This is a genomic window from Maribacter flavus (assembly GCF_008386635.1).
Taxonomy (GTDB): domain Bacteria; phylum Bacteroidota; class Bacteroidia; order Flavobacteriales; family Flavobacteriaceae; genus Maribacter; species Maribacter flavus.
The window spans coordinates 1,170,203-1,285,545 of the sequence record NZ_VUOE01000002.1 but is presented as its reverse complement, the minus strand read 5'-3'; the positions used below and the strand labels follow the sequence as shown (position 1 = coordinate 1,285,545).

Sequence of the window (115,343 nt, the reverse complement as noted above, 5' to 3'; positions counted from 1 at the left end):
AGTATAAAAAAGCATATATTGCCGGAGGTTGTTTTTGGGGAATGGAGGACCTTTTCAGGAAGCGTCCCGGGGTAGTGGATACCGAGGTGGGCTATCAAGGTGGCGAGAACGAAAACCCTACCTATCATAATCATCCAGGCCATGCCGAAGGTATTGAGATTACATATGATCCGGAGAAAACTTCGTTTAAGGAGTTGCTGGATTTTTTCTTTCGGATGCATGATCCCACCACGGTAAACAGGCAGGGGAACGATCGCGGTTCCAGTTACCGGTCGGCCATATTTTATCAAAACGATGCCGAAAAGCAGGAAGCGGAGGAAGTCATTGGATTAGTGGATGAGTCGGGTAAATGGCCATCCAAAGTAGTGACCACCTTGGAGCCATGGACCACTTTTTGGCCTGCCGAAGATTATCATCAAGACTATTTGGTAAAGAACCCCAATGGGTATACCTGTCATTTTGTTCGTTTTGAGGATAGCGAGGCATTTTTAAAATAGCGAAACTGTGCGGTACGATTTCATGAAAAATTGGTTGAAAGGAATTGTTTTTCTTATGTAATAGCTTAGTGATCCTAAATTCTAATATTTGGAAGTGGATATTTTGAAGAAAGTGATTATTTTTACTTTCAAAGTATGCTACATCACCTCATTGTGAATTGTACAAAAACCAACTTTGTTCTACTCACCGAATCCGGCTCCTACTTTGTAGAGTATCTTTTGGGCGAATTGGTGCTGTCCCCTTCCATATCCGAAGCATGGATTTTTAACGATGCCGACATTGCCAGAAAATTCCAGAATCGCTTGTTCGATACATTTAAGCTGTATACCTCTGTCAATAGTTTTATCGATATTGAAAATTAGAAAGTGCCTTCCTAAAAAAGGGACACTTTTTTCTATATCAATGCGTTAAGTAACTAAACATTTCTTAAAGTCCGATTTCAAATTGGAAATTTTATAACTTTGCATTCGGTAATGAAAGCAAGCATTCATAAAATAACGGCGATTGCAATGGCACTTTTGGTGTTGTTCTCCACCATGTCCTTCACAGTGGACATGCACTATTGTGGAGACCACTTGGTGGATTTCAGTTTGTCCAGAAATGTGGATACTTGCTTAATGAATGCCAAAATGACCAAGTCGGCCAGTGATTGTCCCATGATGGAAATGAAAATGGACTGCTGTTCTGACGTGGAAGTTGTCTTCGAAGGCCATGATGACTTAAAGCTGTCATTGGACCATTTTTCTTTTGACCAACACGTATTGGTTGCTTCCTTTGTATATGCTTACATAAGCCTATTTGAAGGTTTTGAGGCCGATGAGGTTTATTACAAGGATTATTCCCCACCCCCCTTGATACGGGATGTGCAGGTACTGCACCAGACTTTTTTAATTTGATGTATTAGACGGTAGTCTACTGTTCTGGTAGACCGCAAGCCCAATGATAGCAATTCATTTGGGCCTAACGTGTTTTTTATCCGCACGTTTGAATCACTGTCTAATAATCAAATCGTATGCTGAACAAAGCAATAAAATTTCTGATTGAAAATAAGTTGGTAGCAACCTTGCTATTGATACTTTTTACAGGCTGGGGTATTGTCCATGCACCGTTTAATTGGAATATTGACCGGTTAGGTATCGGGATACCTAATAATCCGGTCGCGGTGGACGCTATCCCCGATATCGGCGAAAACCAACAAATCGTTTTCACCCGATGGGACGGTCGTTCTCCCCAGGATATTGAAGATCAGATTACCTATCCGTTGACCACTTCTTTATTGGGCATTCCGGGTGTTAGGACCATCCGGAGTTCGTCCATGTTCGGGTTTTCGAGCATCTATATCATTTTTGAGGAGGACATCGAGTTTTATTGGTCTCGGAGTAGGATTCTGGAAAAATTGAATTCCCTTCCCAACGGCCTATTGCCCGATGGAGTCAACCCTACCTTGGGACCGGATGCCACTGGTTTGGGGCAGATTTTTTGGTACACCTTGGAAGGTAGGGACAAGGACGGTAATGTTACGGGCGGATGGGATTTGCAGGAACTTCGCAGCATACAGGATTACTACGTAAAATATGCGCTGTCCTCTGCAAACGGAGTCAGCGAAGTGGCATCCATAGGCGGATATGTTCAGGAATATCAAGTGGATGTAGAACCGGAAAAAATGCGCCAGTACAATATTGGCCTGGCCGATGTAGTAAAAGCGGTCAAGGAAAACAATCAGGATATTGGTGCCCAAACCTTGGAAATGAACAATGCGGAATACCTGGTTCGTGGTCTGGGCTATGTAAAATCAATTTCCGATATCGAAAATGCGGTGGTGGATTCCAAAGATTTTACATCCATCCGAATCAAGGATGTGGCCAGGGTGAGCCTGGGGCCTGCGCCTAGACGTGGTATATTGGATAAGGAAGGGGCAGAGGTCGTTGGAGGCGTAGTGGTAGCCCGCTATGGTGCCAATCCATTGGAAGTAATCAACAATGTCAAGGATCAAATTGCCGAATTAAGTGCAGGTTTACCTTCAAAACAATTGGCGGATGGGCGTACGTCGCAAGTGACCATCGTCCCATTTTACGATCGTACGGAGCTCATTCAGGAAACTTTGGGTACGCTCAACGAAGCCCTTACCATGGAAATTCTGATAACCATTTTAGTCATCATCATTATGGTGTTCAACCTCAGGGCTTCCGTTTTGATATCGGGATTATTGCCCGTAGCTGTTTTGATGGTATTCATTGCAATGAAGCTTTTCAATGTGGATGCCAACATCGTGGCGCTTTCAGGTATTGCCATTGCCATAGGTACGATGGTGGATGTGGGTGTAATCCTGGCGGAGAATATGATCCGCCATATGGAGGATCAGAATCTGCGGTTGAAATTGGATGGTAGGCCCTATACATCAAATGAATTGATTTACAACGCCACTTCTGAAGTATCCGGTGCCATTGTCACTGCGGTAATGACGACTATAATTAGCTTCCTTCCTGTATTTACCATGGTTGGTGCAGAGGGTAAACTCTTCAGCCCCCTGGCGTTTACCAAGACAATGGCCCTTGCTGCGGCACTGGTAATCGCTTTGTTTCTATTACCGCCTTTCGCGGCTGCCTTTTTTAGAAAAAGGGAATTGAGGTCCCGGTTAAAATATGTCTTAAACGGTATCCTTATCTTCTTAGGAATTATTACGGTGGTTTTTGGGTATTGGATAGGATTGGTACCTGTAGCTTTTGGTGGAATCGGAGTGTATTATTTAACAGGTAAAAAGGAAGATGTCCGTTTCAATTTTTTTAATCGGGATTTTTTACTCACCAAGAATTTGCTGAACACCTTGGTTGCCGTAATTGCCGTAGTGTTCCTTTTGGCCGAATACTGGCGACCGCTTGGTTTCGACCGCAGTTTGGTCATGAACTTAATTTTCGTTGGTGTGATCTGTTTTGGGGTGTTGGGTATTTTTTCATTACTCCGAAAATACTACGATCGTATCTTGAACTGGGCTTTGGAGAATAGGATGCCATTTTTAGCCATCCCTTCAACACTGCTGGTGCTTGGTTTCCTGATTATGCGGAATACGGGCAAGGAATTCATGCCGGCCCTCAACGAGGGTTCCTTCCTCCTAATGCCTACATCTTTGCCCCATGCGGGCGTTGCCGAAAACAAACGGGTATTACAACAGTTGGATATGGCCGTAGCGACTATCCCTGAAATAGAAACCGTGGTGGGGAAGGCCGGCCGTACCGAATCTGCCTTGGATCCTGCACCGCTTTCCATGTACGAGAACGTGATTCAGTACAAATCGGAATATATGCGAAACGCCTCTGGGGAACGCCAACGCTACAAAATAGATGATAATGACCGCTTTGTTTTAAGAGATGTGCGGATTAGTGGATTTGAAGATGCACAAATTGTTTATGATTGGGAGGAAGGGGTCTATTATAAAATGAACTCTGATGAAAAACTACCATCATCCGCACATCCTCACATCAATACATCAGATAATCTAATTCCCGATGCCAATGGTGAATATTTCCGCAATTGGCGACCTGAAATTCAAAGCCCGGATGACATCTGGAATGAAATCGTTCGGGTTACAAAACTCCCGGGAGTTACATCCGCGCCAAAACTACAGCCCATAGAAACCCGATTGGTCATGTTGCAAACGGGAATGCGTGCGCCCATGGGTGTAAAGGTAAAGGGACAGGACCTTCGCGAAATCGAGGCATTTGGACTTCGGCTTGAAGAAATTCTAAAACAGGCCGAAGGGGTGAAGCAACAGGCCGTATTCGCCGACCGAATTGTGGGGAAACCCTATTTGTTGGTCGATATCAAGCGCGAGCAGCTTGCCCGTTACGGTGCATCGATCATGGACGTTCAGGAAGTCCTAAAAGTGGCCGTTGGCGGCATGCCCCTTACCCAGACAGTAGAAGGACGGGAACGCTACGCCGTTAGAGTCCGCTATCCAAGGGAGCTTCGGGATAATCCAACAGATTTGGGCAATATATATGTCCCTGTTGAAAATGGGAGTCCGGTTCCGCTTGGCGAACTGGTAGACATTCGCTATGAGCAAGGGCCACAGGTCATAAAGAGTGAGGACACGTTTTTGGTGGGCTACGTATTGTTCGACAAACTGGACGGTTTTGCGGAAGTGGATGTCGTGGAAAATGCCCAGGCTTTGATACAGAACAGAATCGAAAGTGGTGACCTGACCGTACCCAAGGGGGTCAGCTATAAATTTACGGGAACCTATGAAAATCAGTTGCGTGCCGAGAAAACTCTATCTATCGTGATTCCCTTGTGCTTGTTGATCATATTCCTTATCCTATACTTTCAGTTTAGATCGGTTACCACCTCATTGATGGTATTTACGGGCATTGCGATAGCCTTTGCCGGTGGGTTTGTCATGATTTGGCTCTATGGTCAGGATTGGTTTTTAAATTTCAGCTTGTTCGGTGAGAACTTGCGTGAACTGTTCAACATAAAGACCATCAACCTGAGTGTTGCAGTATGGGTTGGGTTTATTGCTCTCTTTGGTATTGCGACGGATGATGGTGTCGTAATGGCTACCTATCTTGACCAGTCTTTTGAAAAGGAAAGGCCCAGTGATATAAAGGGTGTACGTAAAGCTACTTTACAAGCTGCTGGAAAACGTATCCGCCCTTGTTTGATGACCACCGTAACGACCGTGTTGGCATTATTGCCCGTACTGACATCCACTGGAAAAGGAAGTGATATTATGATCCCGATGGCTATTCCCATCATGGGTGGGATGCTCATTGATGTAACCTCTTATTTCTTGTTACCAGTACTTTATAGCTGGTGGGAAGAGGTGAAAGTGAAAAATGAAGAATTAAGAGTGAAAAATGAAGAATAAAAAGTGAATAATTTAAAGGAAAACATAAAATCAAAATCTAGCGGATGGGAAAGAATGTTTTAAAAGAAAAGAGTTTCGAATTTGGAGTGAAAATTGTGCGATTGTCCAAAGCACTTAATTCCCAAAGCGAATTTGTTATTTCCCGCCAACTGCTACGTAGTGGTACTGCGGTTGGGGCCTTGATTCGCGAAGCCGAGTTTGGCGAGAGCAAGGCAGACTTTGCCCATAAAATGAATATTTCACTAAAAGAAGCCAATGAAACGTTGTACTGGCTTGATTTGCTTGTAGCGGCTGAATTACTAAATGAGGACAACGTTAGTGAGGAGAAATCCCTTGCCAAGGAAATTATCGCAATGCTGGTTTCCACTTTAAAAACGATTAGAAAATGAATTCGGTAATTTTTCAAAATTCAAAAATGGCTGTTTCCAAAGGACTAAAGGGTGTACTCACTTTTTGTTGGTCATTATCACCTGTATGCTTCAAAAAGACCCTCGTTTTTAGTTTTTCACTTTTAGTTCTTCATTCAATGCATGCACAGGAACTGCAATCCTATATAATGGAAGCCGAAAGGAACAATCCCAATATTCAGGCTTTTGAGCTTCGGTATCACATTGCCAAGGAAAAGATCCATGAGGTCAATGCATTGCCCAACACCTCGGTCAGCGCCGGATATTTTGTGAGTGAACCCGAAACAAGGACGGGCGCGCAACGGGCACGTTTTTCCGTTTCCCAGATGCTGCCTTGGTTTGGGACAATAACGGCACGGTCAAGCTATGCAAGCTCTATGGCGGAAACGGAATTTGTGGAAATAGCCATTGCCAAACGGAAATTGGCCCTTTCGGTCGCACGGTCCTACTATCAGTTATACGCCATACGGGCGAAGCAGAATATTTTGGACAAGAATATCCAATTGTTAGAAACCTATGAACGATTGGCTTTGACATCGGTTGAAGTGGGCCAGGCGTCTGCCGTAGATGTCCTGAAATTGCAGATCAGGCAAAATGAATTGCAGCAGGAAAAGGAAATCCTACGGGAAAATTATATGGCGGAGCAGGCAAGCTTTAACAGCCTTTTGAATCGTAAAGGTACCATCGCAGTGGAAGTCGTCCCGGAAATGACAATTCCTATGGAAGACCCTATTTTTGACCAAAACGGTTTGACTCTCAATCCCGAATTGCTCAAATATGATAGGCTTTACGAATCTGTTGAACAATCGGAACTATTGAACCAGAAGGAAAGTGCCCCCAATGTGGGGTTTGGGTTGGATTACTTGCCCGTTTCGGAACGGCCCGATATGACCTTTAACGACAACGGTAAGGATATCGTTATGCCCATGGTATCACTTTCGATACCCATTTTTAACAACCGTTTTGCCTCGGTATCAAAACAGAACGAACTCCGCCAAAAGGAAATCGAATTTCAGAGAACGGAACGATTGAACCTTCTGGAAGCCGCTTTGGCAAAGGCAACATCGGAACGAAATCAGGCACGGATAAAATTCAATACCCAAGAAAAAAACCTGGAACAGGCCCAAGATGCCGAGGAGATTCTAATAAAGAATTATGAAACCGGAACAATCGATTTTAACGATGTGCTGGACATACAGGAATTACAGTTAAAATTTCAAATGAATCAGATTGAGTCGGTTCGTGCGTACTACCTGCAATCGGCCATCATCAACTATTTAATAAATCAATGATCTAAATTCAAAATCTATGAAATCAATACGTATTGAAAACGCAAAATCAAGAAAACCCATGGTAAATAGAACATTTTTCAGGACATTTTCGGCAATAGTGTCCTTATCAGCGCTTGTTGCCTGCAAAAATGAACCAAAATCCAATGGTGAAACCCAGGTCAAAGAAGAGGTGAGTCAGGAGAAGGCAGCGTTGGCGTTTAATGATAGCAAAGTGCGCAACCAATTTCAGCATTATATCCATCTTAAGACGGCACTTGTAAATTCGGATGCGGTGGAAGCACAATCGGGTGCCAAAATGCTGATGGAAAATACGGAGGATGCCGCTCTAAAGGAAATGTTGGCAAAAATTGCAGCATTGAACGAGATTGAGGATCAACGTGTCGTATTTTCAGAGGTAACCAAGAAAATCACGGAGATAGTGGATGCATCCATTTCTTCCGGCGAAGTCTATATGCAGTACTGCCCGATGGCATTTAACAATGAAGGAGGCTATTGGTTATCGACCGAGAAGGAAATTCGTAACCCTTATTTTGGGGATAGGATGCTCACATGTGGTAAGGTGACGGAAATTATCAAGTAATTCCTGGATGAGGGGTTTAAACAAATAGCATGAAACATACGTACCATATACAAGGAATGACATGTAACGGTTGCAGGACCCATGTTGAGGAAACGCTTTCAAAAATAGAAGGTGTTAGGAACGCTTCCGTCGATTTGGAAAAGGCCGAAGCAATTATTGAGATGGAGCATCATATCGATGTAAATACCTTACAAAAGTCACTTCCGGATAAATATAGCATTTCAGAAAAGCGAATGGTAACGATGGCTGAAACAAGTACGGAAACAAAATCGAAATTGGAGCAGTTACGGCCGTTGTTTTTAATCTTGGGATATATAACAATAGCCTCGATTCTACTCAATTACAATAGGCCCAATTGGGAAGGGGCGATGCTTGATTTTATGGGGCTTTTCTACATTGTGTTCAGCTTTTTTAAGATGCTCGATCTTAAAGGGTTTCCCGATAGTTTCCGAATGTACGACCCCTTGGCAAAGGCCGTACCTTTTTATGCTTGGGTATATCCCTTTATAGAGACCATTTTAGGAGTATTGTTCTTGATGAGACTTTATGTGCCTTTTGCATTGATTACCACACTGGTCGTTCTGGGAATTACAACGATAGGGGTCACGAGGACACTTTTGGATAAGAAATCCATACAATGCGCCTGTTTGGGAACGGCACTCAAATTGCCAATGACAGAGGCAACATTTATTGAAAATGCCATTATGATCGTAATGGCCATAAGTATGTTAATCGGTCTTTAAAAAAGGATGGTTTGATGTGTGGATGGTTGGATGTGTGGATGGGTTTGATGTGTGGATTGTTTGATGTGTGGATTGTTTGATGTGCGGATGGGTTTGATGTGTGGATGGTTGGATGTGTGGATGGTTTGATGTGTGGATGGGTTTGATGTGCAGATGGTTTGATGTGTGGATTGTTGGATGTGCGGATGGGTTTGATGTGTGGATGGGATTTATGTTATGATTGAAGGTTTAAGAATTATATAGGTATGAGAAAGAACGAGTTATTGGAAGTCACTTTTAAACTTGCTTTATTAATAATAGCCTATTCGGAGGAATTGGAGAAAGCTGGGAAGTACGTAATTGCCCGCCAGATTATGCGGTCTGGAACCTCCATAGGGGCCAACTCCAGGGAAGCACAAGGTGCTGAAAGTAGACCCGATTTCATTCATAAACTCAAAATCGCATATAAGGAAGCACAGGAAACGGAATATTGGTATTACTGTGCGAGCAGTCCCAAACATATCCAAACCCGGATGAGGACCTGGTTTCCCATTTGAAATCCAGTTTAAAACTGATAGGTAAAATAATTTCAACTTCAAAAAAATCAAAATGAAATATCCATGGCATTCATTGACGTCGATAAAATGATTACAGGGATGTTACATGCCTTTACTAATCGTAGCCGAAGTATGGCCATTGAAAAACAATAAAAAAACATGAAAAAATATGTCATTTATCTACTGATCTTGATATTGGGAATTGTTGCTGGGGGGTACTTTTTCTCCAATAGTAAGGAAAATACATCCGCCCATCCACCCATCAACGCATCAATTAATCAAGAAATGTGGACTTGCTCCATGCATCCCCAGATAATGCAACCGGAGCATGGAGACTGTCCCATTTGTGGTATGGACCTCATTCCGGCCGAAACAGGGCAAGATGGTCTGGCAGCCGGTCAATTTACCATGACCGCCAATGCCCTGGCCCTGGCCAATGTTCAGACTATGGTGATAGGCCCAAGGTCTACAAATGTTAGTGGTACCATCAATCTGTCCGGCAATATAACTGTCAATGAGGAGGCCATTGCCGTTCAGGCCAGCTATTTTGATGGAAGAATCGAAAAGTTGTATGTCAACTATGAAGGACAGGAAGTGGGCAAAGGAGAATTGTTGGCATCCATTTATGCTCCAGAATTGGTTGCGGCCCAACAGGAACTGTTGACCGCTACATCCTTAAAAAGCTCACAGCCCCAACTATATCAGGCGGTCAGAAATAAGTTGAAGCTTTGGAAATTGACCGAGAAACAAATCGACGGTATTGAAAGTTCTGGAAGAGTAACGGAGTCTTTTCCCGTGTATGCAACGGTCTCGGGAACGGTTTCAGAAGTTATGAGTGCCGAAGGCGATTATGTCAAAAAGGGACAGCCCATTGTAAAATTGAGTGACTTAAGTACGGTCTGGGCAGAATTTGATGCGTATGAAAGTCAACTGTCCGTATTCAAAAAAGGGCAGCATATACGTATTGTCACAAATGCATATCCAAATAAATCCTTTGATGGTGAAATAGCCTTTATAGATCCTATTTTGGACAATGCTACGAGAACAGTAACAGTTAGGGCCACTCTAAAGAATGAGGAGGACATTTTTAAACCGGGGATGTTCGTTTCGGGCGCAATCGAAGGTATTCATGGTGGAGAAAGTGAAAAAGAACTATTGGTTCCAACATCCGCCATTATGTGGACCGGGGAACGCTCATTGGTCTATGTAAAGGTGAAAAAGGACGAACCCGTATTTGAGATGCGTGAAGTGATGTTGGGAACTAGAATCGGTGAGCAAATTCAAGTGCCTTCTGGGTTGGAAGCTGGCGAGGAAATTGTCACCAATGGCACCTTTACGGTGGATGCCGCAGCCCAATTGCAGGGTAAAAGAAGTATGATGAATAAAATCGGTGTAAATAGTTTGTCAGGTTATGTTAATACAATACCTAAAATGGAATTCACCGATGCATTTCAAAACCAATTCAAAATGGCCTTACCTGCTTATTTAAATTTGAAGAATTCCCTTGTATTGGGTAACGCGGAACAAACGTCTAAGGAAGCCAAAGCGATGATGGAAGCATTGCAGAAAATCGATAATTCGGAATTAGGTAAAATGGAAAAGGACCATTTCGGCAAAATTACTGAAATGATACGGGCAATTTTAGGAAATCAGGATATAGAAAATCAAAGAGCCCATTTCGTATCGTTTAACGAGCATTTGGTAGCGATCACTAGAAACTTAAACACCTTTGAAAAAACGCTATACATCCAGCAATGTCCTATGGCGAATAGCAATAAGGGTGCCCTATGGTTGAGTACTGAGAAAGAAATTAAAAACCCTTATTTTGGGGATGCCATGTTGACCTGCGGAGCCGTAATTGATTCCCTAAAATAATTCAAGGGTAACCTACTTTATTTGAGGTGTTTGTTGATTTAAAAAGAGTACTTAGCTTATTTCCATGATACAGGAAGTAACTATCTCCTGTTTACGGGGGGTTAAGTGGTATTGGATGTAAATGGGGTGTAAAAATATGTGCCTCATTTTAAGTGCTTTGGAAGATCACGTCGACCATGTAAAACCCTCACAATCCTAATACGGTCGGGCAAAATTCGATAAAAAATAATGTGCGACCTATATGGAAAACTAAATAATTCCAATTTTATCTCGTTCCTGCGCCTTCCAATGTCCGGATTTTTAGAAATTTTTTCAAGACCTACTTGAATTCCTTCCAAATATTTGGCAGCCTGCGAACGACCGAATTTAAAGATTCCAAAATCATAAATTTCTTGAAGGTCGTTTTTGGCCGCTTCTGAAAGAATAAAACGATTCATTGATTATTTCCTAGAGGCTATAATGTCAGCTACGGAAATTTCGCTGTCAGGACCATTCCATCCTTTTTCAATCTCAGCTCTCAAATCCGCAATCACTTTTTCTCTATAAATTTCATGTAACCTAAGTGCATCCCTGATTACCTCACTATTGTTCTGATATTCACCTGAGGCTACTTGTTTAGAGATATACTCTTCCTGCTTTTTTGTGAAACTGATATTCATTTTTAACGTTTTACAATATCGAAGATATGATATTTAATGATATTTAGCAAATATGGATATATCCAAAAGCTCTTACTAAAAGTAAATATGCCATGGTTTGCCAGTATTTTTTCAGTACTCAGCTATCTTTTTTTTTGAATTACTTTAATCTTAAGTGTCCAGTTTATTTATTAAAAAACTGGACATTGTAAAAACCCATTTATGAACACCACCAAATGAAAATCTATGTAAATGTATGAGGTAGGAAAAAAAAGCTACCCCATGGCGTATGTGTTTACCTATGTTGGTTTTAGGAGCTAGGTGACGTATAGGTGTGGTTATCATTAAACCTATGAAAAAAGGCTAAATCTGTCGAGCTTTTCAGTTTCAAAATACGGATTAGGCTTTGTGTCAATTTGGAGATTATCTATTGCAAGAAAAATTGTTAACGTTACTATTTTTTCTTTAATCCCATATTAGTGGCGTTAGGCACCAAGAGATTCCAAAAATTACCTTAGAAATCCTGAAAATTAAAACAGATACAGGTGGGACCAAGGAAAATCCTATTAAGCTTTTTATTTAGAGTGGTTTGTTTTTTAATGGGTGGCAAAAAGAGTGGTGATATGCCAACATATAATGTTAAGTGCTTTTATTTGTCGCTTTCAACTTAGGGTTACTCCTTTTGCGAATTGATTTTAAGAAGGCTAAAAATAGAAATGAAAAAGAATTATAGGATAGGTAATTATTATTTTCCTTTGTTTCGTTCAAAATCGCTTTTGTAGCTATTCCTCGTGTTCCGGGCTTCTTTTTAAGTTATCCTAAAACTCCTTCTTTCCAAACTCACTATCGATGAACCTTGACTTATCCGTGTTCCTGTTGAAGGTATAAGTCAGGTTAAGAATGACCATATCCACTTCGTAGACGTAATTGGTAGTAGTAAAGAATTCGCCATCCCTAAAGGTTGTAATCCGTTGTTCGTTGGAATCCAACAAACCTAAATCTATGTTCTGCCATTGCAGTGTGGCCGTAAGACGGTCATCAAAGAAGGTCTTTCGCAGCGTCAGATTTGGGGAATAGAACCGTGAATCCTCCCCCTGGGCGGTATTCTGAGCAGATAGATAGTTGAGGGTGAACTGTGCCGAGGCCGTATCCGAAAAATCAATAGTGCTGTTCGCATTGATAGAGTAGATAAAAGCTTCCGTTTCCACTGTCCTGTTGTCAAAGTTTCCGTCGATACGATATTTGTAAAGGTTCGCACCTATAAAATTCTTCCAATTTTTCAAAGGTTTTAGTTCCGCACCTAATTCCACACCAAAAGCCTTGGCCTTTCCTACGTTACTGTAAATACGGTTCAAAATGGTATCGTTAAAAACGGTGTTCACCCTATTTACCAAATTTTCGGTGTTGCGGTAATAGGCAGTGGCAAAAACGGAATTTCCCTGGTGCAGGTTCTTACTGATGCCCACTTCAAAAAGGTCGATGAATTCGGGTCTTAGGGTAGGGTCCCCTTGTTCGAGTGTCTCTGAATGTTCCCTTTCCGGGAAGGGATTCATCTTAAAGGTCGTGGTACGCTCCACCCGTTTGCTATAGGCGGCCTTGAGCTTTGTATTATCCGCAAAGGTGTATTGTAATGATGCCGAAGGAAACAATTTTACGTAGTTATAAACATAGGTTGTATCAATGGTATTTGTCTTGTCACGCAGATCAAAATCCCTTTGCATTGCCTCGACACGGGTACCGGCCGTATAGTCCCATTTCCCTTTAGACCCGCTTAGTTGTGCATATCCTGAATGTAGGGTGCGTCTCAAATCTACTTCACTGGAAAATTCCGGGATCAGTTCAAAAATTCCGGTGGTATTGTTCAGGCGTTCGTATACAAAATCCCCCGTATGATCAAGATAGCGATATTGGTATCCGGTCTCCAGTTGTCCGATGGACCAAGGTTTCCAGACATAATCGGCCTGAAAGCGGATGCCGTTGAGTGGGTTGTCATTGGTATTGAATTCGTCCTGCAGCACAATATTGGTATTTGGAAAGCCAAGGTTTTGGTTGGTAGTTGGTCCCCCAAGCAGTGTATATTCGTGCAAAAAGGAAGTGGAAAGTTTTGAACCGTCACCGAACGTGTGCGCATAATCTATACTTCCCAGAACAAAATCGCCCCGTCTTATCCTCAAGTTCTCGTTGAAATATTGTAAGGTATACAGCCGTTCCCCTCCATCGGCAGGGGTAATGGCATGGTTATCAAAATAAAGGATATCCGCGGTACGGTCCTTGCTTCGTTTTCCGGCATAGAATCCCAATGAAAAAGTGTTCAGGGAATCTGGGGTGAAATCCACGGTAAAACGACCACTGTAGTTCAGTTCGTCAAAACTGCGTTCCCCACTGGAAGGAAACCGTGTCAAGGTGTCCTGAATGATGGTGAACACGTCGCCCTCACGTCTTCCCCCTAGATCGTTACGCTGGTAGTTCGCTCCAAGGGATATGTTCCAGTTGCCCTTTCTGATGTTATAGGTGCCGTCTATTCCGTAACGTTGGTGCGCCTCCGCATTGCCGTACCGCTCGATGGACGGAAAACCGCCCTTTAGGTTGAACTGTGCAAAGCTGCCATCGGCCGCACCCTTTTTGGTAAGGATGTTCAGGATACCCGCCTTGCCTTCGGGGTCATATCTGGCGGATGGTGCCGTAATGAGTTCCACACGCTCTATGGCATTGGCGGGGAGCTGGTTCAGCAGGGTGGATGCACTGCCCTGAACCGGTTTTCCGTTGAGCAGCACTACGAAGCCGGTACTTCCACGAACGCTTATCTCACCAAGACCGTTGACCGATACAGCGGGTACATTCCGAAGCACGTCCGTCGCAGTTCCCCCTTGGCTATTCTGGAACTGCTTGGCATCGAACACCTGACGGTCTATTTTGTTGATGACCGTTGCCATTTCCCCTTCCACCACCACTTCCTCCAATTGGTTTTCCCCAATGGTCAACGCAAGCGTTCCCAAATCGATTTCTTCGTTCTTGCTATCAATTATAATATCGCGAACCGTTTGTGAGTTGTAGCCAATAAAAGATGCTTCCAGATAATAGGTTCCCTTCTTAATGTCATCTATCAAGAATAGACCGTCTATATCCGTGATTACCCCGGTAATCAAGGTGCCGTTTTCCTGGTCGAATAGGGCGGCCGTTGCGTATTCCAAGGGATAATTGTTGGATGCATCTACAAACTTTCCGCTAAGCTGACCGAATGAATTCGTTGAAAACGTGATGAAGAACAGGAAGGCAGCTATAAAAATTCTCATGGGATGGTATGATTTACAGGAAAAACCAAACGTAAAAATACGGCCAAGGCAGCGGCATTTGTGGTCTATTTAAAAAATGTACGGTATCATTCCCTACGCCTGAACTGCAAAGGGGTCTTTCCCGTATTTCTTTTGAAGTATTTTACGAAATGGGAAACGTCCTTAAACTCGAAGCTATAGGCGATTTCGGTGATGGTGGCATTGGTGTAGCGGAGCATACGTTTCGATTCCTTGATGATTTCTTGGGCAATGATCTCCGAAGCTGTTTTTGAATAGCGCACCTTGCATTGGGCCGTTAGGTTCTGGGCCGTGGTGTTGAGCTTTTCCGCATAAAAGGTAACATCGTTCTTAAGTTTTTCCTCCAATAATAGTTGGAATCTAGTAAGCCTATCCCCAGTGTTTGCGGTATTTCCTGGGTTGGCATGCCCAATGATTTTTGCCAGCAGGGCCTTGAGGGTACCTTCCACCACATCTGGTTGCAGGGCGCTGCCCGAATCATATTCCTTACAAAGTACCTCAAAAAGACTGTCTATGTGCGGGTCATGGGGAATTTTTAGGCTCTGTTCGTTACTGAGCTGTTCCAATTGTTGGTTTATGCGCTTATCCAGGGTGCCGTTAAGAAAGGCCTCCTTGAAAATAATGACAAAGCCTTTGGGCTCCACATCTATTTCCCAATGGTGCACTTCGTCCTTTTTAATCAAAAAAACGATGGGAGGCGTAATTGCATAGCCTACCGTATCTACATAATGGAACCCGGAACCTTTACTAAAATAGACCAGTTCCAAATATTTATTGTGTTTGTGCGGCTTGGTATACCTTTTTGAAACGTCAAAGGGCGCTATCTTGATCGTGGAAGACCCATCTATTTTGGTGTAAATGCTTATTTGGTCCTTGTCCATGGCATACAACCGTTTTCTACGGCGGATTTGGGGTTTGTTTAGGCTTGGTAGGCCTTTTCAACCAGCAAATTATCCTGTTGGGAAAGATATTTTTTGAGTACCGAGGTCTGGAATATTGGCATTAATGTCAACGAGATTGATTATTCAAACTAAGTAAGGTTAAATGGGGGAGAAATAAAAAAGCAAAATAGGAATAACCCTTTAGTTTAACAATTAACTACGATGAGAATTAAGAGTTTTCTTATGTGTCTCCTAATAGTTTGAACTTTGCGATTCTCGAAACGATCGTTTAAAGTACCATATCCAACCCAATATTATTGCTCCGTTGCCTAACCTCCTTTATTATAAATCTTTCCGAGGTTTGCATGGAGGTACTATTGATACTTATACCTTCCATCCGCCCAAAGACCAATGCTCCTTTGTCCGTAAAAATGGATAACTTGTTTTGGTTAATGCCCAACTCTGAAGGTAATGCCAATTGAAACGTTTCCAATTTGCCATCTGGGTATTCGATAGTAACCTTTGAATTGATTCGTATTATATTCTTTGGCATATCACTCTCGGAGATAATTTTGGCGGTTTCCAAAGCAACCGAATATCTTTCCAAAATTGCTTTCAAGGTCATGTCTTGAATAAAGGTCGAAAGGTTGATGGCCCGCTTTATCAGAACATACTCCTTTTGCTCAACTATTAGAACGTTCTTACCCATTGTGTCTTGATTCCATTATCCACAATTTGATTTTAGTATATGGGGCTTTTACCCGGATAAAATATGAGTGCCAGCATCAATATCCCAATTACTATCAAAAAGGCGATTTCCAAATTTGACATTAGCGAGTTCATGCCCAAGGACTTGTTGGAAAGTTGGGTCAATTGACCGCTTTCGTTCAATTGAATTTGGGCCAAACCATCCAACTTTGTTTGAATTTCATCAAACTGTTTACTGACCAGTGCCGTTTTTTCTATTGCCATACCGTTATCGGTTTCTTTTACCTTGATCAAGGTTTGATAGGTATTATCAAGATCATACAATAGATTGGACTCTTTGGCAGTAAGCTCGGTCATTGCAAAATCGTCCAACAACTGTCTTATCTTTCCATTTTGATGGTCGTCCATGGTAAACTGTCCTGTTCTGGTCAGTTCAAGCTCTTTAGTATGAAAAATGTTGTTCAGTTGATATATGAAATCCTGTACCATCACTCGGTCTTTGTAGACGGAGTTTACGGTATTCTGTACCGTTTCAAAATGTTTTTTGTCCAATCGGTTGGAACCTAGTACCAGAAGGAACGCCATAACAAGGATAAGCCCTGCATGTAACCGTTGGGGTATGGAAAGCTTCGCGAACATGGTCTCTATTTTAAGTTTCTTACATCTATTTAGATACGTGAATAAGATTTTCCCCAGATAAAAAATCCACCTGACGGCTATTCCCACTCGAGTAACCTGAACAGGTGGATCCCATCAACCAACCAAAATGATTATTTTGTCATCAACTCACCAGAATTGAGGGCTTCGTCAATATCGACGGTAACGGAAGGATGGCTTCCAAAAAAGCGGTGGCCGTCGACTTTCTTTATCCTTACTTCTGTGGTGCCGTTCCTTTTTTCTTTAATAGAGCTTACAACGACTTTCTCTCCCAATACACTCTTGTAATTGGCGATACCGCCTCTCTTAATGATGAAATTTGCTCTAGGAAATTCAATGTGCTTGTATTTGTTGGTTTCGGGTTTCCCTATCTCAAATACATCACCTACTTTAACGTCTATCCTTGTTTGTTCATCGCTCACTTGAGCGTTCAACACACTTACTGAAAACATGAGGGCAAATACATACTTTATCATAACTATTTACTTTTAAAGGTTACTGATTAAATTCACACATTAAAAGGCAAACGCTATGCCCCTAAATAGAAACAGCCGTGCCAAAAAAATCATATAACTGAATATCAGGTATATAAAATTGATTTTTTTTAAAGAGGGATTTTTAAAAGTGAGGAAAAATTCCCCAGTTGGGGAAAAACCGAACACTATTAAGAAAGTTTATCACGTAATGTCTTGCGGTCTATTTGAAGAATTTCGGCGGCTTTACTTTTGTTGCCCTGGGTGTGTGCCAATACTCTCTTTACGTATTCTTTTTCCATTTCCCTTAATGGTACGAAGCCCCTTTCGGGAAACTCTATCTGATATTTCAATAAATCCGGAAGGTCTTTTACCCCTATAATGCCATCTGACATAATAATGGCCCGTTGTATGATATTCTCCAGTTCCCTGATATTGCCCGGCCAGTAATAGCGTTCCAATACCTGAAGTGCTTCGGGTGCGATTCGCAATAAGCGATCCTTGTACTCGACCCCATATTTTCTCAAAAATTTCTCTACCAAAAGCGGAATATCGGATTTGCGTTCACGCAACGGCGGCACATTGATTTCGACTACCGTTAGGCGATAATACAGATCTTCACGAAAGGTATTCTTTTTAATTTCCTCTATTAGATCTGCATTGGTAGCGGCTATAATGCGAATATCCACTTTTTGCGCTTTCTGTGACCCTACTTTTGTAATCTCCTTTTCCTGTAAAGCCCTCAATAGTTTTGTTTGCACGGTCAGTGAAGCTGTGCCGATCTCATCCAAAAATAACGTACCGCCCTCGGCGGCCTGAAAGAAGCCATTTCGGTCTTCATTGGCCCCTGTGAACGCCCCTTTTTTGTAACCGAAAAGTTCCGCCTCCTGGAGGTTTTCGGGAATCGCTCCACAGTTCACGGCAATAAAGGGCGCACGGGAATATTTACCAGAATAATGAATGGCCCTGGCAACAAGTTCCTTTCCTGTACCACTCTCTCCCCTAATCAGTATTGTGGCCTTGTTATCCTTGACCCGTTCGACAATATTGGTCACATTATGGAAGGCATCTGATTCACCCACCATGTCCGCATACTTATTATTGTCAATATTTTCCGGTTTTGGCTTTGGAGGTGTTTTTTTGGGTCTATGGGCAAATGCCTTGGCAAGACTATCTTTTAGCTCTGCTTTGGTAAAGGGTTTGGTAAGATAGTCCATCGCTCCCGACTTGATGACCTCCAACACCCCGTCTACGGAAGGATAGCCCGTAACGACCAACTTGGGCATATCAGGATGGTGCTCATTGGCATATTTCAATAATTGCAGTCCGTCGACTTCCGGCATTTGAATATCGGTAATCAGTAAATCGATTTCCGTATCCTTTAGGATAAACAAGGCTTCCTTGACCGATATGGCCTTGAAGGTATGGTAGTCCATTGACTTTAGGTGTCGTTGCAATAGTTCTAGGATGTCAATGTCATCGTCTACAATCAATATATTTTCCTTTCGCAATGCCATATTTACAATTTAGGAAAATCAATGGTAAAAACGGTTCCCTTTGGTTCATTGGGACTATGGGAAATGGTGCCTTTATGGCTGGTAATGATACCGTGTACTACACTAAGACCAAGGCCAGAACCTTCACCTACTGGCTTGGTAGTAAAAAAAGGTTCAAAGACCTTATCAGCGTTTTCTGCTGGTATACCCGATCCCTCGTCGGCAATGCGTATTCTGATTTTCCCTTCATAATGAAGAACTTGTACTAGGATACGCCCTTTCTCTGGAGAATAAAAAACGGCGTTCATGATTAGATTGAACAATACTTGGGTCAATTGGACCGTATCAGCTCTTAGCCTTAAGGTTCTGTCGTCGAAGGAGGTACTGATTTCTATTTTCTTTGCCCTTAATTGGGGCTTCAATAGTTTAAGTACGTTTTCGATTGCTGGGACCAATTCAATCGAACTCATTTCACGAGGCATCTCACAGGCAAAAAACATCAGTTTTTTGACTATTTCACGGCTAAAAATGGCATTATCCATGATTTTTTGAAGATCACGGGAAGTATCTGGGTCTACAATGCTTTCTTGTAATAATTCTGCAAAGCCAAGAATGTTTGCCAAAGGCGTATTGAGTTCATGGGCTATTCCTGCGGTTATCTCTCCCAGTATATGCAAACGGTCGGCCCGCTCCATTTGCTTTCGGGTGGCAATCTCGTTGTCACGAATCTGCTTGCGCTCCATAAGGTTCCCCACTGCAAGGCTGACATTGTGCAATAAGGTCCGCTCCTCTTCCAAAAAATCTTCCAATGTATATTTTGATGATGGATACCCGACCGTAACTTGACCTTCCACGGAATTAAAAATCTTGATATCGGCACTCAGGCTTACCCTATCGGAACCATAACCCTCTGTCTGGGCTTCGTATCCGTTGACCTTTATGTGGGCCTCGGTATCTTCTACAAATTGCCAACCTCTTTTTAGGCAATAGGTAATCGCCTCTAGAGATGCTTCCAACTGATCATAGTCGGAATTCACGATTATGGATGTTACCTCATAAAGACAGGTAAGTTCCTTTACTCGCTCCTTTAGTTTGGCTTCTACCGAATTCATTCTTACTTGTTTGTAGGCTATAAGGTAAAGGTCGGGATTAAAATGATGGATTAAAAGAAGAATCTGGTACTAAAAGATGATATCCACACATAAGACCCTATCCATTTTATAATTTCGTTTAAGGAAGCATTATCGGCACTTTTTGATTTCTACTTTTCTCGACGTCCCACTAGTCAAATTTAAAAAACAACTAGTGTTTATAAGACTATCCGAAATGAGTTTAGCCTCCATCTGAATCTAACTTTTTCAATACGTTCTGCCCTGAAAATTGTCAATCCACTGGATGAATATAAAGAAACAACAAAGGGACGTTTCTGAAAAATTTAAAATTTTGCTATATGCCTGGTAAATTATGTTAAAATTGATGTGGGAGATGATTATTAATTGTAATATTGCAATTAAATAATAGGAATGGGACTCGCCAAAACAGAAATATTCACTGATCACCAGAATCAAATTGCGATATTCGCCAAGGCCTTTGGGCATCCGGCGCGTGTTGCTATTCTGCAACAATTGTTCAAAATGGACAGTTGTTACTGCGGGAGTCTGGTCGATGAAATTGGTTTGGCCCAGCCAACGATATCACAACACCTTAAGGAGCTGAGGAACTTGGGATTGGTCAAGGGCAATGTCGAGGGAACAAGTGTATGCTATTGTATCGACAAGGATAATTGGACGGCGATGAAATCAGTTATGGAGGATTTTCTAAACCAGGACCTTCCCGAGAATGAAGACTGCTGCTAAAAAAATTTACATCAATTAATCGTTTTATTGCAATAAACAAATAGATTAATGTCATTATGAAAACCAAAGGAATTTTAGTCATGTCTATAATGCTGATTCTCTCTCAGCAAGCACTACATTCTCAAAAACTAAGAATTAAGATCTTGAAATCGATAGTTCCCATTGAAACAAGTTTTTCCAGTATAGAACAGGAAAGGAAAATTTAGCTTGACCAATTGGCCTCAAGGATTTATAAGGAAAACAGGGTTAATGAAAACACGGGCCTTGTTTTCATAGACAGCAATAACAAAACAAAGAGCCAACTCGCTGCTATTTGGCTGAAAACGGGTTTAATAAAGTATGAGCTTGGGGGTTACAACATTCAATCTGCTGGAATCAAGGTTGCAAACGAGCCCTTACATGCGTTGGCAACGCTTAAACAGCATGGCTTCAAGGTAAGTAATGCGAGCGACAAGAAGCTATACTCATATACTATCAATTTTGGGTCCGATAGTTGGAATGTATACTATAAGGACTTAAGTTCCCTTAGAAATTTGGAAAAAAGTTTAAAGGTTTTCGTAGAAGATAATTTGGAAATGGGGGATGATCCAATGCAAGTATATGTTCCCCTAGATTCTCCTGAAACCATAGCCAAAGAAATGCTCTACGTAGCTTCTAGAATCGATTATTTGACCCAATCACAAAAACAAAAGGAATTATGAAACTATCACAAATTAAAGAACAGCTTACCCAATTGGACAGAATTGCTTTTAAGCTACCCAATGGCGATTTAGTCCCCAGCCATTTTCACGTTACTGAAGTTGGCAGGATTACCAAACACTTTATAGACTGTGGCGGGACTGTACGTAATGAGGAAGTTGCCAATTTTCAACTTTGGAACGCTGATGATTATGACCATAGGATACATCCGGAAAAACTACTCAATATCATTGAACTTTCAGAAAAAGTTTTAGGTATTGAAGATTTGGAAATTGAGGTAGAATACCAAGGGGAGACCATAGGGAAGTTTGGTCTGGAATTCGATGGTAAATATTTCCTGCTCACTTCCAAGCAGACCGATTGTCTTGCTAGGGATAAATGTGGCATCCATACCGAAAATCCAAAATTCAACTTACCAGTAGTGGACGCAGAACCTTGTTGTACCCCAGATGGAAACTGCTGTTAACCAATATATAGAACCAAAAAATGATGACAAAGCAGTCAACCGTGTTTCCGGAAATTGAAAAGACAATCAAGAATTTAGATCCCGCGACCATTTCCGAAGAGCGAAAAGCAATTTTACAACCGCTAGTAGATATTATACAATCAAAAGTTTTGGGAGGTCAAGAAATCCGAATCAACTTCATCTGTACGCATAATTCGCGTAGAAGCCATTTATCCCAAGTTTGGGCGCAAACATTGGCATCGTATTTCAATATTAATAAGGTAACATGTTATTCGGGAGGTACGGAAGCAACAGCCTTTTTTCCTATGGTGGCAGAAACGTTAAAAAAACAAGGGTTTGAAATCCTAAAACTTTCAGACACCAACAATTCCGTGTATGCTATAAAATATGCTGAAAATGAACTGCCCGTAATTGGATTTTCTAAAAAACTGGATGATGACTTTAACCCAAAATCAGCCTTTATTGCCATTATGACCTGCGATTCCGCCAGCGAAGCCTGTCCTTTTGTTCCAGGAGCAGAAAAGCGCATCCCAATTATGTTTGAAGATCCAAAAGCATTCGACAATACACCACAACAAGCTCAAAAGTATATAGAACGTAGTGAGCAAATTGCAACCGAAATGTATTACATATTCTCTCAAATAAAAGCATAACTATGGCGGCAAAAAAATTAAGTTTTTTAGATAAAAATCTAACCTTATGGATATTTATTGCAATGGCTTTAGGAGTAGGTTTAGGATATTTTATCCCAAGCGTTCCTAATGTCATTAATAGCTTTAGTTCAGGTACAACCAACATTCCAATTGCAATCGGCTTAATTATTATGATGTATCCGCCTTTGGCTAAAGTAAATTATGCCTTACTGCCCAAAGTATTCAAAAATGTAAAAATACTTTCCATTTCCTTAATTCTTAACTGGGTTATTGGTCCAGTTTTAATGTTCATCTTGGCAATTACCTTTTTACGTGATTATCCTGAATATATGGTTGGGTTAATCCTTATTGGGTTGGCACGTTGCATTGCGATGGTTTTGGTATGGAACGACCTAGCCGAAGGAAATAGTGAATACGGTGCAGGTTTAGTTGCCTTAAACAGCATTTTTCAAGTTTTTGCCTATAGTTTTTATGCTTGGTTGTTTATAACCAAGCTACCACCATTATATGGGTTTGAAGGAGCTATTGTAGATATTTCAATTGCAACAATTGCAGAAAGTGTTGCTATCTATTTAGGTATTCCATTCTTGATGGGTATTTTAAGCAGATTGGTTTTGGTGAAACTAAAAGGAGAAGAATGGTACACCAAAAAATTTATACCTACCATTTCACCCTTAACCCTTATTGCGTTATTGTTTACTATTATAGTAATGTTTTCACTTAAAGGTGAACTGATTGTTGAAATACCAATGGATGTAGTCATCATTGCGATTCCATTGTTAGTCTATTTTACGGTGATGTTCATTATCGGCTTTTTCTTTACTAAAGCGATGGGTGCGGAGTATGACAAAACAGCATCGGTAGCCTTCACCGCAGCAGGAAATAACTTTGAACTGGCTATTGCGGTTGCTATTGCGGTCTTTGGGCTTAACTCAGGACAAGCGTTTGCAGGTGTTATCGGTCCTTTGGTTGAAGTTCCCGCATTGATTTTATTAGTACGGGTGGCATTTTGGTTGCGGAAAAAATACTACGAAAAACCAAGTACGGTAGTAAAATGAGAATAGCTTTCTATTCGGATTTTCACGATAATCTACTTTTTGCTTTTATGAATGCGCCATTCGTCGTAAAGTTTAGTTGCACCAGGTGTTTCTTTTAAAAACTGTTCTAAATGCATTATTCCATTTCTTTCACCCTGCAAAAAAGCCTCATTTTTTTCATTCTCCATATCTGATTTTAACATGTAGGCATAGAACCCGGTTGATAATGAAATTCCATAGAATACCATGAAGGTGACAACCGTCCATTTCGGATAGATTTTGGCCTGTTTTAGGTTACGTTTCAAACGGTCCAGGTAGTGTTCACTTCTTTCCTTTTCACGTTTGCTCAATTCTTCCAACTGTAAGATTAAACCTTTAATAGGTGCCACATCGAATTTAACCCGAAGAGATTCAGCCCTTTCCATTTGGTCGCTTAATTGTTGTACGTTCTTATCAAAGTCGGTCAGCTCGTTTACCAATAGTTGTGTGATGGTTTCAAGTTTGTTCATATCACTTTAAATTTAAATGCCCATTCCAATGTCGATGGATTTTCTGATTGCCTTTTTAACAAAGGATGCTAAGAGCTTTTCGGGAACCGGCACCACTTTGTCCAATATTTTGATGGTGTTCTTTGTCGAAACGATTTTCTGTGGGGTGTTGTATTGTGTCAATTCCCTACCAATTCCGGCCATGGACATATTCCGGTTGATTTCACTGCCCTTAAAGCTTTGCCCTTGAAATTCGAACCGAAAGCCTTGGAGCTGCACCTGTCATAATGCCCTGCCAGCCATTGGGTGCAAAATCTTTCCAATGCTCAGAGGGATTAAAATGGGGAAGGCCGAACCAGAGAAAGAGCCCGATCAACACCAATTTGACAATGACCAAGGTTGCATTGACCTTGGCCGATTCTTTGATACCAATGTAAAGTAGTAGAGTAACAGCAATTGTGACTACCAAAGCGGGTAGATTAAGGATTGATGTAACCTGGGGCATGGTGTTTACAATTTCCCCAAATTTCGAAATAAGATCTGGAGTCATCTCTGTCCATGCAACAGATGGCAGTTGTATCATATTCGTGCCTGTAGGGGCAATAATCCAACCAGGAAGGTAAAGGCCAAAACCATCCAATAAATTCTTAAAGTAGCCTGACCAACCAATGGCAACGGCTACATTGCCAACGGATTATTCCAATACCAAATCCCAACCGATGATCCAGGCAATCAGTTAGCCGAATGAGTTGTAGGCATAGGTATAGGCACTACCTGATACCGGAATCATCGAAGCAAATTCTGCATAACAAAGTGCCGCGAATAGACAGGCCAGGCCGGTGATCACAAATGAAATGGTAAGCGCGGGGCCAGCGCCCATGGCATGTTCGGTACCTGCAGCGGCCTCCCCGGTAAGTACAATAATTCCCGTGCCGATAATGGCACCGATACCGAGCAAGGTCAGGTCAAAAACTGCCAAAGACCTTTTTAGGTATGATTGCTTCGATTCTGCCTGGAGCTGCGCCAAAGTTTTTTTCTGAGAAGTTGTTTCAACGTATTTTTTTGTTTTTAACGATTCCCAAGGTGACCAAAAGTGCCCCTGGGGTCACCTTATGTAAATCTTTCTTAGTCATTGGATGAGATATACCAAAATGCCGGCCACATATCCCATCAGGGCTAAGAGCGAAAACCGTTTAACGTACCATAGAAAGTCTATGTTCAAAAGGCCCATTGCAGCCACCCCTGCTGCCGAACCAATAATCAACGTACTTCCGCCCGTACCGGCGCAATAGGCGAGAAAAGTCCAAAAAGCGTGGTCGGGAGGATACACATCAAATAAATACATGCCCATGGCGCCCGCAACCAGGGGAACGTTGTCAATAACAGCTGATAAAAGGCCAAGAAATGCATTGGAGACATAAAAATTACCAAAGTTTTGCTCCATCGATTTTCCAAAACTTTCCAAAACCCCAAGGGATTCAAGCGATGAAACCGCTAATAAGATTCCCAGAAAGAACAACACACTAGGCGTGTCTATTCGCCTTAGTGTTTCAGCAACCGAATATTGGCGTTGGGTCTCTTTATCCTTTTTTCGATGTAAAACCTCGGTGACCAACCATAATATCGATAGGGCAAACAACATTCCCATAAATGGTGGCAAGTGGGTATAGCTTTTAAAAACAGGAACAAACAAAAGTAACAGCACCCCCAGTATCAATATAAATTTACCATCCTTTGAATTGATAGAATTAATCTGGCGGTTATCAGCCTCCAGAGTTCCATGAAAGACCTTGGAACCTGAAAAGCCCGTGAATATCAAAGGCAGAAGTAGTGATGCCAAGCTTGGTAGAAATACTGTCTTTAAGATTTCAAAGGAACTGACATAATTGGCATTCCATAGCATAATAGTGGTGACATCCCCGATGGGGGACCAGGCACCACCTGCATTCGCTGCAATAATTACAAAGCCAGCGAAAAACCACCGATCATCCGTCTTGGAGAATAGCTTTTTCAATAATGCAACCATTACTATGGTGGTAGTCATGTTATCGAGTACTGCGGAAAGAAAGAAAGTCACAAAGGCCAAAATCCATAGAAGATAAATCCTGCTTTTAGTACGAATGAAGTTTTGAACGATTTCAAACCCATGGTGCACATCGATCAGTTCTACAATGGTCATGGCACCCAAAAGAAAAAATAGGATTTCCGCTATTTGTTCAAAGTGATGCGCTAAATCACTGAAGACCGTAGAACTTTCTACATTTAGAGCCAAAATGACCCATAAAACTACGCCGATGAACAAGGCAGTGGCCGCTTTATTAACATGAATTTTATGCTCCAAGGCAATAAGAAGATACCCAACTATAAAGATGATGATAACCAAAGGTATTGTCATATTAAGAGATAATGAAAAGTTTTAGGCTGCGGATTTTAAGGGCCTTTGTGGTGTGCAATTTCTCAGGATCAGTTTCTTCCACTTTTCTGCCCTAGCGATCTCATGGTCTTCCATGTAGTTGCCATAACAATCATAGAAGTTAAGAAATATTACATTTTCTTTTCTCTTTGATATTTCAAGTCTTAGGTCAACTTTTAGAAGGGTGGAATCTATCTTTCCATTTCTTCGTACTTTCCTATCTTCAACCAAAACATTGCAATCCACTATTTTGGAAATTAGTATTTCCTGTTTATCCAAAACATTTGAGGAATAGCGCATATACACCAAAATTGAATGGGTGTTGTCCCAACCAATCAAATTGTTTCGCCATTGTTCAAGGTCATCGAAAGAGTATCCAAAAAGATCAATCTCTTGTTTGAATACTTTGTTTATTATTTTCTGTTGTTGCTTGCCCAAATAGGCGGCATAGAAGAACGGCATAAAAATCGAGGCCGTTACGATTGCGGACACAAGGCCCATTGAAAAGTCCATAGTTTTTGTTTTGAATTATATAAATGTTAAAAATCCTTTTGTATAAGCTTCTTGTGTAGTACAAGGATTGCTACGTCAAGGAAAACTATGGAAGGGATAAAGTAGTTGTCTTTCGTAAAAGACACTTATTGCCTTTACCGTTTTTAACGGCTTTTTTACTTTTTCAGAAAAGAATGAAAAAACAATTGAGGTATTTACGGAGTATTTGAACTCGATCTTTGGCTTGTGGCTTGCTTGACTTGGTAAACTTACTAAATGGGAATCATGCAATTGGTACGTAAAATGCTGCGACCTCTCATGCGCGTATTCATATTTTGGCTTAAAATCCTTTGTATTTTTAGAAAAATGAAGAGTGGGGCATTGTTGGTTAAATGTCCACAGAACGTGCACAAACAAAAGGAGTTTAATGAAACCCACCTGACCCGAAATTTGAGTTAAAGGTAGATTATCTTTCGTTAAGGAATTGTTAATTGTTTTTAGAATATAGGGTAGAAAAAATTTGACATTCCAGTGTTTATTTACTTTGTATCAAATTTGAACTATGGATGCTATTGTTGGTTATTTGGGCTTTCTCATTGCCGCCTATGCCGTAATTGGCAATGATATCATTCAGACGTTGGGTACCTTCCTGTCTTCAAACCATAAGCGACCTTGGTATGTTCTGTGGGGATTTGCCGGTATAATTTTGCTGATTACCCTGGTTGTGGGCTATGTACAATATAACGGGGACGTTTCCTTTGGTAGATTGGACCAGATTCCCCTTCCGGAACAATTGCATTGGTGGTATCTGATTGCACCGTTGTCTTTATTGATTATTACCCGATACGGCATTCCTGTTAGTACCACCTTCATGATTTTAAGTGTCTTTTCCTCAACGCAGGTGATCGAAAAGATGCTCTTGAAATCGCTCATGGGATATGTTCTGGCCTTTGTTCTAGCATTCCTTCTATATATCGTTCTTGCAAGGACCCTTGAATCCAAGGCTTCGTTACGTCTCATGGATATCAAAAAACGAAAAAGGTTTTGGTTGGCGGCGCAATGGATTTCCACAGCATTTCTTTGGACACAATGGCTCATCCAGGATTTTGCCAATATTTTTGTCTTCTTGCCCAGAAGACTTGACCTGAACGAACTATTGATTTCCTTACTGGTGATTTTGGGCTTGATGGCCTATACATTTAGAAATAGAGGGGGAAGAATCCAAGAGGTGGTAAGCAAGAAAATGAACACACAAAATATACGATCCGCTACAATTATCGACCTGTGCTACGGCCTTCTTCTAATGGGCTTTGGGAACTTTACGAATGTTCCCATGAGCACTACCTGGGCCTTCGTAGGTATTTTGGCCGGTAGGGAATTGGCCCTCAACTATTCTTTGAAGAAAAAGGAAATGAAATCTGCCTATAGGGTCATTGGAAAGGATTTTGCCAAGGTGAACATAGGTTTGATAGTTAGTATCCTGATGGCCTATTTTTTGAAATACCTGGGAACGTGACCTACCGTTTTGCCAAACTGATTTTCAGTGATAAGTTGGGCAAGATTGGACCATGGTTTTTCCAGAAGTTGATTTTTTCTTCATGCCAATAATCTTACTAAGAAATAAAGAACTTATTAACAAGTGGCTTTTTCAACCCCCATATGCTTCAATGGTTCCAATATCAATAGCTCTTCGATAATAGGTCCCCGTTTTAGGGTGCTGGTCCATTTGAATCCGTTTTTTTCATAAAACCCAACTAAGCCAGGTTCTTCAACAGTAAGCCAGAATCCTTTTTCACCATACAGGGCTCTAATACATTCCAGCCAAGTGCTACCTATATCCTGTCCCCTATATTCTGGTACTACAAATAGAAATCCAATATATAAATAACCGTTTTCTGGGTAATGTTCCACTTCCCTCTCAAAAATTTTCATTTCAGGGGGCAGCCCTTTAAATACCATTCCTCCTGACACAATTTGGTCATCCACTGTTATGGCGAATAGCTCTATACAGTCCTTAGCATTATCCATGTAAATGAAGAAATCCCAGTGCCATTCTTCTGGCATTGCCGCCAAGAATTGATCCAATGGACCTTGCCACTTTAGAAATTGCCTATTGTTTTGGCATAAATCTATAATAGACCCCATGACCATAATTTATCTGAATCTTCCAACCATCGGTCCCCAATATCGGTACGGTAGTATCCATTGTTGACAATGACATTCTTCATTCTGTTATACATATTTCGCTGGGCGTCACGCATGGTAATCCCGGTACCGGTCACCAAGACCGCAATTCCGGTATTCCCCGTAATGAGCCATTGTTCGTTCACCATTTTTACATGCATAGGATGCACGCCTTCTTTCTGATCCTTTTTAAACACTATTACAGCATCTTTTGAAAAAAGCTCAAAGGTCTTTTTATCATCATATGGAAATGGGGGTACCACAATATATGCACCCACCTGGAACCCTTTTTTTACTTGGATTTGGTTTTTGGTCCCTTCTGCAACACCCATTAACAGCGCGCTTATAGGTTCAGAAAGACCTGCCCGCTGAATAAAAACTTGGGGGAATCCAAACCTAGAAGTGAACTCCAGAGGATAAATCCCATTTCCGTTGACGATACAGTTTACATCGATATGTCCCCTAAAATTCTTCTGGGCCAAAGTACTTTCAAATGGTTTCAATGTCTTTTGGAACAATGGGGAGTCCAATGTCCAGAACATACTGGTGCCCATTTCCCCAGTGGAAACCCCCAGTTCTTTAGGAAACAGTTTTTTGTGCTCAAAAGTTATATTCACAGGTTGTAAAAACTTACTTCCGTTAAAGTAAGCCCCAATAGAAACCTCAACGCCCTTAACCTTATTTTGTAACTGAAAAGTGCCAAAACGATCACCCCACGATTTCTCGTAGGCAAAGAGCATTCGGATTACGTCCAAGCCACGGTCATCATTGCCAACAAACAATAACTGCTTAAGTTCTTGGGTAATGCCCGAGGGTTTGAGTACGTATGCATTCGGGTGGGTCTGGATATAGGCTATGGCATCAGAAAAAGAGTAAAAATCTTTAGACGCTAAAGTCTTTATTTTGTGCCTTTTAAGCTCTACTTGACCAAAATTACGGTCCAATTCAAGACTATCTGTATAAGAGGAACCCCCAAAGACCAATTTTCCCTCGGTCCTTAATTTCTCGCATTCTTCACCATATCCTGTATAGTCGAATACAATGTAATCCGCCCAAGCTATATGCTTCCTCCAATCTGCAGATTTTTGGACAAAACCATAGCCGATTTCACGACATGACCTTTCCTCAATGAACAGCTTTACATGATGGCCCTCATTTTTTACAGCAAGGGCCACATCCAAGATTTCACCCCAGCGTGAGACAAACAATATTTTTTTCTGGGAAAGTGGCAATCCGTTTTTGGAAAGTGCCAGTTGGTCCTTCTTTTTATTTTTCACGAATTTTCATATAAAACCAAAATGGGAAGATACACTAAATGAGCTAAGGTTAATTGAGAATCGAAAGTTTAGAATTGGAATTCTCAATCCTCATAAACCCTATTTTTCATATTAATGGCCTTTAATTGTAGAATAGGCTCTTAAATCAAAATTCAAAGGAAGCGAAAAAAAGGATACATCAAATTTTTTTTTTAGCAAAATTCAGTTGGTGTCATTTGTTTTGGCTCCTTAACTAATTAGTTTCAGGAAGAAACCCAAGACCATTATATGAAAAAAACAACTGGTTAAATTTAATTGGTAGTATGCGTTAATTTTGTATGACTTAAGCTTGTCTCTGTCCTCATGGCATTCAAGATTCAAAAAAGAAAATTACGTAATAAATATTCTGATAATCAATAATTTGAATTTCTCCTAAATTTAACATAAAAGAATTCTTTGCGTTCGAATTTGCATTACCTTTAGTTTGGAATTTGAGTGGTCAGAAGTATACAAAAAAGACCGTTCTCCCGATGAAACCTGTTTTTTGGATTCGGGCTTTGGGATACAAGGAGATCTATTTCAAAAGCGTTCTTAGGATAAAGAAACCGAATCTTAACGATGATCTTCAAAAGTGCATATCAAATACCAAGGGAAAAGCAATCTCTTGGAATCCATTGATTTTTTATCAATTGCCACCATGATGAGGTGCTGTTTTAAGGTACATGCCCATTGCCTTTATGGAGTAAGAGCCCTATTCAGAGTACATTGCAGATTGTGATTCTTTTGGAAACATAAACGCAACAAAAAGCCTGGTGTAAAAGAACTTTCTTGGATATCACATGCGGACTAATAACCAAATTACCGCTATAAACGACTGATCTTGAGGTGATTTAAATTTCGGCGGAATTCATTTAAAATCCTACTAAATGTTTGGACATGAAAAAGTCAATTTTTTTGTTCACTGCACTTGTCGCTTCTATATATGTGTCAAAAGTATTAGAGGTCTCTGATTTATCATCAACTAAAGAGCGGGAGGGAATGACGGCCATTTTGATACCAAGAAAAGAAGATCAATACCCTAAGTTTTCAGAAATGAAAACCGAAATAGAGAAAACTATCCATATCCAAAATGGACAGTATGGAAATAGTAAAAGTCTCCAAATGAGAAATGGTCCTAATACCATACTTCAATGTGAAGACGATGACAAGACCATTGCCACTAAGTGATTTTGAGAATAGACACCATTTTTATAAATAACCTTATAACCACCAAATAGCCCTCATAAACATCTAAAGGCAAAGAATTAATGAGGTAATGATTCCTCCCCTGTACATTATTATCGAAGTCACCCAACATCAATTTAAAACTTACTTATTATGAAAACAACATTGGATTTGATAGCCACAGGAGTAAGAAAACTGCCAGTATCATCTAGGTATTTTGCCTATGCCCATCAGATTGCCGAGGCAGTTTCAATACCTTGTTGTAGATCAACCTTCAAGGGCAAGCTACTATATTCGGACCATGATGAACTTTTTTTTGAACGGTATAAGGGTGAGTTTGTGCATATATTTAAGTATGGTGTGGTATGTACTTATAACGCCGATGCTGAGGAAAGGGCAAAAGTGATCAAGGAAGTTCTCTCATGCTGTAAGAATCCTTTAAATAGCCATCTAATAGAAAAAATAGAGGTCTGTATGGATAAAAAGGAGAATAAAGTGACCTTTGATAAGGTGAACCTCACCTTGTTCAGTATTGATTCAATTCGTTTGATCATGCTGTACGTATCCCAATCCGTTGCACTGAACCGATATGCGAGAATAACCTCCGAAATTCTTGCCGATACCGAAAAACATACTGCCAATTTGGAAATAAATGGTCGATTGAGTATTAGTGGGGCAAAGCTCAAAAAATATATCGGCCGCGTACTGAACGTTAAGAATAAGATTTCGGAGAACCTCTATATATTTGATTCACCGGAGGCCACATGGGAGGATGAAATCCTAAACAGACTGGACCATGACCTTAAAATCACCTTTGATCTTAAAAACAGGTACAGAAATATCCACCATCAAATAGATATCATTAAGGACAATCTGGAACTCTTTAAGGACATGACCTTTCATCGCGAGAATAGCCGGCTGGAATGGGTAATCATAATATTGATTCTCGTTGACGTACTTGACCTTCTGCTTACCAAATTCACCGATTAAATAAGAAATATGGAAATTGTTAGTTTTTTTGATTCAAAGGAATACAAAAACAAGGTAGGCCATTTGGCCGCCATTGTTAAAATGATAACCGACAATGGCTCGGTCAATCCTGAGGAAGGAAAAATAATCAAAAGATTTTCGGAGAAGCTGGGTATAAGACCGGAGGATTATATTCTTATCCTGGCCAATCCTAAAAAATTTGTCCCTCTCACTCCAAAAAATGAAGAAGAAAAGCTGGAACGGATATATAAGCTGTTCAGTTTGGTCTATAAATACCACTATATGAATGCCCATGAGCAGAAGTTGATGATAGGATATGCTACATGGCTAGGTTATTCAAATGAAATTGCAAAGAAGATTGTTGACAATTCTACTAGGCTTTTTATGGGTAGATTACATTTTAGGGAGTATATAAAGTTGGTTAAGAAATAAAAGGGTATTCCCATTGAGGGGAAATCTCGGATTAATAACAAAAAATAATATGAATCTGCAAGATGAAACTTTTGATGAAATCCTTTCGGATTTTAAGTACGATTTAAGACGTTGGAAAACCCGTGTTAAACATATGGAAAATGAAATTGTTTTCTTGGAAAGGTTGTTGGCTTCGGAGGCATTTGGAAAGGTGTTGACCCATACGATGAGAGAAAAAAGGGAACTGTTTAAGAAAATGATCAGGATTAAAGCGGACTTCCTTGCAGATTTCAAGGCAGAATTGGATAGTTACCAGGTCACCCTAACGAAACTGGCCTCAACGGAGCATCTCCTAAAAAATAAGGTTCATGTGGAGCGGCATGAGACTTTAAACATCCGTTTTGAAAAATTCTGCAAAGATTTTGATGATTTTAGAGCAAAGGTTTTAATCCAAACAGGAAGTGTCCTATAATTTGGAGATAGATTGTCAATCTAAGTTTTTCTAGTGGTTTGCCAATATTTGATGGTGCTTCCATGGAAAGTCCTTAGAGGCTCATTTTACGTATATCTGATAAAATTAGAATGGAAACACCAACCTTTGGAAGCAGGCTCAGGAACAATATTGTAATCGTTCCAGAAGCAATTAATAAATGCAGCGGAATCCGTGTTTTTGGTCAATTATTAAAATCCTTTTTGTTTTCAACAGATGTAGCCATTATTCGCAATACTAACGCCAATGCCGTTATAGCCGTTTACCCCTTTACGCCGCAGCCCATGATATCACAATCGCTCATCCTTGCAGCGGACAAACCAATTTTTTGCGGAGTTGGTGGCGGACTCACCTCGGGCGATAGATCGATTGAATTGGCCATTCATGCCGAATTTCAGGGTGCATTAGGTGTCGTTTTGAACAAGCCTACTCCCAATGAACTTATAGGAAAGCTTAAAGAGAAAGTCGATATTCCCGTACTTATAACTATTGTATCTGAGAAAGATGACATCAGAGGGCGGATTGCTTCAGGGGTAGATATTCTCAATGTTTCTGGCGCAGAAAAGACCCCGGATATTGTAAAAAGGATAAGGGACATTGATGCTGACATAGCCATATTGGCTACCGGCGGCAAAATGGACGAGACCATTTCAAAATGCATAGAGGCCGGTGCGAACGCCATATCATATACTCCACCTAGCTCTGCTGATTTGTTCAAGGTAATTATGACCAGATACAGAAATGAGTATTGACCTTCTAAATGTGGCAATTGGATTTACGGAACCAGTGGTATAACTATTCTACGCAAATTCTTGTTGATACCTAACTTTTATTCATCTCCTTTTGCATACACTCTGAAAATAAAGTTCATCGGGTGATGGACCAAAGGGGGTAAGGAACTTTTTTTAAGTGGAATACATTTTCAAATCTCAAGAAATCGGATTTTGAGTACTTAAAGCCGGAATTAAATGATGTATCAATAATAAATTCAAAAAAGCATGGTGTGAAGTTTATTCCTGAGTTTTTGCATTAGCTTATTGAAATTTGGGTATTTATCCAAAGAGTTTGACCAATAAAATTTCTCAGCAGATAATGTATTATAATCAATTGCAATGAAAGAAATAGATATTCATTGAAATAATTGTCGACAGAAGGAAAACTGGGTATATACAAAACAAAGGACATGAGGTAATTCAAAAAGGTCAGAAAACCTAATAAAACAGCGTACTTCCAATTTGAAAAACATAGAAGATAGTGATTAAATGAGAGCAGTAAACGAATTTCATTGATACAACATTGGGCCATTATTGGCCATAAAAACAATAAAGGAATAGCAAACAACCTAGCTTCTTTTGAAAAAGCGGCCAACAATACAATAAGGGTATTCAAAAAACAACTTGGAATAAAGGCTTCAATGAACCATTTTTCCTTAATAGATGGATGATGATGCTTTGAAGAAGCAGATAAAAAATAGATGAATAGCCCTAAAGAAACCACAAATGAAATTATCGTCTCAACGGAACTTCGCATATCCTTAAAATTTTCCCTAAAGCAAGAAAACCTTACTTGAACTTCATCTTGAGTAGCTTCCCAGAGTCCATGATAATTTATAAATAACATAACGAACACAGCGTAGAAAAGTACTGGAAGACCAATGAGCAAATAATGAATCAGTTTCACTTTTTGAGTAGACCTTCCAAAACTGAAATTCCCAAACAAGGCTGAAATCGCAATCCCTAGAATTACGAAAATGGTATTTTCCCTTGAGATCATAGCAGCCGAAAACAAGAAAATGTAGCCTCCCCATTTATTTTTGTGAAAACTCGTTAATCCCGCAAAAATCAAACAATATTGTAAAGGTTCATCATAGCTAAAAATTGGGGGAAAAATGCAAATAGTACGGTAAAGGAAAGATAGTAAATTATTAGGTTCACAATTCCTTTTTGAAACCGTGAACCTATGACCTTGGATAGCCGAAATAGCAGAAGACCAATTAGGAAAAGTAGAAAAAAGTTGACCATAACAAATGCCTCGCCCAAAGATACTCCCATACTGGTCGAAGTACTTTTTACCAAATAGGACGTTAAAGGTCTTCGGGCAAAAGGGGCAAATTCGGTGTGATACTTAATTTGTGAAGTAATGAAACCATTTGAGATTATACTGTTTTTTTCATTTAACATACTATCAACATCACTCGACATATGAATCTTAAAAATGACAAATACGAATACTGCATTCAGAATAGAGGGCAACGACAGTCTTTTTATTTTTAAAATTGCCTCTTTCAACCCCTCAAAAGTTTGCAGTTATTCAAGTTGTGAAAGTATATTATTTTCTAACGCAATATTGCTCTTTTACTATATTGAATTTATACTTCATAGATAATTGGTTATTCCGTAAAAAGAGGACACTTAAAGGACAAAATTCTGGATTGAATACTCTTAAGAAGTACTGAAATAGGAAATAATGGAAAAATAAAAAATGATTAATAAGCTGAAAATAGAGGTGTTTAGTTTCTTTTGATGACCTTTGTTTTCTTAGTCTATTTCCCGATACAATATTTTACAATTCCCATAAACAGTGGAGTAGGGGCATTTGAGGTGGAAAATAGGTGAAAACCTTTGTTTTCTTTTAGTACTATTTTGTTTTCCATAAAGCCTTTATTGTAATATGATATCGCTGTCTATATTCAGTTTTTGGTGCAAAGCTTTGGCTACTTTTAAAGTAATTTCCCGCTTTCCATTCAAATAATCACTGATTCTGGAAGCACTGGTATTTAAAAGCGCAGCCAAATCCTTTCTTTTCAACCCCATCTCAAACATACGAAGTTCAATCATTTCCTGTAGGGTAGGTAATCCCATGGGGAAATGGATTTCTTCATATTGTTCGATAATATCACTGACTTCGATGAGTTCTTTAGACAAAGGAGAATCTTCAGGAGTTTTGTTATCAACCTCCTTTAGAAGTTCTTCCAATCTTATGTTAGCCTCTACATATTGTTTGTGAGAAATTGTGCTCATAGCTTTTACAATTTATCGATGTTCTTTAATCTGTTGTAATCCTTGTGGTTACCCACCCACCGTATGTACACCCTTTTAATTTTGAACAGTACGATGGCAACTATCCTGTAATGGTTTCCCTTAATGTTAAATACATATCTGTTGTTTCCAACATTATCAGCGGAATTGAAAGTGTTTTTTAAATCTGCAAAACTTTCCCATTCTGCTTTCTTGGTTCTTTTGTACCAATCTTGCAAGGCTACTTTGGCATTCGTTTCCTTTGAGAAATAATCCTTTAGCTTTTTAAATGAAATGATATGCACTGGAAAATGATATCGATTTAGGGTGTAAAGATAATATATAAATTACATATTTGGTAAAATAATTACAAAAAATGTACAATTTTTGACAAGAATTAGGAATGGAAAATAGTTTGAAATTTAACTAGACTAATCGAATTTTTATTTGAAGGCTTCATCTAACTTCCACAGATGTTCTAATGCTTGCGGCCACCCAGAATCCGCATAAAACCTGAGGATGGATACTAGGTCGCTAAGAGAATCTTCTTGGTTTAACAATGATTTGTGATCAACAAGAAGTACTTCGGTCAGACTGACAACCTCTCTAATAGCTGATGAGTCGAACGTATAACCTGAGTTGTATGATAATTTTGTAATCTCCGATGCCATGGATAAAATAGAGGATGCTTCTTCAGGATAAAACTTAATTACCCCATTTAAGGTTTGAATAAAATAGTGTGCTGTATGTGCCAGCACGGTACCATCTCCGATTTCGTTAGAACCTTTTAATATATCTAGTAAAATTGGTTTAATTCTAAGATAGAACCCTCTTTTGTTCGCCAGACTAGGATGGTGTTTGTTATTTTTCCTTAGGTTCTCATTTATCTCGAGCGAAAAATAAATTCGCTGAACAATTGAGTCTAAAACCCTAAGTCTTTTATTAATTGGCGAGTCCTCATTTATAGATTGAAATTCTAGACTCTTAAGCGCCTCAAGGTTTGACTTATTAATATCTAAGAATAATTGAATTAATTTTTTTCTCGTATTGATATTGGTATAATCGTTATCAACAAACTTGGGGTCAATAAAATCAAATAGTTTGAACACAAGTGTAGATACAAACTCAATATTTTCTATACTCTCATAGAGGATATTTTTTATGTCATCATTGTCTTGTCTATCAAAAAAATACAACAAAAGCCTTGCATATGATCTTGAAAAAGAATCGTTCGACGCATAATTTTCTATACGTGTATAGGCAATTTTTATTGCATCGACAACTTCATTCTCGTGATTCTCGATTAAATCCTTTCTAAAAATATTATCTATTAAAATAGATAAATTGAAAGAATCACTTTCGTTTTTCAGTCTTTCAAATATAAGACCCCAAAATGCTTTGGGTCGTTGAATCCAAACCTGACTAATATTTCTAATAATGTTAAATCTGACAATCGGATTAGAATCGGCAATAAGATCTTCAATTGCCTGAAAGATTTCATCATCATTGTTGAACTGAAGTAAACCGACTAAAGCACTTGAGGCTTCAATTCTTGGAGTTGGAGAATAACCAGACGAGGCAGAACTAGAATTATCAAAAGATTCGTCATACTTAGTTACATGAGTAATTCCATATAAAATTGAACTTTTTACAAATGAGTAATCTTCTGCTTGGATTTCCTTAATATCGCGAGTAATAATTGAAAAAAATTTGAAAACTTCTTTAAGAGCCGAGTATCTCAATTCTTCTTTGAAATCCTCTTTTGAAAGTTGATATAATTCTTTCCCTGTTGGTATTAATTTCTCAAATATCTTACGTTCCAGAGTATCATTGCTATGTTTTCGGTTGAAGGACTCGATCTCATTAAGTAGTCGATAAATCTTATTATTTCTTTTGTCTTCTAGATCTACCCCCTTATCTCTTAACCATTTATCTGTGGTATAAGGCTCAACCGTAACATTCGATTGATAATTTTGCTCATTTTTAATCGGAGTTCTTGAATTAATAAATTCTATAGACTTTTCTAGAACTAGAAGGTCATTTGGAATACAATTAAGTAGCCTGTTTGCAAGAATTTCTGGATTCGCCATTTCATCTACTTCTCCCTGATTTATTAAACTTAAAATAGTATTTTCAACTTGTTTGCGTTGATGGGGCTTTAGAAGAGGATAAATTTTTTCTAAGGAAATACCTATTTCATAATTAACATCACTACTCTTCAATATTACCTGGTTCAAAGAAATTTGAAATAAAAATTCTTTAAATACTTTTGGATACTTATTTCCAAGTTCAATAATCTTTTTCCATGTGAAGCTAACCAATGAATTCGAATAATATGTCTGAAACGCTTTTGCTAAATTTTCCTCATTTCCTTCATTTATTTGTTCTTCGAAATAGGCTATAATTTTTTCTATGAGTTGAGCAGGTTTATGGTAAGTTAAATTATCATGCCAAATAGAAGAGAAGTCTTTTAAAAATCCAGCGCCTCTATTTCCTAACATTATTTTTTCGGCCGCATAGGATTCATCAGAAAAATGCATCTTATTAATTATCACATATTGGTTGACTATTTTTAGTCCAACTTCAATTGCGGTCTCCGGGGCAACACTCAGGAATTTGGGATAAAACTCAACCAATCTATAATAGCACATTTCGAAATCTTGCTTTCTATTACTTGTCAAATTAAGAACAGCGGTGCCCATGTAAGTTATCGAAGTACTAGTCTCTGTATGTGCAAATATTTCTCTGTAGATTTTAGCTACAAATTGTGGGTCATGCTCTACGAAATACTTAATATCATCAGATAGGCTAGTGAAATACCAAATTTCGAAATCGGGTTCACTAAGGAATTTTAATATATGTTTCAGGAGCTTTTTAGATTCCTTTCTATTCGTGTGAAAGGTCCTTGAGACATATTCTATACCTCTAACACTTCCTAATCGGTCAAGAGAATTACGACTTTCGGGTCTTAATTCGCGTTCTTTAAGAATAAATGCTAAAAATTCACGAGCAATCATCCCGAGTTGATTCTCGTTGTCTTTGCTATTGAGAATCTCATTATCTAGAATTTTTTGAAATACATGTGAATAGTCCCATAAAAAATCTATTTGCAGTTTACCCTTAAGATGAAACAATAACTGAATATCACGATATGCTAGCGGCCTGTTATGAAGAAATCGAATCGATTGTAAGATTTGTTGTATGGAACTATTGTTTTCAATGACTGGCTTAAGGTCTTCAACGTCATTATATTCATTAGCAATTACTGCCATTGGAATTAATCTTTTAAATAGTGACATATACATATCAATATCATCATTTAGATAAGCATAGTTTTCCCAAAACCTCTTTCTATGATTATACCACAATCTTGTAAAATGAAATATGAAGCTTGGCCTTAGAAAGAATTGTCTTGATTTATCAAGAGCTACAAATTCTGAAAGCTCCTTAGGCTCTGAAGGTATCGTAAGCCTACCGACAAAATAATCGAACAGAATATTGTGGGAAAACATTACAAACCTCTTACCAACTCCGACTTCCGAGATTATGTCATTACTTCGTAATAGGCTAAAAATTTTATAATTAGCTATAAACCTATCTTTCAAGTAACTCATACTTTTATTTGCAACTAGACAATCTGCTAATTCCTTTAAAAAACTTTCAAGCTGGTATGAATTTCTTGAACTAAAAACAATTTTATCCCAAAATCTATCAAGTAATTCTGATTCTGATCTAATCATCCTCATATTATCTAAATCTTCTTCAAAATTATCTCTAAGAACAAGTTCAAGTAGCCTTAAAAAGAAAGGAATTCTTAAAATTAATTTTAGCTCATCATTTCCCGCTTTATAAAGCTTATTAATTGCCTCGGAATAGGAAAAAACGCTTTCTAACTCAGCCTCATTTAATTCATTAATTTCTAAATGTCTACATTTAATTTGTGAGGTGTTATCTTGTTTGCTAAATATTCTAAGTAATTGTGGCGATTTAGTTGCGTCATAAGTCCTGACACTAACTAGGATATTCCATTTTGTTAGGTTTGCAACTGCATTCCTAATTTGCATCAAGAATTTCTGCTGCAATTCTTCATCTCTAGCGGCATCAAAACCATCAAATATTAGAACGGCCTTGGCACTTTTTGATGGCATTGCAACTTTATTCAGTTCTTTTGTCCAACTTCCCTCAATTCCTAGCTCTAAAGTAATAGAAGCATTTGAGCCATCTAATTCATCCACCCTTAAAATATAATTCGGAATATCTCGCTCCCATAAAAAATCGGACAGTTGAGAAAGGGAATAGCTTTTACCCACACCAGGCTTTCCAATAATAAGGCCATCACCCTTTTGTGAGAAGTCGTACAAATCTTGGATTAAAGTGTGCCTGTTAATCTTCATCTTCTCTAATTTCTTTGTTCTTCCTAAGTGCTTTTTCTTTAAGTCGTGCCGTTAAAGATGTATCATCTTCATCGACCTTGACAGAAACAGATTTGGTTTCCCGTTTTTCAGGCAGTTCTCCAGCTATTAACTTTTCTACCTTTTCCGCTAGTTCATAGATATATTTCTTAAGACCTTCATAAGAACTATCATCGCCGAAAAAAACGGTTTGTATTCCGTAATTAGCTTGAATTCTTTCGGCGAACTTTAACTGTTTAATGGCTTCGTTCTCATCTTTAGAAGTAAAGCGTGAAACCATGAAATGAGCATCAGCGTGAAAATGCCCTAAATCATCACTTACTATTTGATGCATCATTTGAAAAAAAGGATCATTCATGCTAAATCCCAGATAAAGAATCCTGCGTGTTGCCATCAAAGCCCAAATTATGCGCTTGTGAAGTGGCCAGTTCTGACTCGATGGGTCAGTAGAACCATATTTTTCCAAATAATCATTTAGGCATAGTACCAATGATGGTTCTTCTCGGAACCGACCATGCAAATGAGCAATTTTTGTATTTCCAGAGTATCCAAAATTTAAGGCCCGAAAAAACTTATTGATTTCCCTATTAGTAGTGCCCTTATCAATATTTATGGAATTATTTGGCTCACCATTAATTTCAAACAGAGCTTTCTCAAGTGTAGTATCATAATTAGTTGTCAAAATACCTCTGAAAGGAAGCCTTAACAGTTTAATATGACATTCATCGCAACCCTTTTCATCAAAAAGCTTGTGCATGATTGCTCCGTACCGTGGATTCTCCAGAATCTCCTTTAATCTAACAGCATATTCCAAATCACCTTCTTCTTCACGACTTTTCCGAAAATGGAATTCTGAATCACTTGTATCTACTAAGATTTTGACTTCCTTTTCTAATTCCTGAATTAATTCAGTCCATAAAGGGTAGCCCACTATCTTACTTGAACCTGCACCAATGATTACGACGGCATCACCCGATGCGATCAATTGGCATAAATTCTTCTCATTTTCGATATTTTTTTCTGGCAATTCAATCATCAAAGGATGTCTCGATTCATTCACAATTTAAGAATATGAACCTCACTAAAAATAAGATTCTCTTAAAAGAAATAAACACCTTTTATTTGGTCTTCAAAAAAGGTTTTAATCAAGTTTGGTATTAGAAGTTAAAGGTTATAGCCAATAAAGAATAAGTGTTTAGAGCGCGTTTTTATGATTTGACTATTCCCCAAATCTTACAAAAGCTTTGCGCGCGGTTCCTGTGGAATTTCTTCCGTGTTCGGGAAGATAAGCGAGAAGGAGAAATTCCATAGGGCGCAAACTACTTTTTGCCTTTGGGATTGCGCCATTCTTCGTAAAGGGTACCAGCCTCTGGGATTTCCTCCATAAATCGCTCAAAGTGCCTGACTGCGTTACTTTCACCTGATGAAAACGCAGCCTGTTCCTTTTTGGGGATGTTCGAAATCTGGAATATAGCGTATCCCAAGACGAGTAAATCAGTCACCAAAAAACCCCAGAATAGTTTTACCGCCCATTTTGGAAAAGCAATGGACTTCTTGACATGGTAGATGACATTGGCCAATAGCTTGTTTTGTTCTTCAACCGCTTTCTTCTGGCTGTCGTTGTATCCCTTAAGAAGGTAGTCAATGTCAGCGGTGTCCGCTGAAACTTTATATCCCATGAGAAACTCTTTCAGTTTTTCCATTCGATTGACCGAGTGTTCAAAATTCTTCAGTTCCTCCGTCAACAATTCTGCTATTTCGTCCAGTTTTGCCATAATTCATTTCTTTTAAATCCCCATCCCAAGGTCTATGCTTTTTTTGATGGCGTGTTTAACAACTTTAGTTGCAATTTTAGCCACGAGGTTAGGGGAGAGGTTAACCGTTTTACTCATCAGTTTCATTGCATTTTCCGTTTTGGCTTTCTCCACTACATTTCTGTTGAATCCAATCTGTTCGGCTATCCTGTTCATAGACATGGAACGGTGTACCTCGCTTCCCTTTAAATTTTGCCCTGCAAACCCAAACCGAAAACCCTGCAATTGGTTCTGTTTGTTTATGGATGGGATGACCTTTATAGGATAGGCTTCCATAGCCTTGATGTATTGGTCAAAGTCCTTTGGCCTTACCTCGCTAATGACCTTTTCATGAATTCTTTTAAGAATCATCCGCATATCCTTGGCCTTGTCCAGTTTTTGTTGTTGGACTTCTCGTACTGTGGTAAGGCCCATTTCTTTTGCAACCCGTTCCGCAGCTTGTTGGCTCCGCTTTCCAATAAAGTTGTCCTTATAGGCTTGCCCTTGAAAGTTGATTCGGTTCACATAAAGATGGATATGGACATGTTTTCGGTTTCTGTGCACAAAGGCAATGGCCTGGTTCTCCTGTAACTTCATCTGTTTTAAAAAGCGTTTCGTGATTTCTTGAAGTTCTTGGGTCTTCATTTCTTTGCCATCTTTGATGGTCGGACTCAGCACGAAACTCAAAGTGTTCTTTTGACATTGATGGTTCTGCTGTTGTATGGTCCTGAACTCCTGGGTAATTTCTTTTGGCGCATCTCCCGCTAAATATTGGCTATGGACAATCTCAGGTTTCTTTTCCTCCCGAAGGCCGTATGCCATGGATGCCGATGTGTGTGATATGGATTTTCCCATTCCTATCATATCTTAAAACTTAAAAGGTGTTCCCTGATTTCTTTTGCCAGTTGGGTGACTTCATCCGCCAACTTTGGATTCCGTTTCCGGAACATATTCCCGATACGTTTGAAATTATTTTGATACTTTACCAATAGCTTATAGGCCTCGATTTGGTCTTCGGACAATCGTTCGATGATTCTATCATCAAATGCAGCACGGCGACAGTATTCGCTGATTGAAAGACCTGACTTTTTGGCCTTTACTTTAAGCAGTTTCTTCTCGTAAACCGAGCACCTGAATTGGACAAATTCCCTTTTCATACGTTTTTCCCTCTTTTGCGACCTTCGGGAGCAAAAGCAAGATTTGTCATGACAATGACACATCTTGAATTCTCACTCAATCATCATTTTCATGCTGATTTCGTTCACTCACTCCTCTCCCTATCCAAAATCAATTTTTCTTATTTCTAAGACTATATCTCAGCGCCTCTACTTCGATTTCTGCCTTCGATTTCCTCTTGTTTTGTAATAGCCAAAGATTGAGTTTCTTCTTTTCGAAGAATATCATTTTACCATTGGGTTTTGAGTGCGGTATTTGCCTTCTTGAAGTAAGTTTGTAAAGAAAGCTTCGTGAAACGCCCATGTATTCACAGGCCTCTTCAAACGTCAATACTTCTTTGTTGCTGGACAGTAATCGTTCTATACGTTCAAGACGTTCCTCTAGTTTTAAATAATCCATTATTCTAGATTTTTTTAGGGTGAAACAATGGACAAAAGCTTTTGTTCTTTTTTATAGAATTCTTGCTACAAACTAATATAGGAAACCATAGGAAAGGCTTGCATTGCATGTGATGCAAGCAAAAAAGAGGGCAATGCAAGCAAGTTTTATGAAAATGGGGCAAATACGGCTTCCAATTCCTCGTTTCTTTTGGAAATCCTGTTTCTGGTCAGGGCGTTTCTAACGGTATTGTAGTTATATCGTCGCCCATCCTCGCGTCTCAGCAAATCGGAGTTTTTGATGAAATCAATAAGCTGCAAATCATTCTTGGGAAAGGTCAACTTGAACAGTTCATAAAACTCTTTACAAGCAGGGTTCTTTAATCTCAGATGAATCTTCGCATCATGTTCGTCCCAATTCTTTAAAAAGCATTTTATGAAATTGTCTTTTGATGTCTTATCCATAACAACCATATCATAGCGAATCATGTTGTCGTAAAGCTTCCCCAATTGGGCTTCACTGATTGAAATATTGAAATTTCTGGAGGATTTTAGTTTTTCTTTGATTTTAGGAATGAATACCTTCCTGAATCTTTTTGTCCAGGTCACTTGTGTCATGAATATTCCTCCTAAAAAAAGAAAGCAGCCAGCAACTAAGTAAAAAGTAGCAAACCGCCCTGGATGATCCAGGATTGCATTGAAACCCAACTGCATATTGAGTAGACCTATGGCATAGAACACCAATCTGGGCTTTTCCACATATTTGTCCCATTTGAAAGGTTCATTGAACATAAACCGCATGAGGAGTACCAGATATGGTGCTATAATCCTGATTGCAACATAAGCGAAGCAGGCGAGCATGATATACTTTAGAATGGGCAGCATCTCCTCAATTTAACATTTTTTCCTGTGGAAAGCCACAGTATGGGATGTAATGCCGCTTTTTACGACCACGTTCTTGTAAGATGTACTTTGTGGGTAGGGAAATGAAAGGTCAAGCGGTCTTTCCACCGCTTGTGCTTTCTCGCGGCTCTGAGGGTGTCGGAAAACCGAAAGGTTTTGCGACTTCCGCCTTTAGGTTTGTGCTATAAATATTTGTGTTAATTTTTGAGAAAAGAAAGGGGTGAACTATGACTTCCGCTGGTCTATCGAACCAACCCCTGTATTAGTCCCCTTTCTTACTTTCAGTTGCTTATGTGCCATTTAGAATAGTAGTCTTTCAGGACTTTTAAAGGTCTTAGTAAAAGCAACTTCTTTATTAATCTAAATATCAAATTATGAAATTCAAAGATGCAATTGGAATCGATGTATCCAAAAATACCATCGATGTATTTATTCACGGACCAAAACTGACACAGCAATTTGAGAACGATCCCAAAGGATTCAAAAAAATGTTCAAGTGGGCAATGTCCCATTATTCGGAAGATGATTTTGACCACGTTATTTTTTGCTTTGAACATACGGGCATTTATTCTACACCCTTGTCAATTTATCTGGATGACCTGAAACATGCATTTCTCCTGGTCGCACCACTGCAGATTAAAAAGTCGATGGGAATGGTAAGGGGCAAAAACGATAAGGTAGATGCCTATAGAATTGCGGAATATGCCTATTTGAGAAGGGATTTGATAAAACCGACCAAAATACCCTCCAAAAACATCATGAAACTTCAAAAGCTGATATCGCTAAGGGAGAAACTTGTGAAACAAAGGGCGGGATTCTCGGCAGATTTAAAAGAATATCGAACGGTTCTTGGCAAAGAAAGACATGGGCCTATCATCAATGTCCAAAACAAGATGCTAAATTATTTGGCCAAACAGATCAAGGCGATCGAGCAAGAATTGAAAGAGCTCATCAAAAATGACGAGCACATCAATAAGGTTTACAAATTGGTAACTTCAGTGGATGGCATTGGTCTTATACTGGCCGTCAACCTGATAGTTACTACCAACTGCTTTATAAACTTTGACAGTGCCCGAAAATATGCTTGCTATGCAGGTATTGCCCCGTTCGAAAAACAGTCCGGAACTTCGTTGAGATCCAAATCAAAAGTAAGCCACACTGCGAACAAGAACATGAAGTCCCTCCTTACTTTGGCCGCATTCTCGGCAATCCAGAAAAACTCGGAACTGAAGAATTACTATAGGAAAAGGTTGGAAAAAGGAAAAAGTAAGATGGGTACGATCAACATTATCCGTAACAAAATTGTGCACCGTGTCTTTGCCGTTGTCAAAAGGCAAACACCATATGTAAACGTACATGCATTCACAAACTGAATTTTAACATTTTAAGTTTGGTTTTACCTTAGAATACAGGGACATAGGACTGAACATAAAAAGAACTTTGTGTGCTCTCCTCGAAAAAATAGTGTCCCAAATTGTTCGTTTTACAATACTTTAGAAAACATCAAGTTCGAATCAATAACAGGTTTTTTTTTTCGATAAGTCTTGATGAATTAACTGGTACTCTAAACAAAGTTGTGCCAAATCAACTCATAAATTGTTCATAGCATGTTTTGTTCACAACACATTTTGATTGAAAAAAATTGATTCCTATTCTTATATTTAAACAAACACTTCTATTGAATAAACCAAGAAATGAACCTCGAAACCGAAAAAAGATTGGCCGCGACCGAAGCGGTAAAATTCGTCAAGGATGGCATGACCGTCGGTTTGGGCTCCGGTTCAACTTCGGCATATATGATTCGAATACTGGGCGAAAAAGTTGAAAATGGCCTTAAGATTAAGGGAGTGCCCTCGTCAGAAAAAACCGCTGCACTGGCACGCGAGATGGGTATTCCCTTAGTTTCTTTGGATGATGTGAAAAGAATTGACATCAATCTTGATGGGGCCGATGAATTCGACCCCCAAATGCGGTTAATTAAGGGCGGTGGCGGAGCATTGTTGCGTGAGAAAATCATCGCCCATAATTCAAAGGTCAACATTATTATCACCGATTCGAGCAAGCAGGTCGAACGGTTGGGTAAGTTTAAACTGCCAGTGGAGACTATTCCTTTCGCAACCAACAAGATTATCAGCGAATTGGAGGATATGGGCTTAAAACCGATACCTAGAAAAGCGAACGGAGCACTTTACGTTACTGATGAAAACAACTATATTGTTGATGTTGACATCTGGGAACATAATGATTTGGAAACGTTGGGGTATAATCTAATACGAATTCCCGGAATTGTGGAGACAGGACTTTTTCTAAATACTGCGGATATGATTATCATGGGTAAAGGTGATGCAGTAACCGTGTTTCAAAAAAAATAAAAATGAGATTTCAATATAAAGGAAGCAACGAAGGAAGTTTCGATCTGATAGATACTTCGGAACAAAAGTTCAGTGCCAACGAACTCAGGAAAGACTGCTATAAAATAGTTTGGGCGCGTAATGACAGTATCTCCCTTGGTGTGGACGGGTATCGGGTATTGCTCAAGGAAAACCACCTTTTGTTTGCCTCTTCATTGAACCGACTTTATTTCGAGATTGAGAACAAAGATGTGCTCCTGTATGCCTTCAACCGTGAGTTTTATTGCATCAGGGACCATGATTCAGAGGTTTCCTGCAACGGTTTTTTGTTTTTGGGCACCTCATCTCCCTTGGTTGTCGAATTGACAGAGAAAGAGCTTAAGAGTTTCAATCTGTTGTACGAGTTCTTTGTAGAAGAATTTGAAAACAATAAAGACCATATACAGGGCGAAATGTTGTTGGTCTTGCTCAAAAGATTGCTGATAATGTCCGTTCGGATTGCAAGAAAAGTATTGCCCGACGAAGATATGCCACAATCAAAGCTCGATGCCATTCGCCGATTCAAGTTGTTGGTCGAAATGCACTTTAGGGAAAAGCACAAGGTTCAGGAATACGCCGAACTCATGCATGTGACCCCGAAATCGATTTCCAATCTGTTTGCCCGTTATTTCCATAAAACGCCTCTTCAGCTCATCAATGAACGCATTATTTTGGAGAGCAAAAGGCTATTAGAGTTTTCCGACAGCAATGTCAACGAAATTGCCTATGCACTGGGGTTCAACGAAATCTCACATTTTTCCAAGTTTTTCAAGACACATACAGGAGTATCGCCCAAGGAATATTTGAGGGGACTCAGCGCAGAAAACAGCTAGTCAATTTGGCATTTGAGCAAAATATACAAATGGCAATGATAAATCCGTAATAAGCTAAGCGGTATTGTGTCCTAATTTTGTGCCAAACAAAAGGAGGAAAGGAAATGGACAACAATAAGGATAAGAAAATGCTGAACTGGGCCGATGTCATTCACTTTGCGACAAAAGGGAATCCAGAGCCTGATAGAAGGGTCGAAAAAACCGAAGCGGAATGGAAAGAAATCCTGACACCCGAACAATTTAGGATTACCCGCTTAAAGGGTACGGAGGCACCCCATTCGGGAGCATTATGTAGTATTTACGAAGCGGGCAAGTACAATTGTGTATGTTGCAACACGCCCTTGTTTGATTCAACGATAAAGTTCAATTCAGGTACAGGGTGGCCCAGCTTTACCCAGCCCATCAAGGGAAACGCCATCAAGTATGAAAAAGATACGTCGTTCGGTATGGTACGGGTAGAGGTCATGTGCAACACCTGTGATGCGCACCAAGGACACGTTTTCCCTGATGGACCAGAGCCCAGTGGACTGCGGTACTGTATCAACAGTGAGGCGCTCACTTTGCAAGAAGATAAAGAAGAAGCTAACAGTTAATAAAAGAAAGGCAATAAAATGGAAGTAATGACCGTAGGAGGTGGCTGCTTCTGGTGTGTAGAAGCCATCTTTCAACAAGTAAAAGGAGTTGAAAAAGTAGTATCTGGGTATAGCGGAGGCGATTGTCCCGGTCACCCGACGTACAGAGAAATTTGCTCTGGCCGAACCGGACATGCAGAAGTGGTCAAGGTCACCTTTGATCCCAAAGTGATCAGCTACGAAGAGTTACTTGTCATTTTTATGACCACACATGATCCTACTACGCTCAACAAACAAGGGGCAGATGTGGGTACGCAATACAGGTCGGTCGTCTATTATCACAATGACGAACAAAAAGAGATCATTGATCAAGTAATCAAACAGTTGAACCCTTATTTTGATAATAAAATCGTGACCGAAGTGAGCCCTGCGGAAATATTTTATGCCGCTGAGGACTATCATCAAAATTACTACAATGAAAATAGCAGCCAAGGGTATTGTAGCTTAGTGATTACGCCGAAGCTGAACAAACTGCGAAAGATGTATGCCGATAAATTAAAGGCTGCTTAATTCTTCGAGAACTTTTCAGTACTAAAGTTCCACACTATATAACCTGCAAAGGGGTGTGACCCACCCCTCGGCAGGTCACTTAAAACAACAATGAGAATTTTAATAAGCCTCTTGGTGTACTGGGTGTTCTTTGCCCATGCCCAAGACAAAAGAAAGGAAATAAAAATGAAAGAAACAGTAGAAAATAAAGTGTTCAAAGCACCTGAATTCGATGTCAAGGACTGGATCGATGCCAAAGGCAACAAAACGGATCAGATCAAACTGTCCGATTTTGATGGAAAATTCAAAGTAGTGTACTGTTTTCAAAGTTGGTGCCCCGGTTGCCATAGCAAGGGGCTGCCTGATTTGAAAAAAATGGTCGATGCTTTGGAAGGTAACGACAAAGTAGCTTTTTTGGCCGTACAAACCGTTTTTGAAGGCCACCATGCCAATACCTATGAAAAAATGATCGAGACCCAAAAACAGTACGATCTTAAAATTCCCTTTGCGCATGATGCCGGAGATGACGGCGAATCCAGGTCGAACATCATGACCAATTACCGTACGGGGGGTACCCCATGGTTCATTTTGATCGATCAAAACAACAATGTGGTGTTCGCCGATTTTCATTTGAACGCCGATGCCGCGATTCAAGTTTTGAAAAGTGTTGAATAAATGTTGCGAAACGTTCCTGAAATAAAACTGTACGGGGCAGACGGCTGTCACAAGACACGTTATTACCAGTTGGTGCTTGAAAGCACCCGTCTGCCCTTTGCATTTTTGGATGTCGAAGCCGATGAGGGTCATGCGAGTGAACTGCGAGGTCTGTACACCAACGGAAAGTTGAACTTCCCGACCATAACCATTGGCAGCAAAAAATTAAGAAATCCGTATAAAGATGAGCTATTTAAATGGCTCCATAAATTGATACCGAGTATGCTGGAAATAAAACACGATAAAGAAGCCCAAAAGTTCACTATGGACATCAATGGGGAAGAAGCAAGGGTAGAGTACAATTTGCGCGATGGTAAAATGTACCTCGTACATTCCGAAGTGCCCTATCAATTGAGAGGGCGCGGCATCGGCAAAGAACTGGTGTTGAAAACCTTTGAAAAACTGACCGAAGAAGGGTATAAGGCGGTTGCTGTGTGCACCTATATCAGGGCCGTAAAAAACCGTGATCCGAAATGGAAAGATATAATTGAATAAAACAAGAAAGGAGTTACATGATGAAAACATTGGACCACTCAAGTATAAAAGCGCTCATAAGTCTGTTGGAGGACCCTAGCGAGGTCATTTATAATGAAATTCATCAGACCATAATCTTTTTGGGAGATGATGGTATACCACATCTGCAAACGGCATTCGACGAGAGTGAGAGCGATTTACAAAAAGAGAGGATAGCGCAAATTCTTGACGAATTGAAATTGGCGAAACTGAATAAGGACCTCAACAATTGGAAAGAGTTCCGTTCCGATGATTTGTTGGAAGGCCTATTGCTGATCGCAAAATACGGATATCCGAATTTCGATAAGGCCGAAATCGAGAAAACCATAAATGACATGGTTGCCGTCTTAAAAGATAAATTGGAGGGAAAAACCGATGTGCAGATCGTACATCTATTGAACCAGACAATTTTGTACGATTTTGGCTTTAACGGCAATACGCACAACTATTCGGCAATAAATAATTCATTTATCAACAAAGTTTTTGAAAACCGTATTAGTAATCCTATCGGATTGTCGGTCATATATCTCTTAGTTGCCGAACGTTTGAACATTCCGTTGGTGGGCATCAACTCTCCAGGGCATTTTATATTGGGCTACGTTAATGAGCATTTTACCAAAGAAGGTGTTACCGACGGTTCCGTGATGCGCAAAGTCGATTTTCTCGTGGATCCGTTCAACAATGGACTGATGATCAATAATGAGGATTTTGACGCCCTGCTGTCGACCATTCCTTATGACCTAAAGGATAAAGACCTTTTGCCCGCAACCAATGTGGCCATCGTGAAAAGGGTCATGAACAATCTGATACACGCCTTGTTTACCACTGGCGAAAAGAGCACCGCTGAAGAATTATTGAACATTAACGAAGCACTTTAAGTCGCTAAGATGGGAATCTTCTTGTGCCCCTGATGTTATGGAGATGAATGATGATGACGGGGCGCAAGGAGCATTCCAATTAAAGAAAGGAAAAGAATTATGTTGGTATTGACAAATCCAAAAGACCAAAATATAGAGCTGGGAAAAGTTACTTGGCTTAGAGACTATAAAGACGCCCTTGACCAGAGCGGTCTTACCCAAAAACCGGTGTTGCTGTTTTTTCAAGAGATTCCCGGATGCAGTACCTGTGTCAACTATGGTAGGGATGTTTTGTCGCATCCTTTAATGGTCGAGTTCATAGAAAACGAATTTGTACCATTGGCAATCTATAACAACAGACCCGGGGCCGATCAAGATATCTTGAATCTTTACCAAGAGCCCTCATGGAACAATCCAGTTGCACATTTTGTGAACGAAAATGGTCAGGATATCATTCCAAAGTTGGCCAATAATTATCATCCATTGGGTATGTATAATAAATTGGTTGAAACACTAACTGCTTTAGGGAAACCTATTCCTAAATATGCACAATTGTTAGGTGATGACTTAAAAATGCAATATGGTTATTATAAACAAACCATATACGAGACCCCTTGCTTTTGGTCTGGGGAAACCACTTTGATGCAGCACCCAGCAATAAAGTATACGGAAGCAGGTTGGATTAATGGATTGGAGGTTGTAAAAGTGTTTTACGACGAGTCTATAGCATCGGTAGCAGAGCTTGATAGTTATGCGGCCCAAGAAGGCTTTTTTGTCATCGGCAATCATCAAGAGTATAAAATTGATAAAAGGCCGCAATACTATTTGTCAAAATCGCCCTATAAATATTTACCATTGAGCAAGGCACAAAGGGCCAGAATCAACTTGGCAATCCCTTATCGAAGAAACCCAAACGGCTATTTAAGCCCGAAACAGGCAGGTATTTTTAGTGAGGTTTCTAAAGGGATCGGCGTAGCCGGAAAAAGCAAACAATATTTAGAAGATGTTGAAACATCTTGGGGTTTTTAATTTAAAAAAGAAATACTATGTCAAATTTTTCAGAACTTATAAAGGGAGATAAACCAGTACTGGTAGATTTTTATGCCACTTGGTGTGGCCCATGCCAACTCATGCATCCAATACTGGACGATGTTAAAAAGGAAGTAGGCGAAAATGCATCCATTCTAAAAATAGATGTTGATAAAAATCAAGAACTGGCAGCCAAGTATCAAGTGCGAGGTGTCCCAACACTGATGATTTTTAAAGATGGTGAACAATTGTTCAGGCAGTCGGGCGTATTACAAAAAAAAGAACTGGTAAAATTACTTGAAGAAAACGCATAAGCAATTCCTTACCAGTTTTCTGAACCGGGCTGGCCTTTAAAAGGCCCCACAAGGTCTTTGGTGATCCAGCCAGCATAGATGGTACTGTCTTGGGGCGTGATCTGCTCATCGCCGATAAAGCAGCGCAGGCGATGTGGATAAAAGGCAAGATACTTTGTCAATTGTTCATATTCGTCAAACGGATTGGGATAATCCCACGCAATTGGAGATTTTGGGCTCTGTTTCAGGGCCCAATACCCGGCCTTACCTTTCCATTCGCACCATGAGGTGGTATCGATTTCGACCAACTGGTCGAAGTCCACATCATGCGGGGGAATATAGTAGGTCGGCGGATTGGCTGTTTCCTTTACGGCCAAACAACCATCGGTTTTTGCCAAAAGTGTATCCTCAAAAAATACACGAACGACAGCATCGACCAAGGTAACGCTTGGCGGTCTCGGAAAGTCCCAGACGGAAACCTGTCCTGCTTTAGGCTCAATGGCAAAAGGTGGTCTTTTTTGACCGCGGTAGGTCCATTTGTTTCGGGCCTCAAGTATCCAATTGGGGATGGTAGGCTTTTTCAAACAAAAAGAATTTTGACAACTAAAAGTAAGGCAAATGAACAATAGTAAAAAAGAAATATGGCTCGCATCGGGCCTGCGTACACCCTTTGTGAAAGAAAATAAGGAGTTGGAAAGCATTGGTGCCGTAGACCTGTCAGTAGCGGTATTGAACCAGATGAAACGCAAAGAACAACTTAACCCAGACTATGTGGCCTGGGGTACGGTCGTTCCGAATTTGGAATACAGCAATATTGCCCGCGATGCGGTTTTGGAGTCTGAAGTAAACGACGAGACCATTGCGTTTACGACCACTATGGCATGTAGCACAAGCTTACTATCTACCCTGCAATTGGCATCCATGTTAAAAGACACTGAAGTGGGAATCGCTGGCGGTGTGGAGAGCATGTCGAATGTGCAAATGGGGTTGTCGAACAAAACCTCAAAATGGATAAAACGCTTCCCGAAATTGAAAGGATTTTTCAATAAACTGAAATGGCTCGGAGGTCTGTTCAAGTTCAAACTGTACATTCCGCCGGGAGTCAATCGGGTTACGGGAAAAAGCATGGGGCAACATGCCGAAATTACCGCACAACGCTTAAATATTGACCGTGAAGCCCAAGACAAACTTGCGTTAAGGAGCCATCAAAATTACTTTAAGGCAAAAGAGAAAGGCTTTTTTGAAGACTTGGTGTTTCCTGCCTTTAATGTTTTGGAGGATTTGATCCCGAGAAAAAACACATCGCTTGAGAAGTTGGGCACCCTAAAGCCAGTCTTTGACAGAAAATCGGGTAATGGTACGCTCACAGCAGGTAACTCTACCTTATTTACCGATGGGGCCGCAGGGGTTTGGGTCGCCGGTAAAGACCGTATCGACGAATTAAAAACCGGCTATAAAGCCCAATTGGTAGATTGGGAAATGGCCGGTGTAAATATTGAAGAGGAAGGAATCTTAATGTCGCCAAGTTTTGCGATTCCACGTTTGTTGGAACGCAACAACCTCACCTATGACGATGTCGACCTTTGGGAAATACACGAAGCTTTTGCATCACAAGTACTTTCCACGATTTCTAATTTGGAAAACAAGACCCATTTGAAAAAAGTGGGGACTGCGAGTGAAATGGGCAAGTTTCCGATTGAAAAATTGAATCCCAATGGAAGCAGTATTGCCATTGGCCATCCTTTTGGGGCGACCGGAGCTAGAATCTTGAGCCAAACCATAAAGGAATTGCACCAAATGGGCAAAGGCAAAAAGGCCCTTGTCAGTGTATGTGCCGATGGTGGCTTGGGTGCCGTAGCATTGATTGAAAACTAAAATGGCAGAAATAAACAAGACCGAAGTTATCGTATTGGGCACTTTGCACAGCTAACATTTGTAAGTTTGAGAAAAATATACAAATCATCAGGTAGAATCAGTATGGGGGAATACAGTTGGAGAACATAATTTTGAATAAAGAAGAAAGGAGCACATTTTGACGTTACAACTTGATATAAAAGATAAATTCAACGAGCAATTGCCCGCCGACCCGATTTTGGAAAATTCACGACGGCAGGTCAGAAATGCCTGTTTCTCGTATGTGGTGCCTAAAAAACCCACAAAGCCGTCCTTGATCCATGTTTCGCCCGAAATGGCGGAAGCCATCGGATTGAATGCATCGACCACAAAATCACAAGAGTTTCTCGACATTTTTTCGGGCACCGAACTACTGCCCGATACAAGTCCGTATGCGATGTGCTACGGCGGACATCAATTTGGTAGCTGGGCAGGGCAGTTGGGCGATGGCAGGGCCATAAACCTCTGCGAGGTCGAACATCAAGGCAAGAATTGGGCCCTACAGTTAAAGGGAGCAGGGGAAACGCCCTATTCCCGTTCGGCGGACGGCTTGGCGGTACTGCGCTCATCCATCAGGGAATATTTGTGTAGCGAGGCCATGCACCATTTGGGGGTGCCAACCACGAGGGCTTTGTCATTGGCCCTTTCGGGAGATGAGGTTTTACGGGATGTGCTTTACGACGGCAATCCGGCCTATGAAAAAGGGGCCATCGTCTGTCGCACGGCCGAGTCGTTCATCCGTTTTGGAAATTTCGAGATATTGGCCGCACAGCAAGATGTAAAGACCCTGATAGCTTTGGTCGATTTTACCATTAAGCAACATTATCCCCACTTGGGCGAACCTTCCAAGGAAACCTATCTCAAGTTCTTTAAGGAAGTGGCCGTAAGGAGCATGGAAATAGTCATCCATTGGCAGCGCGTGGGTTTCGTACACGGTGTGATGAATACCGATAATATGTCCATTTTGGGGTTGACCATCGATTACGGGCCTTATGGTTGGCTGGAAGGTTACGACCATGGTTGGACGCCCAATACCACCGACAGTGGGCAAAAGCGATACCGCTACGGCACCCAGCCACAGATTGTACTTTGGAATCTATTGAAATTAGCCAATGCACTATATCCATTGATCGAGGAAACAAAGCCGTTGCAGGATATTTTGGATGAATATCAAGAGGAAGTAAAGGTCGCCCATCTCGAAATGATGAAATCGAAATTGGGGCTTTTCCTTTCGGATACGGATGACAAAAAACTCGTAGAGCAATTGGAGAACGTATTGCAACTTTCCGAAACCGATATGACCATCTTCTTCAGAAACCTTGCCGATTTCAAAAAAGAAGATAGTGCGTCGGAAGGGTTAGAAGTGGTCGAAAAAGCATTTTACCTTCCCGGCGAAATCAAAGGGAAAATTGAGAGGCAATGGCACAATTGGTTCGAAAAATATGCCAAGCGTCTGCGAAAAGAAGACAAAAGGGATAGCGAACGAGCCGAGGCGATGAACAAGGTCAATCCGAAATACGTGTTGCGCAACTACATGGCACAATTGGCAATAGACGATGCCGACATGGGCAAATATCAATTGGTGGATGAACTGTTTCAACTGCTCAAAAACCCCTATGACGAGCAGCCTGAAAACGAAAAATGGTTCGCCAAACGCCCCGAATGGGCAAGACATAAGGTGGGATGCTCCATGTTATCGTGCAGCTCCTAAAAATCGACAACTAACAATTTAAATACAGAACAATGGATAAAAACAAGATCAAACAGGCGCTTATCGATTTGGAGAAACGGCATATCGATGCGGCAGAGATGAAATACGAAGAATTTTTGTCGGGAAACTTACTGGACAAAACAGAAGTCATTGATGATGACGACCAATCACATCACAGGCAAAGCATCGAAATTTCTGACCAGTTGGAAGAACAGGCCCATGTGCATGCCGAGCACTTGGAGACCATCAACAAGATTTCCTTTGAACCAAAAGATACGGTCGAACCTGGCGCAGTGGTCAGTGTGAATGGCCGTTGTATGATCGTCGCGGTTTCAAAACCGCCATTTAAAATCGGCAAGAGAGATTTTTTGGGCATCTCTACACAGGCTCCAATCTATAGTGCCTTGAAGGGAAAAAGAGCAGGGGATTCTTTTGAGTTCAACAACCAACAATTTATGATTGAAGCTGTAAACTAACTATCAAGAATATGAAACGAGACAATATAATATATTGGGCTGCTACCTTGATCATTTTTGGTGTAATGATGCTTGGCGGGGTAATGGATATTGTACAGCCCGAAGGGTTTGCTGAAAATGTGGCATCCCTCGGCTATCCGCTGTATTTCTTTACCATTCTTGGTGTGTTCAAGGTCATTGGAAGCATTTTATTGGTCGTTCCCAAAGTGTCGATGAAATTGAAGGAGTTGGCCTATGCCGGTTTCTTTTTTGATCTGGTATATGCGGCCTTGTCGCATGGAGTAATAGGGGAATATGCAAAAATACTACCGCCTGTGGCCTTTTTAGTGATTTTGGCGGTGTCGTACAAGTACAAAAACAAGGTAATATCATGATAGTAGCGGCATTTAAGTACAAAGTGAATCCAGAGTTTCAGGAGGAGTTCGATAGGCTTTATGGCCATGCGGCGCAGCATGTGGCAGCCATTAAAGGCTATGATAAGCATGAAGTGTACGATGGGGAAAATGGGCACCATATGTTGGTCGTCTATTTTAAGGACCGCGAATCTTTTGAAGTTTGGGATACGCACCCAGAACACAAAAAGTATAAGGAACGCGGTAAAACAGAAATTTTTGAATCATACGACGTTTCGGTCGGCGAGGTATTCGAAAGGCACATTAAATAATTCTTGGTCGCATGAAAAAAGAAGTCACGGTGTACAAAGGCACCGAAATTCAATCGCAATTGGACCAGCACGAGCTGTCCCCGAAATGGAGGATCAAGGGCGATAGTATTGTAAGGAACTTGGAGTTCAAAAACTTTGTCGAGGCCTTTGGGTTTATGTCTCGCATCGCCATTTTGGCCGAAAAGAAAAACCATCATCCCGAATGGTTCAACGTGTACCATAAAGTTGACATTACGTTGACATCGCACGATTTCGGTGGGGTAAGTAATATGGATATCGATTTCGCCAAGACCATCGAATCCCAACTTTAATTTCTTACCAATGAAAATCGTTGCCAAGTCAAGAATAGAAGGACCTGAAGCGTTCGGAGATGCAGCTATCATTACCGACGATGATGGTAGCCATGTCCTTCAACTGACCAACTTTTGGGTGGCACAAGGCGCTCCCGATGTACGTATCGTGTTCAGTAAAGATCCTATAGGGGTGGTGGCCGAACATAACATCAGGTTCATTGCCGAGTTGCCCGATGGACATTTTGAAGGCGACTTCCCAATCGACCATTTGAACGATTTTGATGAGATGAAAACACTTATCGTGTATTGCAAAAAGTTCTTTGCCCACTTTGGTCACGGAACTATCGAAAAGAAGAACTAATGACGAGTTCGATATAACAAATTGAAAATGAAAAAACTATGGAAGCAAAAAACAATATGATAGAAACGGTCAAGGAACTCAATAGTGTGGGTTATACCGAAGATTTTCGGTTGACGGGAGAAAAACTGCATTGGGTGGCGAAAAATGTGGATTACAACGCCGACCAATTTGAAGTGGATTATGCCTACAGGTTTGAGAGTTCCGATACGCCCGAAGACACCTCAATGGTCTATGCCGTAAGCATTCCGAAGAAAGGCACAAAAGGGGTTTTATTGGATGTGTTGGACAACTTTTCGTCGCTGCCCGACAACTTTGTGAACAATAAAGTTCGCGAAAAAGTCCCGACCGTACTCACACACGACGAAAGCAACAATGAACTGAAATTTGGCTTTGTACCCAAAGTGCACAAAAGCAAGTTCAACGAAAATCCGCATCGTTACGAATTGCGAAAGAATTTCCCCGATTTTCCGGCATGTCCCTTTGGTCAAAGTTTTTCAATGCTGGGTTATGACAAAGAAGTGGAACAATATGTTTGGTTGGTCACGAGCATCATTCGCGACGAAAGATTACAGGTCAACGATTATAAAAATCCGGAATAAGGAATAGGATGGCGCACCCCATTTTTGAGAAGATAAAAATGCTGCCCGAAAGCTATTCCGAAGGAATGTACCAAGGTAGAAAATATGGGATCACTAAGAATAGCTTCAATCAAGGGAATTCCTTTAAAGTCTATGCGGAGGAATTGGGGGGTACCGATTTCATCAGCCTAAATTACTATCGTACCAAAAGCCAGGGATTGTTGAAACCCTGTGAAATGCCCGAACAGAAAGTTATCGATTTTCTAGAAAACGTGTCGCTGGTCAAAAGTGAGCAAAATGTCAATATTGATAGGAGTAATGTATAATACGGAACCGGTGTTGATCAAGTAATTTTACAGGGAATCAATCAACGGTTCTTTTAAAATAATTGTGTAACAAGAATTAGAAATTATGGATAACTACAAGAAAGCATATATAGCGGGAGGCTGTTTCTGGGGCATGGAAGATCTCTTCAGAAAACGTCCCGGAGTGATAGATACCGAAGTGGGGTATCAAGGTGGCGAAAATGATAATCCCACTTATCAAAACCATCCTGGACATGCGGAAGGCATAGAAATTACCTATGACCCTACAAAAACATCCTTTAAGGAATTATTGGATTATTTCTTCAGGATGCACAACCCCACAACGGTCGACCAACAAGGTAACGATAGGGGATCGAGCTACCGTTCCGCGATTTTTTATCAGAACGATGAAGAAAAAGCCGTGGCGGAAGAAATGATCGCCTTGGTCGATGCTTCCGGTAAATGGCCGGGCAAGGTCGTTACGACCTTAGAGCCATGGTCAACATTTTGGCCAGCGGAAGAATACCACCAAGACTATTTGGTCAAGAATCCGAATGGCTACACCTGCCATTTTTTAAGATTTGAGGATAGTTTTATCAATAAAGCGCAAGAAGCGTAATTGTATGGAAGAAGCTTGCGCCGCGAACGCGGGCTTCTTCTTTCCATAAATTCTTAACAACCTTATTATGAGTGACGTAAAATTCAAGAATACACGATTTGACCCCGATAGCACGCCCTTCTTGGGAATTGCCAAACAAATGGCCCAGGCTTTCGGATATACCGCGGACTTAAAAACGGACAAAAAGTTGGCACAGCTGTTGCGCTTGCGGGTAGCACAAAAAAACGAATGTGCGTACTGTATCATTCTCCACGCCAAAACATCGCGCGACATAGGAATCGATGAGGCCAAAGTGGACAATATATCGTCTTGGTGGAATAGCGAGCTGTTTACCAAAAAAGAGAAAACGGCCCTCGAATATTGCGATGTGCTGACCGAGGGAAGCAACAAAAATTTTCAGCGTTACCATCAAGGAATGACACAATATTTCTCTGAGGTTGAGATTGCCGAGATTGCCGCCATTGTGATCAACATGAATGTCTGGACGCGCCTGAAGCTCGCACAGGGCGAAACCCCGTATGTGGATTAGATGCTAAAAGGAGGGCACATAGCATTGGGTACTGCAGCCATCGGAAGGCCGGTGTACATCAACATCAAACAAGAAGATCCGGATACCGAGTTTTCGTTGGAAGCTTTCCGCAAAAAAGGGGTTGAGGTGCTCGAGACCGCATACAGGAAAGGCGTACGGCATTTTGACACCGCGCCCAACTATGGGCTGGCCGAGGACTTGTTGATAGACTGGATCAAGGAAAAGAACGACCCGTCCCTCATCGTAAGCACAAAATGGGGCTATACTTATGTCGCCAATTTCGACCCGAATGCCACGGAGCATGAGATCAAGGAACATTCGCTTAACAAATTGAACGAACAATGGGCGGTTTCGAGGGCCTTGCTGCCCCATTTGAAACTGTATCAGATTCATTCCGCAACCTTTGAATCGGGAGTGTTGGAAAATACAGAAGTGCTGAACCAACTGTATGAATTAAAAAAGAAGTTTGGCCTGATAATCGGACTGACGGTTACGGGAAGCAACCAGGTTGACGTATTGAAAAAGGCCTTGACGGTTCAAGTTGAAAATGAAGGACTGTTCCAATCCGTTCAGTTTACCTTTAATCTGCTCGACCAAAGTGTCGCCACAATGAAAAACGAATTGGAGCAACTTGATAGCCCTATTTTAATCAAAGAGGTACTGGCCAATGGCAGGTTGATCCCGAATGATGATTACAAAAGCTATGCCCCACTTTATAACGAAATGAAAGGGTTGGCAAAGAAATATAGGGTTGGGGCAGACGCTATCGCCTTACGTTTTGCGATGGATAGTTTTAAAAATGCCAATGTGTTGAGCGGTGCCAGTAACGAGGCACATTTGATGGCAAACCTAAAGGCGGATACATTTTCACTGGCTTACGATGAAATGGATAGGCTCCGTTCGTTTGCCATTGCACCATCGGCCTATTGGAACGAAAGAAAAGAACTGCAATGGAATTGAACCAGCCAATACCCGAATGGAATTTGCTTCCGATTTTTTCGGAGGAAGTTCCCTCGCTTAAAGATTTTAAAGGCAAGCCGTTGCTCATCCTTTTTTTCAATTTGGGATGCCCAGGCTGTAAAGGCAGGGCATTGCCCTATGCGAATAGGGTAGTAGTCGAAAATGGGGAACATATTAAGGTGTTGGGAATCCATACGCGGTTTGAAGGGCCTGAATATGAGGTGTCGGATTTTGAAAAAGCGAAGGAAGACTATTACATCCGTTTTCCGTTTTTCAAGGATGCGAATCTGGCAGAGACCTTCCATAGTTACGAGGCAGGCGGTACCCCGCATTGGATATTGCTTGACAGCGAGGGGAAGTTGGTCTATTCCATCTTCGGTTCCGACCCCAACAACGCCCTGTTGCGATTGGATTTAAAAATAGGGGAGTTGCTTGACGTATCCCAGAAAAACGAAAATGAATAATTCAAAAGTAGAAACTATGAAAGCAATTTGGAACGATCAAGTCATCGCAGAAAGCGATAACACCGTAGTCATTGAGGGAAATCACTATTTCCCCCCGGAAAGTATTAAGAAAGAATTCTTTAAATCAAGCGACTTTCACAGCACCTGCCCATGGAAGGGTCAGGCATCCTATTACAGTTTGGAAGTAAACGGAAAGGAGAATGCCGATGCAGCTTGGTACTATAAGAATCCCTCGGAATTGGCCAAAGGCATCAAGGACCATGTCGCTTTTTGGAAAGGCGTTGAAGTTATTGAATCCTAGAATCCTAAGAGAATGTACGAATGGTATTTGCCCATTACGATTTTGCCTGGTCTGGGAATGTTGATTCTCTCGACAACTAGTCAGATGATGACCTTGAGCGCGGAAATCAGTTCGTTGCTGCAAGAAAAGTGTTCACCGTTCCAACACAACATTTCAGATCAGAAAATCAAGCAATTGGGGCGATTGACCCGCGCTTCCGTTCTGTTATATCTGGCTGCGGGGCTTTATGTTTTATCGGGAATCCTTGGTGCCGTAAAGCAAACCATATCGCATTATAACCTTTCGAGCCTTAGCTTATATATAGGTACGCTTCTGGTGCTTTTGGCTCTGGGACTATTGATTTGGTACGCCTTTAGGGCGGTGGGTATACGAATGCAACAGCATGAGCACAACCATAATTTGTGAAATCAGGAGTGGATAAATTAGCGAAAATAGGATTTGGCGGAGGATGCCATTGGTGCACCGAGGCGGTATTTCAATCGTTGAAGGGTGTAGAAAAAGTGGAGCAAGGCTGGATTGCTTCCGAGGGAATGTACAGTTCGTTTTCCGAAGCGGTCATCGTACATTTTTATCCAGAGATAATTCCGTTGGAAATACTTATTGAAGTGCATTTGCGAACGCATAAAAGTACGTCGGACCATAGCATGCGTGAAAAATACCGTTCTGCCATATATGTGTTTTCAGTAGCGCAGCAAAATAAGGTCGATTCGATTTTAAAGCCCTTGCAATCTGAATTCGATGATGCTCTGATTACCAAGACATTGCCCTACAAAGCATTCAAGCCTTCTGAAGAAAATTTTAGGGACTATTACTATAAAAATCCTGAAAAACCTTTTTGCGAGAACTTTATCAACCCTAAGTTGAAGTTGCTTTTAAGTTCTTACAATGCCTACACCAAAACCGAAGAATTAACCCATTTAAGTAAATAACTATGAACGTTAAACTCAAGATACCTAATAGAAAAGGACACGAATTGCATGCGCTTTTGGAACTTCCTGCCAATCAGAAACCGAATCGATATGCCATATTCTCACATTGTTTTGCCTGCAGCAGCAATATGACGGCTGTTCGGAATATTACCAGAACTTTGACCAATTATGGGTTTGGGGTCATACGGTTTGATTTTACGGGCCTTGGAAGAAGTCAGGGCGAATTCGCAGAAAGCCATTTTTCTGCCAACGTCAACGATATTATTGATGTTCATAATTATATAAAGGAAACCTATAAGGCACCGGAGTTATTGATTGGGCATTCGTTGGGAGGTTCGGCTTCGATCATGGCGGCTTCAAGAATTCAAGATATCAAGGCTGTTGCCACCATCGGTTCTCCTTCGAACATTGAGCATACCAAAAAACAATTTGAATCCGGTTTGGAAGATGTAAAGTCATACGGTAAGGCCGAAGTTGAATTAGGGGGGCGACCATTCATCATAGATTCCGACTTTGTCGAGGATTTCAGCAATACCGATTTGCTCGATGTAACCAAAAAACTCAGGAAACCCATTTTGATAATGCATTCCCCACAGGATAGGATTGTTAAACCCGACCATGCCCATAATCTTTTTGTCGCGGCATTCCATCCTAAAAGTTTCGTAACACTTGATGGTGCCGACCATTTGCTTACCAATAAGAACGACAGTATGTATATTGGCAACGTTATCGGGGCTTGGGTGGAACGCTATTTTGAGCCAATGGAAAACAAGATGTTGGAACCGGAAGGAGAGCAGCTCGTGGCCCACCTCGATTTGACCGAGAACAATTTTACTACGCAGATGCAGACCAAGCACCATAACATGATCGCTGACGAGCCTGGTTCGGTCGGGGGGGATAATTATGGACCTGGACCATACGATTATCTGACCGCCGCCATCGCATCGTGCACGGCCATGACCGTAAAATTGTACGCAGAAAGAAAAGAATGGGACCTAAGGGAAGTGTACGTGTATATCACACATTCAAAAAAACATACCGATGAACTTCAAGGCGACTTTGAAAATCCGGGAAGAATCGATCATATCAACAAAAAATTGAAATTCATTGGCGATTTGACCACCGAGCAAAAAGAGAAGTTGAAGGATATAGCTTCACGTTGTCCTGTACATAAGACTGTTGCGAGCGAGGTTCATTTTGACACCGAAGTGCTAGCGGAATGATAGGGAATTGAATTTACCTTCATCGCATTGTTTAAAGATGTTAACACCAAAACTTTTTATATGGGACTAATTGAAAACATAAAAACTTATTTCAAGAAAAAACAGAACAATGAAGAAACAGGTGCAGCACCCGAAGGAGTATGCCCGAATTGTTGGGGCCGCTATGAATATGATGGCGAGTACTACAAATTCATGAAGGGACAAAACGGGAATCCGAGTAAGGAGACCTACAACAGTTTCGTGGCCGATGTCGCCAGAAAATTGGATAAGATTACCATTAAGGAAAATACGTTTACGTGCGAGACCTGTAAGGTGAACTATGCGCATAATCATTAAGGCACCATATCTAAATGGCAAATAGTACCAACCAAAAAACCTCCAATTTTTTGGAAGAACAGGTTGTCCATGATTTGGATACCGGTCTCAAAGTGGATAGCTTAAAATTTCGGTTTCCGCCAGAACCTAATGGGTATCTACATATTGGGCATGCGGCTTCTTTGTTCTTGAACTTTGGGTTGGCGTTGAAGTATAACGCCCCGATATATTTGAGGTTTGATGACACCAATCCCACCCAGGAAGAACAAAAGTTTGTCGATGCCATTAAAGAGGATATCAAATGGTTGGGCTTCAAATGGAGCGAAGAGCGCTACACCTCGGACTATTTTCAGCAATTGTACGACTGGGCTATACTTTTAATAAAAAAGGGTAAAGCTTATGTTGATGATCAAACCTCGGAAGAAATAGCCGAACAGAAAGGAACCCCCACGAACATGGGCAAAAACAGCCCATACAGAAATCGTACGCCCGAGGAAAACTTTGATTTGTTCCAGCGAATGAAATTGGGCGAGTTTCTTGAAGGGGCAAGAGTGTTACGTGCCAAAATAGACATGGCCTCGCCAAACATGCTCATGCGCGACCCCATAATGTACCGCATCGTAAATAAGGCCCACCATAGAACGGGTAACGATTGGCATATTTATCCAATGTACGATTGGGCACATGGACAATCCGATTTTATAGAGGGGATTTCACATTCACTTTGCACCTTGGAGTTCGGGTCGCATAGAGAGTTATATGATTGGTTCATAAATCAGATTAATATCGAAAAAGAATTAGTTCCACACCAGTTTGAATTTGCTCGACGAAATTTAAGTTATACCGTATTGAGCAAGCGAAAATTAGGGGAATTGGTCGAAAAAGGTCTCGTTTCAGGTTGGGATGATCCAAGAATGCCCACAATTGCCGGATTAAGACGAAGAGGCTATACGCCTAACTCGATAAAATCATTCAGCGAGAAAGCGGGCATCTCAAAACGCGACAATGTCTCCGACATTGCATTGTTGGAGCACAGTATCAGGGAAGAACTCAATGCAACCGCACAGCGTGTCATGGTTGTCGTAAACCCAATAAAACTAACCATCACTAATTATGATAAGGAGAAAGAAATTCTGGAAATAGAAAATAATCCTGAAAATCCACAATCTGGTTTCAGAAAAGTAACATTTTCCAAGGAATTGATTATCGAGCAAGAGGACTTTAAAGAACATGCCAATCGCAAGTTTTTTAGATTGACATTGGGTAAGGAAGTTCGATTAAAAGGAGCGTATATCATTAAAGCCAACGAAGTGGTAAAAGACAGCAAAGGCAAAATAACCGAGATTAAGTGTACCTACGACCCCAAAAGTAAGAGTGGCAGCAATACAGAAGAAAGTAAACGCAAGGTAAAAGGCACGCTGCATTGGGTGAGTATGAAGCATTCGGTCGGTATTGAAGTTCGTAATTATGACAGATTGTTCAATGACCCGATGCCCGAAGGACACGAAGGAAAAGATTTTATGGAATTTCTAAACCCAACTTCGCTTACAGTCAACAAAAAAGCGCTTGCTGAATCATCCGTTGAGAAGGCCGAAATAGGAGACAGATATCAGTTTCAAAGACTAGGATATTATAGAGTAGATGAAAATAGTAACGCTAGTAATCTGGTTTTCAATAAAACCGTATCATTAAAATCAAGTTTTAACCCTAAAAATACATTGTAAATGAAAATAGCAATAAACGGCATGGGCCGAATCGGCCGTGCGGCGTTAAAAATTATCAACGAAACCCCTGGACTCGAGGTCGTCGCCGTGAACGATTTGGTGTCTGCCGAAAACATCGCATATCTATTAAAATACGACACGGTCTATGGTGTTTATGAAAAGGAAGTCAGCAGTACGGAGGACACGCTGATAGTTGATGGAAAGTCAATCAAATTTTACTCCATTCGAAATCCCGAAGAATTGCCTTGGAAAGACAACGGTGTCGATGTGGTCATCGAAAGCACAGGGGTCTTTACAAAGAGCGAGGATCTCGACAAACATATCTCTGCTGGAGCCAAGACTGTGGTACTCTCAGCACCTACTAAAGATACTGATATGCCTACAATCGTTCATGGCGTAAACACTTCGGATGGAGGTGTAAATGCCTTTTCATGTGCCAGTTGCACCACCAATAATATCAGCCCGATAATGGAAATTCTGGGACGTAGAATCGGGGTCAAAAAGGCTATCATGACCACCATTCATGCCTATACCGCATCTCAGGGAATGGTCGATAGTCCCTCAAAAAAGAATTTCCGTTTGGGCAGGGCAGGAGCGGCGAATATCATTCCGACTACTACAGGAGCGGCCATTGCCACAACCTTGGTCATTCCTGAATTGGAGAAAAAGTTTGATGGGGTCGCCGTACGAGTACCTATTCCCGTGGGTTCCTTATCGGATATGACACTGGTATTGGAACGGGAAGTAAGCGTGGCAGAAGTCAATGCTATTTTAAAAGAAGAGGCTGCTTCAGCAAGATACAAAGAGGTACTCTCGGTAACCAACGACCCAATCGTGTCTTCCGATATCGTAAAAAGTCCGTATGCATCGACCGTTGACCTGAGCATGACCAAGGTGGTCGATGGCGACTTATTAAAAATCATGACCTGGTACGACAATGAATGGGGATTCACCAATCAGATGGTAAGGGAGGTTGTTAAATTGGGTTAGAATCAAAACTTCTTTTAAAGAGTGTGGTTCATGGACGCTACTCAACTTGCTTTGCTGGAATACGATTCTTACTTGAGTCTTGAGGTTTTGGAAAAGAGAACCAACGAACTAAGGCATGTGGTTATTTCGCGAAACGCATATGGGGGTGGCAATCTTGACATTGAAAACCGAATATTTGAACATTATGAAGATTATTCTGAATTGATTTCCTTCTTTTCGTTGAGGTTTAAGATGTGATATTTTAAAGTTGTACTGGCAATCCGTTTTAACTATTTAATTCAGAAATCACATTTGTCTAGGGTATTAACTGAACTCTGTCCGAAAAAAGATTTAAGTTTTACTTTTGTTCAAACAGAGTCATGACAAAAAAGAACAAACAGAATTTGAAAGGAAGGTGCCTGATTAATTCATGTGACACTATTCCGATACGTGTGTAAGTTAAAATTGGCAGGGGTTGGGTTTTTTTGCGCCTGACCCTTTTTTCATGAATAGTAAGGAACTGGTTAAAAATGATGCCTGAGTTCCCGAGGGGCATCGACCATTTTTTGGCCGCTTCCATTATAGTCAAATATACGGATTTCATCACAGCATCATCGGTCGGGAAGGAGGGTTTATTCTCGGTTTACTTTCTTATCTTGCCGTTCAGGTTCTCGATTGGGTTGGTGATATAGATGATTTTGCCAATCTCCAGAGGGAACTCGAAAAAAGGGACTATCTCAAATAGACCTTTTACGGGACACTTTTGAAATCAATTCAGGTAGAATTTATCCCATATCCAATTCAGGAATCATATTAGCGGCCTCTTTCATCTTCCTATCAATGATTTTAGTGTAGATTTCAGTAGTTCGGATTTCTCGATGTCCCAAACGTTTTGAAACCGTATAAATATCAGCTCCATTTTCAAGTAATAGAACCGCATTCGTATGTCTGGCACTGTGAAAAGTAATGTGCTTGGTTATTCCTGCCTTCATGCACCATCGAAGAATTTCAGTGTTATAAACCGCCCCATATTTTAAGCCTTTAAAAACCCTTTCATTGTTATGGGCTCTTTTCCCTAGCAAATCTCTTGCCTGTACAGAAATATAGAGGTATTCAAGCCCATCGGTCTTTTTTTGTCTAAAGATGACTCTCGAAGCCTCATCCTCGTCTCTTACTTCGGCCCAAGTCAATTTATTGATGTCGCTCCATCGCAATCCAGTAAGACAGCTGAATATAAAAGCATTCTTAAGAATGGGATATTTACAATCGGTTCGTGTTAAGGCTTGTAATTCAGAATAGGTCAAATATTCTCGTTGCGATTCCGCTTGTTCAAAACCTTTGACCGACTTGATTACATTGGTATCAATATAGTTCTCATTATAGGCTTCCCTGAGGGCAGCCTTGAGTTTATTGAAGTAGGTGTATTTAGAATTTTGGGATAGGGGAGTGTTGCTTTTCGTTTTGGCCTTGGTATCTAAATACCTTCTAAATCCTCTAACGAAATCCGTATCAATATCCTTTAATTGAATATGTGAGGGAGCATATTTTTTTAAGTGTTTAAAGGCAGCATCCCAGTTCCCATAATTTCCTTTGGATTCGTAACGTTCTTCTTGCAACGTTTTATAGAAATCAAAAAGAAGGATATTCCCCTTTTTATTGTCCTTTAGTTTGTACTTGCCTTGATAAAATTCTGATTTACGTATAGCCAGTATTTTTTCAGCCAATTCATAAACCTCCTTGTTCTTTCTTTTTTCATCTGGCGTCGACGGATGTTCCAAAGGGTACATTTTCAAATACTCAAAATCCCTGTTGTACTTGTTGATTCCGTTCTTGTCAATAAAGTGGCCCTTATAGTATTCTATAAAAAGACTCAACTTTCCATTTTTAATCTTTTTGCTTTTAAGACTTATTTTCATTTCGAGGTGAAATTTTTTCACCTCGAATATCAAAAATAGTATTGAGGTGAAAATTAGGTGAAATAAATGTATGAAAATAGGTTATTAAAAGAAACGATGAAAAGAAATAGTTTTCAACAACTTACTGATAATCAATTAAATGAAATCAAATGAATATAAATGAAATTAGAAAATCAACTTATTTATTTCCCGATACAGAAATTGGCAAAAATATTTCCCAATAACTCGTCATTGGTGACTTCCCCGGTTATTTCCCCAAGGTGATAAAGGGTTTCCTTTACATCGATGGCCATAAGGTCGCTTGAGAGCTCCTCCGTTAGGCCCATCTGGACTTTTTCGATGGACTCCAAGGCCCTTAATAGGGAGTCGTAATGGCGGCTATTGGTTATGATGGTCTCATTGTTTCGTAAAGCCCCGGTATTTACAAAATTCAACAATCGGTTTTGCAAATCCTCTACTCCTTTTCCCGTTTTTGCCGATATAAAATGGACTTCCTGCAATGTTTCGCCAATACTGGAAATTTCATTCTCCGATAGCATATCGGATTTATTAATCAACAGCAAAAAGGGTTTCGAAGGACTTTTACTTCGGATTTTTTCTGCTTCGGCCTGGATTTGTCGGAGTTTTTCATCCAAGGAAGTACCTGAATGTAAAGTGCTACCGTCCACTAGAAGAATTACGACCTGTGACTGTTCAATTTTTTCGAACGTCTTTTTAATGCCGATACTTTCTACGATATCCTCGGTTTCACGTATGCCTGCCGTATCGATAAACCGAAAACCTATTCCGCCAATATTGATTTCGTCCTCTATGCTATCCCTTGTGGTACCCGCAATATCCGAAACGATGGCTCGCTCCTCGTTGAGCAGTGCATTCAACAGCGTAGATTTGCCCACGTTCGGTTCCCCTACAATGGCCACGGGGATGCCGTTTTTGATTACATTGCCCACGGCAAAGGAATTTACAAGTCTTTTCAAAACTTCCTGAATCCGGTTCACCAAGGATTTGAATTGGGTACGGTCCGCAAACTCAACATCCTCTTCGGCAAAGTCGAGTTCCAATTCTATCAAGGAAGCAAAGTTCAACAGTTGTTCGCGTAACTTCTGGATTTCGTTACTGAACCCGCCCCGCATCTGTTGCATGGCGATTTGATGGTTGGCTTCATTGTCGGAGGCTATAAGGTCGGCAACGGCTTCGGCCTGACTCAAATCCATCTTGCCGTTCAGAAAGGCCTGCAAGGTGAATTCTCCGGCTTCTGCCATTCGGCAGCCGTTTCGTAAAAAAAGCTGAATGATTTCCTGCTGAATGTAGGGCGACCCGTGACAGGATATTTCAGCAACGTTTTCGCCGGTGTAGGAATTGGGACCTTTAAAGACGGAAACTAGGACTTCATCCAGAATCTTGTTGCCATCAACAATGTGCCCCAAATGAATGGTATGTGTTTTTTGTGTCTCCAGGTTTTTACCGCTAACGGATTTGAATAGCTTGGAGGTAATGGTAATCGCTTCTTTTCCTGAAACCCTAATAACGGCAATGGCTCCAGCCCCTGAGGCGGTCGCTAACGCTACTATGGTCTCATCTCTTTTCATTCGTTTAAAATTAGGTCAATAGACTGATTATTAAATACTTACTTTTGTAAAAGTACTGAACTTGCTATACCAAATCCCTTGCTAAGGGTTTCATGCCGCAAAAATAATCAATTAAAAAGTAGTCTTCCCTTGATTTTTAAATGACGCTTTTTATTAGTACATTCAAATGACGGCATTAATGAACACAACTATGAAATGAGCCATAACAAGTCTTGATATCCATCGAGATGTCCCGATAGCTATCGGGATGGCTAATTAAAGCTGACCTATGAAAAACAATAAAAATAAACAGATGAAAATCGGATTTACATGCATTCTCTTAGTATTTACGTCCCTATTTTCCGTGTACGCACAGGAGGCAACAATGCCTACCGAATCCGTTTTGGAAAGGGAGCGGCAAAAGGAATTAAAGGAAGTTAAGCGAAAGGTCGATAAAAGGGAAAAAAAGGAGAAAAAGGAAGCGCGTCTTGAAAAAGAGGCGGAAGAAGCGGAAAAGCTAAAGAAAAAAATAGCATCCACGGAAAAGGGTATTTCCAAAATGGAAAAACAGCTGCAATCCATTCAGGAGAAAATGGAAAAGGACCTACAAAGAGGGAAGCTCTCCCCAAATGATATTGAAAAACTGAACAAGAAAATAGAAAAGTTGAATACGAAGCTCCTGAAGGAGGGCAAAAAACTGGAAAAGCTGGAACGGAAGAAATAGGGACACGCATTGTAACAAATCCGCTTTTTAAGCGTCCTATAGGTAATTATTCATCTTAAAATCAATCAAAAAATGGAAGTAGTAAATCAAAATATAGCTTTACGGGAGGATAGGAACCTTTTGGTGGTTGCACATCTAAGTCAGTATCTGGATTACATTACAGGTTTTGGCGGACTCATTGTTCCTTTGGTATTATGGTTAAGCACAAAGGATTCCGTCATTGGAATGAACGAACATGGTAAGGCCATTATCAATCTGCAGCTCAGTCTAATTCTTTATGTCATCATTGGAATACCAGCTATTTTGCTTTTAGGGGCCGGTATCCTACTTTTGGTCTTCGCTGGAATCCTATCTTTTTTAATGCCGATAGTAAATGCGGTCAAAGCTGCCAATGGCGAAGCCCCCAGTCATTTTGGGACGATACGATTTATATCATAACATAATAAAAAGAATAAAAAAGGGAGCCAAACTTGGCTCCCTTTTTAGTTTCCATGTTTTTTAGAATCAGTTGTTCAACATCACCGGCATGACCAACATGGTTACATTCTCACCTTCGTCCAAACCGTCAATAGGCGTTAAGATTCCAGCGCGATTCGGTAAGCTCATTTCAAGGGCAACCTCATCCGAGCCAAGATTGTTCAACATCTCTATCAAAAATCGGGAATTGAACCCTATCTGCATATCGTCTCCCTGATAGGAACAGGTCAACCGTTCTTCGGCCTTATTGGAATAATCGAGGTCCTCTGCGGAAATATTCAATTCGGCCCCGGCAATCTTAAGCCTGATTTGGTGCGTTGTCTTATTTGAGAATATGGAAACCCTTTTGACCGAGCTCAAAAACTGGTTTCTTGCTATGGTCAATTTGTTAGGGTTTTCCTTGGGGATTACCGCTTCGTAATTGGGGTATTTACCATCGATCAAACGACAAATCAGTTCCGTATCGTCAAACGTAAATTTGGCATTGCTTTCGTTGTATTCGATAAGGACATCGGATTCGCTTCCTGCCAAAATGCCCTTTAATAGGGTAAGCGGCTTTTTGGGCATGATGAATTCCGCAACTTCGGAAGCCGAAACGTCTTCTCGTTGGTATTTTACCAATTTATGGGCATCAGTGGCCACAAAGGTTAGGTTCTCCGTAGAAAACTGAAAAAATACCCCGCTCATAACCGGACGTAAATCGTCGTTGCCCGCTGCAAAAATCGTTTTATTGATGGCGGTTGCAAGAATATCGCCCAACAAGGTAGTTGAACTTGGGTTTGTAAGCTCTACGGCTTTTGGGAACTCGGCACCATCGGCATAGGCCAAGGCATATTTGCCGTGGTTGGAACTGATTTCCACCGTGTTGTTATCCGCCACGATAAAGGTCAGCGGTTGTTCCGGAAAGGTCTTTAAGGTTTCCAATAGCAATCTTGCCGGAACCGCTATGGTTCCTTCATTGTCTGAATCCACGTTCAAAACGGAACTCATGGTGGTCTCCAGGTCCGAGGCAGAAACCGTTAGTTTATTCTTGTTCAGATCGAACAGGAAATTGTCCAAAATAGGCAGGGTATTGCTATTGTTTATAACACCACCCAATATTTGAAGTTGCTTTAATAAATACGTACTGGAGACAATAAATTTCATTGGTCGTTCTATGTTTTGTTTCAATCCGAAAGGCCCTATAAACCTAAAGGAAAATGCCGATTAAGTTGGCGCTTTTGCTATCAAACAAAGATATTTTAAATGCTTATTTATCGGAAACAAACTTATCAACAGTCGGGCAAGGGCACCTCTAACTTTATTTTCCCGTTTTATGGGGGTTGACTAGGTGTTTTGGCGAAAAATGGGGACGGAGTTATTAACTATGTGCATCTCTAGAAGGCCGATTAAGAAAATCTTTAGGCAAGACGTCGGCTTATCGGATTATAAAAAATCGATCATAATAGTGTCCCTGTAATCAAGCCCCAAAAGGGTGGATGCTCCGCCCACCGTTTTAAGGTTACTTTTGTAAATGGCGAGTTCTATATAATCCGATGAATTGAAAAGCGCCAACAAATCACCATCACCCTTTCGTTTGCTTTTTTCAATGGAAAAATCAATAATGTCGTTATAGGCCTTGTGTATTTTTTTGATTTTGTGGTTCCGCACCAATAGCTCAAAATCGCGTCCTTTTCTGTAGGCTTCAAAAAGATGTTTTTGGATATTGGTGACAACGTTGCCGTAGTTGTCTATATAAATGACACTTCCAATAATTTTCTTGCCATCGTCCACGATTCGCGGCATGAATTCCCGCAAATCCTTGAGATCGTTGAAAGGCTTGCCCACGACCTCCAAAGTACCGCCCCGGGCGATATGGCATGCTACCTGAACGAAGACACTTAACACCGGAAAGGAACCGTGCAAGGAATCGGGAATGTTGATCTCTACGACTTTATCCGGTTTGATTTCTGAAGTTATAAGTCCAATGACACCTGTATTCGCACTGACAAAATAGTGGCCGTTGATTAGAACCACAATGTGCTGGTTTTCTTGGGTAGCCTCTGAGTCTACGCCCACTATATGAATGGAGCCTTTGGGAAAACTATTGTAGGAGTTTTTTAGGATGTAGGCGCATTCCTGAATATTGAACGGTGCAACGTCATGGGAAATATCAACAATTTTGGCATCGGGCAATTCGCTGTAAATAGAACCTTTTAACACCCCAACAAAGTGGTCTTTCAGTCCAAAATCGGTTGTAAGGGTAATGATTGCCATGCAGCAATGTTGATATGTTTTTGGTTAGCCAAACTTAATTTTTGCTTAAATTTGATATACAAAATTAAACAAAAAAATAGCCGAGCGAAATTAAACTTGACTCATTTAAAATCTTCAAAATCCCACTGTTTGAACGAAATTATATTAGAACTCACCGAAGTTAGTCCAAGAGAGTTTTTTGGGCAACAAAATGAAAATATAGAACTACTTAAAAAGTATTTTCCCAAATTAAAAATAGTTGCCCGTGGCAACAAAATAAAGGCCTACGGGGACGAGGACCAACTTGAGGAATTCGATAAGCGTTTTGATATGCTTACGGAGCATTTCATCAAGTACAATAAACTGGACGAAAATAGCATTGAGCGCGTACTTACCAGTGGCGATTCCAAGGATTACACAGGGCCGGAGAACAGCGGTGAAACGCTGGTGCACGGTGTAAGTGGCAGGTTGATCAAGGCACAGACTGTCAATCAGCGTAGGTTGGTGGATGCGGCCAGAAAGAACGATATGGTTTTTGCCATTGGGCCTGCCGGAACAGGGAAAACCTACACCGGAGTGGCACTTGCGGTAAAGGCATTGAAGGAAAAGCAGGTACGTAGGATCATCCTGACCAGACCTGCGGTGGAAGCAGGGGAAAATCTTGGATTTTTACCAGGGGACCTAAAAGAAAAACTGGATCCCTACATGCAGCCCTTGTACGATGCGCTCAGGGATATGATCCCGGCGGAAAAGTTGGCCCATTACATCGAAAACGGTACCATACAGATTGCTCCCATGGCCTTTATGCGCGGGCGGACCTTGGATGATGCCTTTGTAATTTTGGACGAGGCCCAGAACACCACGCACGCACAGATGAAAATGTTCTTGACGCGTATGGGTCGAAACGCCAAGTTTTTGTTGACCGGTGACCCAGGGCAGATAGACTTGCCCAGAAGGACCATATCCGGATTAAAGGAAGCTTTATTGATCCTTCAAAACGTAGAAGGCATAGAAATTATTTATTTGGACGATAAGGACGTCATTCGCCATAAACTGGTCAAGAAGGTGATTGAGGCTTACAAAACCATTGAACATCAAAATTAAAGGGCATGCCGAATACCATTTTTGATACCAATTTCAAATTCCCCGGACAAAAAAGTGTTTACAAAGGAAAGGTGCGGGAAGTCTATGCCCTTGAGGATGACCGATTGATTATGATCGCCACGGACAGACTGTCCGCCTTTGATGTGGTAATGCCCAAAGGTATTCCCTTCAAGGGTCAGATTCTGAACCAAATAGCTACCAAAATGATGGCGTCAACAGCGGATATTGTCCCAAATTGGCTGATCGCTACCCCTGATCCAAATGTAGCCATTGGCCATGCCTGTGAGCCTTTCAAGGTAGAAATGGTCATAAGGGGCTACATGTCCGGTCACGCGGCCAGGGAATACAAAGCTGGAAAAAGAGTACTCTGTGGGGTACCGATGCCAGAAGGTCTTAAGGAAAACGATCCGTTTCCCAAGCCGATAATAACTCCGGCGACCAAAGCGGAAATGGGCGATCACGATGAGGATATCTCCAAGGAGGATATTATAAAAAGGGGCATCGTTTCCAAAGCTGATTACGAAGTGCTTGAAAAGTATACGCGGGCACTTTTTCAACGGGGAACGGAAATTGCTGCCAAAAGAGGTCTAATTTTGGTGGATACCAAATACGAATTCGGAAAGACCAAGTATGGCACTATTGTGCTTATTGATGAGATACACACCCCAGATTCTTCCCGGTACTTTTATGCGGAAGGATATCAGGAAAGACAGGATAAAAATGAGCCCCAAAAGCAATTGTCCAAGGAATTTGTAAGGCAGTGGCTTATTTCCAATGGTTTTCAAGGGTTGGAGGGGCAAAAAGTTCCTGAAATGTCGGATGAATATATTACCTCAGTTTCTGAAAGGTATATCGAACTTTACGAAAACATTACGGGCGAGTCCTTTCAAAAGGCCGATACTTCCAATATCCACGAACGGATTGAAAGAAATATTTTGGACTATTTGAAAAATTCCTAATCATTTCAAATTCCTTAAGGACAGTTCCTTTTTTTCCTTGATTTTTACAAGGATTTTTAGAAATGCTAGAGCGGTTATATAGGCATCGCCCAAAGCCGTGTGTCTATCCTTTTTGGATATCAAGAATTTCTCGGCCAAATCATCCAGGGAATAGTGCTCCTTCGGTTGTACGAGATAGGATTTTAGAAGCGTTTTTTTATACAAAACGCCCGTATCCAAATGGGTGTTTTTTAATTTGGGAAGTCCCAATCTTTTGAGCGCGCTATTGATCATGCCTATGTCAAAACCCGCGTGATGTGCCACAATAAAATGGTTTTCCACATAGCCCAGAAATTTTTTCATTGCCGCTTTCTCTGAAATGCAATCTTGCTGTCCATTCCTAAGGATACCATGGATAGGGACGCTTTCTTTATTGAAGGTTTCCTGTGATATGTACACATCCAGGATATCGTCGACATTGATACGATTGCCCTGTATTTTCAAGGCACCAATGGAAAGGATACGGTCGTTTGTCTTGTCAAAGCCTGTGGTTTCCGTATCCAAAACCACAAAGGTGAGCTTGTTGAAGTCCTTCTCCAAGGGCCGTTTGAAGGACTTTACATACGCCTGCCAGTAGTCAGGGTATTTTGAGGAACGATCAAATATGCCCATCAGCCCAAAATATTGGAAACCTTAAAGCGAATGGAAATTACATCCTGTATTTCCTTGATGGCCTTAAAGGTTCGTTTTAACTTCATTTTTTCCTCCTTTGTCAAGGATTCCAACTCGATATACCTGCCGGAGTCGTGGTGGAGCAAGCCCTGTTTTGTTCTAAATTTCAACAGTGCTTTGGTGGCGTAGGAACAGGCCAAATAGAGGTCTTGATTGTTCGGTTCCAACTCTGCCAATTTTTCATAGCGTTCCCACGTATTGCTGATTCCTTTGACAGAATGTGAAAGGATGAGTACGCGTGCCGCATCGATTAGCGGTCGCAACGCCCTGTTTTTTAAGTCGAAGAAGTCCTTGTGCTGTCCGTCCTGTTCCACTAAAAAAGACCTAAAAAAACCGGATGGGGATGGACTCTGCAAGGCTCCGTTGGCAATATGTACCAAGAAAATGGGGTATTTCTTGACGTTGGAAAAAATATAGTCGGACATCTCGTTCAACAATTTCCTTTGCCCATATGCCAAACTATAATCGAAAAAAATGGATGACATCAAAACCTCGTTGGGGCCGGGATTAATGATCCAATAGGATATTTTGTTCTTCCATTCCTTGAGGCTCAGGCACCATTTGGGATTGGATGCCATCATATCCGCCGGGCAATACTCATATCCAATTTTGTTAAGTCCTTTGGTCACTTTTTTGGAAAGTTCCAAAAAATAGGTGGTAGTCTTTGGTAATGCTTCTTCGGGCACATCTTCAAAAACCAGTGCATTGTCCTGATCGGTATGGAGCAATTGTTCGCCTCGTCCCTGACTGCCCAATGCCAGCCACGCAAAGGGTACCGGTGGCGGTGTCTTCATTTTCTCCAAGGAAAGCCTGATTACCTGTTTGATACAGGTGTCGTTCAGTTCAGAAATGATCTTGGAGGTCAGTGCCATTGGAAGGTTCTGGTCCAAATAGCCCCTTAAAAGCATCATTATACTTTTACGAAGTTCCTTTACTTGGTTTATTTTTTTGGCTCTTTTGATGGCCTTTACGATTACGGCCGGATTGTCTCCCAGCGATACCATAATGTCGTTTTTCGAAATAATTCCTACGGATTTACTGTTGGAAGTTCCATCCTTGGTCAAAATAAGGTGGCTTATATCATTTTTCATCATGGCCATTTGGGCCTGTGCAATCGTCATTTTCTCCGGATAGGTAATTAGCGGAGCGGACATAATGTTCCTGACGCTGGCGGTAATGGGAAACGTTCCCGTCACCACCTTGTTTCTTAAATCCTTATCCGTAACGATGCCCACGGGAAGATTGTTCTCGCAGACCAATATGGATCCGATGCGGTTTTTTGTCATTCGCTCCGCCGCTTTTTGTATGGTGGTGTTAGGTCCGCAGGTTATTAATTTTTTGGAATAACGGATGGGCTGAAAATCATCGATGACCAAGTTCCCTTGGGCATTGAGGCTTGTCGATATTCCCGATCTTTCCAGTTTACGCGTTTGGTAGGGATTTCGTAGATTGGATGCGAAACTTTCGGTAAGAAAATTGGAAACCCGCTGGTTGGATTCTGATATGGGCCTAAAAACGGCGATGGGTATCGCATAGAGTATCGATTCTTCGTAGGCCCGGGCCTCCAGTTTGTAATTCTCCTTGGCAATAAGGGGTCTAAGACCAAAAATATCGCCTTCGTCACAATAATCGGTAATGGATTTTACATTTGGATTCGTGAGCTCTATGGCCCCTTTATGCACCACATAGAAATGGGGATGCGCTTCCTCTTCAAATGAGAACACCAAACTTCCCTTTTCCTTATAAATGATGGAAACCTGTTGGGATAGTTCCCCCAAAAGATTTGCATCCATGATATTAAATGGCGGATAGTTTTTTAGAAAATCTGCAACCCGTTCAGAAATTAAGTTTTTCATCTGTTTATTTTTATAATTTGTCATAGGTCAGATGTAATTCGCCAATGACCATTTCAGGGGGTATCAAGAATTGTTATGGTTCATTTCAATCGATTAAAATTAGGTTAACAGATGGATTTTTAAATAGTTTCTTTTGCAGAGGTATTTAACTTGTTTTAATAAATCCCTCAATGAGGGTTTCACACCTATAAAATAGACTAATGGTTTAATTATTGAACATTTTATCTTTTATAGGTATTGAACTTGTCATAATTAATCCCTGGAATAGGGGTATCATGCCCATATAATATGTTTTTAGCAATCGCTTAGGAATACACCAACGGCCAATCCGCCTTCGGAGGTTTCCTTGTATTTGGAACTCATATCCTTGGCGGTTTCCCACATGGTCTGTACTACTTTGTCCAAGGGGACCTTGGCTTCTGCCGGATCGGAACCCAAGGCCAATTCCGCCGCATTAATAGCTTTGATGGCTCCCATGGAATTTCGTTCTATACAGGGAATCTGAACCAATCCACCAATGGGATCACAGGTAAGTCCCAAGTGATGTTCCATGGCGATTTCCGCGGCCATGAGCACTTGTTCCGGTGATCCGCCCAAGAGTTCTGTTAAAGCTCCCGCCGCCATTGCCGAGGAAACCCCAATTTCCGCCTGGCAACCGCCCATGGCTGCGGAAATGGTCGCGCCTTTTTTGAAGATGCTGCCTATTTCCCCCGCAACCAACAAGAACTGTTTTATGTGTTCAAAATTCCCCGCGTGGTTTTCAATGACCATATAATACATAAGGACTGCGGGGATTACCCCGGCACTGCCATTGGTAGGTGCGGTAACCACCCTTCCCAAGGAGGCGTTTACTTCATTGACGCTCAAGGCGAAACAACTTACCCATTGCAGGATTTGCCTGAATTTTACCTCTGTCTGTCGGATGGATTGCAGCCATTCTTCCGGATTGGAGTAGGGCAGGTCCCCTTTCAGGTTTTCATGCAGTTCGAAGGCCCTTCGTTTTACATTGAGACCCCCGGGCAGTTTTCCTTCGGTGTGGCAGCCAAGGTACATACACTCCAGCATGGTGTTCCAAACCCGATTTATCTGATGGTCGATTTCATCATCGGATCGTAAGGACCGTTCATTCTCCCAAACAATTTGGGAGATGGATTTTGATTCTTTTTGGCAGATTAGCAATAATTCCTGTCCATTTTCTATGGGATACGGAAAGCTGTTGAAAACGCTATTTTTTCTTTTGGCATTTTTACGTTCCTCCACGACAACGAAACCTCCACCAATGGAATAATAGGTTTTGGCGGTCTTTTTTCCATCTGTCAAAATCGCCTCAAACTTTAAACCGTTCGCATGGAAGGGAAGGAACTTTTTATGGAAAACGATGTCTTTTTCCGGGTCAAAATCCAAAGTTTTACTTCCCCCAAAATTCAACTTTCGGGTACTTTTTACATCTTGGACATATGTCTGAATGTTTTCTATGGCAATCGTTTCCGGATCGGTGCCCAATAGCCCTAAAATAATGGCATAATCCGTGGCATGGCCTTTCCCCGTTAACGAAAGGGAACCATAGACATGGACAGAAATGGAAGCTACTTTTTCAAATTTGCCCTCTTTCTTAAGCTCCAAGATCCAACGTTCCGCGGCTCGCCAAGGTCCCAAGGTATGGGAGCTGGATGGGCCTATGCCTATTTTGAGCATGTCAAAAATGCTTATGCTTTCTCTTTGTTCCATTATCTTTTAAAAAGTCGAATACTAATGTACAAAGTTAGATCGAGGTGTAAATTGTTTTTCCATTTTGAATTCACTCCAAGCCCAATCATTCGGGTTCAAAAACAAATAAATGACATCCTGTCAGTTTTTATCCCTTGGCATATTGTTTGTCATTTAAAGGTTGATTGAAAAATTAAGCACTTAAATTTTAAAACATATACAATGAGTAAGATTATTGGAATAGATTTGGGTACTACCAACTCCTGTGTCTCCGTGATGGAGGGTAATGAGCCAGTAGTAATTCCAAACGCAGAAGGAAAAAGAACAACACCGTCGGTCATAGCTTTTGTGGAGGGCGGTGAAATCAAGGTGGGTGACCCTGCAAAAAGGCAGGCAGTAACCAATCCGCATAAGACCATTTACTCCATAAAGCGTTTTATGGGGAACAAGTTCTCCGAATCTGAGAAAGAAGCTAAAAGGGTCCCTTACAAAGTAACCAAAGGTGATAACGATACGCCCAGGGTAGATATCGACGGTCGTTTGTATACGCCTCAGGAACTATCGGCCATGATCCTTCAAAAAATGAAGAAAACTGCTGAGGATTATTTGGGTCAGGATGTTACAAGGGCCGTTATTACGGTACCTGCCTACTTTAACGATTCCCAAAGACAGGCCACCAAAGAAGCGGGAGAAATTGCCGGACTTACCGTTGAGCGAATCATTAACGAACCTACGGCTGCCTCTTTGGCCTATGGTCTTGACAAAAAGGACACCGACCAGAAAATTGTGGTATTCGACTTTGGTGGTGGTACGCATGATGTTTCCATCCTAGAATTGGGTGATGGCGTTTTTGAAGTTTTGGCTACCGATGGTGATACCCACTTGGGTGGTGATGATGTGGACCAAAAGATAATCGACTGGTTGGCCGAGGAATTCAAGGCCGAAGAAGGATTGGACCTACGTGACGACTCCATGGCACTACAAAGATTACGTGAGGCAGCGGAGAAAGCCAAAATTGAATTGTCCTCCTCTTCCCAAACGGAAATCAACTTGCCATACGTAACCGCTACGGCTACAGGACCTAAGCACTTGGTGCGTACCTTGACAAAATCCAAATTTGAGCAATTGATAGCGGATTTGGTCAAAAGAACCATTGAGCCATGTGAAAAGGCATTGAAATCTGCCGGACTTTCAAAAAGCGATATCGATGAAATCATTTTGGTAGGTGGTTCCACAAGGATACCGGCCGTTCAGGAAGCTGTGGAAAAATTCTTTGGAAAGAAACCTTCCAAAGGTGTAAATCCAGATGAGGTGGTTGCCATTGGTGCCGCAATTCAAGGTGGTGTATTGACAGGGGACGTAAAAGATGTGTTGTTGTTAGATGTTACGCCATTATCCCTAGGTATCGAGACTATGGGTAGCGTTATGACAAAATTAATCGAGGCGAATACTACGATTCCTACCAAGAAATCCCAAGTGTTCTCTACCGCTGCTGACAATCAGCCATCCGTTGAAATACACGTGTTACAAGGGGAAAGACCCATGGCCGCCGATAACAAGACAATTGGAAAGTTCCACTTGGACGGGATACCACCTGCACCAAGGGGAACACCACAGATCGAAGTAACTTTTGATATAGATGCCAATGGTATCATCAAGGTTTCCGCGACCGACAAGGCCACCGGAAAATCACAGGATATTCGAATTGAGGCATCTTCCGGATTGACAGAGGAGGAAATCAAAAAGATGAAGGCCGAAGCCGAGGCGAATGCCGAAAGCGATAAAAAAGCGAAGGAAAAAGCCGATAAATTGAACGAGGCCGATGGCATGATTTTCCAGACCGAAAAGCAGTTGGCCGAGTTTGGCGATAAACTGTCCGCGGACAAGAAAAAACCGATCGAGGATGCGTTGGCGGAGTTAAAAACGGCTTATGAATCCAAAGATTTGGCCGTAATCACACCGGCTTTGGATAAAATCAACGAGGCTTGGAAAGTAGCTTCTGAAGAGATGTACAAGGCACAGGCCGAAGCGCAACAAGGTGGAGGAAGTGCTGCCCAAGGCGAACCTACTGCTGATAGTAGCGGTAGCGCAACCGAAGGCGATAACGTTGAGGACGTAGACTTCGAAGAAGTCAAGTAGCCTGTCCTGAGCGTAGTCGAAGGGTAGACTTCGAAGAAGTCAAGTAACGTAGATATATTTTTTAATATCTTACTATCAAGAAAAGGAGCGATAATCATCGCTCCTTTTTTATTTTGGAATGTAATTTGTTTGGGGAGGTAATTGAGTTAATTTTGTACTATGGTAAAAAACTATCCCCATATATTCTTTTTGGTTTTATTGGCTTTGCCCACCACTTCCTTTACCCAGGAGATAAGAATCTTTACGGTATCGGATTTTGATTTGAAGGATAGCGTCAAAACCTGTCTTGTCAGTACAAAATATGGTAAGGAGGAGTATGATTTCAATCAGAGGGGGTTGCTTACCAAATCGGTTACCCGATATAATGAATCGGACTATGACGTAGTCTATTATAAATATCAGGACAGCCTTTTGGTCGAAAAACGGTCCGAAACCTACCGGGACAATAAATTCGACCCAGGAACTTCCATAGCGCACTTTTTTAAACTGGATACCATCGGGCAAACAAAGATTACGGAGAACATCATCTCTTATGATAAGGAGTTTTTGGACCAATATATCTACACCTATGACGATAAGGGCGATCTGACCAAAATTGTTAGGACCAACGATGAAGGCACGGATGAAACACAGGTGGAATACAAGAAATACAAAGGCGAGTATACCATCACCTATTTACTTAACGATGTACCCTTAAAATCGATACGGACTTCCTTTCAGACAAAAAATGGGGAGAAGCAAAAAATCGTACTTACCAAGGAATTTTTAAAAGGAGAGGCCACCAAGGCCTACGAGGAAGTATTTGGACCCAATGGGAAATTGTTGGCCCAACAGGAGTTTGAATATGATTTGGAGACCAAAAAGTTTGTCCCTACCGTAAGGACCACCTTTGAATATGATACAAACGGTATGTTGGTACAGGAAATTAAAAGGGGCGAAACTATTTTGGATAAAAAGGAGTATATCTATCAATACGATAGGGAGGGGGAAGGTAATTGGGTGAAGCAAATCGTAACCCCAGAAAATACCTATACAACCCGGAAAATCACCTATTACGAATGAGGTGTCCGGGAATCTACAAAACCTTACGCTGTTCCCATTCCTCCCTCAAAAGCCCGTAACAGCAGGTGTTTCTTTTAAACCCGTCCAATAGGTAGACATCCTTTCTAAGAATACCTTCCAGTTTGCATCCCAATTTTTCGACCGCTCTTCTGGATTTTAAGTTTCTTTCGTCCACCCGAAACTCTACTTTCTGAAAATCCATGTCCACAAAGGCATGGTGTAGCATGAGCCGTTTCATTTCCCTATTCAGACCCGTTCCTTGAAATTCGTTCCCGATCCATGTGGAACCAATATGAAGCACTTTGTTTTTCCAATGTATGTTCATATACCGGGTACTGCCCGCGTATCTGTGTACGGCCTTATCAAAAATGATAAAGGGAATGCCCAACTTTTGTGCCTGTTGCTCCAAGGCCATAAGAACGTAATTCTTGAGGGCTTCCGGGGTTTCGATATCGGAAGGGGAGTATTGGACCAGTTTCTTTTGGGAAGCAATGGGAAGGAGGTTTTCATAGTTCTCCAAAGTCAATGGTGATAGTTTCACCCGGTCGTTTTCCAGAACAATCTCCATATTAATAGGCAAAGGAATTAATGATTTCTTTTTTCAGTTCGTGGCCACCGTTAAAAGTAATTTGTTTTGCGGTGCCCTGAAAAAGTTGGTCTAATTTTTCGGTTTCCTCTTCCAATCTTTTGGCGTTGATGTATTCGTCTTCTGTACCAACCACGGAATACACGGCTGTAGCATCCTTTATCAATCTTTCAAAATCGGTCGCTTTCAATTCATCGGGGATACCCCCCGCGTATAAAATCAACTTGGAACATTTTAGGTTTGTTTTTGCCAAAAGTCGTGTTGCAACGGATACCCCTTGCGAAAACCCGAAGACGATTAATTGGCAATGACTCGGGATGTTTTCGGATTCCAAAATCTTACCTACATAATTGAGGATATTTTGGGTTTCTTGCTCCCTGTCCACCCGTGTCAACCAACTTGCTCCCACATGCCTATATTTTCCGTTCAAATAATACTTTGAAGGCGCCTGGGGCGCGATTATATAGTTTTGGTCACTATCCAAATCCTCGAAATATCTCAAAAAGTATTTGCTTAGAAAACCTATGCCATGAAAGGCCAACCAAACATTTTTGGTTTTGGGCCCCAGATCATTCAGGGTTTCATAGGAATTGGTATGTTGGTATTGGACATTTTTTATTGTGGTCTGCATAAATCCATGGTGTCTATTCCTGCCTCTTGGTGTTCTATTGCTTAATTTTACAAAAAAAAAGCATGGGCGAACACAAAGATAAGATACTTGAGGTCTGCAATAACTCCTCAAAGAATACCCTCATGGAAACCTTGAACATTTCGTATGTAGATGTAGGGGAGGATTTCCTAATTGCTAAAATGCCGGTAAACCCAAGGGTGCATCAGCCGGACGGGGTGCTCCACGGAGGCGCTATGGTAGCATTGGCCGAAAGTGTAGGGAGTATGGCCTCCTATGTATTTTTGAATGCAGCGGAGTTCTTTGTTAGGGGAATCGAGATTTCCGCCAATCACGTTAAAAGTGTGAAGGAGGGCTTTGTGTATGCGAAGGCTTCATTTATCCATAAGGGGAGGACTACACAGGTTTGGGATATTCGCATAACGAACGAGGAGGACCAATTGATATCGGTCTGTAAACTCACCACGATTGCCCTTCCAAAGAAGTAAGATGGCGTATCCAATTTTAAATAGGGCCCAAGGTCAATTGGAGCAAGGTCTCCCTTTCGTGATTTATAAAAAACCGAAAGAATTTGAAATTAAGGGTGTTTTTCAGCGGGATACACAACTCCATTCCGTTACCGATTTTACCGAAAGTGGTTTTGTATTTGCCCCATTCGATACCGTGCAAAGTCCGATTCTAATACAATGCGATGAAGTCCTTTCCGAAGTTTTTACCCCCGGGAACATAAGTACGACCAAAAACCCTCTAAAAAAGGAAGTTGGGGCATCCGAATCCTATGAAAGAATGGTTTCCAGGGCCATCGAAGCTATCAAATCCGGCCAACTGGAAAAGGTGGTGCTTTCAAGAAAAAAGGAGGTGCGTGTTGCCGCCTCCGCACTGGTCATTTTTCAACGTCTGGTACATGCTTATGAAAATGCCCTGTGCTATTTATGGCATCACCCAAAGATCGGGACATGGTTGGGCGCCACTCCGGAAATTCTATTAAAGAGTAGGGGAAATTCCTTTGTAACCATGTCCTTGGCAGGAACGCAAATGGTACGGGAGGAAGTGGAAATGCCCGAATGGGAGAAGAAGGAACTGCACGAACAGCAGTTGGTGACGGATTATATAGCGACGGCTTTACAGGACACTACGACCGACTTAAAAATTGGGGATTTGGAGTCCGTCCGGGCGGGGCAACTATGGCATTTAAGGACCAAGATTTCGGGTCGTTTCGAAAGGGAAAAGCTTGGGACTTTGATAAGGGCGTTACATCCTACACCTGCGGTTTGTGGTATTCCAACCAAAAGGGCAAAAAAGTTCATTTTGGAGAACGAGCATTATGACCGAATGTTCTATACGGGATACTTGGGGGAATTAAACCTGAAAAATGAAGTGGAACGAAGCACGAACCCTCGGAATACGGAACAAAAAGCATATCGTTCCGTGTTGGAATCGACGGAACTTTTTGTCAATCTGCGCTGCATGCAACTGGACGGCACGGCGGCAAGTATTTTTATTGGGGGTGGAATAACCTCAGATTCAGACCCTTGGAAAGAATGGGAGGAGACAGAAAATAAAAGCCAGACCATTTTAAAGGTACTCTTGGATTAAGTGCTTAACAATTGGTTTTTGAAGCCCATAGGTCTTAATTTTGTAGTTGATGAATTACTCCAACATACCCGTGGCCCAATCCATTATTGGGCATTGTAAAGTCAATGGGATTAATAATATAATCATTTCGCCCGGTTCCAGAAATGCACCGTTAACCTTATCTTTTACAGAGGATCCTTTTTTTGATTGTTTTAGCATCGTTGATGAGCGTTGTGCAGCATTTTTCGCATTGGGTATGGCCCAGAATTTGCAACGGCCCGTGGCTTTGGTTTGCACTTCGGGGAGTGCGTTGTTGAATTACTATCCTGCCATTGCCGAAGCTTTCTACAGTGAAATTCCGCTCGTTGTCATTTCTGCGGATAGACCCTCCTATAAAATTGATATTGGCGATGGTCAGACCATCCGTCAGGACCATGTTTATGACAGGCACATTGGATATTCGGCAAATCTAAGGCAAGACCTTATCCACGCGACGGGAAGAATTAACAGATACCGACCCGAGTGGTTGGAGGGTAAGGATTTAAAGACGGAACAGGAACTTGTGGATACCTTTAATCATGGCGAACTGAACAAGGCATTTTCCATAGTGATCCAAAATAAGCTTCCCGTACATGTGAACGTTCCGTTTGAGGAACCTTTATACGATCTTGAAGAAATGGATTTGATGCTTCCCGATGCCATTCCGGCTCCTATGCAAAACCCATTGAACCTTCCTGATGAAGTCTTGGATAGCTGGAACAATGCCGAAAAAAAGATAGTATTGGTGGGGGTAAACCATCCAAATTCTATTTCAAAGGATGTGTTGGATACCTTGGGTAATGACGCCTCGGTTGTGGTTTTTACTGAAACCACCTCCAATATCCATCACCCAAATTTTTTTAACAGCATTGATTCCATTTTAGCTCCTATTGAATTAAGTGGTTCAAAGCATACCTTATTCGAAAACCTAAGACCTGATGTGCTGATCACTGTCGGTGGACATGTAGTCTCCAAAAAAATAAAAGCGTTTTTAAGGGAATATACCCCAAAGTACCATTGGCATGTAGGTGCCACCAAGGCAAATGATACCTTCTTTTGTTTGGGTAAGCACTTTGAATATTCGGTCAATGATTTTTTCCGCAAGTTATACGACCAGAATGGTAAAAAGTCTTCTCCTTATTTTGAAAAATGGAACCACGTAAAGTTGCAGTATATGAAAGGGCGGAAATTGTATTTGAAGAAGATTCCATATTCGGATTTTCTTGTATTTGATAAGCTATTACAATCAATTCCTAAAAACTATCAGTTGCAGTTGGCCAACAGCTCAACGATACGGTATACACAGCTCTTTGAATTGGACCCTACGCTAGAGGTGTTTTGTAACAGGGGCACCAGTGGTATTGACGGCAGTACGTCCACGGCAATGGGTGCATCGGTATATAATGAATCGCCCACGTTATTGATAACGGGCGACCTTAGTTTTTTCTATGATAGCAATGCCCTATGGAATGACTATATAAGGTCAGATTTTAGAATTATACTGATAAACAATGGGGGAGGAGGAATCTTTCGGATACTCCCTGGCAGGAAGGATACCGAGGCGTACGAACGTTTTTTTGAGACCAAGCATGCGCTGAAAGCTTCCCAATTATGTGAAATGTTCCATGTTGGTTATAGTACCGCGGACGACGGGAATAGTTTGGAAAAGGCCTTGGAAGAATTCTACAAACCTGCCGACTTACCAAAACTTTTGGAAGTACATACCCCTAGACTTATCAATAATAAAATTTTGACGGATTATTTTCATTTCATATCTTGTAAGGAATATTAACTATTAATTAAATAAGACACTAAAATTATGAGTAAAAGAGACGAGCTTATTGAAAAATATGCAGCCGACATCAAGGATAAATTCGGTGAGACTGCAGACATGGATTTGCTTACCAAAGTAACCGTTGGTTTAGGGCCATCAATTTACAACCTTGACGCCTCCAAAGTGTCTGGAGGTGACGAAAAGGAACTTGAAACGGTAAAGAACAACTACCTGATAAAGAAATTGGGACTAAGTGACGGTCCTCAATTAATGGAGGCTATCAAATCCGTTTTGGATAAATATGGTTCATCCAATAAGAACAAGCATAGAGCTGTTGTATATTACATGCTATGTAAGCATTTCAAAAAGGCATCCGTTTATTAATAGATAGAATAGTAAAGTATTAAAAAAAGCTGCTTCCTTTGGGGCAGCTTTTTTATTTACGACATTGTTTAATTGCCCCGTTATTTATTGTACTAACTTTGCAACATGATAGAAATAGGAAGAAAAAATGTCTTAAAAATCCTTAGGGATACCAGTGTAGGACTGTTTCTTGGAGACGATGAAGGCAATGATGTATTGTTGCCAAATAAATATGTGCCTGAATCCTACGAGATCGGGGGACAAATAGAGGTGTTCTGTTATTTGGATTATGACGAAAGGCCCGTAGCCACTACCTTGGAGCCGGATATTATGTTAGGGGAGTTTCGATTGCTTCAGGTTGCCGAAGTCAATGAGTTTGGTGCCTTTATGGATTGGGGCTTGGAGAAACACCTGTTAGTGCCTTTTAGGGAACAACGAAGCAAAATGAAGCAAGGCCAGTGGTACGTGGTACATTGTTATTTAGACGAAAAGACGGGCCGTTTGGTCGCATCCAATAAACTGGATAAATTTTTGAGCAATGAAAACCTAAATCTAAAGGAGTGGGAGGAAGTGGATTTGGTCATTATACGTCAAACCGAGTTAGGCTGGGAAGTCATTGTGAACGAAAAGCACAAAGGTTTGGTATATTTCAACGAAGTCTTCAAATCGGTCAATATTGGGGACGTGATACCGGGTTGCGTGAAAAAAATAAGGAAGGACAATAAATTGGATATATCCTTGCAGCCCCTTGGGACAAAGGTTCTTGAGCCGGCCGCCAATAAGATTTACAATGTATTGAAGGAAAAGGGAGGCTTTTTGCCCTTTCACGATAAATCAGACCCAGAAGATATTATGGACATGTTTCAAATGAGCAAGAAAACCTTTAAGAAGGGTTTGGGGACCTTGTATAAGGAAAGAAAGGTTGCCTTGGAGAAGGACGGTATACGTTTGGCCCAATAGGCTGTAATTGTGGGTTGTAGTAAGTAAACGCTTGGTGTTCAATTTTTTATCAGAAAATTGTCACCTTATTTTTTGTGTAGTATGCCGTTAGTCCTATTTTTGTTCTATTACAGAGTTAGAAGTGTAATTCGAACTCTTTTATTTGTTAAATTTAAGGTAGTTTTTTAGACCAAAATACTTCATCATATGCCCTTTATCGAAGAAAGCGATCTTTTAGAGTTGCATAAAGACATAGATAAGGCCCAAATAATCAATGAGCGCCTTTTAGATCAAATAAAATTTAAAAACAAGGAGCTTAAACGCAGTAAAATACAGCGAAATATTTTCGCGGGGATTACCGCTTTTTTCTTGATAGGAGGGTTGGCCCTTACTTCTTTTACGGCTGGTCTAAAAACCTCAAATTCGTTGGACAAACAAAACAATAATTTATTGGTATCCATAGATAGTTTGGATGCTATAAAAACCCGTATCGACAATTTAAAAGCTCAAAATGATGAGCTAAGCTTGGTAAAGGAGTTTTATTTGGCGAAACAATTCCTAGAGAAGGAAAAAATATATTCGGTGCAGGTTAAGTCCTTTGTAGACAACAATGTAACACTTGCTTCTGAAGCCTTGACCAATACCTTATTTGTAAAAACGAATCCTTTTTATTCCTATTCCTTGGGAACTTTCGAGACTTTGGAAGAGGCCAGGTCGTTTAGGCAGCAACTGGTAAACCTTGGTTTTGAGGACGCCTTTGTGGCATCTTATAAAGAAGGGAAAAGAGTTCAAATAGAAGATCCATATTAGAGTGCCCCAGTTTAAGGCGTGGATAAACGCCGCAAGGTTAAGAACCCTTCCATTATCGGTGTCAGGTATATTAGTTGGTGCTACCTTGGCCTCGTACTTTGGCCACTCCAGCCCACTTATTTTTTGGTTGGCCATTTTGACCACCATAGGTTTTCAGATCACTTCAAACTTTGCCAACGATTATGGTGATGGCGTAAAAGGCACGGACAACGAAAATAGGATCGGTCCCAAGCGTGCACTACAAAGCGGGCTATTGACCCAAGGTTCTTTGAAAAAAGGAATCCTAATATCCATTATAATTGATTTGTTATTAATATTGGCATTGCTTTATTTTTCATTTGGCATGAAGGAAATAGTATGGGTACTGCTTTTTCTACTTTTGGGTGTGCTGAGTATTTGGGCAGCGGTAAGATATACCGTTGGTAAAAATGCCTATGGCTATCAGGGATTGGGAGATGTTTTTGTATTCCTCTTTTTTGGATTATTGTCTGTTATAGGTAGCATGTTTTTGTTCGTCAAGACTATTTTTTGGATTTCCTTTCTGCCCGCGATTACGGTAGGCCTTTTAAGCGTTGGAGTCCTAAACCTGAATAATTTGAGGGACCATGCGTCTGATGAGGATTCCGGCAAGATTACGATGATCGTTAAGATTGGCTTTAAAAAAGGGAAATTTTACCATTTTACCATTTTAATACTAGCTTTCATTTCATGGTCGGCCTTTATACTAGTGACCGCTACGGAATGGAAACATGGGATAAGTTTATTGGCCTTTGTTCCAATTTTTATTCATATGGTCACGGTGTGGTACAATAAATCTCCTGCAATGTTGGACCCGGAACTCAAGAAGGTCGCCTTGAGTACCTTTGCGCTGGCATTGCTCTTTTATTTTAGTTATTACAATTTTTTGTAGTTTTGAACGTTAACCCACTAAACAATTTACAATTTTGGAACAACCTATTAAAATACTAATCGTAGAGGACAACGTAATCATCGCAGATGATATGCAGTCCATGTTGGAGGAAATTGGGTATGAAATTGTAGATAATGTTATCGTTTATGAGCAAGCTGTTGAGGTCCTTAAGACAAAACAGGTAGACCTTGTCCTGATTGACATTATTCTTGCCTCCGATAAAACAGGAATCGACCTAGGGAAACATATTAGAGAAAACTATGACATCCCTTTTATTTTCGTAACCTCAAACTCGGACAGGGCTACTGTAGAAAACGCCAAAACGGTTAAACCCAATGGTTATTTGGTAAAACCCTTTGAGCAGCAAGATTTGTACACTTCCATAGAAATAGCCCTTTCGAATTTTATCTATGGTAAACAGGCTTCCGGTAAGACTACCAATAATTTGGAAGAATCCAACGAGGATGTCCCCATGAGCAATTCGATTCTAAAGGATTCCATTTTTGTTAAAAAGCAGCATCTTTATTATAGAATTCAATTTGGTGATATCCAATTTATAAAGGCCGATAATGTCTATTTAGAGGTAAATACTGCGGACAAAAAGTTCTTGGTACGCTCTCCCCTTAAGGATTATTTGGAAAAATTACCTCAGAACAAGTTTTATAGAGCTCATAAATCGTATATCGTAAATGTAGACCATATAGATGCTATCAATTCAAAGGATATTATGATAAACAATACCTTGATTCCTATTTCAAAGGATTTTAAGGAGCTTATCATTTCAGCGATGAATTCTTAGAATTTTCATTAGGATTTAATCATATTCATAGTTCCGTTTATCGATTAAGTGTATTAAAAATCGGTTGAAATGGCATGATTGTCGTTTAACTGCATCTTCACAACAAAAAATCGACATTATACAACATTAAATCAGGACCGGCCCTTCTAAGTAATATTTTTGTAATGATAAGATATTCCGCAATACGATTTTTCTAATGATTGTTGGGAAATAGTTATTGTGAATTCTCTTTGGGATATAGATTTATGTCTTTGGTGGGATTTTTAAACATGCGGATATCTACTAAAATTACTTGAATTGATGGGGTTTACGGCGTAAATTGTTAGGGCAGAAATAACAATTATTTCAGTTGCAATTGTATAGATTATCAGAACGAATATCGCAATACGTCTATTACCTTCTTTTGAGCATGATATGAAAAGAGGTTTTTTGGTACTATTATTAGGTGTATTTTTTCTTCTGTTTACCTCTTTGGAGGTAAACGCACAGGATGTACCATTACAAGGCGAGAATTATTTTGAGCAGTTCAAGCAACTTCCCGATTCAGAAAGTCGAATCGATTTTTTCTTTGATACTTCCAACAGGTATAACCAAAATTCCGCTTACGACTGGTTGGATGCCGTAAATGTTTATTTGAACAGTTCCCAAAAGACCAGCGATAGTACTTCCGTGTCCGATTATCAATTGATCCAGTCGAAAATATACTATGATTTGGGTGATTATGAGAAGAGTTTGGCCATTGCCAAAGAATTGTTCGATGACATGGAAAAATATCCCATGGAAAAGAAAGCGCTCATTCTCAATATCATGGACGATGACTATTCCAAGTTGGAACTTTATGATAAACAGATTGAAATCAGAAGGTTTAAAAGGGAATTTGGACTCACCGATAATGTTTCGTTTTATGATATCTATTCAAGTCTAGGTCAGCATAGAAAGGCTATGGAAGACTATATGACCGAGGAAAAAAAGAACTTGGAAGATGGCGATTTTTATGCCCAGGCGGTCTACAACAATAACATTGGAAATTACCTGCGACTGGATAAATCTACCCCTACGGCATTGGGTTATTTTAAAAAGGCAAAGGCTTTGATAGATGTCTATTTTAGCGATATCATCAATACAAAGACTGAAAATCAAATAAACGAGGGCAATCATTTAAAGGGCGTAATCGTTGGAAACATTGGAAAGTGTTATGTGCAACTAAAGGAATATCAAAAGGCCATCCCTTATTTGGAAGAGAGTATTGACCTTATCAATAAATACAATACGGGGAAGGTTTCCACGGAACTTGTAGAGAATACCTTGGAAATCGCAGAATGTTACCTTCAATTGAACAATTTTGAAAAAGCCACGGACTACCTGAGCAATGACCTCGCCCCAAAAAAGATTAGAAACGTCATCAAAAGAAATAGACTTTACGCTTCCTATTATGACAGGACCGGAGACTATAAAAGCGCCAACGAGTATTTAAAGCAGAATAATAGGATACGAGATTCCTTGGACGATAATGACACCAACATCAAAAGTCAGCAATTGGAGTCGGTTCTAAAACAGGACTTGGAGAATTCCAGAAAGATGGTGGAAGCCCAAAAGGCCGACTTGGAGAAATCCAGAAACGAGATCATTGAAAAGGACGAGAAAATCAGTCTTGTTTTTATTTCCTTGATTTTTACCCTTTTAGGATTTTCCGGGCTGGTATATGCCTACTTGAAAAGTATAAAGAACCAGCGATTGATCGCGGAGCAAAAACATTTTATAGAAAATTCCCTCATTGAAAAGGATTCGCTCTTAAAGGAGATACATCACAGGGTAAAGAACAATCTTCAAATGGTATCCAGCTTGTTGAGCCTACAGACCAAGAATACAAAAAGCAAGGCGGCCATTGAGGCTTTGGAAGAAGGAAAAAGTAGGGTAAAGGCCATGGCCTTGATACATCAAAAACTATATCAGAACGAAGATCTTTCCGTTATTGAAATGCAGGGCTATATTGAAAGTCTGATCAATAGCGTACAATCGGTCTATAAAAAAGGTGGGCATAATATTAATATCACAATCGATGCGGAAGGTGTAGAGCTGGATATTGACCGGGCCATACCCTTTGGACTCATGTTGAACGAATTGGTGTCCAATTCGTTCAAATATGCCTTTCCGAACGATGAGGAAAACGGTAAAATCTACATTCACGTGCGTAAGACGCAAGGGCAGGAAGGATTTTTTGAATATACCGATAACGGTGTGGGCTTACCGGAAGATTCAGAAGAAAGGGCGAATTCCTCCATGGGTATCCGTTTGATGAATCGTTTGGCCAATCAGCTGCAGACGACCCTAAATACCGACCGAACCGCCAAAGGGGTGCGTTTTTGGTTTCACTTCAAGTAGGATTACCTAACCTTACTATTCAAAACGAGTTTGTGCAATAGTTTTGGGAAAAACCGTTTCAAGTATACTCCAAATCTTTCTTTTCCCCCAATATAGACTTCGAATTTTTCAGCAATGATCGCCTCGATTATTTTTTGCGCACATACCGTTGGGGAAATCCCGTTTTTGGTGGCATCATCCTCCGTATTGGAAGAACTTCCATCACCAACCAAAGCATTTTTCGCTACGTTGGTCTGTACGAAACCAGGGCAAATCAATGTTACTAAGATTCCGTCTTTTGCATGTTCCATTCGTAAGGCATCGAAGAAACCATGCAAGGCATGTTTCGCCCCACAATAACCCGATCGGTAAGGCGAGGAAAATTTGCCCATTAGACTTGTTATGGTGACAAAATGACCCGACTTCTTCTCTGTAAAGTGGGGGAGCAAGCATCGGGTTAACTGTATAGCTCCCAGGTAGTTGATATTGATTAGGTTCTGATATACTTTAAAGGCGGTGTCTTTTATCAAAGAACGTTGACTGATGCCCCCGTTATTTATCAAAATATCTATTTTGTCGAAGCACGAAATCGCTTTTTTGGGCATGGTTTCCAGTTCGGCCAAGTTTGCCAAATCCAACGGGAGAACGGCAACGTTTTCGGGAAATTTGCAATTCTTTTTGACGCGTTCCAGTTCAGTTTCCCTTCGGGCCGAAAGGATCGTTTTGGCCCCAAGATCATTCAACTGGTACGCCAACGCTTCCCCAATACCGGAAGAGGCACCCGTAATCCAGACAACTTTATTTTTGATACCGCCCATACAACTTTTATTGAAAGTCAAAATATAGCTAAATTTGAAGGATTCGACTAGGATACCTATGGGGTATTTTATGTTGGAAAGTTTCAAGAACCTCCATGAAGGCCACCTTTAAAAAATACGTACTCAATTTTAAGACTCCTAGCGGGACGTCCAGAGGGGTTTTAAGGACCAAGGAGACTTGGTTCGTGGTGCTGGAACACGGGGAAAAAAAGGGAATAGGGGAGTGCGGATTATTTAAGGGCCTCAGTTACGACGATGTTCCGGGCTATGAGGAAAAGTGTAGATGGGTGGAGCGGAACATTCAAATGGGCAAGTCGGCCTTATTGACGGAACTTAGGGATTTTCCCAGTATCCAATTTGGTTTGGAACAAGCTTTTATTTCCTTGGAAAGGAAAAATCCGTTTACCCTTTTTAATACACCATTTCTACTTGAAAATAAACCAATTCCAATCAATGGCCTTATTTGGATGGGTGATGCCGATTACATGAAGGCTCAGATCAGCGAGAAATTGGAACAAGGTTTTTCCTGTATAAAAATGAAAATTGGGGCCATCGATTTTGAGGTCGAATTGGCACTATTGGAAACTATTCGAAAGGATTTTTCTTCCGATGAAATTGAGCTCAGGGTAGACGCCAATGGCGCTTTTACTCCTGACGAGGCCTTAAAGAAACTCGGGGCCCTAGCGGAGTTTCAGTTGCACTCCATTGAGCAACCCATTAAACAGCGAAATTGGAGGGCCATGCGGGAGCTCTGTAAGCGAACCCCGTTGCCCATTGCGTTGGACGAGGAACTGATCGGTATTACTGAGATTTCGAAAAAAAAGGAACTTTTGGACACCATTAAGCCCCAATATATAATTTTAAAACCTAGTTTGGTAGGTGGGTTTGCGGGTAGCCAGGAATGGATAGATTTGGCCGAAAAGGGGGGAATTGGGTGGTGGATCACCAGTGCCTTGGAGAGCAATATAGGATTGAACGCCATTGCGCAATGGACCGCTTCCTTAGAGAACAAAATGCCCCAGGGCTTGGGAACGGGGTCCCTGTTCACTAATAATTTTGAGAGTCCGCTAGTCGTAAAAAATGGCGGTTTGTATTACGAAAAACATAAAAATTGGGAAGCAAATTTAATTGAACAAATATGTACATAGAACAGGCGTATAAGGGTTTAAGTGAAAGTTGGAGGTTTATACTAGGGGTGTTTGTGGTATTTGGGGCTTGGCAGATTTTTGGCGGCATTCCTTTACTTGTAGCTCTTATTGCATCCGATGCAGCAGGGACGCTGGTGACGGGGGATTTGGGAAGTATGTCCGAAGCCTTGGGTTCCAATACCTTTTTGTTTTTGATGTTGCTCACTTTTGCTATTGGATTGGTTTGTTTGTTGGCCTACGTAGCACTGGGACACAAACAGTCGGTTACTTCTTTAACGACTTCCCGAAAGAAAATAGATTGGAGCCGAATTTTTTACGCATTCGGACTTTGGGCATCCATTTCCATAGCATTGATATTTCTCGATATATGGTTGGCACCAGAAGATTATGCCTTTAATTTCAAATTGGTTCCATTTCTAATTTTGGCTGCTATTTCAATCATTTTTATTCCGATACAAACCAGTATGGAAGAATATTTTATGCGTGGCTATTTGATGCAGGGACTTGGAATCTTGACCAAAAATAGATGGTTTCCCCTAGTTTTTACCTCGCTACTATTTGGAATGTTACATATCTTCAATCCAGAAGTTGAAAAGCTGGGATACGGTATTCTCGTATTCTATATCGGGACAGGGTTTTTTCTGGGCATTCTTACCCTAATGGATGAAGGTTTGGAATTGGCCCTTGGTTTTCATGCTGCTAATAATTTAACGGCTGCCTTGTTGGTCACCGCGGATTGGACGGCTTTTCAGACAGATTCCGTTTATCGGGATATTTCTAATCCGGTATTGGGATGGGACGTTTTGGTGCCTGTATTTGTAATATTTCCCTTGTTGCTATGGTTGTTTTCAAAAAAATACAAATGGAGGAATTGGAAAGAGCGCTTGAAAGGGAAGGTGTTGACACGTGAGGAATTTTTGTCCCAAGAAAATGGGTAGTTTTATATGACCGAGTCCTTGGTACATCCTAATTTTAAGATTAATGGGAAAGCAGTTTCCGGAGATGGACTATGGGAAGTTGCACATCGTTTTATCAAGGAAGGTCATGGTTATCAGGAAAGCGTCGGTCGGTTTCTATTGGATTGGATATCACCATCGGCAAAAATCCATGTAAACACATCGGGTTCTACAGGAAAACCAAAAAAAATAGAGCTCCTAAAAAACCACATGCGAAATAGTGCACTTGCCACAGGGGCGTTTTTCAATTTAAAATCGGGAGATACCTGTTTGTTGTGTTTGTCCTGTGACTATATTGCCGGCAAAATGATGCTCGTACGCGCTATGTTATTGGGGCTGGATATTTATATAGCAGAGCCCACTGCCACACCTTTGCAACAAATTGACCATTTCCAAACATTTCGTTTTTGCGCTATGGTACCCTTACAGGTGCAAGCTTCGCTGGACGCTTTGGAGCGCATAGAGACCTTGATTATTGGGGGTGCGTCGGTATCGAATGCGCTGAAGAAAGAACTGCTTCCCAAGAAAACACGCTGTTTTGAAACCTATGGTATGACGGAAACTATTACCCACGTGGCAATGAGGGAATTATCGGAAGCATCCAAGAACCCCTTTCGGGCATTGCCAAATGTACATTTCTCTTTGGATGATAGGGAATGTTTGGTGATAGACGCGCCTAAAATCGCTTCGAACAAAATAGTCACCAATGATCAGGTGGCATTGGTATCGGACACCGAATTTCTTTGGTTGGGTCGATATGACAATGTCATAAATTCCGGTGGGGTAAAATTGTTTCCGGAAGCCATAGAGGAGAAATTGAGCACGTATCTGCAAGATGCCTGTATCGTTGCTGGAATTGAGGATGAACGTCTGGGGCAAAAATTGGTATTGGTCATGGAATCGGATTCCACACAAAAAATTGATTTGGACCTTTTCAAGGAAATAAAAACGCTGGCGCCCTACGAACGACCAAAAGAAATCTATTATCTTCCTACTTTTATAAGAACCAAGAACGGGAAAATTCAGAGAGAATTGACCCTTCAAAAAGCAATTAATAATCAATAATCCATTTTTTATGCGAAGCATTTTATTCCTTTTAGTATTCACTTTCGTTATAAGAGTTCAAGCACAATATATCCTGCCAGAAAGAGAACGAGCGACCGTAATCGACGAACTGTTGGATGACCGATTTAACAATCTTTTGCCAAAACTCATGGACGAGGCCAATATTGATATGTGGGTGGTCATCTCAAGGGAATACAATGAGGATCCCGTCCTGCGGACGATGTTGCCCGCCACTTGGCTCAATGCCAGGAGACGAACGATTCTACTGTTCTACAGGGATAAGGCCAACAATAAAATTGAAAAATTTGCGGTAGCCCGATATAACGTGGGGAAAAATATTGAATCGGCTTGGGACAAGGAGACCCAGCCGGACCAATGGAAACGATTGATGGAATTGATTTCGGAACGAAACCCGAAGCAAATAGGTCTTAACTATTCCAAGGACCATAATATTGCGGACGGACTCGACAAGACCGATTATGATGAATTCATGTCTAACCTCCCCAAAAAATACACCTCAAAAGTGGTGTCAGCGGAACAATTGGCTGTACGCTGGATTGAAACCAGAACGGAACGCGAAATGGTCATTTACAATCAGTTGGTGGACATTACCCACGATATCATCGCTGAAGCCTTTTCGGAAAAAGTGATTACCCCGGGAATCACTACTACATCGGATGTTGTCTGGTGGATGCGCCAAAAAGTGACGGACCTTGGCCTGGAAACCTGGTTTCACCCAACGGTGGATGTCCAACGCACGAATGCCATGGGAGAGAATTCCGAGTTCTATTCGTTTTCCAATAAACCGGACGATATGGTCATCTTGCCAGGAGATTTATTGCACTGTGATTTCGGAATAACATATCTGAGATTAAATACGGATTGTCAGGAATTGGCCTATGTACTAAAACCGGAAGAAAAGCAGGCTCCCGATTTTCTGGTCAATGGTTTAAAGGATGGCAATAGGGTACAGGATTTCCTGACCCAAAATATGATTGCCGGGAGAACCGGAAATGAGATTCTTATGAAATCACTTGCCGAAGCAAAGGCAGCCGGATTAAGACCATCCATTTATACACATCCTTTGGGAATGTATGGACATTCGGCCGGTACAACGATAGGAATGTGGGATGCCCAGGGCGGTGTGATGAAGGATGATGGGGAAAACTATCCCTTGAATCCCAATACAGTGTATGCCATTGAACTCAATACGACCATTACGATTCCAGAATGGAAACGAGACATACGCATCATGTTGGAGGAAGCAGGATTCTATGGAAAGGATGGTTTCAGATATGTTAATGGTAGGCAAACCGAACTTTTACTCATTCCCAGGGTAAAAGGGCATCAAGGGAATTGATGCTACATTACTATTTTCACTGGGCAAAAAAATACAAAGTAGAATATCGATTGATTTAATAGTAATACTATTGATATTGGGATTATTACTGTTAACAATGTGTTAATAGTTAAATCTTTTCATCGGCTGTATTGATTTATTAGTAACTTTTATACACTAAATCAATACATTATGAAAAAATTGCTTCTTTTTTTCTGCATTATTCCATTGATGTCATTTGCGCAACAAGTGGATTCTAAAATTATTAAGGGAATTGTAAAAGATAATTCCGCTCCAATGGCAAACGTTGCCATAACGACATCGGCTACGCAAAACGCGGTGTACACGGATAAGGATGGTAAGTACAGTATAGGAACTGTTTCAGGTGAGACCTTGACTTTTTCCTATACCGGCATGGAACCGGTGGAAATCATGGTCGAGGATGTAACCCGTATCCTGAATATTACCATGTATCCGAAAATAGAGCAGCTAGAAGAGGTGACGGTCACAAAAAGTGGTCGAAAATCACAAGAAGACTTACAAAAGGAATATGCCACGAACAAACGTTTGATTAAAACGGCTTATGGAATCTTGGATGCGGATAGGGCCCCAGGTCGTATCATGATGCTTAACGAGAATGATATAATGCCTATTGGAATCTGTATCCTGGATGTTGTTAGAAACGAATTTCCAGGTGTTATTGTAAATGGAGACTGTTATAATGGAGGTGACATTATTATTCGGGGTGTGGGGTCTATATCATTTGATGCGGCGGCAATCTATGATATAGATGGGCAAATTTTCACAAACACCCCAATTTGGGTGGACGTGAACAACATAAAAAGGCTGGCCATCCTAAACAATTTCGCCACGGCCACAAAATATGGCGGACTTGCCTCCGGCGGGGTGGTGGTCATCAATACGGTATCCGGGACACAATATCCCAAAACCCTAGTGGACCAGGCCAGGCTACGCAACAACTTTTACGACAACGGAGCTGTTAGCCAGCAGAGTCTTATGAAAAACGCTCCGGAATACCTTAAGGAGCTCCATGCCAGTACGACGGATGATGCGGCGGAAACGGTATTTGGGAACTACCTGTCCAAATATTCCGGGTCGTACTATTTTTTGGTGGATAGTTACCGGTTCTTCATGGAGCGTGGAAACGAAACCTTTGCGGAGGCTTTAATCCGGGAGAATTTTGGGCGTTTCAACGATAACCCCGTGGCCCTGAAATCCCTGGCCTATGTCCATGACAGTTTCGAGGAATATGGTAAGGCCAATGAGCTATACAAGGAAGTCTTCATATTAAGGCCGCATTATGCGCAGTCTTACCTCGATTTGGCCAACAGCTATAGGCAGATTGGGGACTACCAGAAGGCGGTAGGCCTGCACTCCCGTTATGGTTATCTATTGGAGAACGGCTTCATGAGCGACGAGCGCGGGGAGTTTACGGGTCTTATGGACAGGGAGCTCAACAATCTCATCGCCCTTAAGGGCGGAGATTTGATATCCAAGAAAAACTTAAGGAAGTATGCCCTGGAGGATGATTTTAAGGGAACGCGCCTGGTCTTCGAGTGGGCGGATAGCGAGGCGGAGTTTGACCTCCAGTTCGTGAATCCGGAGAACCAATATTTCAAGTGGCAACATAGCTTGAAGGATAACGCCGACCGCATAAAGGACGAAAAGAAGGTGGGCTACTCCGTTACGGAATACCTGATAGACGATTCCCTGCCCGGTACCTGGAAAGTGAATCTTAACTATTTGGGCAACAAAAGCCTTACGCCTACCTATCTGAAGGCAACGGTCTACCATAATTACGGAAGCGCCTCCCAACGCAAGGAGATCAAGGTGTTCAAGTTGTCGACTAGGGAAGTAAACCAGGAACTGTTCTCCTTGAATATTGCTTCCAGGATTGTATCAAGGTAACATTTGATTTGAACATTAAATAACCTTTTTGAATTACAAATACTATCATAGATGTAAAACATTTGAATAATTTTAAAACTACGGTCATGAAAAACCCTAAGCTTACTACATTATTTCTGTTATTATTGTCCTTTCCATTGGGCTGGGCACAAAACCTTCGGGAAATTTCTGGTAAAGTATCAGATAGTTCGGGCCCTTTGGAAGATGTTAGGATAAGCATTAAGGATAAGGTTGATTCCAAAACATTTTCACGTTTGGACGGGAGCTATACCATAAAAGCTCAAACTGGCGATATACTCTTATTTACATATGCAGGAATGAAGACCGTTTCTATTCAAATCGAGGATGTTACACGTTTTATTAATCCTATCATGTACCCATATGTGAATCAATTGGATGAGGTAATCGTGGAAAGCAGTAACAGAATATCTGCAAATGTGATGGCCCAAAGATATTTTGAGCGCAGAAATGGTATCCAAAGTGCCTACGGCTTTATAGATGGGGATAGGACCGCAGGAAACATACTTTTTTTGGAGCAAGAAGATATAATGCCGGTAAACCTTGGGTTGGCAAATCTTTTGCAAAACAGGTTTCCAGGAGTTTCAACAGGTATTTTACAAAATCTTGCAAGCGGGGTGCCCGTATTTTTGATGAGAGGAGCCTCAATGACCGCTGCGCCACAGCCTGCGATATTTGATGTTGATGGCCAAGTTTTTACAAATTTTCCCAATTGGCTTGACATAGGAAACATAAAACGTATTGCCATAATTACAAGTTTGTCCATGACCGTTAAATACGGGTCTTTGGGCTCTGGTGGTGTCGTTGTTATCAATACATTTTCGGGACCACCGACCCCTGAATCCCATTCAAAAAAATATTTGGGTAATAGCGAGTTTTATGAGGGGGATGCCGTAGGAATGGACGTCATTCGTAACAATTGGCCAGAATATAAAAAATCATTGTACGCAAGTACATCATTGGGAATGGCAAAATCCTTGTATGGAGAATGGTCACAAAAATATGGTAGTGCACCTTATTTTATTCTAGATGCCCAACACTTTTTTGCAACTGAAATGAATGATCCGGAATTTGCACAACAAATAGTTGAAGAGCATTATTCTGAGTTTCAAAATAATCCTGTTTTATTAAAAGCTTTGGCTTATCAATACGAAGTGCAAGGTGAAAGGAAGAAAGCAAATGACATTTATAAGGAAATTTTCTTGTTAAGACCTCATTATGCACAAAGCTACTTGGATATGGCAAGGAGTTATAGGGATTTGGGCCAATTTAATCAAGCGGCGGCCATTCATGCCAGATACAACTACCTATTGGATGAAGGTTTTATGGAAGCGGATATTCAAAGTGTACAAGAGATTATGTCCACGGAATTCAATAATCTGATATCCATGGAAAATGTTTTGGTAGAGAGACAATTAAACAATGAGTCTAATTTGGAAATACCTCTAATAAAAGGTACTCGGCTGGTATTTGAATGGAACGATGGTGAGGCTGAATTTGAACTGCAATTTGTTAGTCCAGTGGGACAATCCCATGTTTGGAAACATACTTTACGGGACAATGGTGACCTTATAGAAAGGGAGAAAAAATATGGTTTTTCCACCATGGAAGTTACTATAGATGAGGATTTGCCTGGTACTTGTGTGGTGAATGCTAAATATTTAGGAAATAAAAGTTTGACACCAACATACTTGAAGGCAACTATCTACAGTGATTATGGTAGTGATAAGCAGCAAAAGGAAGTAAAACTGTTTCCCCTTCAGTTAAAAGAGGTAAATCAAAAACTATTTAGTTTTTCCAATGCCATAGGCGTTGCACTAAATTAATTGAAATTTGGATATTATTTGTTCTAAAAAATTGTCCCTTGTACTTTTTTTCGCCCTGTTTTATGCAGGTTTTGCGCAAAGAGATTACAAGGGACAAACGGTTGATGCAAAAACAGGAGAACCCGTTCCTTATGTGAATATTGGTATTTTGGATAAGGGCGTAGGTACCGTATCGGATGAAAATGGGATTTTTCATCTTCCTTTGGAGACTTCAAAATATGGGAATGGGGACTACATCCAAATATCTTGTTTGGGTTATGAAACAATTCGGATACCAGTTTCAAAAATTGAGTTTGAATACAACGAATATCCAAAACAAATCTTGAATCCAGCAGAAATTAGTTTGGATGAGGTTGAGGTAACAAATACTACTTTAGTTCCAATAAAGGAATATATTGGCTATCAAAACAACGGTTCTCCAAGTTTGGGTTATTGGAAGGATAATGTGGCATTGGGAGGGGAATTGGCCACTAAAATTAGAACTTCAAAAGGACCGAGGCAATTGAATTCCCTTGAATTTGAAGTGTGGAGTAATCCATCTGATAGTATCTTAATCCGTATTAACGTATATGATAGTGACGGTCCACTGGGACGGCCGTTAACCAATTTGAACAAATCCGGCAAGGATATCCTCAAGGCACTTAAAAAAGGTCGGGGATTTAAGGATGTAGATTTGGAACCCTTTGCTATTCATGTAACCGATGACTTTTACATATCGCTGGAACTATTAAAAGTATATGGCGATAGTGAAATTGATTTGGTTTTGGCCGCTGCGGACAGTGATTATGGTTCCTATCGGAAATACACCAGTCAGGACAAATGGCAAAAGGTAAGCGATGTCAATATGGCCTATTATTTGGAAACATCCCCATATGTTTCCCAAGAAAAGGCGAAGCGATATGAAGTCAAGGTAGAGAAAGCTAGAAGAAAATTACGCATGTTATCAGGTTTTGCGATTCACAATGGGTCCATGCTTGCCGATGTAACCGTTAAAAACCAGCGTACTAGGGAAACCACAAAAACGGATGATTCGGGTAGATATGTCATCCATGCAGAAAAAAAGGATGTCATTATGTTTTCAAAGCAAGGGTATAAAAAAATGGTTTTGGAAGTTGGGGACCAGCAATTTGCCAATGCACTGATGCGTTTAGTTGATTGAAGCTTTACTACTAAACCTGCAACACCCCCATATTAAACGGTTTTTCAATAGGCGCATGATTGGCGGCCTCAATTCCCATGGAAATCCATTTTCGCGTTTCCAATGGATCGATGACCGCATCGGTCCAGAGACGTGAAGCAGCGTAATACGGTGACACCTGATCATCATAGCGCTTCTTTATTTTGTCGAATAGGGCTTTCTCCTTTTTCTCGGTGATTGTTTCGCCTTTCTTTTTTAAGGAGGCCGTTTCAATTTGCAGTAATACCTTTGCTGCCGAATTACCGCTCATTACCGCCAATTCCGCACTGGGCCAGGCTACGATCAATCTGGGGTCGTAAGCTTTTCCGCACATGGCATAATTACCGGCACCGTAGCTGTTTCCAATAACGACCGTAAATTTTGGCACCACCGAATTGCTCACCGCATTCACCATTTTTGCCCCGTCCTTTATAATGCCTCCGTGCTCACTCTTGCTGCCCACCATAAATCCGGTAACATCCTGTAGAAACACCAAGGGTATTTTTTTCTGGTTGCAATTGGCGATAAATCGGGTGGCTTTATCTGCAGAATCGGAATAGATGACGCCCCCAAACTGCATTTCACCCTTTCCGTTTTTCACCACCTTGCGTTGGTTGGCAACGATGCCCACGGCCCACCCGTCGATTCTGGCATAGCCTGTAATAATGGTCTGTCCGTAGCCATCCTTGTAAGGTTCAAATTGAGAATCGTCCACCAAACGCTTGATGATTTCCATCATATCATATTGCTCGGCACGGGAACCAGGCAGGATTCCATAGATATCTTCCGGATTCTCTTGTGGTTTTATGGGTTTGGACCGATTGAATCCGGCAACGGGAAATTCCCCAATTTTGTCCATGATGTTCCTGATGGTATCCAAGGCATCCTTATCGTCCTTGGATTTGTAATCGGTAACCCCACTAATTTCGCAATGTGTCGTGGCACCCCCAAGGGTTTCGTTATCGATACTTTCCCCAATGGCCGCCTTTACCAAGTAGCTACCGGCTAGAAAAATACTTCCTGTTTTGTCAACAATTAAGGCTTCATCGCTCATGATGGGCAAATACGCGCCACCGGCCACACAGCTGCCCATAACGGCCGATATCTGGGTAATACCCATGCTGCTCATGATAGCATTGTTCCGGAAGATGCGCCCAAAATGTTCTTTATCGGGAAAAATTTCATCCTGCATGGGCAAATAAACCCCTGCGCTATCTACTAAATAAATAATAGGAAGTTTATTCTCTATGGCTATTTCCTGAGCCCGAAGGTTTTTCTTGGCAGTAATGGGAAACCATGCTCCGGCCTTTACCGTTGCATCATTGGCGACCACGATGCATAGTATCTTCTTTATATATCCGATGGTGACTATGACCCCGCCTGACGGGCATCCTCCATGTTCCTCGTACATGCCTTCCCCGGCAAATGCCCCAATTTCAATCTGTTCGGATTTTGGATCTAATAAATAGGCAATTCGCTCTCGAGCGGTTAATTTTCCCTGTTCGTGTTGTTTTGCAATTTTCGCCTTTCCGCCGCCAAGTTGAACCTGGGCAAGCTTTTTCCGTAATTCGGATAATAGGAGTTTATTTTTATCCTCGTTTTGATTGAATTTAAGGTCCATTCTGTCCGTTTTCATTTCTTAGGCTAAAGATAAGGAGTTAAATTTGGGTAAATTGTAAACAAACTATAAAAGTATGGTAAGATGGGGTATTGTAGGTGCCGGTAAAATAGCACATTCGTTTTCAAAGGATTTAGCCTTGGTTTCCGGAGGTAAACTTACAGCTGTAGGTTCTAGAAGTCTTGAAAGGGCTAAGAAATTTGCTGACGAATATGGGGCTCCCCATGTATTTGGGAGTTATGATGCTCTTTTTGAAAGTGATACGGTTGACGTTATATATATCGCTACGCCGCATACGTATCATGCCGAGGTGGCCATCAGTGCAATGGAGGCAGGTAAACATGTACTTTGTGAAAAGCCTATGGGTGTTAACAAGTCAGAAGTAGAGCGAATGATAGAAGCTGCCAAAAAGAACAAGGTATTCTTAATGGAGGCCCTTTGGTCCCGATTCAACCCCACTATAAATGCCGTTAAGGAACTTGTTGACTCAGGTGAGATAGGGGATGTTGGATACCTATATTCAGATTTTGCATTTTATGCCTTAGATCGCGATGAAAAGGGACGATTGCTCAATCCTGAATTGGCCGGCGGTTCTTTATTGGATATAGGCATATACCCAATTTTTTTAGCATATTTAATGCTTGGAATGCCTGCCGATATCTTGGCGAAAGTTCATTTTCATGAAACGGGTGTAGAAAAACAATGTAGTATGATTTTCGACTATCACAATGCACACGCTATGTTATATAGCGGACTAACTTCCGACTCAGAAATGAAAAGTGAAATTTCAGGAAACAAAGGGTCGGTTTTTATCAATCCAAGGTGGCACGAAGCTACCAGTTACACGTTGGTCAAGGATGGGGAAACAAAGACCTTGGAATTACCTAAAATAGGGAAGGGATATGCACATGAAATCGAAGAAGTACATAAGTGTTTACAAGCCGGCAAGTTGGAAAGCGATTTATGGAGCCATCAAAATAGTTTGGACCTGATTTATTTGATGGATACCATACGACAGAAAACAGACATTAAATTTCCTTTTGAATTATAATAATCAGATTTAAAATTGGAAAGGCATATTAAAAATTACGATATTTGATGTTCGCTTAAAACTTAAGGAAAGATGGGAATGAACAAGAACACTGTGTTGGCATGGGCCACTTTTATCATGATTTTGGTCGGGTTGATTTTAATAGCTCTTGGAGCTTTTCGATATAATGAAGTTGCAGGATGGGGCTTTGCTTCGGTCGGCATAGGATTTTTTGCCATTGCCTGGGTTTTTAATGCCCTAAAAGGAAGGGTTTAGGTTTACAAGTGAAAAGTTAAGAGTTCTGAGTTTTATTTTTTTTGAAAAAAGCAAAAAGCTAATGTATGTAACTGTTTTTTCTTTAACCAACAACCAACAACCAACAACCAACAACCAACAACCAACAACCAACAACGACTTACTATTCACTAACAACTAACTTATAGATTTTTATGTCTGACGATAAGAAGGTCATTTTCTCAATGTCCGGTGTGACCAAAACGTTCAAAACGGCCAATACTCCTGTTTTAAAGGATATTTACTTGAGTTTCTTTTACGGTGCCAAAATCGGGATTTTGGGACTCAATGGTTCCGGAAAATCCACGTTGCTCAAAATTATCGCCGGTAAGGACAAGAATTTTCAGGGGGATGTGGTCTTTTCCCCAGGTTACAATGTGGGTTATTTGGAACAGGAACCTGAATTGGACGATAACAAAACCGTCTTGGAAGTGGTAAAGGAAGGTGTAGCGGAAACGGTGGCTATTCTGGATGAATATAATAAAATCAACGACATGTTCGGCCTTCCAGAGGTATATGAGGACGCTGATAAAATGCAGAAGTTGATGGACAAGCAGGCCGCACTTCAGGATAAGATAGATGCTTCCAACGCTTGGGAATTGGACACCAAGCTGGAGATTGCCATGGATGCACTCAGAACCCCTGAGGGCGATAAGAAAATAGGAGTATTGTCAGGAGGGGAAAGAAGAAGGGTAGCGCTGTGCCGATTGCTGCTTCAGGAACCCGAAATTCTTTTGTTGGATGAGCCTACCAACCATTTGGATGCAGAATCCGTACACTGGTTGGAACATCATTTGGCCCAATACAAGGGTACGGTCATTGCCGTGACCCACGACCGATATTTCTTGGACAATGTGGCCGGTTGGATCTTGGAATTGGATAGGGGGGAAGGTATCCCTTGGAAAGGAAACTATTCCTCTTGGTTGGATCAAAAATCAAAACGCTTGGCCCAAGAAAGCAAAACGGCCTCCAAACGCCAGAAGACCCTGGAGCGAGAGTTGGAATGGGTACGGCAAGGTGTTAAGGGCAGACAGACCAAACAGAAGGCCCGACTCAATAATTACGATAAGTTGATGAGCCAGGACCAAAAACAACTGGACGAGAAACTAGAAATCTATATTCCCAATGGCCCTCGCTTGGGAACGAATGTGATTGAAGCGAAAGGTGTTAGCAAGGCATATGGCGACAAACTATTATATGAAGATCTAAACTTTAAGTTACCGCAAGCCGGAATTGTGGGAATCATAGGTCCCAACGGAGCAGGTAAGACAACCATTTTTAGGATGATCATGGGTGAGGAAACCCCTGATAAAGGTGAATTTGTGGTTGGCGATACTGCAAAGATTGCCTACGTGGACCAAAGTCATTCCAATATTGACCCAGAAAAAACCATCTGGCAAAATTTCAGTGACGAGCAGGAATTGATCATGATGGGGGGAAGACAGGTAAATTCTAGGGCCTATTTAAGTCGGTTCAACTTTTCCGGAAGCGAACAGAACAAAAAAGTAAATATGTTGTCCGGTGGGGAACGAAACCGACTCCATTTGGCGATGACCCTCAAAGAGGAAGGAAACGTGCTGTTGTTGGATGAACCTACGAACGATTTGGATGTAAATACCTTAAGGGCCTTGGAAGAAGGTTTGGAGAACTTTGCAGGTTGTGCCGTGGTGATATCCCACGATAGGTGGTTCCTAGACCGTATCTGTACCCACATCCTGGCCTTTGAAGGGAACTCACAAGTTTATTTCTTTGAAGGTTCCTTCTCAGACTATGAGGAAAATAAGAAGAAACGACTTGGTGGTGATTTAATGCCGAAGCGAATTAAGTATAAAAAATTGATTCGGTAGAACCCTCATCGAGGTACCTATTTAAGACCTGTCAGGTTTTCAAAACCTGACAGGTCTATTTTGTTATTGCTTCAACGGTTTTTGAACCGTTTCCATTACTTGGTCCTGTATTTTGGCCTTATCTCCCACGACGATCAAGGTCATATTTTCCGGCTTGATATACTTTTGGGTCATTTCCTGTACCTTTTCAGGGGTAATGGCATGCATGTTCTGAACTTTATTGGTCAAAAAGGACTCGTCAAGATCGTGCGTATCCAAAAATATCAATTGGCCAATGATACCATTGGGGGTTGAGTTCTGAAGTACGTAGATACCGGACTCATAATTAATGATACCATCCAATTCTTCCTGGGTTGGGGGTTCATCCTGCAAGCGTTTGATTTCTTTTTGTATTTCGGCCAAGGAAGCACCTGTGTGTTCGGTAGTTACATCCGCGGATTCGTACCAAACGCCACTCTTGTAATTGGTGTCCAAACTACTATAAGGTGAATACGTATATCCCTTGTCCTCACGGATATTGCTTGTTATCCTGGAAGCAAAGGAACCTCCCAGAATGGAATTGGTAACATCCAATGCCACAAAATCGGCATCCGAAGGGCCAACCGTGGGAAGTCCATAGTATATGGTAGATTGGGGAGCATCGGGTCTGTCAATGATTTTTATCTCATTGGCGGTTACGGGTTCCGCCACGTTGTATTGGGCCTCCGTACCTTTTTTCCAATCGCCCAAGGCACTTTCCACCGCTGTTTTGACTTCATCGGCGTTAAAATTACCGGCCACATAGACCGTAGTCCTCAAGGCACCAAAATGGTTGTCATAAAAGGACTTAATATCGGCAACGGTATAGGAATCTATCAATTCATCCGTTGGATATACCCTTCCGTACGGATGGTTAGGGTAAATTGTAGCGTAAAAGTCCCTGTTTGCCTGTGCCTGGGGTCGGGATAATTGTACCGAAAGGTCCCGTTTCATGTTATCCTTTAACCTGTCCAGTTCACTTTCCGGGAATTTAGGGTTTCGAAGGACATCGGCCATTACTTTTATCGCTTCCGGGGCGAATTCATACAGTACGGAACTGCTTATGGACGAAGTGTGTAACCCAACGCCAATGTTCAGGTTTCCACCCATTCCAGCCATTTCGTCGGCAATTTGCTTGCTCGTTTTCGTGATGCTTCCCTCCTCCAGCAAATCGGCCAAAAGATCGCTCAACCAGACCTGGTTTTCGTTCTCATCAATATTCCCAGTCTTTATACTGAAGCGGATCGTAGCTTTTGGAATAGATCCGTATGGAATCATTACCAATTCTAGTCCGTTGTCAAAGGAAACAATTTCTTTTTTAGGTAAGGTGAAATTTTTAGGTTCGCCTCCTTTTGGGGGCATCTCTTTTTCCTGTGCCCAAACTCCCATAGAGAATGTTAATGCAACAATAAATAAAATGGAACGCTTCATTAGGATTGTGTTTTATCGTTATCTGCCAAAAGGGGATTTACCCTTAGCACGGTTCTATTTGTTTTGGTCAAAAATTCGTCAATGGTTTTCTTGACGATTTCTGGGGTAATTTCCTTAAAGGAATCCTCCAAGGTATTTATCCTTTGAGGGTTGTCATCAAATAATGCAAAGGAAGCAAGTAGGTCTGCACGGCCCAAACCAAAAGTTCCGCCAATGTCATCATAGAGTTGTGACCTGATTTTAACGATGGCCCGATCTATTGTGGGTTGGTCTATGGAATCCTTTAGTCCGTTCATGACTTCATCAATGGCCATCAAAATTTCTTCTTCCGATGTATCCGTATCATAGGTAAGGTCGTACATCCAAAGCATGGGACCTTGGTAATTGAACATATTGCCCAAGTAGTTGATGCCGCCGCTCACGTTTGACGTAAACCCTTTTTCCTTTTCCAGTTTTTGGGCCAAAAGGCTGTTGTCTCCCTGAACCAAAATTTGGTCCAAAAGGCCCATGGCAAAATATTCCGGCGAGTTTCTTTCCGGCATATGATAGGCTAGGGCTATGGCCGGTTTATTGGCCAAGGGATCATCCTTTACAAAGGTTTTTTCCTCCGTTTGTTTTGGCTCTGAAATATCTGGTTTTGCTGGTAGATCCGATGCAGGAATATCTCCAAAATATTTTTGAATCCAAGCCTTGGTCTCTTCCATTTCAAAATCACCCACCACGGAAAGTGCCGCATTGTTGGGAGCGTAATAGGTCTTAAAGAAACTCGATACATCTTCCAGATTGGCGGCGTCCAAATCTTCCAGGTCCCCATAAAAGTTGTGTGCATTATACCAATTGGAATTGGCATATTGTGGCATATCCAACCATGGGAATCCGCCATACGGCTGATTTAGAACGTTTACTTTCACCTCGTTTTTTACCACACCTTGTTGGTTGGTCAGGTTTTCCTGGGTGATGTCCAAACCTCGCATTCGGTCCGCTTCTGCCCATAGCATGGTCTCCAATTTATGGGAAGGGACAATTTCAAAGTAGTTGGTAAAGTCAAATCTGGTTGAACCGTTAAGGACGCCTCCGTTTTCCTGAACGAGTTTTATGAATTCCATTTTCCCCAAATTTTTGGAGCCTTGGAACATCATGTGTTCAAAAAGGTGGGCGAATCCGGTCCTATCCTTCGGTTCTATCCGAAACCCGATGTTGTAGTACACCGCCACGATGGCCGTTGGCGAGGTTTTGTCCTGCGAAAGGATTACCTTGAGTCCGTTGTCCAAGGTGTAATATTCTACGGGTACCTTGAATTGTGCCATTTTCTGACTATCGGCATCCTTCTTTTCTTCTTGATTTTGACAACCAAGTATGCAAAGAAATAACACAGGAAGTAGAAACATTCCGAATTTTAATTTCATACAGTTTTATTTTAGGTGATTAAACAATTTTCATTTAGTAAGACTCATTTCTTACTGCGATGTTACATTTTATCAATATTCTTCATTTGGGTACCAATCCAATTGGACCACTTCAATATTGGTATTGCCGGCGTTTACCAGTTCCTTGAATTTTGAAACATCGCTTACATCTGGTCTGCCCCTGTAATGATAAGGGTAAACTTCTGCGGGTTTAAAATCCAAAACGGCCGAGGCGGCATTCTCCACCGTCATCGTATACGGCAGGTTCATACAAACAAAGGCCTTATCTATATTTTGAAGGTTTCGCATTTCAGGAATGTCCTCAGTGTCCCCGGAAAAATAAACGCGTTCATCCCCCAAGGTGAGGACATAACCGTTGCCCCTACCTTTTACATGAAAATCCTTGGCCTCTTCTCGCAAGTTGTACATGGGGATTGCCTCAATTTTTATACCTTCCAGCGCTGCAGTTTCACCGTTATTCAAAATTTTCAACTGTGGATGGAATGCTTCCGGAAGTTGGTCGGCTACGGCTTGCGGGACTACGATGGCAACATTGTCCGTATTCAGTTCCTGTAAGGTTTCCACATTGAGATGGTCGCCATGTATATCGGTTATTAATAGTAGATCAGGCTCATTTTGACCTTCAAAAGCTTTCGCCCCTCCGGTAGGGTCCACATAAATGGTGACACCGTTCCATTCGAGTACCGTTGTGGCGTGTTCAATAGGGACAACCCTTAAATTGTCCAATACTTGGGATGGAGATTGGGGTGGAATGTTTGCTTTGGAATTGTAAGATGGTACAGCATCAACATCTTTACCTTTCTTGTCCTTACAAGAAAACAAAAGGGTTGCCGAAAAAAATAGTATCGTAAGTAAATTTCTCTTTTTCATAATATGATTTTAATTAAAGTAATAGTTCCATTTTTATATCGGATCGTGCATAGGGAGAATTGTTTTCCAGAATCACTTCCCTAAACCCAAACTTTCTGTATATGTGAAGCGCCGGTTTCAGTATGGTGCTGGAATATAGTTCAATACGCTCCCATTGATTACGCTTTCCCAAAGCGATGGCGTGCGCCAACATCTGTTGACCGATTTTTAAACTTTGGTGTTTCACCTCCACCGCCATTTTTCCCAATTCGTAGATTCCTCCCCCCTTTTTTAATAGGGAGTAGCAGCTCACGGGTTTTTGGTTCCAAAGACCGATGAATATGAGTCCTCCTTTATCCAGGATATGTGTCTGACAATCGTTGAGAAGTTCATGATCTTTATCCTCCACATAAAAAAATCGTTCTAGCCATGCCAGATTTAAGTCCCTAAAAACATCCTTGTATTTTGCCTCAAAAGCAATGATTTCCAGCATTATATTTGGAATCCTAGTATCTTTAAATGTATTAAAAGTACATAGTCTTTGAAAACGGATTTAAAATTATTTAACATTAAAAAATCTAAAATCCGCATCCGTACGTATATAGAGTGATACAAACAAACACTTTAGTTGAAAATCAACAAGATTAATTAAATATTACATTATGACCGAAACAAAAAATAACAATGGTTTGAAAGTCCTAGCGGCTTTATTGGGTGTAGTGCTCTTAGGTACTATTATCTACACTGTTAGTCTTTATCAGGATAAGAAAAAGACTGAAACCGTTCTAACCAAGGAGAAGGAATTGGTGGTTGAGGACTTGAATAGCTTAAAATCCGAATACGATAAGGCTATTTTAGAAAGTAACGCTACCAATGAGGAATTGGTTACGGCTAGGGATAATATTGCAAAATATATCGATTCCGTAAAAACAATGAAAGCCGATATTTCCGCTTTGTCAAGATATAGAAGACAAGTGGATGTACTTAAGGCCGAAAGAGAGCAGTTGTTGAAACAAGTGGATTCTTTAACCCGATCCAACACGATGATTGCCATGCAACGTGACAGTACGTATGTTGAGTTAGAAAAACAAACAGTTTTCAATGATTCTTTGGTTGTGCAGAATACGCAACTGGCCGATGCCGTTGCCAAAGGTTCCGCTTTGAATCTTTCAAAATTTAATGTAGATGCCGTAAAAGAGCGTAATAGTGGTAAATTGGTCTCAACGCAAAGAGCCAGGGCTACTGATAAATTTAAGATCTGTTTCACGGTTGCCGATAACGTTATCGCCCAAGCCGGTGATAGGGAATTTTATTTAGAGGTATTGGATCCCCAAGGAAATGTTATGGGCGAAAGTTTCTCCAAGACAAACGATGAAGGTGCTTCCATTACTTACAGTAAGGCTACGGAATTCTATTACGAAAACAAGGCTTTGGATGTTTGTGATTACATTAACAAACCAGCTAGTGATTTCCAAGATGGAAACTATATGGTGAATGTGTATGATGATAAGCTTAAATTATTGGGAACTTCCAAGTTCGCTTTAAAATAATAGAACACTATCCATTACATATATAAAAAGGGCGGTCTTTCGTAGACCGCCCTTTTCATTTTCTACAACAATTTTTATTTAAGACTTCCTACCATATCTTCAGGTTTTACCCATTCATCATATTCTTCGGCGGTTACATAACCTAGATTCACGGCTTCCTCTTTTAAGGTGGTTCCGTTTTTGTGGGCCGTATTCGCTATTTCGGCCGCTTTGTAATATCCTATCTTTGTGTTCAAGGCTGTAACCAACATCAAGGAGTTGTTCAAGAGTTGCTTGATGACACTATGATTCGGCTCAATGCCAGAGGCACAGTGTTCCTCAAAACTTATGCAGGCATCCCCCAATAGTTGGGCGGACTGTAAAATATTCGCCGCCATCATTGGCTTGAATACGTTCAATTC

At 41.1% G+C, this 115,343-nt stretch carries 121 protein-coding genes and 1 pseudogene (2 of these 122 running past the window's edge); 78 read left to right on the top strand and 44 right to left on the bottom strand.

Translation table 11 applies throughout. The features are described 5' to 3' along the window. The 10 genes from msrA (F0361_RS16035) to F0361_RS15990 all read left to right on the top strand — a co-directional run. Window positions 1-497: the 3' portion of a peptide-methionine (S)-S-oxide reductase MsrA gene (gene msrA, locus F0361_RS16035; protein ID WP_154920149.1), read on the top strand. The gene continues 7 nt to the left of window position 1, outside the view; only the last 497 of its 504 coding nucleotides appear in the window; the start codon falls outside the window, past its left edge; its stop codon occupies window positions 495-497. Window positions 498-650: 153 nt separating this feature from the next. Further along, window positions 651-860: a hypothetical protein gene (locus F0361_RS16030; protein WP_240042723.1), complete on the top strand. Its 210-nt coding sequence runs from the start codon at window positions 651-653 to the stop codon at window positions 858-860. Window positions 861-971: 111 nt separating this feature from the next. After that, window positions 972-1,394, top strand: coding sequence for an HYC_CC_PP family protein (locus F0361_RS16025; protein ID WP_154920147.1), 423 nt, complete (start codon window positions 972-974; stop codon window positions 1,392-1,394). A 116-nt stretch (window positions 1,395-1,510) separates the two neighbouring features. After that, the gene (locus F0361_RS16020; RefSeq protein ID WP_154920145.1) at window positions 1,511-5,362 is read left to right on the top strand and encodes an efflux RND transporter permease subunit; all 3,852 of its coding nucleotides are present in this window, start codon (window positions 1,511-1,513) and stop codon (window positions 5,360-5,362) included. 44 nt (window positions 5,363-5,406) lie between these two features. After that, window positions 5,407-5,751, top strand: a complete 345-nt coding sequence (locus F0361_RS16015) for a four helix bundle protein (RefSeq protein WP_154920143.1) — start codon at window positions 5,407-5,409, stop codon at window positions 5,749-5,751. A gap of 137 nt (window positions 5,752-5,888) precedes the next feature. Beyond that, the gene (locus F0361_RS16010; protein WP_154920328.1) at window positions 5,889-7,061 is read left to right on the top strand and encodes a TolC family protein; all 1,173 of its coding nucleotides are present in this window, start codon (window positions 5,889-5,891) and stop codon (window positions 7,059-7,061) included. 16 nt (window positions 7,062-7,077) lie between these two features. Then, entirely contained in the window at window positions 7,078-7,641 is a 564-nt protein-coding gene (locus F0361_RS16005) for a DUF3347 domain-containing protein (RefSeq protein ID WP_154920141.1), read from the top strand. Window positions 7,642-7,670: 29 nt separating this feature from the next. Continuing rightward, window positions 7,671-8,384 carry a heavy-metal-associated domain-containing protein gene (locus F0361_RS16000; RefSeq protein ID WP_154920139.1) on the top strand — a complete coding sequence of 238 codons (714 nt, stop codon included), beginning with the start codon at window positions 7,671-7,673 and terminating at the stop codon, window positions 8,382-8,384. Between the two features lie 245 nt (window positions 8,385-8,629). Continuing rightward, window positions 8,630-8,920 carry a four helix bundle protein gene (locus F0361_RS15995; RefSeq protein ID WP_317131743.1) on the top strand — a complete coding sequence of 97 codons (291 nt, stop codon included), beginning with the start codon at window positions 8,630-8,632 and terminating at the stop codon, window positions 8,918-8,920. 159 nt (window positions 8,921-9,079) lie between these two features. After that, complete coding sequence (locus F0361_RS15990; protein ID WP_154920137.1) at window positions 9,080-10,795, top strand: efflux RND transporter periplasmic adaptor subunit; 1,716 nt, start codon at window positions 9,080-9,082, stop codon at window positions 10,793-10,795. Between the two features lie 143 nt (window positions 10,796-10,938). Here the strand turns inward: F0361_RS15990 and F0361_RS15985 are convergent, their stop codons facing one another. From F0361_RS15985 to F0361_RS15945, 9 genes are all read right to left on the bottom strand, one after another. Further along, the gene (locus F0361_RS15985) at window positions 10,939-11,232 is read right to left on the bottom strand and encodes a type II toxin-antitoxin system RelE/ParE family toxin (protein ID WP_154920135.1); all 294 of its coding nucleotides are present in this window, start codon (window positions 11,230-11,232) and stop codon (window positions 10,939-10,941) included. Window positions 11,233-11,235: 3 nt separating this feature from the next. Continuing rightward, entirely contained in the window at window positions 11,236-11,454 is a 219-nt protein-coding gene (locus tag F0361_RS15980; RefSeq protein WP_154920133.1) for a type II toxin-antitoxin system ParD family antitoxin, read from the bottom strand. Window positions 11,455-12,251: 797 nt separating this feature from the next. Beyond that, window positions 12,252-14,726: a TonB-dependent receptor domain-containing protein gene (locus tag F0361_RS15975; protein ID WP_154920131.1), complete on the bottom strand. Its 2,475-nt coding sequence runs from the start codon at window positions 14,724-14,726 to the stop codon at window positions 12,252-12,254. Between the two features lie 86 nt (window positions 14,727-14,812). After that, complete coding sequence (locus F0361_RS15970; protein WP_154920129.1) at window positions 14,813-15,625, bottom strand: AraC family transcriptional regulator; 813 nt, start codon at window positions 15,623-15,625, stop codon at window positions 14,813-14,815. A gap of 289 nt (window positions 15,626-15,914) precedes the next feature. Further along, window positions 15,915-16,334, bottom strand: a complete 420-nt coding sequence (locus tag F0361_RS15965) for a GreA/GreB family elongation factor (protein ID WP_154920127.1) — start codon at window positions 16,332-16,334, stop codon at window positions 15,915-15,917. A gap of 32 nt (window positions 16,335-16,366) precedes the next feature. Continuing rightward, window positions 16,367-16,972 carry a hypothetical protein gene (locus F0361_RS15960; RefSeq protein ID WP_154920125.1) on the bottom strand — a complete coding sequence of 202 codons (606 nt, stop codon included), beginning with the start codon at window positions 16,970-16,972 and terminating at the stop codon, window positions 16,367-16,369. 131 nt (window positions 16,973-17,103) lie between these two features. Continuing rightward, on the bottom strand, window positions 17,104-17,466 hold the full coding sequence (locus tag F0361_RS15955) for a hypothetical protein (RefSeq protein ID WP_154920123.1): 363 nt from the start codon (window positions 17,464-17,466) through the stop codon (window positions 17,104-17,106). A 188-nt stretch (window positions 17,467-17,654) separates the two neighbouring features. Next, on the bottom strand, window positions 17,655-18,980 hold the full coding sequence (locus F0361_RS15950; RefSeq protein ID WP_154920121.1) for a sigma-54-dependent transcriptional regulator: 1,326 nt from the start codon (window positions 18,978-18,980) through the stop codon (window positions 17,655-17,657). Window positions 18,981-18,982: 2 nt separating this feature from the next. Beyond that, on the bottom strand, window positions 18,983-20,071 hold the full coding sequence (locus F0361_RS15945) for a sensor histidine kinase (protein WP_154920118.1): 1,089 nt from the start codon (window positions 20,069-20,071) through the stop codon (window positions 18,983-18,985). A 411-nt stretch (window positions 20,072-20,482) separates the two neighbouring features. On the opposite strand from F0361_RS15945, the gene F0361_RS15940 reads away from it, so the two are divergent. The 5 genes from F0361_RS15940 (at window position 20,483) to arsB (ending at window position 23,691) form a co-directional block, all read left to right on the top strand. Next, on the top strand, window positions 20,483-20,815 hold the full coding sequence (locus tag F0361_RS15940; protein WP_154920116.1) for an ArsR/SmtB family transcription factor: 333 nt from the start codon (window positions 20,483-20,485) through the stop codon (window positions 20,813-20,815). A 215-nt stretch (window positions 20,816-21,030) separates the two neighbouring features. Then, on the top strand, window positions 21,031-21,516 hold the full coding sequence (locus F0361_RS15935) for a hypothetical protein (protein ID WP_154920114.1): 486 nt from the start codon (window positions 21,031-21,033) through the stop codon (window positions 21,514-21,516). Then, window positions 21,513-21,980 carry a DUF6428 family protein gene (locus tag F0361_RS15930; protein ID WP_154920112.1) on the top strand — a complete coding sequence of 156 codons (468 nt, stop codon included), beginning with the start codon at window positions 21,513-21,515 and terminating at the stop codon, window positions 21,978-21,980. The genes F0361_RS15935 and F0361_RS15930 overlap by 4 nt, the downstream gene beginning before the upstream one ends. 20 nt (window positions 21,981-22,000) lie before the next feature. Continuing rightward, window positions 22,001-22,633: an arsenate-mycothiol transferase ArsC gene (locus tag F0361_RS15925; RefSeq protein ID WP_154920110.1), complete on the top strand. Its 633-nt coding sequence runs from the start codon at window positions 22,001-22,003 to the stop codon at window positions 22,631-22,633. Window positions 22,634-22,635: 2 nt separating this feature from the next. After that, the gene (gene arsB, locus F0361_RS15920) at window positions 22,636-23,691 is read left to right on the top strand and encodes an ACR3 family arsenite efflux transporter (RefSeq protein WP_154920108.1); all 1,056 of its coding nucleotides are present in this window, start codon (window positions 22,636-22,638) and stop codon (window positions 23,689-23,691) included. Window positions 23,692-23,723: 32 nt separating this feature from the next. On the opposite strand, the gene F0361_RS15915 is transcribed toward arsB, so the two are convergent. The 6 genes from F0361_RS15915 to F0361_RS15895 all read right to left on the bottom strand — a co-directional run bounded on the left by F0361_RS15915 (window position 23,724) and on the right by F0361_RS15895 (window position 27,084). Then, entirely contained in the window at window positions 23,724-24,179 is a 456-nt protein-coding gene (locus tag F0361_RS15915) for a DUF6730 family protein (RefSeq protein WP_154920106.1), read from the bottom strand. A 12-nt stretch (window positions 24,180-24,191) separates the two neighbouring features. Next, on the bottom strand, window positions 24,192-24,362 hold the full coding sequence (locus tag F0361_RS18750) for a hypothetical protein (RefSeq protein WP_161598252.1): 171 nt from the start codon (window positions 24,360-24,362) through the stop codon (window positions 24,192-24,194). Window positions 24,363-24,390: 28 nt separating this feature from the next. After that, a complete protein-coding gene (locus tag F0361_RS15910; RefSeq protein WP_154920104.1) occupies window positions 24,391-24,741 on the bottom strand; it encodes an amino acid permease in 351 nt (116 codons plus the stop codon). A gap of 153 nt (window positions 24,742-24,894) precedes the next feature. Further along, window positions 24,895-25,185 carry an amino acid permease gene (locus F0361_RS15905; RefSeq protein WP_154920102.1) on the bottom strand — a complete coding sequence of 97 codons (291 nt, stop codon included), beginning with the start codon at window positions 25,183-25,185 and terminating at the stop codon, window positions 24,895-24,897. Between the two features lie 102 nt (window positions 25,186-25,287). Further along, entirely contained in the window at window positions 25,288-26,553 is a 1,266-nt protein-coding gene (nhaD, locus tag F0361_RS15900; protein ID WP_154920100.1) for a sodium:proton antiporter NhaD, read from the bottom strand. Window positions 26,554-26,574: 21 nt separating this feature from the next. Further along, the gene (locus F0361_RS15895; RefSeq protein ID WP_154920098.1) at window positions 26,575-27,084 is read right to left on the bottom strand and encodes a hypothetical protein; all 510 of its coding nucleotides are present in this window, start codon (window positions 27,082-27,084) and stop codon (window positions 26,575-26,577) included. Between the two features lie 541 nt (window positions 27,085-27,625). Between F0361_RS15895 and F0361_RS15890 the strand changes: the two genes are divergently transcribed. Next, window positions 27,626-28,579 carry a hypothetical protein gene (locus tag F0361_RS15890; protein ID WP_154920096.1) on the top strand — a complete coding sequence of 318 codons (954 nt, stop codon included), beginning with the start codon at window positions 27,626-27,628 and terminating at the stop codon, window positions 28,577-28,579. Window positions 28,580-28,695: 116 nt separating this feature from the next. On the opposite strand, the gene F0361_RS15885 is transcribed toward F0361_RS15890, so the two are convergent. After that, window positions 28,696-29,208 (bottom strand): GNAT family N-acetyltransferase, encoded by a 513-nt coding sequence (locus F0361_RS15885; protein ID WP_161598251.1) that lies wholly within the window; start codon window positions 29,206-29,208, stop codon window positions 28,696-28,698. Continuing rightward, the gene (locus F0361_RS15880) at window positions 29,193-30,524 is read right to left on the bottom strand and encodes a phosphoribosylamine--glycine ligase (protein WP_246160916.1); all 1,332 of its coding nucleotides are present in this window, start codon (window positions 30,522-30,524) and stop codon (window positions 29,193-29,195) included. Before F0361_RS15880 ends, F0361_RS15885 begins: the two co-directional genes overlap by 16 nt. A gap of 915 nt (window positions 30,525-31,439) precedes the next feature. Here F0361_RS15880 and F0361_RS15875 point away from each other — a divergent pair. The 5 genes from F0361_RS15875 to F0361_RS15855 all read left to right on the top strand — a co-directional run bounded on the left by F0361_RS15875 (window position 31,440) and on the right by F0361_RS15855 (window position 34,370). After that, entirely contained in the window at window positions 31,440-31,730 is a 291-nt protein-coding gene (locus F0361_RS15875; protein ID WP_154920092.1) for a hypothetical protein, read from the top strand. 150 nt (window positions 31,731-31,880) lie between these two features. Continuing rightward, a complete protein-coding gene (locus F0361_RS15870) occupies window positions 31,881-32,717 on the top strand; it encodes an RMD1 family protein (RefSeq protein WP_154920090.1) in 837 nt (278 codons plus the stop codon). A 9-nt stretch (window positions 32,718-32,726) separates the two neighbouring features. Next, window positions 32,727-33,149: a hypothetical protein gene (locus F0361_RS15865; protein ID WP_154920088.1), complete on the top strand. Its 423-nt coding sequence runs from the start codon at window positions 32,727-32,729 to the stop codon at window positions 33,147-33,149. A gap of 49 nt (window positions 33,150-33,198) precedes the next feature. Continuing rightward, the gene (locus F0361_RS15860) at window positions 33,199-33,600 is read left to right on the top strand and encodes a hypothetical protein (RefSeq protein WP_154920086.1); all 402 of its coding nucleotides are present in this window, start codon (window positions 33,199-33,201) and stop codon (window positions 33,598-33,600) included. A 110-nt stretch (window positions 33,601-33,710) separates the two neighbouring features. After that, the gene (locus F0361_RS15855) at window positions 33,711-34,370 is read left to right on the top strand and encodes a beta/alpha barrel domain-containing protein (protein WP_154920084.1); all 660 of its coding nucleotides are present in this window, start codon (window positions 33,711-33,713) and stop codon (window positions 34,368-34,370) included. Window positions 34,371-36,278: 1,908 nt separating this feature from the next. Here F0361_RS15855 and F0361_RS15850 read toward each other — a convergent pair. The 9 genes from F0361_RS15850 to F0361_RS15810 form a co-directional block, all read right to left on the bottom strand. After that, a complete protein-coding gene (locus F0361_RS15850) occupies window positions 36,279-36,638 on the bottom strand; it encodes a helix-turn-helix domain-containing protein (RefSeq protein ID WP_154920082.1) in 360 nt (119 codons plus the stop codon). Window positions 36,639-36,643: 5 nt separating this feature from the next. Next, window positions 36,644-36,940 carry a type II toxin-antitoxin system HigB family toxin gene (locus F0361_RS15845; RefSeq protein WP_154920080.1) on the bottom strand — a complete coding sequence of 99 codons (297 nt, stop codon included), beginning with the start codon at window positions 36,938-36,940 and terminating at the stop codon, window positions 36,644-36,646. Window positions 36,941-37,078: 138 nt separating this feature from the next. Continuing rightward, a complete protein-coding gene (locus F0361_RS15840) occupies window positions 37,079-41,029 on the bottom strand; it encodes an NACHT domain-containing protein (protein WP_154920078.1) in 3,951 nt (1,316 codons plus the stop codon). Then, window positions 41,019-42,083: an SIR2 family protein gene (locus F0361_RS15835; RefSeq protein WP_154920076.1), complete on the bottom strand. Its 1,065-nt coding sequence runs from the start codon at window positions 42,081-42,083 to the stop codon at window positions 41,019-41,021. The genes F0361_RS15840 and F0361_RS15835 overlap by 11 nt, the downstream gene beginning before the upstream one ends. 283 nt (window positions 42,084-42,366) lie before the next feature. After that, window positions 42,367-42,822, bottom strand: coding sequence for a DUF6730 family protein (locus F0361_RS15830; protein ID WP_154920074.1), 456 nt, complete (start codon window positions 42,820-42,822; stop codon window positions 42,367-42,369). A 12-nt stretch (window positions 42,823-42,834) separates the two neighbouring features. After that, window positions 42,835-43,695 carry a relaxase/mobilization nuclease domain-containing protein gene (locus tag F0361_RS15825; RefSeq protein ID WP_317131742.1) on the bottom strand — a complete coding sequence of 287 codons (861 nt, stop codon included), beginning with the start codon at window positions 43,693-43,695 and terminating at the stop codon, window positions 42,835-42,837. Window positions 43,696-43,700: 5 nt separating this feature from the next. Continuing rightward, window positions 43,701-43,997: a mobilization protein MbpA gene (gene mbpA, locus F0361_RS15820; RefSeq protein WP_154920070.1), complete on the bottom strand. Its 297-nt coding sequence runs from the start codon at window positions 43,995-43,997 to the stop codon at window positions 43,701-43,703. Window positions 43,998-44,127: 130 nt separating this feature from the next. Next, complete coding sequence (locus tag F0361_RS15815; RefSeq protein WP_154920068.1) at window positions 44,128-44,415, bottom strand: helix-turn-helix domain-containing protein; 288 nt, start codon at window positions 44,413-44,415, stop codon at window positions 44,128-44,130. A gap of 146 nt (window positions 44,416-44,561) precedes the next feature. Further along, a complete protein-coding gene (locus tag F0361_RS15810; protein ID WP_154920066.1) occupies window positions 44,562-45,278 on the bottom strand; it encodes a hypothetical protein in 717 nt (238 codons plus the stop codon). A gap of 392 nt (window positions 45,279-45,670) precedes the next feature. On the opposite strand from F0361_RS15810, the gene F0361_RS15805 reads away from it, so the two are divergent. From F0361_RS15805 to trxA, 10 genes are all read left to right on the top strand, one after another. Next, on the top strand, window positions 45,671-46,669 hold the full coding sequence (locus tag F0361_RS15805) for an IS110 family RNA-guided transposase (protein WP_154920064.1): 999 nt from the start codon (window positions 45,671-45,673) through the stop codon (window positions 46,667-46,669). Window positions 46,670-46,990: 321 nt separating this feature from the next. Then, window positions 46,991-47,668 carry a ribose-5-phosphate isomerase RpiA gene (gene rpiA, locus F0361_RS15800; protein WP_154920062.1) on the top strand — a complete coding sequence of 226 codons (678 nt, stop codon included), beginning with the start codon at window positions 46,991-46,993 and terminating at the stop codon, window positions 47,666-47,668. 2 nt (window positions 47,669-47,670) lie between these two features. Further along, window positions 47,671-48,519 (top strand): helix-turn-helix domain-containing protein, encoded by an 849-nt coding sequence (locus F0361_RS15795; RefSeq protein ID WP_154920060.1) that lies wholly within the window; start codon window positions 47,671-47,673, stop codon window positions 48,517-48,519. A gap of 128 nt (window positions 48,520-48,647) precedes the next feature. Further along, window positions 48,648-49,112, top strand: a complete 465-nt coding sequence (gene msrB, locus F0361_RS15790; protein WP_154920324.1) for a peptide-methionine (R)-S-oxide reductase MsrB — start codon at window positions 48,648-48,650, stop codon at window positions 49,110-49,112. 18 nt (window positions 49,113-49,130) lie between these two features. After that, window positions 49,131-49,661, top strand: coding sequence for a peptide-methionine (S)-S-oxide reductase MsrA (gene msrA / locus F0361_RS15785; protein ID WP_154920058.1), 531 nt, complete (start codon window positions 49,131-49,133; stop codon window positions 49,659-49,661). A gap of 90 nt (window positions 49,662-49,751) precedes the next feature. Next, window positions 49,752-50,315, top strand: a complete 564-nt coding sequence (locus F0361_RS15780) for a peroxiredoxin family protein (protein ID WP_246160915.1) — start codon at window positions 49,752-49,754, stop codon at window positions 50,313-50,315. Beyond that, window positions 50,316-50,849 carry an N-acetyltransferase gene (locus tag F0361_RS18920; protein WP_246160914.1) on the top strand — a complete coding sequence of 178 codons (534 nt, stop codon included), beginning with the start codon at window positions 50,316-50,318 and terminating at the stop codon, window positions 50,847-50,849. A gap of 17 nt (window positions 50,850-50,866) precedes the next feature. Further along, a complete protein-coding gene (locus F0361_RS15765; protein WP_154920056.1) occupies window positions 50,867-51,745 on the top strand; it encodes a transglutaminase family protein in 879 nt (292 codons plus the stop codon). Between the two features lie 99 nt (window positions 51,746-51,844). Then, window positions 51,845-52,753 (top strand): VPGUxxT family thioredoxin-like (seleno)protein, type 2, encoded by a 909-nt coding sequence (locus F0361_RS15760; protein ID WP_154920054.1) that lies wholly within the window; start codon window positions 51,845-51,847, stop codon window positions 52,751-52,753. A 17-nt stretch (window positions 52,754-52,770) separates the two neighbouring features. Beyond that, the gene (gene trxA, locus F0361_RS15755; RefSeq protein ID WP_154920052.1) at window positions 52,771-53,067 is read left to right on the top strand and encodes a thioredoxin; all 297 of its coding nucleotides are present in this window, start codon (window positions 52,771-52,773) and stop codon (window positions 53,065-53,067) included. An 8-nt stretch (window positions 53,068-53,075) separates the two neighbouring features. On the opposite strand, the gene F0361_RS15750 is transcribed toward trxA, so the two are convergent. Next, window positions 53,076-53,630 carry a DUF427 domain-containing protein gene (locus F0361_RS15750; protein WP_246160913.1) on the bottom strand — a complete coding sequence of 185 codons (555 nt, stop codon included), beginning with the start codon at window positions 53,628-53,630 and terminating at the stop codon, window positions 53,076-53,078. Between the two features lie 34 nt (window positions 53,631-53,664). Here F0361_RS15750 and F0361_RS15745 point away from each other — a divergent pair, with 34 nt between their 5' ends. From F0361_RS15745 to F0361_RS15645, 21 genes are all read left to right on the top strand, one after another. Next, window positions 53,665-54,921 (top strand): thiolase family protein, encoded by a 1,257-nt coding sequence (locus F0361_RS15745; RefSeq protein WP_154920048.1) that lies wholly within the window; start codon window positions 53,665-53,667, stop codon window positions 54,919-54,921. A 157-nt stretch (window positions 54,922-55,078) separates the two neighbouring features. Then, entirely contained in the window at window positions 55,079-56,650 is a 1,572-nt protein-coding gene (locus F0361_RS15740) for a protein adenylyltransferase SelO (protein WP_154920046.1), read from the top strand. A gap of 32 nt (window positions 56,651-56,682) precedes the next feature. Next, a complete protein-coding gene (locus F0361_RS15735; RefSeq protein ID WP_154920044.1) occupies window positions 56,683-57,126 on the top strand; it encodes a hypothetical protein in 444 nt (147 codons plus the stop codon). Window positions 57,127-57,137: 11 nt separating this feature from the next. After that, the gene (locus F0361_RS15730) at window positions 57,138-57,500 is read left to right on the top strand and encodes a DoxX family protein (protein ID WP_154920042.1); all 363 of its coding nucleotides are present in this window, start codon (window positions 57,138-57,140) and stop codon (window positions 57,498-57,500) included. Further along, a complete protein-coding gene (locus F0361_RS15725; RefSeq protein WP_154920040.1) occupies window positions 57,497-57,790 on the top strand; it encodes an antibiotic biosynthesis monooxygenase family protein in 294 nt (97 codons plus the stop codon). The genes F0361_RS15730 and F0361_RS15725 overlap by 4 nt, the downstream gene beginning before the upstream one ends. A gap of 11 nt (window positions 57,791-57,801) precedes the next feature. Further along, entirely contained in the window at window positions 57,802-58,101 is a 300-nt protein-coding gene (locus F0361_RS15720; RefSeq protein ID WP_154920037.1) for a 4a-hydroxytetrahydrobiopterin dehydratase, read from the top strand. 10 nt (window positions 58,102-58,111) lie between these two features. Beyond that, entirely contained in the window at window positions 58,112-58,444 is a 333-nt protein-coding gene (locus F0361_RS15715; RefSeq protein WP_154920035.1) for a DM13 domain-containing protein, read from the top strand. A 38-nt stretch (window positions 58,445-58,482) separates the two neighbouring features. Further along, window positions 58,483-59,043: a hypothetical protein gene (locus F0361_RS15710; protein ID WP_154920033.1), complete on the top strand. Its 561-nt coding sequence runs from the start codon at window positions 58,483-58,485 to the stop codon at window positions 59,041-59,043. Window positions 59,044-59,051: 8 nt separating this feature from the next. After that, complete coding sequence (locus F0361_RS15705; RefSeq protein ID WP_154920031.1) at window positions 59,052-59,348, top strand: peptide methionine sulfoxide reductase; 297 nt, start codon at window positions 59,052-59,054, stop codon at window positions 59,346-59,348. 85 nt (window positions 59,349-59,433) lie between these two features. Beyond that, a complete protein-coding gene (msrA, locus tag F0361_RS15700; RefSeq protein WP_154920029.1) occupies window positions 59,434-59,946 on the top strand; it encodes a peptide-methionine (S)-S-oxide reductase MsrA in 513 nt (170 codons plus the stop codon). A 67-nt stretch (window positions 59,947-60,013) separates the two neighbouring features. Continuing rightward, the gene (locus F0361_RS15695) at window positions 60,014-60,475 is read left to right on the top strand and encodes a carboxymuconolactone decarboxylase family protein (RefSeq protein WP_154920027.1); all 462 of its coding nucleotides are present in this window, start codon (window positions 60,014-60,016) and stop codon (window positions 60,473-60,475) included. Then, a complete protein-coding gene (locus F0361_RS15690) occupies window positions 60,476-61,435 on the top strand; it encodes an aldo/keto reductase (protein ID WP_154920025.1) in 960 nt (319 codons plus the stop codon). Further along, complete coding sequence (locus F0361_RS15685; protein ID WP_154920023.1) at window positions 61,426-61,899, top strand: TlpA family protein disulfide reductase; 474 nt, start codon at window positions 61,426-61,428, stop codon at window positions 61,897-61,899. The genes F0361_RS15690 and F0361_RS15685 overlap by 10 nt, the downstream gene beginning before the upstream one ends. 16 nt (window positions 61,900-61,915) lie before the next feature. Then, the gene (locus tag F0361_RS15680; RefSeq protein ID WP_154920021.1) at window positions 61,916-62,200 is read left to right on the top strand and encodes a DUF427 domain-containing protein; all 285 of its coding nucleotides are present in this window, start codon (window positions 61,916-61,918) and stop codon (window positions 62,198-62,200) included. A 12-nt stretch (window positions 62,201-62,212) separates the two neighbouring features. Beyond that, complete coding sequence (locus F0361_RS15675) at window positions 62,213-62,605, top strand: hypothetical protein (RefSeq protein ID WP_154920019.1); 393 nt, start codon at window positions 62,213-62,215, stop codon at window positions 62,603-62,605. A gap of 8 nt (window positions 62,606-62,613) precedes the next feature. Next, the gene (locus tag F0361_RS15670) at window positions 62,614-63,129 is read left to right on the top strand and encodes a peptide-methionine (S)-S-oxide reductase (RefSeq protein WP_154920318.1); all 516 of its coding nucleotides are present in this window, start codon (window positions 62,614-62,616) and stop codon (window positions 63,127-63,129) included. 2 nt (window positions 63,130-63,131) lie between these two features. Then, window positions 63,132-64,352, top strand: a complete 1,221-nt coding sequence (locus tag F0361_RS15665; protein WP_154920017.1) for a bifunctional alpha/beta hydrolase/OsmC family protein — start codon at window positions 63,132-63,134, stop codon at window positions 64,350-64,352. A 60-nt stretch (window positions 64,353-64,412) separates the two neighbouring features. Beyond that, window positions 64,413-64,688 (top strand): hypothetical protein, encoded by a 276-nt coding sequence (locus F0361_RS15660; protein ID WP_154920015.1) that lies wholly within the window; start codon window positions 64,413-64,415, stop codon window positions 64,686-64,688. Between the two features lie 14 nt (window positions 64,689-64,702). Beyond that, the gene (locus F0361_RS15655; RefSeq protein ID WP_154920013.1) at window positions 64,703-66,391 is read left to right on the top strand and encodes a glutamine--tRNA ligase/YqeY domain fusion protein; all 1,689 of its coding nucleotides are present in this window, start codon (window positions 64,703-64,705) and stop codon (window positions 66,389-66,391) included. Beyond that, on the top strand, window positions 66,392-67,381 hold the full coding sequence (gene gap / locus F0361_RS15650; RefSeq protein ID WP_154920011.1) for a type I glyceraldehyde-3-phosphate dehydrogenase: 990 nt from the start codon (window positions 66,392-66,394) through the stop codon (window positions 67,379-67,381). 30 nt (window positions 67,382-67,411) lie between these two features. Beyond that, window positions 67,412-67,618: a hypothetical protein gene (locus F0361_RS15645; protein WP_154920009.1), complete on the top strand. Its 207-nt coding sequence runs from the start codon at window positions 67,412-67,414 to the stop codon at window positions 67,616-67,618. Window positions 67,619-67,850: 232 nt separating this feature from the next. Here the strand turns inward: F0361_RS15645 and F0361_RS15640 are convergent. From F0361_RS15640 to mnmE, 3 genes and pseudogenes are all read right to left on the bottom strand, one after another. After that, a pseudogene (locus F0361_RS15640) lies at window positions 67,851-68,099 on the bottom strand (transposase); the annotation flags it as partial. Window positions 68,100-68,145: 46 nt separating this feature from the next. After that, complete coding sequence (locus F0361_RS15635; protein ID WP_154920007.1) at window positions 68,146-69,276, bottom strand: tyrosine-type recombinase/integrase; 1,131 nt, start codon at window positions 69,274-69,276, stop codon at window positions 68,146-68,148. Window positions 69,277-69,458: 182 nt separating this feature from the next. After that, the gene (gene mnmE, locus F0361_RS15630; protein WP_154920005.1) at window positions 69,459-70,865 is read right to left on the bottom strand and encodes a tRNA uridine-5-carboxymethylaminomethyl(34) synthesis GTPase MnmE; all 1,407 of its coding nucleotides are present in this window, start codon (window positions 70,863-70,865) and stop codon (window positions 69,459-69,461) included. 292 nt (window positions 70,866-71,157) lie between these two features. Here mnmE and F0361_RS15625 point away from each other — a divergent pair, with 292 nt between their 5' ends. Continuing rightward, complete coding sequence (locus tag F0361_RS15625) at window positions 71,158-71,568, top strand: hemagglutinin (protein WP_154920003.1); 411 nt, start codon at window positions 71,158-71,160, stop codon at window positions 71,566-71,568. A 72-nt stretch (window positions 71,569-71,640) separates the two neighbouring features. After that, window positions 71,641-72,006, top strand: coding sequence for a DUF4870 domain-containing protein (locus F0361_RS15620; protein ID WP_154920001.1), 366 nt, complete (start codon window positions 71,641-71,643; stop codon window positions 72,004-72,006). A gap of 66 nt (window positions 72,007-72,072) precedes the next feature. Here the strand turns inward: F0361_RS15620 and dnaN are convergent, their stop codons facing one another. Together dnaN and F0361_RS15610 are read right to left on the bottom strand one after the other, a co-directional pair. Continuing rightward, window positions 72,073-73,191, bottom strand: a complete 1,119-nt coding sequence (gene dnaN, locus F0361_RS15615) for a DNA polymerase III subunit beta (RefSeq protein WP_154920000.1) — start codon at window positions 73,189-73,191, stop codon at window positions 72,073-72,075. 279 nt (window positions 73,192-73,470) lie between these two features. Then, window positions 73,471-74,301, bottom strand: coding sequence for an SAM hydrolase/SAM-dependent halogenase family protein (locus F0361_RS15610; RefSeq protein ID WP_154919999.1), 831 nt, complete (start codon window positions 74,299-74,301; stop codon window positions 73,471-73,473). A 129-nt stretch (window positions 74,302-74,430) separates the two neighbouring features. On the opposite strand from F0361_RS15610, the gene F0361_RS15605 reads away from it, so the two are divergent. After that, window positions 74,431-75,384 carry a PhoH family protein gene (locus F0361_RS15605; RefSeq protein WP_138258321.1) on the top strand — a complete coding sequence of 318 codons (954 nt, stop codon included), beginning with the start codon at window positions 74,431-74,433 and terminating at the stop codon, window positions 75,382-75,384. Window positions 75,385-75,389: 5 nt separating this feature from the next. After that, on the top strand, window positions 75,390-76,343 hold the full coding sequence (locus tag F0361_RS15600; RefSeq protein ID WP_154919998.1) for a phosphoribosylaminoimidazolesuccinocarboxamide synthase: 954 nt from the start codon (window positions 75,390-75,392) through the stop codon (window positions 76,341-76,343). Here the strand turns inward: F0361_RS15600 and F0361_RS15595 are convergent, their stop codons facing one another. From F0361_RS15595 to F0361_RS15585, 3 genes are all read right to left on the bottom strand, one after another. Further along, a complete protein-coding gene (locus F0361_RS15595) occupies window positions 76,344-76,994 on the bottom strand; it encodes a 3'-5' exonuclease (RefSeq protein ID WP_154919997.1) in 651 nt (216 codons plus the stop codon). Next, window positions 76,994-78,910 (bottom strand): DUF294 nucleotidyltransferase-like domain-containing protein, encoded by a 1,917-nt coding sequence (locus F0361_RS15590; RefSeq protein WP_154919996.1) that lies wholly within the window; start codon window positions 78,908-78,910, stop codon window positions 76,994-76,996. The genes F0361_RS15595 and F0361_RS15590 overlap by 1 nt, the downstream gene beginning before the upstream one ends. Before the next feature lie 294 nt (window positions 78,911-79,204). Next, on the bottom strand, window positions 79,205-80,638 hold the full coding sequence (locus F0361_RS15585; RefSeq protein ID WP_246160912.1) for an L-serine ammonia-lyase: 1,434 nt from the start codon (window positions 80,636-80,638) through the stop codon (window positions 79,205-79,207). Between the two features lie 201 nt (window positions 80,639-80,839). Between F0361_RS15585 and dnaK the strand changes: the two genes are divergently transcribed. Next, window positions 80,840-82,756: a molecular chaperone DnaK gene (gene dnaK / locus F0361_RS15580; RefSeq protein WP_138258325.1), complete on the top strand. Its 1,917-nt coding sequence runs from the start codon at window positions 80,840-80,842 to the stop codon at window positions 82,754-82,756. A gap of 159 nt (window positions 82,757-82,915) precedes the next feature. Next, on the top strand, window positions 82,916-83,818 hold the full coding sequence (locus F0361_RS15575; protein WP_154919995.1) for a hypothetical protein: 903 nt from the start codon (window positions 82,916-82,918) through the stop codon (window positions 83,816-83,818). Between the two features lie 13 nt (window positions 83,819-83,831). On the opposite strand, the gene F0361_RS15570 is transcribed toward F0361_RS15575, so the two are convergent. Together F0361_RS15570 and F0361_RS15565 are read right to left on the bottom strand one after the other, a co-directional pair. Further along, window positions 83,832-84,386, bottom strand: coding sequence for a GNAT family N-acetyltransferase (locus F0361_RS15570; protein WP_154919993.1), 555 nt, complete (start codon window positions 84,384-84,386; stop codon window positions 83,832-83,834). 1 nt (window position 84,387) lies between these two features. Continuing rightward, window positions 84,388-85,035, bottom strand: coding sequence for an alpha/beta hydrolase (locus tag F0361_RS15565; RefSeq protein ID WP_154919991.1), 648 nt, complete (start codon window positions 85,033-85,035; stop codon window positions 84,388-84,390). Between the two features lie 62 nt (window positions 85,036-85,097). Here F0361_RS15565 and F0361_RS15560 point away from each other — a divergent pair, with 62 nt between their 5' ends. The 9 genes from F0361_RS15560 to F0361_RS15520 all read left to right on the top strand — a co-directional run bounded on the left by F0361_RS15560 (window position 85,098) and on the right by F0361_RS15520 (window position 94,623). Next, window positions 85,098-85,520: a PaaI family thioesterase gene (locus F0361_RS15560; protein WP_154919988.1), complete on the top strand. Its 423-nt coding sequence runs from the start codon at window positions 85,098-85,100 to the stop codon at window positions 85,518-85,520. Between the two features lies 1 nt (window position 85,521). Further along, the gene (locus tag F0361_RS15555) at window positions 85,522-86,628 is read left to right on the top strand and encodes a chorismate-binding protein (protein WP_154919986.1); all 1,107 of its coding nucleotides are present in this window, start codon (window positions 85,522-85,524) and stop codon (window positions 86,626-86,628) included. Between the two features lie 49 nt (window positions 86,629-86,677). Then, window positions 86,678-88,438: a 2-succinyl-5-enolpyruvyl-6-hydroxy-3-cyclohexene-1-carboxylic-acid synthase gene (menD, locus tag F0361_RS15550; protein ID WP_154919984.1), complete on the top strand. Its 1,761-nt coding sequence runs from the start codon at window positions 86,678-86,680 to the stop codon at window positions 88,436-88,438. 27 nt (window positions 88,439-88,465) lie between these two features. Beyond that, window positions 88,466-88,804 (top strand): DUF2853 family protein, encoded by a 339-nt coding sequence (locus F0361_RS15545; protein WP_154919982.1) that lies wholly within the window; start codon window positions 88,466-88,468, stop codon window positions 88,802-88,804. A gap of 105 nt (window positions 88,805-88,909) precedes the next feature. Continuing rightward, window positions 88,910-89,743 carry a CvfB family protein gene (locus tag F0361_RS15540; protein ID WP_154919980.1) on the top strand — a complete coding sequence of 278 codons (834 nt, stop codon included), beginning with the start codon at window positions 88,910-88,912 and terminating at the stop codon, window positions 89,741-89,743. A gap of 186 nt (window positions 89,744-89,929) precedes the next feature. Then, the gene (locus F0361_RS15535; protein WP_154919977.1) at window positions 89,930-90,532 is read left to right on the top strand and encodes an SPOR domain-containing protein; all 603 of its coding nucleotides are present in this window, start codon (window positions 89,930-89,932) and stop codon (window positions 90,530-90,532) included. 58 nt (window positions 90,533-90,590) lie between these two features. Next, window positions 90,591-91,442 (top strand): 1,4-dihydroxy-2-naphthoate octaprenyltransferase, encoded by an 852-nt coding sequence (gene menA / locus F0361_RS15530; protein ID WP_246160911.1) that lies wholly within the window; start codon window positions 90,591-90,593, stop codon window positions 91,440-91,442. 34 nt (window positions 91,443-91,476) lie between these two features. Then, window positions 91,477-92,241 (top strand): LytR/AlgR family response regulator transcription factor, encoded by a 765-nt coding sequence (locus F0361_RS15525; protein ID WP_138258336.1) that lies wholly within the window; start codon window positions 91,477-91,479, stop codon window positions 92,239-92,241. A gap of 429 nt (window positions 92,242-92,670) precedes the next feature. Continuing rightward, window positions 92,671-94,623: a sensor histidine kinase gene (locus F0361_RS15520; RefSeq protein ID WP_246160910.1), complete on the top strand. Its 1,953-nt coding sequence runs from the start codon at window positions 92,671-92,673 to the stop codon at window positions 94,621-94,623. Window positions 94,624-94,625: 2 nt separating this feature from the next. On the opposite strand, the gene F0361_RS15515 is transcribed toward F0361_RS15520, so the two are convergent. Then, window positions 94,626-95,420, bottom strand: a complete 795-nt coding sequence (locus tag F0361_RS15515; RefSeq protein WP_154919970.1) for an SDR family oxidoreductase — start codon at window positions 95,418-95,420, stop codon at window positions 94,626-94,628. A 95-nt stretch (window positions 95,421-95,515) separates the two neighbouring features. On the opposite strand from F0361_RS15515, the gene F0361_RS15510 reads away from it, so the two are divergent. The 7 genes from F0361_RS15510 (at window position 95,516) to F0361_RS15480 (ending at window position 104,860) form a co-directional block, all read left to right on the top strand. Further along, complete coding sequence (locus tag F0361_RS15510) at window positions 95,516-96,568, top strand: o-succinylbenzoate synthase (protein ID WP_154919967.1); 1,053 nt, start codon at window positions 95,516-95,518, stop codon at window positions 96,566-96,568. Continuing rightward, entirely contained in the window at window positions 96,559-97,506 is a 948-nt protein-coding gene (locus F0361_RS15505; protein ID WP_154919962.1) for a CPBP family intramembrane glutamic endopeptidase, read from the top strand. Before F0361_RS15510 ends, F0361_RS15505 begins: the two co-directional genes overlap by 10 nt. A 6-nt stretch (window positions 97,507-97,512) precedes the next feature. Then, entirely contained in the window at window positions 97,513-98,589 is a 1,077-nt protein-coding gene (locus F0361_RS15500) for an AMP-binding protein (RefSeq protein ID WP_154919958.1), read from the top strand. A gap of 10 nt (window positions 98,590-98,599) precedes the next feature. After that, window positions 98,600-99,949, top strand: coding sequence for a M24 family metallopeptidase (locus F0361_RS15495; RefSeq protein ID WP_154919954.1), 1,350 nt, complete (start codon window positions 98,600-98,602; stop codon window positions 99,947-99,949). A gap of 171 nt (window positions 99,950-100,120) precedes the next feature. Continuing rightward, the gene (locus F0361_RS15490; RefSeq protein WP_154919950.1) at window positions 100,121-101,857 is read left to right on the top strand and encodes a carboxypeptidase-like regulatory domain-containing protein; all 1,737 of its coding nucleotides are present in this window, start codon (window positions 100,121-100,123) and stop codon (window positions 101,855-101,857) included. Between the two features lie 86 nt (window positions 101,858-101,943). Next, window positions 101,944-103,701, top strand: a complete 1,758-nt coding sequence (locus F0361_RS15485; protein ID WP_154919947.1) for a hypothetical protein — start codon at window positions 101,944-101,946, stop codon at window positions 103,699-103,701. Window positions 103,702-103,732: 31 nt separating this feature from the next. Further along, complete coding sequence (locus F0361_RS15480) at window positions 103,733-104,860, top strand: carboxypeptidase-like regulatory domain-containing protein (RefSeq protein WP_161598250.1); 1,128 nt, start codon at window positions 103,733-103,735, stop codon at window positions 104,858-104,860. A gap of 10 nt (window positions 104,861-104,870) precedes the next feature. Here F0361_RS15480 and F0361_RS15475 read toward each other — a convergent pair whose 3' ends face one another. Next, on the bottom strand, window positions 104,871-106,499 hold the full coding sequence (locus F0361_RS15475) for an acyl-CoA carboxylase subunit beta (protein WP_154920314.1): 1,629 nt from the start codon (window positions 106,497-106,499) through the stop codon (window positions 104,871-104,873). A gap of 73 nt (window positions 106,500-106,572) precedes the next feature. Between F0361_RS15475 and F0361_RS15470 the strand changes: the two genes are divergently transcribed. The 3 genes from F0361_RS15470 (at window position 106,573) to ettA (ending at window position 109,667) form a co-directional block, all read left to right on the top strand. Next, window positions 106,573-107,547 (top strand): Gfo/Idh/MocA family protein, encoded by a 975-nt coding sequence (locus tag F0361_RS15470; protein ID WP_154919940.1) that lies wholly within the window; start codon window positions 106,573-106,575, stop codon window positions 107,545-107,547. A 78-nt stretch (window positions 107,548-107,625) separates the two neighbouring features. Next, complete coding sequence (locus tag F0361_RS15465) at window positions 107,626-107,802, top strand: CAL67264 family membrane protein (RefSeq protein WP_240042728.1); 177 nt, start codon at window positions 107,626-107,628, stop codon at window positions 107,800-107,802. A gap of 173 nt (window positions 107,803-107,975) precedes the next feature. Beyond that, window positions 107,976-109,667 carry an energy-dependent translational throttle protein EttA gene (gene ettA / locus F0361_RS15460; RefSeq protein ID WP_154919938.1) on the top strand — a complete coding sequence of 564 codons (1,692 nt, stop codon included), beginning with the start codon at window positions 107,976-107,978 and terminating at the stop codon, window positions 109,665-109,667. Between the two features lie 63 nt (window positions 109,668-109,730). Here ettA and F0361_RS15455 read toward each other — a convergent pair whose 3' ends face one another. The 4 genes from F0361_RS15455 to F0361_RS15440 all read right to left on the bottom strand — a co-directional run bounded on the left by F0361_RS15455 (window position 109,731) and on the right by F0361_RS15440 (window position 113,885). Beyond that, a complete protein-coding gene (locus F0361_RS15455) occupies window positions 109,731-111,116 on the bottom strand; it encodes a M16 family metallopeptidase (RefSeq protein ID WP_154919936.1) in 1,386 nt (461 codons plus the stop codon). Continuing rightward, a complete protein-coding gene (locus F0361_RS15450) occupies window positions 111,116-112,522 on the bottom strand; it encodes a M16 family metallopeptidase (RefSeq protein ID WP_154919933.1) in 1,407 nt (468 codons plus the stop codon). Before F0361_RS15450 ends, F0361_RS15455 begins: the two co-directional genes overlap by 1 nt. Before the next feature lie 72 nt (window positions 112,523-112,594). Further along, window positions 112,595-113,413, bottom strand: coding sequence for an MBL fold metallo-hydrolase (locus F0361_RS15445; RefSeq protein WP_154919929.1), 819 nt, complete (start codon window positions 113,411-113,413; stop codon window positions 112,595-112,597). 13 nt (window positions 113,414-113,426) lie between these two features. Beyond that, window positions 113,427-113,885, bottom strand: coding sequence for a GNAT family N-acetyltransferase (locus F0361_RS15440; RefSeq protein ID WP_154919926.1), 459 nt, complete (start codon window positions 113,883-113,885; stop codon window positions 113,427-113,429). A gap of 169 nt (window positions 113,886-114,054) precedes the next feature. Here F0361_RS15440 and F0361_RS15435 point away from each other — a divergent pair, with 169 nt between their 5' ends. Further along, window positions 114,055-114,942, top strand: coding sequence for a hypothetical protein (locus F0361_RS15435; RefSeq protein WP_138258354.1), 888 nt, complete (start codon window positions 114,055-114,057; stop codon window positions 114,940-114,942). 74 nt (window positions 114,943-115,016) lie between these two features. Here F0361_RS15435 and fumC read toward each other — a convergent pair whose 3' ends face one another. Beyond that, window positions 115,017-115,343: the final stretch of a class II fumarate hydratase gene (gene fumC, locus F0361_RS15430; RefSeq protein WP_154919924.1), read on the bottom strand. The gene runs 1,071 nt beyond the window's last position; 327 of the gene's 1,398 nt are visible here — the last part of the coding sequence; its start codon lies off the right edge, out of view; its stop codon occupies window positions 115,017-115,019.

Excerpts from the sequence above, each read along its gene's own strand:
- F0361_RS16025 (WP_154920147.1), top strand. The coding sequence starts at position 972 with ATGAAAGCAAGCATTCATAAAATAACGGCGATTGCAATGGCACTTTTG.
- F0361_RS16020 (WP_154920145.1), top strand. The coding sequence starts at position 1,511 with ATGCTGAACAAAGCAATAAAATTTCTGATTGAAAATAAGTTGGTAGCA.
- F0361_RS16015 (WP_154920143.1), top strand. The coding sequence starts at position 5,407 with ATGGGAAAGAATGTTTTAAAAGAAAAGAGTTTCGAATTTGGAGTGAAA.
- F0361_RS16010 (WP_154920328.1), top strand. The coding sequence starts at position 5,889 with ATGCATGCACAGGAACTGCAATCCTATATAATGGAAGCCGAAAGGAAC.
- F0361_RS16005 (WP_154920141.1), top strand. The coding sequence starts at position 7,078 with ATGAAATCAATACGTATTGAAAACGCAAAATCAAGAAAACCCATGGTA.
- F0361_RS16000 (WP_154920139.1), top strand. The coding sequence starts at position 7,671 with ATGAAACATACGTACCATATACAAGGAATGACATGTAACGGTTGCAGG.
- F0361_RS15995 (WP_317131743.1), top strand. The coding sequence starts at position 8,630 with ATGAGAAAGAACGAGTTATTGGAAGTCACTTTTAAACTTGCTTTATTA.
- F0361_RS15990 (WP_154920137.1), top strand. The coding sequence starts at position 9,080 with ATGAAAAAATATGTCATTTATCTACTGATCTTGATATTGGGAATTGTT.
- F0361_RS15985 (WP_154920135.1), bottom strand. The coding sequence starts at position 11,232 with ATGAATCGTTTTATTCTTTCAGAAGCGGCCAAAAACGACCTTCAAGAA.
- F0361_RS15980 (WP_154920133.1), bottom strand. The coding sequence starts at position 11,454 with ATGAATATCAGTTTCACAAAAAAGCAGGAAGAGTATATCTCTAAACAA.
- F0361_RS15975 (WP_154920131.1), bottom strand. The coding sequence starts at position 14,726 with ATGAGAATTTTTATAGCTGCCTTCCTGTTCTTCATCACGTTTTCAACG.
- F0361_RS15970 (WP_154920129.1), bottom strand. The coding sequence starts at position 15,625 with ATGGACAAGGACCAAATAAGCATTTACACCAAAATAGATGGGTCTTCC.
- F0361_RS15965 (WP_154920127.1), bottom strand. The coding sequence starts at position 16,334 with ATGGGTAAGAACGTTCTAATAGTTGAGCAAAAGGAGTATGTTCTGATA.
- F0361_RS15960 (WP_154920125.1), bottom strand. The coding sequence starts at position 16,972 with ATGTTCGCGAAGCTTTCCATACCCCAACGGTTACATGCAGGGCTTATC.
- F0361_RS15955 (WP_154920123.1), bottom strand. The coding sequence starts at position 17,466 with ATGATAAAGTATGTATTTGCCCTCATGTTTTCAGTAAGTGTGTTGAAC.
- F0361_RS15950 (WP_154920121.1), bottom strand. The coding sequence starts at position 18,980 with ATGGCATTGCGAAAGGAAAATATATTGATTGTAGACGATGACATTGAC.
- F0361_RS15945 (WP_154920118.1), bottom strand. The coding sequence starts at position 20,071 with ATGAATTCGGTAGAAGCCAAACTAAAGGAGCGAGTAAAGGAACTTACC.
- F0361_RS15940 (WP_154920116.1), top strand. The coding sequence starts at position 20,483 with ATGGGACTCGCCAAAACAGAAATATTCACTGATCACCAGAATCAAATT.
- F0361_RS15930 (WP_154920112.1), top strand. The coding sequence starts at position 21,513 with ATGAAACTATCACAAATTAAAGAACAGCTTACCCAATTGGACAGAATT.
- F0361_RS15925 (WP_154920110.1), top strand. The coding sequence starts at position 22,001 with ATGATGACAAAGCAGTCAACCGTGTTTCCGGAAATTGAAAAGACAATC.
- arsB (WP_154920108.1), top strand. The coding sequence starts at position 22,636 with ATGGCGGCAAAAAAATTAAGTTTTTTAGATAAAAATCTAACCTTATGG.
- F0361_RS15915 (WP_154920106.1), bottom strand. The coding sequence starts at position 24,179 with ATGAACAAACTTGAAACCATCACACAACTATTGGTAAACGAGCTGACC.
- F0361_RS18750 (WP_161598252.1), bottom strand. The coding sequence starts at position 24,362 with ATGGCCGGAATTGGTAGGGAATTGACACAATACAACACCCCACAGAAA.
- F0361_RS15910 (WP_154920104.1), bottom strand. The coding sequence starts at position 24,741 with ATGATACAACTGCCATCTGTTGCATGGACAGAGATGACTCCAGATCTT.
- nhaD (WP_154920100.1), bottom strand. The coding sequence starts at position 26,553 with ATGACAATACCTTTGGTTATCATCATCTTTATAGTTGGGTATCTTCTT.
- F0361_RS15895 (WP_154920098.1), bottom strand. The coding sequence starts at position 27,084 with ATGGACTTTTCAATGGGCCTTGTGTCCGCAATCGTAACGGCCTCGATT.
- F0361_RS15890 (WP_154920096.1), top strand. The coding sequence starts at position 27,626 with ATGGATGCTATTGTTGGTTATTTGGGCTTTCTCATTGCCGCCTATGCC.
- F0361_RS15885 (WP_161598251.1), bottom strand. The coding sequence starts at position 29,208 with ATGGGGTCTATTATAGATTTATGCCAAAACAATAGGCAATTTCTAAAG.
- F0361_RS15875 (WP_154920092.1), top strand. The coding sequence starts at position 31,440 with ATGAAAAAGTCAATTTTTTTGTTCACTGCACTTGTCGCTTCTATATAT.
- F0361_RS15870 (WP_154920090.1), top strand. The coding sequence starts at position 31,881 with ATGAAAACAACATTGGATTTGATAGCCACAGGAGTAAGAAAACTGCCA.
- F0361_RS15865 (WP_154920088.1), top strand. The coding sequence starts at position 32,727 with ATGGAAATTGTTAGTTTTTTTGATTCAAAGGAATACAAAAACAAGGTA.
- F0361_RS15860 (WP_154920086.1), top strand. The coding sequence starts at position 33,199 with ATGAATCTGCAAGATGAAACTTTTGATGAAATCCTTTCGGATTTTAAG.
- F0361_RS15855 (WP_154920084.1), top strand. The coding sequence starts at position 33,711 with ATGGAAACACCAACCTTTGGAAGCAGGCTCAGGAACAATATTGTAATC.
- F0361_RS15850 (WP_154920082.1), bottom strand. The coding sequence starts at position 36,638 with ATGAGCACAATTTCTCACAAACAATATGTAGAGGCTAACATAAGATTG.
- F0361_RS15840 (WP_154920078.1), bottom strand. The coding sequence starts at position 41,029 with ATGAAGATTAACAGGCACACTTTAATCCAAGATTTGTACGACTTCTCA.
- F0361_RS15835 (WP_154920076.1), bottom strand. The coding sequence starts at position 42,083 with ATGATTGAATTGCCAGAAAAAAATATCGAAAATGAGAAGAATTTATGC.
- F0361_RS15830 (WP_154920074.1), bottom strand. The coding sequence starts at position 42,822 with ATGGCAAAACTGGACGAAATAGCAGAATTGTTGACGGAGGAACTGAAG.
- F0361_RS15825 (WP_317131742.1), bottom strand. The coding sequence starts at position 43,695 with ATGGGAAAATCCATATCACACACATCGGCATCCATGGCATACGGCCTT.
- mbpA (WP_154920070.1), bottom strand. The coding sequence starts at position 43,997 with ATGAAAAGGGAATTTGTCCAATTCAGGTGCTCGGTTTACGAGAAGAAA.
- F0361_RS15815 (WP_154920068.1), bottom strand. The coding sequence starts at position 44,415 with ATGGATTATTTAAAACTAGAGGAACGTCTTGAACGTATAGAACGATTA.
- F0361_RS15810 (WP_154920066.1), bottom strand. The coding sequence starts at position 45,278 with ATGCTGCCCATTCTAAAGTATATCATGCTCGCCTGCTTCGCTTATGTT.
- F0361_RS15805 (WP_154920064.1), top strand. The coding sequence starts at position 45,671 with ATGAAATTCAAAGATGCAATTGGAATCGATGTATCCAAAAATACCATC.
- rpiA (WP_154920062.1), top strand. The coding sequence starts at position 46,991 with ATGAACCTCGAAACCGAAAAAAGATTGGCCGCGACCGAAGCGGTAAAA.
- F0361_RS15795 (WP_154920060.1), top strand. The coding sequence starts at position 47,671 with ATGAGATTTCAATATAAAGGAAGCAACGAAGGAAGTTTCGATCTGATA.
- msrB (WP_154920324.1), top strand. The coding sequence starts at position 48,648 with ATGCTGAACTGGGCCGATGTCATTCACTTTGCGACAAAAGGGAATCCA.
- msrA (WP_154920058.1), top strand. The coding sequence starts at position 49,131 with ATGGAAGTAATGACCGTAGGAGGTGGCTGCTTCTGGTGTGTAGAAGCC.
- F0361_RS15780 (WP_246160915.1), top strand. The coding sequence starts at position 49,752 with ATGAGAATTTTAATAAGCCTCTTGGTGTACTGGGTGTTCTTTGCCCAT.
- F0361_RS18920 (WP_246160914.1), top strand. The coding sequence starts at position 50,316 with ATGTTGCGAAACGTTCCTGAAATAAAACTGTACGGGGCAGACGGCTGT.
- F0361_RS15765 (WP_154920056.1), top strand. The coding sequence starts at position 50,867 with ATGATGAAAACATTGGACCACTCAAGTATAAAAGCGCTCATAAGTCTG.
- F0361_RS15760 (WP_154920054.1), top strand. The coding sequence starts at position 51,845 with ATGTTGGTATTGACAAATCCAAAAGACCAAAATATAGAGCTGGGAAAA.
- trxA (WP_154920052.1), top strand. The coding sequence starts at position 52,771 with ATGTCAAATTTTTCAGAACTTATAAAGGGAGATAAACCAGTACTGGTA.
- F0361_RS15745 (WP_154920048.1), top strand. The coding sequence starts at position 53,665 with ATGAACAATAGTAAAAAAGAAATATGGCTCGCATCGGGCCTGCGTACA.
- F0361_RS15735 (WP_154920044.1), top strand. The coding sequence starts at position 56,683 with ATGGATAAAAACAAGATCAAACAGGCGCTTATCGATTTGGAGAAACGG.
- F0361_RS15730 (WP_154920042.1), top strand. The coding sequence starts at position 57,138 with ATGAAACGAGACAATATAATATATTGGGCTGCTACCTTGATCATTTTT.
- F0361_RS15725 (WP_154920040.1), top strand. The coding sequence starts at position 57,497 with ATGATAGTAGCGGCATTTAAGTACAAAGTGAATCCAGAGTTTCAGGAG.
- F0361_RS15720 (WP_154920037.1), top strand. The coding sequence starts at position 57,802 with ATGAAAAAAGAAGTCACGGTGTACAAAGGCACCGAAATTCAATCGCAA.
- F0361_RS15715 (WP_154920035.1), top strand. The coding sequence starts at position 58,112 with ATGAAAATCGTTGCCAAGTCAAGAATAGAAGGACCTGAAGCGTTCGGA.
- F0361_RS15710 (WP_154920033.1), top strand. The coding sequence starts at position 58,483 with ATGGAAGCAAAAAACAATATGATAGAAACGGTCAAGGAACTCAATAGT.
- F0361_RS15705 (WP_154920031.1), top strand. The coding sequence starts at position 59,052 with ATGGCGCACCCCATTTTTGAGAAGATAAAAATGCTGCCCGAAAGCTAT.
- msrA (WP_154920029.1), top strand. The coding sequence starts at position 59,434 with ATGGATAACTACAAGAAAGCATATATAGCGGGAGGCTGTTTCTGGGGC.
- F0361_RS15695 (WP_154920027.1), top strand. The coding sequence starts at position 60,014 with ATGAGTGACGTAAAATTCAAGAATACACGATTTGACCCCGATAGCACG.
- F0361_RS15690 (WP_154920025.1), top strand. The coding sequence starts at position 60,476 with ATGCTAAAAGGAGGGCACATAGCATTGGGTACTGCAGCCATCGGAAGG.
- F0361_RS15685 (WP_154920023.1), top strand. The coding sequence starts at position 61,426 with ATGGAATTGAACCAGCCAATACCCGAATGGAATTTGCTTCCGATTTTT.
- F0361_RS15680 (WP_154920021.1), top strand. The coding sequence starts at position 61,916 with ATGAAAGCAATTTGGAACGATCAAGTCATCGCAGAAAGCGATAACACC.
- F0361_RS15675 (WP_154920019.1), top strand. The coding sequence starts at position 62,213 with ATGTACGAATGGTATTTGCCCATTACGATTTTGCCTGGTCTGGGAATG.
- F0361_RS15665 (WP_154920017.1), top strand. The coding sequence starts at position 63,132 with ATGAACGTTAAACTCAAGATACCTAATAGAAAAGGACACGAATTGCAT.
- F0361_RS15660 (WP_154920015.1), top strand. The coding sequence starts at position 64,413 with ATGGGACTAATTGAAAACATAAAAACTTATTTCAAGAAAAAACAGAAC.
- F0361_RS15655 (WP_154920013.1), top strand. The coding sequence starts at position 64,703 with ATGGCAAATAGTACCAACCAAAAAACCTCCAATTTTTTGGAAGAACAG.
- gap (WP_154920011.1), top strand. The coding sequence starts at position 66,392 with ATGAAAATAGCAATAAACGGCATGGGCCGAATCGGCCGTGCGGCGTTA.
- F0361_RS15645 (WP_154920009.1), top strand. The coding sequence starts at position 67,412 with ATGGACGCTACTCAACTTGCTTTGCTGGAATACGATTCTTACTTGAGT.
- F0361_RS15635 (WP_154920007.1), bottom strand. The coding sequence starts at position 69,276 with ATGAAAATAAGTCTTAAAAGCAAAAAGATTAAAAATGGAAAGTTGAGT.
- mnmE (WP_154920005.1), bottom strand. The coding sequence starts at position 70,865 with ATGAAAAGAGATGAGACCATAGTAGCGTTAGCGACCGCCTCAGGGGCT.
- F0361_RS15625 (WP_154920003.1), top strand. The coding sequence starts at position 71,158 with ATGAAAATCGGATTTACATGCATTCTCTTAGTATTTACGTCCCTATTT.
- F0361_RS15620 (WP_154920001.1), top strand. The coding sequence starts at position 71,641 with ATGGAAGTAGTAAATCAAAATATAGCTTTACGGGAGGATAGGAACCTT.
- dnaN (WP_154920000.1), bottom strand. The coding sequence starts at position 73,191 with ATGAAATTTATTGTCTCCAGTACGTATTTATTAAAGCAACTTCAAATA.
- F0361_RS15610 (WP_154919999.1), bottom strand. The coding sequence starts at position 74,301 with ATGGCAATCATTACCCTTACAACCGATTTTGGACTGAAAGACCACTTT.
- F0361_RS15600 (WP_154919998.1), top strand. The coding sequence starts at position 75,390 with ATGCCGAATACCATTTTTGATACCAATTTCAAATTCCCCGGACAAAAA.
- F0361_RS15595 (WP_154919997.1), bottom strand. The coding sequence starts at position 76,994 with ATGGGCATATTTGATCGTTCCTCAAAATACCCTGACTACTGGCAGGCG.
- F0361_RS15590 (WP_154919996.1), bottom strand. The coding sequence starts at position 78,910 with ATGAAAAACTTAATTTCTGAACGGGTTGCAGATTTTCTAAAAAACTAT.
- F0361_RS15585 (WP_246160912.1), bottom strand. The coding sequence starts at position 80,638 with ATGGAACAAAGAGAAAGCATAAGCATTTTTGACATGCTCAAAATAGGC.
- dnaK (WP_138258325.1), top strand. The coding sequence starts at position 80,840 with ATGAGTAAGATTATTGGAATAGATTTGGGTACTACCAACTCCTGTGTC.
- F0361_RS15575 (WP_154919995.1), top strand. The coding sequence starts at position 82,916 with ATGGTAAAAAACTATCCCCATATATTCTTTTTGGTTTTATTGGCTTTG.
- F0361_RS15570 (WP_154919993.1), bottom strand. The coding sequence starts at position 84,386 with ATGGAGATTGTTCTGGAAAACGACCGGGTGAAACTATCACCATTGACT.
- F0361_RS15565 (WP_154919991.1), bottom strand. The coding sequence starts at position 85,035 with ATGCAGACCACAATAAAAAATGTCCAATACCAACATACCAATTCCTAT.
- F0361_RS15560 (WP_154919988.1), top strand. The coding sequence starts at position 85,098 with ATGGGCGAACACAAAGATAAGATACTTGAGGTCTGCAATAACTCCTCA.
- F0361_RS15555 (WP_154919986.1), top strand. The coding sequence starts at position 85,522 with ATGGCGTATCCAATTTTAAATAGGGCCCAAGGTCAATTGGAGCAAGGT.
- menD (WP_154919984.1), top strand. The coding sequence starts at position 86,678 with ATGAATTACTCCAACATACCCGTGGCCCAATCCATTATTGGGCATTGT.
- F0361_RS15545 (WP_154919982.1), top strand. The coding sequence starts at position 88,466 with ATGAGTAAAAGAGACGAGCTTATTGAAAAATATGCAGCCGACATCAAG.
- F0361_RS15540 (WP_154919980.1), top strand. The coding sequence starts at position 88,910 with ATGATAGAAATAGGAAGAAAAAATGTCTTAAAAATCCTTAGGGATACC.
- F0361_RS15535 (WP_154919977.1), top strand. The coding sequence starts at position 89,930 with ATGCCCTTTATCGAAGAAAGCGATCTTTTAGAGTTGCATAAAGACATA.
- F0361_RS15515 (WP_154919970.1), bottom strand. The coding sequence starts at position 95,420 with ATGGGCGGTATCAAAAATAAAGTTGTCTGGATTACGGGTGCCTCTTCC.
- F0361_RS15510 (WP_154919967.1), top strand. The coding sequence starts at position 95,516 with ATGAAGGCCACCTTTAAAAAATACGTACTCAATTTTAAGACTCCTAGC.
- F0361_RS15505 (WP_154919962.1), top strand. The coding sequence starts at position 96,559 with ATGTACATAGAACAGGCGTATAAGGGTTTAAGTGAAAGTTGGAGGTTT.
- F0361_RS15500 (WP_154919958.1), top strand. The coding sequence starts at position 97,513 with ATGACCGAGTCCTTGGTACATCCTAATTTTAAGATTAATGGGAAAGCA.
- F0361_RS15495 (WP_154919954.1), top strand. The coding sequence starts at position 98,600 with ATGCGAAGCATTTTATTCCTTTTAGTATTCACTTTCGTTATAAGAGTT.
- F0361_RS15490 (WP_154919950.1), top strand. The coding sequence starts at position 100,121 with ATGAAAAAATTGCTTCTTTTTTTCTGCATTATTCCATTGATGTCATTT.
- F0361_RS15485 (WP_154919947.1), top strand. The coding sequence starts at position 101,944 with ATGAAAAACCCTAAGCTTACTACATTATTTCTGTTATTATTGTCCTTT.
- F0361_RS15475 (WP_154920314.1), bottom strand. The coding sequence starts at position 106,499 with ATGGACCTTAAATTCAATCAAAACGAGGATAAAAATAAACTCCTATTA.
- F0361_RS15470 (WP_154919940.1), top strand. The coding sequence starts at position 106,573 with ATGGTAAGATGGGGTATTGTAGGTGCCGGTAAAATAGCACATTCGTTT.
- F0361_RS15465 (WP_240042728.1), top strand. The coding sequence starts at position 107,626 with ATGAACAAGAACACTGTGTTGGCATGGGCCACTTTTATCATGATTTTG.
- ettA (WP_154919938.1), top strand. The coding sequence starts at position 107,976 with ATGTCTGACGATAAGAAGGTCATTTTCTCAATGTCCGGTGTGACCAAA.
- F0361_RS15455 (WP_154919936.1), bottom strand. The coding sequence starts at position 111,116 with ATGAAGCGTTCCATTTTATTTATTGTTGCATTAACATTCTCTATGGGA.
- F0361_RS15450 (WP_154919933.1), bottom strand. The coding sequence starts at position 112,522 with ATGAAATTAAAATTCGGAATGTTTCTACTTCCTGTGTTATTTCTTTGC.
- F0361_RS15445 (WP_154919929.1), bottom strand. The coding sequence starts at position 113,413 with ATGAAAAAGAGAAATTTACTTACGATACTATTTTTTTCGGCAACCCTT.
- F0361_RS15440 (WP_154919926.1), bottom strand. The coding sequence starts at position 113,885 with ATGCTGGAAATCATTGCTTTTGAGGCAAAATACAAGGATGTTTTTAGG.
- F0361_RS15435 (WP_138258354.1), top strand. The coding sequence starts at position 114,055 with ATGACCGAAACAAAAAATAACAATGGTTTGAAAGTCCTAGCGGCTTTA.